Here is a 113,168-nt window from a genome sequence, read left to right as displayed (position 1 = left end):
AACCGGGCGATCTGGGCGATCGCCGCGCCGTCGATGCTGACCAACGTGGCGACCGCCCTGTTCGGCCTGGCCGACATGTGGGTGATCGGCCGGCTGGGCGAGGCCGCCGCGCAGGGCGCGGTGGAGGTCGGCGCCAAGCTCCTGATGACGCTGCTCATCGTCTTCAACTTCCTGCGTTCGGGCACCACCGCCCTCACCGCCCAGGCCGCCGGGCGCGGCGACGATCACGCCCAGGCCGCGGCGCTGACCCGAAGCCTGGCCGCCGCGCTCCTGATCGGCGCGCTGATCCTGATCCTGCGGCCGCTGGTGCTGCGCTTCGGCCTGCAGATGCTGGGGGCGACGGCCGACGTGGCGGACCTGGCGCGCACCTATGTGAACGTCCGCTACCTCGGCGGGGTCGCCTGGCTGGTGAACGCGGTCGTGGTCGGCTGGCTGATCGGCCGGCGGCGGGTGCGCGCGGTGCTGGCCGTGGAGGTAGGCGCCAACCTCTTCCACATCGCCCTCGACGTGACCCTGGTGCTGGGCTTCCATCTGGGCGTGGCCGGGGTGGCCGCCGCCACCCTGTCGTCGGAGACCGCCAAGCTCGTCGCCCTGCTGGCCATCACCCTGCGCGAGGCGCCGGCGCGGCGGGCGCTGGCGCTGGCCCGCGAGCGGTCGACCTGGCGGGCGGGCGAGCTTTCGGCCCTGTTCAGCCTGAACCGCGACCTCTTCGCGCGCACCCTGCTCTTGATGAGCGCCACGGTGCTGGTGACCCGCGCCGGGGCCCAGCAGGGGCCGGTGATCCTGGCCACCAACGCCATCCTCTTCCAGCTCTTCATGCTGGCGACCCTGATCCTCGACGGCTTCGAAAGCTCGGCCCAGGTCCTGTGCGGCGAGGCCCTGGGCGCGCGCGACCGGGCGCGCTTCACCGCCCTGGTGCGGACCATCCTGGGCTGGGCCGGCGGCCTGGCGGCGCTGATCGCCCTCGTCTACGCCCTGGCCGGACCGCGGCTGGCGGCGAGCTTCAGCACCGATCCGGCGGTGGTCGCCTCCACCGGCGTCTACGCCGCCTGGGCCATCGCCCTGCCCCTGTGCGGCGTGGCCTCGTTCGTGTTCGACGGGGTCTACATCGGCGCGAGCTGGACCCGCGCCATGCTGATCGGCATGGCCGCGGCCCTGGCGGTGTTCGTCGCGCTGCTGGAGGCGACGCGGCCGCTGGGCGACCACGGCCTGTGGCTGGCCTTCAGCGTCTTCTTCCTGGCCAGGGCCGCCGGCCAGGCGCTGATGCTGCCGGGCCTTGTGCGGCGCAGCTTCGCGCCCGCCTGACCGGCTACTGGTAGATCTCGCGCGCGCCGCGGGCCACGCGCCAGTTCAACAGGTCGGCCATGTCGTAGGCGTCATCCAGGCGCATGCGCACCTGCGCGACGCCGCGGAACACCACCGCCTGTCCCGTCCAGCGATCGTAGACCGTCCAACCGCCCGCCTCCTGGCGGATGTCGAAGCGTTGCAGCATGGCCCGCGAAGCCTGCGCCCCCCTCGTCCGCGCCGCAATCCCCTGCCCCTGCGACATCGGTGACAAGGCCGCCGCGCGTCTCTAAGACGGGCCGCGAGCAAGCCAACGAGCGCCGCGGAACCGACGCGGCCGAAGGAGCGGAGAACGGGCATGGGCGTCTTGGACGGCAAGGTGGTTCTGGTCACGGGCGGCGGCAACGGCATCGGGCGCGAGTGCGCGCTCCTGGCCGCGCGCGAGGGGGCCAAGGTGGTGGTCAACGACCTGGGCGCGGGCGTTTCCGGCGCCGACGAGGGCTCCGCCGGCCCCGCCGAAAAGGTCTGCCAGGAAATCCGCGCCGCCGGCGGCGAGGCCGTGGCCAACTCCGAGAGCGTCAGCTCCATGGCCTCGGTCAAGGGCATGGTCGAACAGGCCATGGACACCTTCGGCGGACTGCACTCGATCATCAATCCGGCGGGCATCCTGCGCGACGGCATGTTCCACAAGATGAGCGACGAGGACTGGGACGCGGTGATCCAGGTGCACCTGCGCGGCGCCTACAACGTGACCCGGGCCTCCATCGAGCACTTCCGCAACCAGGGCGAAGGCTCCTACGCCCTCTTCACCTCCACCTCGGGGCTGATCGGCAACATCGGCCAGGCCAACTACGCCGCCGCCAAGCTGGGGGTGATGGGCCTTTCCAAGATCATCGCCATGGAAGGCGCGGCCAAGGGCGTGCGCTCCAACGTCATCGCCCCGTTCGCCTGGACGCGGATGATCGCCACCATCCCGGTGAAGGACGAGGCCTCGGCCCAGCGCGTGAAGCGGATGCAGGAAGGCATGCGCGCCGACCAGGTGGCCCCGCTGGCCGTGGCCCTGGCCGCGCCGACCTGCGGCGCCTCCGGCCAGGTGTTCTCGGTGCGCGGCAACGAGGTGTGCCTGTTCAGCCAGCCGCGCCCGGTGAAGTTCGTCGCCCGGATGGAAGGCTGGACGCCGGAGACCCTGATCTCCCACGGCATGCCGGCCATGGCCGCCAGCTACACCCCGCTGGAAGCCTCCGCGGCGGTGTTCCCCTACGATCCGGTCTGATCGGCCGGCGGCGGGAAGCGCCAGGGCTCAGTCGATCTCCAGCACCACGGTGCCGACCTTGGTCCCGGCCTCCACCGCCTCGTGGGCGGCGGCGCACTCGGCCAGGGGGAAGCGCGCGGCGACGGAGAGTTGGCGCCCGCCGGTGGCGATCCAGCGGGTGATGTCGTCCTGTGCGCGCCGGCGCGCCTCGTGCGGGCTGACCGGCAGGTAGACCGCATGGATGCGCAGGTTGAGCCGCATGGCCGCCAGCATCGGGACCTGAGGCGTCGGATCGCCTCGCGTGGCGTAGTAGGCGATCGACCCGTTCTGGCGCACGCAGGCCAGGGTGGCGGCGATGTTGCCGCCGAAATCCACGTCGACCACGTGGTGCACGCCCTGCCCGCCCGTCAGCGCCATCACGCGCGCGGCCACGTCCTCGCGGCGATAATCGATCACGTGGTCGGCGCCGCCGGCCAGGGCGCGCGCAGCCTTTTCGGGACCGCTGACGGTGGCGATCACCGTGGCGCCGGCCCACTTGGCGAGCTGGACGGCGTAGTGGCCCACGGCCCCCGCCCCGCCGGTGACCAGCACGGTCAAGCCCTGCACCGGCCCGGCCAGGAAGAGCGCGCGGTGAGCGGTCATGCAGGGGATGCCGAGGGTGGCGCCCTCGGCGAAGGAGACCTCGTCCGGCAGCTCGCGCAGGAGGTCGACGTCCAGCTCGATGTACTCGGCCGCCGAGCCGAAGGCGCGGCCGTTGCGCTGGCCGTTGTAGAACCACACCCGCTTGCCGACCCAGGCTTGGGCCACGCCCGGCCCCACCGCCTCGACCACGCCGGCGCCGTCGCTGTTGGGGGTGATCCGCGGATAGGCCATCGGCCCTACCCCGCCGCCGCGCATGCCCACGTCCGAGGGATTGATCCCCGAGGCGCGGACGCGGATCAGCGCCTGGCCGTGGCCGGCGACGGGCGTCGGACGCTCGCCGAACTCGAGCACCTGCCGGGCCGGGCCCGTGCGGTCGTACCAGATCGCGCGCATGCGGCGTGTTCCCTCCCCTTTCCGGCGGATTGACTCGCCGCCGGCCCGGTCCATCCTGCCCGCAAAACAAACGGGGGGAAAACCATGGCCGCCACGCCGGTCGACACCAGGACGCGCCACCTGTCCATCGACGCCGTGCGCGGCTTCGCAGTGCTCGGCATCCTTCTGATGAACATCGTTGGCATGGGCCTGCCGTCGTTCGCCTACCTGAACCCGGCCTACGCCGGCGGCTCCACGGGCGCGGACCTGTGGACCTGGGCGGTCAACAACGTCCTCACCGACGGCAAGATGCGCGCGCTCTTCACCATGCTGTTCGGCGCCTCGACCGTGCTGATCGCCACCCGCGCCGAGGGCGGCAGGCCCGGACCTGTCCAGACCCATTACAGCCGCATGTTCTGGCTGTTCGTGATCGGCATGCTCCACGCCTACTTCCTGTGGTGGGGCGACATCCTGGTCTGCTACGCCCTGGCCGGGCTCTTCATCTTCCCGTTCCGCAAGATCGGCGTGGGCGTCCAGGCGGGCGTGGGCGCGGCGATCCTGATCGCCCTGCTCGGCTACCACCTCTACGAGACGCGCATCATCGACGTGATCTACGTGCGCGCGCACCTCCCGGGCGCGACGCCGGCGGCGGTGAAGGCCTGGGCCGACATCCGCCTGCTGCTCGACCCGCCCGCCGCGATGGCGGCCCAGCAGGTCGCCGGGTTCGGCGGAAGCTTCATGGACGCGCTGAAGGCCCGCGCCACGGTCTCGCAGATCCTGCAGACGACGCTCTTGCCCACCGACGAGATCCCCGAGGCGATCGGCCAGATGTTCATCGGCATGGCCCTGTTCCGCTCGGGCTTCTTCACCCTGGGCTGGTCGAACCGCGCCTATGGCTGGGCGATGGCGATCGGCTATCTCGTCGCCGCGCCGATCACCGCCGTGCTCGCCTGGATGATCTGGAAGAGCGGCTTCGAGCCGATGACCCTGCACCGGCTGGAGGTGTGGCAGGCGGCCGCCCGCCCGTTCGTCGGCCTGGCCCACGGGGCGCTGGTGCTGGTGATCGTGCGCGCCGGAATCTGGCGCGGCCTCGTCGACCGCTTCGCGGCGGCCGGGCGCATGGCCTTCTCCAACTACCTGATGACCTCGGTGATCACGACGGTGCTGTTCTGCGGGTTCGGCTTCGGCCTCTACGGCAAGCTCTCGCGCTTCGAGCAGCTCTATGTGGTGGCGGGCGTCTGGGCCTTCATCCTGATCTGGTCGAAGCCCTGGCTGGAGCGCTTCCACTACGGCCCGTTCGAATGGGTGTGGCGGAGCCTCGTGAAGATGAGCCCGCAGCCCTTCATGAAGCCCCGCCCGCGGCCGGCGGTGGCTTAGGACATCAAAGTCCCCCTCAGTCGCTCCGCGACAGCTCCCCCAGAGGGGGAGCATCTTGGCGCGGCGTCTCCAGATCCTCCCCCTCCGGGAGAGGTGGCCCGGAGGGCCGGAGGGGGACCTTCGATGATCGACGCCGGCCCCTGCCGAGGCCCCCTCCACCCCTACGGGGTCCCCCTCCCCCGCGCGGGCGGGGGAGGAGATCGAGTTGCGCCGCCGAGCCCTCTCCTCCCCCTCTGGGGGAGGGGGACCGCGAAGCGGTGGAGGGGGCTTTCACGCGATTCCGCGACAACGCCCGTCTTCGCCTGCCCCCAGCCTGCGCCGAGGTGAGCGGACGGCCGGGCCGCCTACGCGCCCACCCAGTTGCCGTGGAAGCCGAAGGGGACGCGGCGGGGGACTTCGGCGACGCCGATCGGGCCCTTTTCGATGTCCAGGGCGTCGAACACCACGAAGTCGCTGCGGTTCTCGCCGGCGCGCCAGACTACGGCGGTGACCCAGCCGTCGCCCTCGGCCGCATCGGCGGTCTTGGGCGTGAACACCGGCTCGGAGACCAGGTCCGGGCCGAACACGTGGGTCGAGCGCTTGCCGGTCTTCAGGTCGATATGGGCGATGGCGTTCATCTTCACCGAGCCCGAGTTGGTGGCGTCGCCGGCGAACCAGCCGTGGCGATAGCCGGAGCCGGCGAGGCGTTCGTCGAAGCGGGGGAACTCGCCGTCCAGGTCGTCCAGCGGCTCTTCCTTGACGGCGTCGGAGGCGCCGGTCAGGTCGAAGGTCCAGCGGGCCAGACGCGCGGCGCTCTTCTTGCCCGGCCGGCCGTCGGCCAGCGGGAACAGCGGAGCGGTGTCATAGCGGAAGACGTCGGCGATGATCTTGCCGTCCTCTTCGTAGGCGTTCATCGGGTGGAAGACGTAGCAGGCCTCCACATTGAACCAGCGGATGGTGGAGACGTCGGCGTCGCGGCGCATCACCCCCACATAACCGCCCTTTTCCGGCTCCCAGGCGTAGGCCGGCAGGCCCTTCATCGCCCGCTCCAGGCTGCCGGTCAGCGGCAGCACGGGGAACAGCACGTAGTTTTCCGTGACCAGGAAGTCGTGGATCATCGCTGAATAGGGCGCCTGGAAGTCGTCGCGGCGCACGACCTTGCCGGAGGCGTCGGTGACGCCATAGCTCATGCCGGCGCTGAGCGGCGCCTCGCCGACGCCATAGGCGAACCAGACCATCTCGCCGGTCTTGGGGTCCATCTTCGGGTGGGCCGTGGTGCGGGCGCGATAGTCCTGGACATAGCCTTTCGAGGCCAGCGTGCCCGGCTCCATCTCGAAGGGCATGTGGCCCTCCTCCAGCGCCAGGAGTTTGCCGGCGTGCCAGACGATGTTGGTGTTGGCGACGCCGGAGTCCTTGCCCATGGCCAGGGGGTCGGTGAGCAACGGATTGAAGCCGGCGAACAGCGAGCGGCCGTGCTCGTGCTCCAGCTCCCACTTGGGCGTGCGCACCCAGCGGTTCCGATAGGAGACCTTGCCGTCCTCGACGTGGAAGGCGTGGACCATCCCGTCGCCGGTGAACCAGTGGTAGTTGGGATCGCGCGGCTCGAACTGCGGATTGGGGCCGGTGCGGTACAGCGTGCCCGCCAGCTCGCGCGGGATTTCGCCCTTCACCTTCAGCTCGAAGTCGTCCTCGCTGCGCACGGGCGCGAAGTTGCCCGTCAGATAGGGGTTGATGCGAACGTCGCCGTCCATGGCGTGTCTCCCTTGTCCTGGCCGGTTCAATCCAGCCGAATGATGTGGCCCTCGTCGGGGCTGGCGCGGCCTTCGAGCACGGCGGCGTAGGCCGCCTGCAGCCCCTCCGCGCCGCGATGCCGCACCAGGCGCAGCCAGGGATTGGCGGCGACGAACTGCGACATGGCCTCGGTGAAGCGGCGGCCGAGTTCGGCCATGCCCCAGTCCCCGGCGCGCCTGCGGATCTGGTCGGGGGCGAAGAACAGCACCGGCTGCACGCCGGGCGGCGGCGGCGCCTCGGCGCGCGCCTCCCAGTGGGTGCCGCCGACGATCAGGCTGCGGGTCAGGGCCGGGCCCAGCGCGGCGTGCACGGCCGCCGTCACCGCCCGGTCGCCGGCGAAGTCCACATAGGCTGCCGGCCCCTCGAGCTTCAGCGCGCCGGCTTCGGCGTAGGGGACCACGCGGCTGAAGAGGCCGAAGCCCTCCAGCAGCGCCTTGTGGCCGGGCGAGGTCAGGCCGACGACCTCCATGCCGCGCCGGCGCGCCAGCCAGGCCAGGCCCAGGGCGGTCTTGGAACTGGCGCTGGAGAGCGCCAGCGTCCTCAGGGCCGCATCCTCGGCCAGGAAATCGTCCAGCAGGAACGAGGTCATGAACAGCGGCCGCAGGAGGGCGCGGTAGTCGTCCATCTCGTCGGCGCCCGCCTCGGCGTAGGCGTTGTAGGTGGGCGGCAGGTCGGCGCGATGGGCGCTCGCGTCCACATAGCCGCCCGGCCCCTTCACCAGGCGCGCGACGAAGCTGGTGGACATCGGCAGATAGCCGAACAGGCGCAGGCCCACGGGCGCGTCGGCGGCGCGCGATTCCACGACCGTGGCGAAGCCCCAGACCGGAATGCGGCCGAACGGCTCGGGCGCCGGGAAGAACTTCCAGTAGCCGAACGCATCGCCGATCAGGCCGTAGGTGACGTTGTTGGCGGTCAGGGAGAACCGCTCGACGGCCAGGCGCGCCTCGCCCTCGGCCAGCGGCGGCGCCTCGAATTCGCGCAGTTCGGCGCGACGCAGGTCTTTGCGGTCGATCAGAAGATCCCACTCGGACATGTCGCCGCTCCCAAATCTTTTACGTTGTAAATTTATTACGTAAGCGTTAGCTCATGGCAAGCGTATTTTTGTGACACTTGGCCCGAGATGCCCAGAGTTCTGTCAGAGTCCGACGTCGCCGACTTCCGCGAACGCCTGTGCGAGGCGGCCGAGCGGCTGTTCGCCGAGAAAGGCCCCGAGGCGGTGACCATGCGCCAGCTCGCCGCCGAGCTGGGCGTCAGCCCGATGACGCCCTACCGCTATTTCAAGGACAAGGACGACATCCTGGCCGCGGTGCGCGCCAGCGGCTTCGACCGCTTCGCCGAGGCGCTGGAGACCGCCTACGCCAAGCAGGCGTCGGCGCGGTCGCGCGGCGCGGCGGTGGGCCAGGCCTATGTGGACTTCGCCTTCACCCACCCCCAGGCCTACAAGCTGATGTTCGACCTGAACCAGCCCAGCCACGACCATCCGGAGCTGGAGCGCGCCTCGACGCGGGCGACGGCGACCATGAGCCAGTACGTGCGCGGCCTGGTGAACGACGGCCAGCTTCAGGGCGACCCGGAGGAGATCGGCGCGATGTTCTGGGTGGCCGCCCACGGCGCGGTCAGCCTGGCGCTCGCCGGCAAGATCTCCCAGGACCGCGCCCGCGCCCTGATCGCCGAAATGAACTCGGCGATCTCGCGGGGCCTGCGCCCGCAGGCTTGACGCCCCTCGCGGCAGGCACGCCAATCTCGCTCCAAAGACAGCGAGGGAGCGCACGGTGGCCGAGATCAAGCCGTTCAAGGTGGAGTGGAGCGAGGCCGCGGTGGGCGCGGTGCTGGACCAGGTGCGCGCCTATCCCTGGCCACCGGCGCCGCAGGTTTCCGACGGCTGGTCCTACGGCTGCGACGCCGGCTACCTGAAGCGCTTCTGCCAGCGCTGGACCGGCGGCTACGACTGGAAGGCGGCGGTGGAGGAGCTGAACCGCTTCCCGCAGTTCACCGCCAGGGTCGACGACTTCGACCTGCACTTCGTGCACGTCGTGGGCGAGGCCGGCGGCAAGCGGCCGCTGCTGATCTCCCACGGCTGGCCCGGCTCGCACTACGAGTTCTGGGCCTCCATCGAGAAGCTGGCCTTCCCCTCGCGGTTCGGCGGCGATCCGGCCGACGCCTTCGACCTGGTGGTCCCGTCCCTGCCCGGCTTCGGCTTCTCCTCCAAGCCCGTCCGCCCGATCGGCCAGCGCGAGACCGCGCGGCTGTTCAACATGCTGATGACCGAGGTGCTGGGCTACCAGACCTACCTGGCCCAGGGCGGCGACTGGGGCTCGCTGGTGACCTCGTGGCTGGGCAAGAACCACGGCGCCAACGTGCGCGCCATCCACCTGAACATGCTGGGCTTTCGCCCGCACGGCGGACCCAAGACGCCCGACGAGGTCGCCTGGGCGACGCACCAGGGCATGATGATGGACGTGATGGGCGCCTACTTCCGCCTGCAGGCCTCCAAGCCGCAGTCGGTGGCCTGGCTCGGAGCGGGCAATCCGGTGGGACAGGCCGCCTGGATCATCGAGCGGTTCCACGATTGGTCGGACCTGCGGACCAGGCCGTTCGAGGAGGTCTATCCGCTCGACCGGCTCATCACCAACATCATGATCTACGTGATGACCGGCAGCTTCACCACCGGCGCCTGGTACTATCGCGGGCTGATGGAGGAAGGCCGGATCGACTTCGCCGAGGGCGAGCGCTGCGAGACGCCGACGGCCTTCGCCAACTTCCCGGGCGAGCCGCTCTATTCGGCGCCGCCGCGCGGCTTCGCCCAGCGGGCCTACAACATCGTGCGCTGGACCGAGATGCCGAGCGGGGGCCACTTCGCGGCGATGGAGGAGCCCGATCTCTTCGTGGACGACGTGCGCGCCTGGGCCAGAAGCGCGGGGTGACATTCTCTCCGCCCGAAGCTTGACCTCGCCCTCCGCCCGTGCGGGAGAAGAGGGCGAACCTGACCGAGCTTGCGCATGACCGGCCGCTACGACTTCGCCTCCGACAATACCGCCCCCGCCGCGCCCGAGGCCTTCGCCGCCCTGGCGGCGGCCAATCGCGGCTTTTCCGCCTCCTACGGCGACGACGAGGTCTGCGCGGCGGCCGCCCAGGTGATCCGCGGCCTCGTGGACGCCGACGCCGAGGTGCGCTTCGTCGCCTCCGGCACCGCGGCCAACAGCGTCGCCCTGGCCGCGCTCTGCCGGCCGTTCGAGGCGGTGCTGGCGCACGCCCATTCGCACGTGGCCACCGACGAGACCGGCGCGCCGGGCTTCTTCGGCCACGGCCTGGGGATCACCGGCCTCTCCGGCGCGTCGGGCCGGATCGACCCGGAGGCCCTGGCCAAGGCGCTGCGCGCGCCCGACAGCGCCCACCACCAGGCGCCGGCGGCCCTGTCGCTGACCAACGCCACCGAATACGGCACGGTCTATTCCAACGAGGCGCTGGCGGCGCTGACCGGGGCGGCGCGCGAGGCCGGCCTGAAGGTTCACCTGGACGGGGCGCGGCTGGCCAACGCCATGGCCGCCGGCTTCGATCCCAAGGCCGCGGTCAAGGCCGGAGTCGACATCCTGGTGATCGGCGGGACCAAGGCGGGGATGACGCCCGCCGAGGCCCTGGTGATTCTCGACAAGTCGCTGGTGCGCCGCTTCGACGCCCGCCTGAAGCAATCCGGACAATTGCCTTCCAAATCAAGGTTCTACGCCGCCCCCTTCATCGGCATGGTGGAGACCGGCGCCTTCGTCGAGCGCGCCGCCCACGCCAACGCCATGGCCGCGAAGCTGGCGGCGCTGAGCCCCTTCAAGGTGGCCCATCCGGTGGAGGCGAACGGCGTCTTCGTGGAGATGGACGGCGCGGCGCACAAGCGGCTGCTGGCCAAGGGCTGGCAGGTCTACCGCTTCCTGGACGGCACGGTGCGCTTCATGTGCTCCTGGGCGACCACCGAGGAGGCCGTGGAGGCCCTGGGGGCGGACCTGAAGGCGGTGGCCTAGGTCCTTAGCCGTCTTCGCCCGGCTGGTGCGGGCGATCCAAGCGGGCCGTCAGCTCGGGGCCCCCGGATCGGCCTTCAGCCGACCGGAGGATGACGCGCGGGAGATTGGCCGCCCCTAGGCCGCCAGCCAGGCCAGCACTTCGGGCCAGTGCTTGTGCGGCAGGAAGTGGCCGATGTCGGCGAACACGCGGGTCTCGCCGGCGGCCCGGCCGAGCCAGGCGGTGGCCTCGCCGGGGGTGGCCAGCGGATCGTCGGCGCCGTGCCAGAGCGCGACGGGCGCGGCCAGCGGCGGCGCCTGGAAGCCCTCCTCGCGGGCGGCGGCGCGAACCTCGTCGGCGATGCCGCGGGCGCTGACCGCCAGGGACTCGCGGATGTAGTCGGCGATGAACTCGACGACCGCCGGGTGGGACGCCAGATAGGCCGCGTCGCTGGGCGCCGAGGCGCCGGTGCGCACGATCCTGCCGATCCGGTTGCGCGTCATCTGCACCCGCATCACCGCGAACACCGCGTCGGCCAGCCAGGCGCTGCGGAAGAGGCGCCGGCGGAACTGCACCAGGCGGTGGCGGGCGTCGCGCTCGGTCTCGGGGGCCAGGCCCGGCGGGCGCGCCGAGACCAGCAGGACGCGGCTCGCCCGCTCGCCGAGCGCCTCGGCCGCCGACAGGGCGAAGGCCGAGCCCGACATGAAGCCGGCGACGCGCACTTCCTCCAGGCCAAGCCCGTCGCAGATCGCGGCGAGGTCGCGGCCGACGCCCTGGAAGCTGTAGTCGTGGCGCGGGTCGGAGCGGCCGACGCCCGGGCGTTCGGGACAGATCAGGCGCAGGCCCAGGTCGCGGGCCAGGACGTCCGACCCCCTGGGCAGGAGACTGGAGCCCAGCCCCTGATGGACGAGCAGGGCCGGGCGCCCGCGCGGGGCGCCGTAGTCGCGGTAGGCGATGCGCCGGCCGTCGGCCAGGCGCATGAGCCGCACCGGCGGGGCGCTCTCGGCCGCGCCGCGCTCGGTGGCCAGGATCGCCGGGCCGAACCCGCCGGCGTGCGCCTCGTCGGGCTGGAAGACGCCGGCCAGGGCGCCGAGCTGGGTGAGCGCGCGCACCAGCTCGCTCTGACGGTTCAGCCCCATCTTGTCGAACACCGCGCGGAGCTGGTTGCGCACGGTGTTCACCGACACGCCGAGGGCGGCGGCCGCCTCCTTCAAGGTCAGGCCCTCCTTGAGCCGCGCGGCCAGGCGCGTCTCGGCCGCGGTCAGGCCGAAGCTCTCGCGGATGCTGGCCCAGAGCCGGTCGGTGGCCTCCACCGCCGGGAAGATGATCGCCACGCCGCTGTCGGGCGCGCGCGCGTCCGGCAGGCTCGCCGCCAGCGAGGCCGGCAGGGCGGCGGCGGGCACCACATAGGCGAAGTGCGGCCCCTCGTCGTCGGCCTGGGTGAACTTGACGATGACCTGGCCGGTGCGCGCCTCGCGCAGGCGCCGCCGGGCCTGGGCGAGCGCCTCGTGGTTGGACGGGTCGAAGAACCGAAGGCCCTTGGCCTCCAGCAGGCCCAGGCGCTGCTGGAACACCGCCTCGCCGGCGGCGTTGCAGCTCGTCACCCCGCCGGACGGGGAGATCATGACCACGCCCACCTGCGGGCCGGCGGCGGCCTCCATCGGCTGGGCCGCGGCGCGGACCACCCCGGCCGCCATCGCCTCCATGGCGGCCGGCTCCACGGCCTCGCCCGGCGCCTCGCCGAGGGCGTCGATCACCTCTTCCCAGCGATCGGGATTGGCCGCGATGGCGTACATCGTCTCGATCACGAACGAGACGTTCGCCCTGGCCTTGGGCTTCAGCCCAGGCAGCGTGAATCGGGATGAGGCCGGCACGGGCGGCAGTCTACACGACCCGGCCGCCCAGCCATCCCGCCTCGCCGTCCGGTGGAGCCGGCGGCGAGGCCCCGCCCCTTACGCGGGCGTCAGGCTCTTCAGGCCCGCCAGCCGCGCCAGGCGTCCGGCGATGATCTCCTCGGCCTCGCCGACGATGCGGGCGATCAGTTCGGCGCAGGTGGGGATGTCGTGGATCAGCCCCTGGATCATGCCCGCCGACCAGATGCCGTAGTCCGGATCGCCGGTCTCGTAGACCACCCGGCCGCGCACGCCGGCCACCAGGTCCTTGACGTCCTCGAACTTGGCGTCGCCGCGCCGCTCGATGGCCACCACCTCGTCGGAGATGGCGTTCTTCGCCACGCGGGCGGTGTTGTGCATGGTGCGGAAGATCAGGTTGGTGGCCCGCTCGTCGTTGGCGACGATCTGCTCCTTCACCTTCTGGTGGATCGGGCTTTCCTTGGTGCACATGAAGCGGGTGCCCATGTTGATCCCCTCGGCGCCCAGCGCCAGGGCCGCCACCAGGCCGCGGGCGTCGCCGAAGCCGCCCGAGGCGATCATCGGGATCTTCACCTTGTCGGCCGCCGCCGGGATCAGGATCAGGCCCGGGATGTCGTCCTCGCCCGGGTGGCCGGCGCATTCGAAGCCGTCGATGGAGATGGCGTCCACGCCCATGCGCTCGGCCGACAGGGCGTGGCGCACGGCGGTGCACTTGTGGATCACCTTGATCCCGTGCTCCTTGAAGTGGTCGACGTGCTCCTGCGGCTTGTAGCCGGCGGTCTCGACGATCTTCACGCCGGAATCGATGATCGCCTTGCGGTACTCGGCGTAGGGCGGCGGGGTGATCGCCGGCAGGATCGTCAGGTTCACGCCGAACGGCTTGCTGGTGAGGGTGCGCGCGCGCTCGATCTCGCGGCGCAGGTCGTCAGGCGTGGGCTGGGTGAGCGCGGTGATGATGCCGAGGCCGCCCGCCTCCGACACCGCCGCGGCCAGCTCGGCGCGGCCCACCCACTGCATGCCGCCCTGAACGATCGGGTGTTCGACCCCGAAGGTCTCCGTGAACCGCGTCTGCAACGCCATGACGTCCCTCCAAACGATTGTTTGGACGACACTGAACAGCGCGACGCCAGGTCAGGCAAGCCGAGGAATGCTGAAAAGGGCGCGGCCGGCTACTGAAGGCCGCTGCGGCCGATGGCGTAGAACCGCTCCGAGCGCTGGGCCTGAAGTTCGACGGGGCCCATGTTGCCGAGCGAGGTCATCTCCTGCTCGACGGCGTCGCCCACCGCCTTGATCGCGGCCTCCGGATCGGAGTGCGCGCCGCCCGGCGGCTCGTCGACGATGCGGTCGATGATGTTGAACTTCAAAAGATCCTGGGCGGTGATCTTCAGCGCCTTGGCCGCCTCTTCCGCCGTGCGTGAGCCGCGCCACAGGATGGAGTTGGCCCCTTCCGGCGGGATCACCGTGTAGATCGCGTGCTCCAGCATCAGCACGCGGTTGCCGCAGGCGATGCCGAGCGCCCCGCCCGAGCCGCCCTCGCCGGTGACCACCGCCACCATCGGCGTCTTGAGCAGCAGGCTCTTCTCGGTGGCGCGCGCGATCGCCTCGGCGACGCCCCGTTCCTCCGAGCCGACGCCGGGATAGGCCGCGGCGGTGTCGACGAGGCTGATGACCGGCAGGTTGAACTGCTCGGCCATCTCCATCAGCCGGATCGCCTTGCGGTAGCCCTCGGGCCGGGCGTAGCCGAAGTTGTGCTTCACGCGGCCGACGGTGTCGCGGCCCTTCTCGTTGCCGATCACCACCACCGGCTGGCCGCGGAAACGGCCGAGGCCGCCCATGATCGCCTGGTCGTCGGCGAACTTGCGGTCGCCGCGCAGCTCGACGAAGTCGTCGATCAGCGCCTCGCAATAGTCGACGAAGTGCGGCCGGTCCGGATGGCGGGCCACCTGCACCTTCTGCCAGGCGTCGAGATTGGAGTAGGCCTCGCGCCGCAGATCCTGGGCGCGGGCGCGCAGGGCCTCGATCTCGGCTTCAAACGAGCCGGCGCCGGCCGTTTCGGAAAGCTTGTCCAGTTCCTCGATCTTCGCTTCGAGGTCTGCGATCGGACGCTCGAAGTCGAGGTAGTGCGCAACCATGCCTGGGAATCGTCTCTGCGCCGTGGGCGGGAGGGCCGGAAATTAGGCGCGATCAGCCGGCGTCACAAGTGCGGCGCCTTGCGCCGGGCCGGCCGGTCCAGGCCGGTGGCCGAAAGCGAGGCGACGAAGGCGCCCGCCGCCGCGCTCAGCCCCCGCTCCTTGTGGGACAGGAGCACGAAGTCGCGCGCGCCCAGATCGAAAGGCAGGGCCACGACCCGGCCGGCCTCCACATGCGGGCGCGCGGCCAGCTCGGAGACGGCGGCCACGGCCTGGCCGTCGGCCACGGCGGTGAGCACCGCCTCGTTGGACGGCAGCTCCAGGGCCACGCGCAGGGCGGCCGGGTCCACGCCCCTGGCCTGCAGCGCCCGCTCGGCCGCCGCGCGCGTGCCCGAGCCCGGCTCGCGCTGCACCCAGGCCGCCTGTTGCAGCGCCGGGGCGGTGACCGGCGTGTGGGCCAGAAGGTGCGCGGGCGAGGCGTAGACGGCCACCCGGTCGCCGCCCACCTTGCGCCCGGCCAGCACCGGCGAATCCACCACGCCCTCCACCACGGCCAGGGCGCAGGCCCCCTGCGCCACCAGGGCCGCGGCCTGGGCGGTGTTGCCGACGGTCAGGCGCGTCTTCACGCCGGGATAGGCCAGGGCGAAGCGCGCCAGCCGCGCCGGCAGCCAGTAGCTGGCCACCGTCTGGCTGGCCGCCACCGCCAGCGCGCCGCGGCGCAGGCCAGCCAGGTCGTCCAGGGTCTGGGCCGCCGCCTCGGCGCTGGTCAGCACCGCCCGCGCCGCCGGCAGGAAGGCGCGCCCGGCCTCGGACAGGGCCAGGCCCCGGCCGACGCGGTCGAACAGCCGCGCCCCGTGCCGCGCCTCCAGGGCGGCCACCGCCGCGCTGGCCGCCGACTGGGTCATGTTCAGCGCCTTGGCCGCGCGGGTCATGTGCAGGTGCTCGGCGACGGCGACGAACACCCGGAGCTGCTCCAGGGTCATGGCGCAATGATCGCATATATCGATCAAACATACAAATATCATTCGTTGGATTTATGAATTCGGCGGGCGCAGCCTCGCGTCATGACCCGCCACCTTTCCCCAGCCGCCCTGCGCGCCCTCCTGCCCGGCGTCATCCTCTGCGCCGCCGTCACCGCCGCCGCCTTCGCCCTGCAGGGCCTGGAGGTGAAGCTGTTCGGGCGACCGTGGCTGGAGGCCCTGGTGCTGGCGATCCTGCTGGGCGCGGCCGTGCGCTCGGTCTGGTCGCCGGGCGAGCGCTGGAGCAAGGGCGTGCAGTTCTGCGGCAAGACCCTGCTGGAGGTCGCCGTGCTGCTGCTGGGCGCGAGCCTGAGCGCCGAGGCCCTGCTGGCGGTGGGCGCGCCGCTGCTGGTCGGCGTCGTCGGCGCCGTGGCGGTGAGCCTGGCGGCCGGCTACGGCCTGGGCCGGCTCCTGGGCCTGCCGCACCGGATGGCGACGCTGGTGGCCTGCGGCAACTCCATCTGCGGCAACTCGGCGATCGCGGCGGTGGCGCCGGTGATCGGCGCGGAGGCCGAGGAAGTGGCCGCCTCGATCGGCTTCACGGCCGTGCTGGGCGTGCTGGTGGTGCTGATCCTGCCCCCGGCGGCGGCGGCCCTGCACATGACGCCCCGCGCCTCCGGCGTGCTGGCCGGCCTGACCGTCTACGCCGTGCCGCAGGTGCTGGCGGCCACCGCGCCGATCGGCGCCCTGGCGGCCCAGGTGGGCACGGTGGTCAAGCTCTCCCGCGTGCTGATGCTGGGGCCGGTGGTCTTCGGCCTGTCGCTGCTGAGCCGCGGCGCCGTCGCCGGCGAAGCCGAACAGGCCAAGGGCGGCAAGCCGCGCCTGCAGCTCGGCCGCCTCGCCCCGTGGTTCATCCTGGGCTTCATCGCCCTGGCCGCGGCGCGCTCGTTCGGCCTGATCCCGCACGCGGCGATCGCGCCGGCCTCGCACGCGGCGACCTGGCTGACGGTGATCTCCATGGCCGCCCTGGGCCTGGGGGTGGACGTGCGGGCCGTGAGCCAGGCGGGCGGGCGGGTGACCGCCGTGGTGACCCTGTCGCTGATCGCCCTGGCCGGGGTGGCGCTGCTGCTGATCTGGGGCCTGGGGCTGGCCTGAGGCCGGAACGCCCCGGACGCCTCAGCCCTTGCGCCCGAGCGGATGCTTGGTCGCCACCACCTCGGCCAGGCGCTCGCCGGCCACGTGGGTGTAGATCTGGGTGGTGGCGATGTCGGCGTGGCCCAGCAGGGTCTGCACCACCCGAAGGTCCGCGCCGCCTTCCAGCAGATGGGTGGCGAAGGCGTGGCGCAGGACATGCGGGCTGACCCGCGCCGGATCGATCCCCGCGTCGGCCGCGGCCTCGTCGAGGAGCTGGGCGAAGCGGCGGGGCGTCAGCCGCCGGGCCTTGCCGCGGGAGGGGAACAGCCACGGATTGGCCGCGTCGCCCTTGGGCAGGAAGTCCTTGCGCATCTCCAGCCAGGCCCTGACCGCCGCCCGCGCGGCCTCGTTCAGCGGCGCCAGGCGCTCCTTGCCGCCCTTGCCCTTGACGATCAGATAGGCCGGATCGCGGGCCACGGCCGCCAGCGGCAGGGCGGTGAGCTCGGAGATCCGCAGGCCCGAGGCGTAGATCAGCTCCACCATGCAGGCCAGGCGCAGCCCCTGGCCGCCGTCGCGGGCGCCGGCCGCGGCGATCAGCCGGTCCACCTCTTGGCGGCTCAGCACCTTGGGCAGCGGCCGGCCCTTTCGCGGCGCGTCCACCCGCCGGGAGGGATCGTCCTGCCGCCAGCCCTCGCCCAGGACGAAGCGGTAGAACTGGCGCAGCGCCGCGCGGCGGCGCGAGGCGGTGGCGGGCGACAGGCCCCGCGCGCCGAGATCGGCGAAATAGGCCTCCACCTCCTCGGCCCCGGCGTCGGCCAGGTCGCGGCCGCGCCCGGCCAGGAAGCCCTGAGCATCGGCCAGGTCCTTGGCGTAGGCGGTGAGCGTGTTCTTCGCGGCCGCGCGCTCCACGGCCATCATCTCCAGGAAGGCCTCGGCCCAGCCTGACCCCTTACCGCTCATTGGAGCCCGAACAGGCCTTCGAGCACGAAGTTGCGCGCGTCGGCCTTCAGGCCCGCCGTCGAAAGGGCGCGGGCGATGCGCGCGCGGTCGGCCGGCGAGGGGCCCTGAGCCCCCGCCTCGGCGCAGGTCCACAGCGCCAGGAGCGCGGTCTGGCCCTCCAGCTTGCGCGCGGCGGCCAGGTCCATCGCCAGCATCCGGCCGGCCGGGGCCTGGCCGCCGGCCGCCTGGACGCCGGCCAGCAGGTCCAGCGCCTTGGGACTGAGGTCGCCGCCCAGGGCCGCGGTGAGGAAGGCGGCGGCGCGCGCCTTGGCGTGGGCGGCGGGCTCGCCGGCGCCGGCGCGATCGACCAGATGCTCGGTGACCGAGGCGTCCACCTGGCCGGAGGCGACCGCCAGCATCGCGTCCAGCACCGCAAGGTCGTCGGCCGACACGCCCGGCTCGGCGGTGATGAAGCCGGCGCGGACCTGCCGGGCGCCGGCCAGATCGCCGGCGGCCAGCATGGCGACCGCCGCGTCGGCGACGCTGGAGCCGGCCGGCGCGGTCCAGACCGGCGGGCCGGGCGGCTGGCCGGCCAGGGCGGCCGCCACGGCCGGGTCGGCCTTGGCGGCGGTCAGGTCCAGGCCAAGGTCGCGCGACAGGGCGAAGTCCAGGCCGTTGCGCAGGGAGGCCGCGCCCGGATCGCCCTTGCCGGCGAGCTTGGCGCCCATCAGCCGGCCGAAGACTGCGTCGCGGTCCTGGCCCTGGGCCAGGTCGTAGGTGAGCTGGGCCTCGCCCTGCTGGCCGGCCCGCTGGCGGCAATAGGCGCGCAGGCGCAGCCAGTAGATCTCGCCCCGGCCGCTGGCCAGGGTCTCGCCGATCTGGCAGGCGCGGTCGTCGTCGCCCGACAGGAGCGCGGCCTCGGCGGCCTGCTGGGCCAGGGCCGGCTCACGCTCGACGTTGGGGGTGCGCGACAGCACCGCGATCGCGCCGACCGCGTCGCCCAGGGCGTTCAGGACCTTGATGCGCAGGCTGGCGAGTTCGGCGTCCTGGCCCGCGCCGTCGGGGCCTGCGGCGCCGGTGTCCAGCACGCGCAGGGCCAGCGCCCGGGCGGCGGGCGACAGCGGCTTTTCGGCCAGGAGCGGCAGCACCGCGCGCATGGTGTCGGCCGAGGCGCCGCGCCAGAGATCGGAGGACAGGCCCGTGTCCCGCGCGCCGGCGGAGAACAGGTCGGGCGCGGCCAGCGGCGTCACCTCGACGGACTGAGAGGCGGACTGGGCGGCGGACTGGGCGGACGCCGCCGTGGCGACGCAGGCGGCGGCGAGAACGGCCGGCCAGAACAGGCGACGAGTCATGGGGCGCAGCATAGCCAACGCAGGCCATTGGCGCGAGCCCGCGCGGTCGTGTAGACCTTCGCCGTTCATGGACCGATATGCTCCTCTGCGCGCCCGCACCATCACCCTCGTGGGACTCATGGGCGTGGGCAAATCCAGCGTAGGCCGACGGCTGGCCAATGCGCTCGACCTGCCGTTCCGCGACGCCGACACCGAGGTCGAGACGGCCGCCGGCCGCTCCATCCCCGACATCTTCGCCGACCTGGGCGAGCCGGCCTTCCGCGAGGGCGAGCGGCGGGTGATCGCGCGCCTGTTGGACGAGCCGCCCCACGTGCTGGCCACCGGCGGCGGCGCCTTCATGAACGAGGAGACCCGCAAGCTGATCAAGGCCAAGTCGGTCTCGGTGTGGCTGAAGGCCGACCTGGACCTCCTGGCCCGGCGGGTGGGCCGCAAGGACAACCGTCCGCTGCTGGCGGGCAAGGACCCGGCCACGGTGCTGCGCGCCCTGGCGGCTGAGCGCTATCCCGTCTACGCCCAGGCCGACGTGACGGTGGAAACGGGGGATGCGGCCCACCATGTGGCCGTCGACCAGGTGATCCGCGCGCTCACCGCCTATCTGGAGCACAAACCGGCATGATCCGCACCCAAACCGTGGGCCTGGGCGAGCGGAGCTACGACGTCCTGATCGGGCCGGGCCTGCTGGACGCGGCGGGCGGGCGCATCGCCCCCTTCGTCAAGCGCGGCCGCGTGGCCGTGGTCAGCGACGAGACCGTCTGGCGCCTGCACGGCGCGCGGCTGACCGCCTCGCTGGAAGCGGCGGGGCTGTCGGCCCCGGCGGTGATCGTGCCGCCCGGCGAGCAGACCAAGAGCTTCGAGGGCCTGGCCGACGTGTGCGACCGGCTGCTGGCGCTGGAGCTGGACCGTGGCGACCTGATCGTCGCCTTCGGCGGCGGGGTGGTGGGCGACCTCGCCGGCTTCGCCGCGGCCATCTACAAGCGCGGGATCGACTTCGTGCAGATCCCCACCACCCTCCTGGCGCAGGTGGACTCCTCGGTGGGCGGCAAGACCGCCATCGACACGCCGCGGGGCAAGAACCTGATCGGCGCGTTCCACCAGCCGCGCCTGGTGCTGGCCGACCTGGACGTGCTGGCCACCCTGCCCGTCCGCGAGATGCGCGCCGGCTACGCCGAGGTGATCAAGTACGGCCTCCTGGGCGACTTCAGCTTCTTCCAGCGGCTGGAGGCCGACGGCGCGGCGGTGCTGGCGCGCGAGCCGCAGGCGCTGACCGACGCGGTGACCCGCTCGGTGCAGATGAAGGCCGAGATCGTCGCGCAGGACGAGAAGGAGGCCGGCCGCAGGGCCCTGCTGAACCTCGGCCACACCTTCGGCCACGCGCTGGAGGCCGAGACCGGCTACGGCGAGGCGCTGCTGCACGGCGAGGGCGTGGCCGCCGGCATGGCGCTGGCCTTCCGCTTCTCCGCCGCCCAGGGCCTGTGCTCCAGCCAGGACGCCGTGCGCGCCAGCGCCGCCATCGCCGCGGCCGGCCTGCCGACGCGGATGGACGAGGTGACCAAGACCCCGTTCTCGGCCGAGCGGCTGGTGCGCCACATGGCCCAGGACAAGAAGGCCGAGGGCGGCAAGCTGACCTTCATCCTGGCGCGGGCCATCGGCCAGGCCTTCACCGCCCGCGACGTGGACGCGCGCGCCGTGCGCGACTTCCTGACGGCGGAGGGAGCCGCGCCGTGATCGCCGCCATGATCGCGGCCCTGGCGCCGTCGCTGGTCGTCCTGCTGACCTTGTCGGCGCTGCTGTCGGCGGCCGAGACCTCGATGACGGCGGCCAGCCGCGGGCGGCTGCACCAGCTCGAGCGCGAGGGCGACCGGGCGGCCGGACGGGTCAACGGCCTGATCGCCAACCAGGAGACCATGATCGGGGCGATCCTGCTCTCCAACAACGTGATCAACATCGGCGCCTCGGCGCTCACCACCAGCGTGCTGTCGGCGGTGTTCCCCGGCCCGCTGGGCGCCCTGATCGCCACGGTGGTGATGACCGTGCTGGTGGTGGTGTTCGCCGAGATCCTGCCCAAGACGCTGGCCATCGCCCGGTCCGACGACGTGGCCAGGTCCCTGTCGATCCCCACGGTCTGGATCGTGCGCATCTTCGGCCCGCTGGCCAACGGCGCCCAGTGGATCGTGCGCCAGACCCTGCGCCCGTTCGGCATCAACCTGGACATGGGCGTCGATGTGCTGGCCGCGCACGAGGAGATCCGCGGGGCCGTGGAGTACCACCACGCCGAAGGGGCGGTGGAGAGCCGCGACCGGCGGATGCTGGGCGGGGTGCTGGACCTGGCCGACATGGACGTGAGCCAGGTGATGGTGCACCGCAAGTCGATCTCGATGATCGACGCGGACCTGCCGCCGCGCGAGCTGGTGGACGAGGCCCTGGCGAGCGCCCACACCCGCGTGCCGCTCTACCGCGACGACCCGGAGAACATCGTCGGCGTGATCCACGCCAAGGACCTCTTGCAGGCGATCGCCGAAGCCGACGGCAGGATGGACGACCTGGACATCGGGGCCATCGCCCGCGAGCCCTGGTTCATTCCCGAGACCACCAACCTGAAGGACCAGCTCAACGCCTTCCTGAAGCGCCAGACCCACTTCGCCCTGGTGGTGGACGAATACGGCGCGCTGCAGGGGCTGGTGACCCTGGAGGACATCCTCGAGGAGATCGTCGGCGAGATCGAGGACGAGCACGACGTGCACGCCCTGGCCGGCGTGCGCCCGCAGCCGGACGGCATGGTGATGGTCGACGGTTCGGTGGCCATCCGCGACCTGAACCGCGCCATGGACTGGGACCTGCCGGACGAGGACGCGGTGACGGTGGCCGGCCTGGTGATCCACGAGGCCCAGACCATCCCGCGGGTCGGCCAGACCTTCATCTTCTACGGCCACCGCTTCGAGGTGGTGCGTCGCGACCGCAACCAGATCACCGGCCTTCGGGTCTCCCCGCCGCTGGAAGCCGCCGAGAGCGCCTGAGACGCCGGCGCGCGAACGCCCCATCGGCGCGAACACCGTAGCCGTAGGTTGCGGTTCGCGCTATGCAATCCATGATTGACCCCCGCGCTGGAGCGAACCTGATGAGCGAAGGCGGCCGGTTCGACGGCTTGAGAGTGCTCGTCGTCGAAGACGAGATGATGGTGTCCATGCTGATCGAGGACATGCTGTCCGACCTGGGCTGCCTGGTCGTGGGGCCGGCCTCGCGCATCGAGGACGCGCTGGCGCTGATGGAAAGCGCGGCGATCGACTGCGCGGTGCTGGACGTGAACCTGGGCGGCCAGCCGATCTTTCCCCTGGCCGACATCCTGCGCGAACGCGGCGCGCCGTTCGCCTTCGCCACCGGATACGGCGACGCGGGCCTGCGCGAAACCGACCGCGGCACGCCGGTGCTGCAAAAGCCCTTCCGCGAGATCGACCTGGCGCGGGTGCTGGGCGAGCTGCGCGCGACGAACGCCTAGCCCTCTCCGGGGGCCAGCGCCTTGAGCGACAGGGCGTGGACCGGCCCGGCCAGCTCCTCGGACAGGGCGCGGTAGACCATCCGCTGGCGGGCCACCTTGGGCGTTCCGGCGAAGGCCGCCGCCTCGATCAGCACGTTGAAGTGGCTCTCCCCGCCGGGCCTCGACCCGGCGTGGCCGGCATGGCGCGAGGACTCGTCCTCGATCTCGAGGCGAGTGGGCTCGAAGGCCCGGGTGAGCTTGGCTTGGATTGAATCAAATATGGCGCCCATCGCCCGCATCTTCAATTCTTGAAAGGGATTCTTTGGCCCCCATACTTGGGCCATGAGCGGCGCGTTTCAATACAGGCCCAAGTTCGTCGACATCCGCGTGCGGCCCCCCAAGCCGGACGAGGAGCAGGCGCGCGACGACGACGTCTTCGCCCTCAAGCCGGGGGAGCGGGCGTGCGACCATCCCGGCTGCCGGATGGCCGCCACGGCGCGCGCGCCCAAGTCCCGCGACATGCTGCACGAGCACTACTGGTTCTGCCAGCCGCACGCGGCCGAATATAACCGCAACTGGAACTTCTTCGCCGGCATGAGCGAGGGCGAGATCCGCGCCCGCCGCGAGGACGAGGCCATGACCGGCGGGCGACCCACCTGGGAGATGAAGGCCGGGCGCCGCTCGCGCGAGGCCGCGGCCTTCACCGCCAATTTCGCCCGCGGGTCCGGCTACGCCGATCCCTTCAGCATGTTCGGCGGCGGCGGCCCGGAGTCGCGGCCGCAGAGCGCGCCCAGCCGCCGGCTCGGCAAGCTGGAGCGCAACGCCCTGGCCGACCTGGACCTGGACGAGGACGCCGAGGGCCCGAAGATCCGCCAGCGCTACACCGAGCTGGTCAAGCGCTGCCACCCGGACGCCAACGGCGGCGACCGCTCGGCCGAACACAAGCTGCAGCGGGTGATCAAGGCCTACCAGACCCTGCGCAAGGCCGGGATGGTCTGAAGCTCCGGGGCGATTGCCGCCCGCCGCGACCGGCGTAAGCTGGCGGCGAGGAAACGCCCGGAGACAGACAATGCCCGCTCTCAAGCACCTGAGCGCCGACGCCTCGCCCGAGGAGATCCGGGAGATCCTGGACACCGACGGCGCGCTGATTCTCGACCACGTGATCCCGCGCGCGCAGGTGGACGCGGTGATGGCCGAGCTCATGCCCTACATCGAGGCCACGCCGACCGGCGCCGACGACTTCTCGGGCGTGAAGACCACGCGCACCGGCGCCTTGGTGGCCCGCTCGCCGCAGGCGCGCAAGCTGGTGACGCATCCGGCGATGCTGGCCGGCGCCGACGCCTTCCTGCTGCGCTACTGCTCGCGCTACCAGCTTCACCTGACCCAGGTGATCCGCATCCGGCCCGGCCAGCCCAAGCAGCCGCTGCACCGCGACCGCCTGGCCTGGGGCGGCTGGGTGCAGGGCGTGGAGCCGCAGTTCAACACCATCTGGGCGATGACCGACTTCACCGAGGAGAACGGCGCGACCCAGGTGGTTCCGGGCAGCCCCGGCTGGGCCGAGGGCCGCCAGGCCGAGCCGCACGAGGTCGGCTATGCGCAGATGGAGCGCGGCTCGGTGCTGGTCTACTCCGGCTCGGTGATCCACGCGGGCGGCGAGAACCGCTCCGGCGGCGACCGCATCGGCGTCAACATCACCTACTGCCTGGGCTGGCTGCGCCAGGAGGAGAACCAGTACCTGTCCTGCCCGCCGCAGATCGCCCGCGACCTGGACCCGGAGCTGCAGGCGCTGCTCGGCTATGCCATGGGCAGCTACGCGCTCGGCTACTACACCCCGCCCCTGCCGCCCGGAGAGGGCCCGGAGATCGTGCCGCCCGAACACGCCCTGGGCGACACCAGCGGCGCCGGCTGGGGCGCGGCGCTGACCCCGGAGGCCCGGCGCAAGCTCGCCTCGCAGCTCTGAGCCGTCAGAGGTGGCGCACCTCGGCCGGGGCGGCCCACCAGTTGTCGTGGCGGCCGTCCATGTAGCGCACCGGCGCCTCGGCCAGCTCCGTCGGATCGACGTCGTCCAGGGTGCAGACGGCCACCGAGACGTAGTCGCCGCCGATCTCCTCGATATGGCCGTCGCCGAACGGCGCGACCCCGCAGGTGGTGCAGAACCGATGGTGGCCGCTCATCGTGCCGAACTGGTAGTCGCCGAGCGCCTCGGCGCCCTGGATCAGGCGGAAGGCGTCAGGCTTCAGCCCCACGCTCCAGTTGCGCCGCTTGGTGCAGATCGAGCAGTTGCACTTGCCCGTGCCGGCGGACAGGTCGATGTCGGCTTCGAAGCGGACCTTCCCGCAATGGCAGCTTCCGCGATAGGTGCGCAGCATGTGGGCGCCTCCCGATGGGTTTGCGAAGGCGCCCAGGGCTAACGGCGGCCTGCTGACAGCCCGCCGTCAGCAACGCGGCGGTCAGACCGGCCGCTCGCCGGCCACCGTCGTGCGGTGCATCACCCGCAGGTGGCCGTCGTAGCCGCCATCGGCGAAGTGGACCGTGCAGCGGTTGTCCCACATCAGGAGCATCCCCGGCCGCCATTTGTGGCGATAGACGAACTCGTCGCGGGTCATGTGGTCGTAGAGGAACTTCAGGATCGCCGCCGACTCCGCATGGGTCATCCCCTCGATCCCGCGGGTGTAGACCGGGCTGACGAACAGCGCCTTGCGGCCGGTGACCGGATGGGTGCGCACCAGGGGGTGGACCTCGGTCTTGTCGGCCTCGGGGCTGACGATGATCCGCATGGTCCGCTTCTCGGTCTCGCGGGCGAAGACGCCCTGGGTTCCGTAGGCGAGAGAGGCCGAGTGGACGGCCCTGAGCGGGGCCAGCATCGCCTGGAAGGCCGGCGACAGCGCCTCGTAGGCCCGGGCGCAGTCGGCGAACAGGGTGTCGCCGCCCACCGGCGGGACCACCTCGGAGCGCAGCAGGGTGGCCGCCGGCGGCTCGGGCTGGAAGCTCCAGTCGGAGTGCCAGCCGGCGCCGAAGTTGGTCGCCTTCTCGTCCGGCTCGCGGCGCAGCTCCAGGACGTTGGGATGGCCCGGCATGGGGGCGATGAAGGGATCGTGGCCGAACGGGCCGATCGCCTGGGTGAACGCCTCCAGGGCCTGAAGGCCGAGCGGCTGGTCGGGAAAGGACAGCACCGCGTGGCGGGCCCAGGCCGCCTTGACCTCGGCCAGGGTTTCGGCCGGCGGCGGCCGGGACAGGTCCAGCCCGGTGATCTCGGCGCCGAAGCCCGAAGGCTGCGGCCTGACCGTGATCGTGCGTGGTTGCGCGAGCGCCTCGCCCATGGTCGTCCTCCCGATCGCCGCGGCGTGGTCCGCCCCGGCGTTTGCGGCCAGACTAGCGCTTGCCCGGCGCGCCGGCACGCAATTCCGGCACGGCGGCGGCGGACGCGACGGAAACCGGCCCGGACGACGTTTCCCCTCGCCAGAACCTGCAAACACCCGTTTGCTTTGCGCCCGTAACCCTGTAATCGATCCGCGCCATGACTTCGTTCGCCGACACCCAAGACGACAAGCTGATCACCCTGGTCCCCGACCGGCACGTGTCCGTGCGCGACACGTTCGGCGTCGACGTGGACATGACGGTTCCGGCTTTCTCCACGCGCGACGCGCACGTTCCCGACGTCGATCCGAGCTACGTGTTCGACCCGGAGACGACCAAGGCCATCTGCGCCGGCTTCGCCTTCGACCGCCGCGTGATGGTCCAGGGCTATCACGGCACCGGCAAGTCGACGCACATCGAGCAGGTCGCCGCGCGGCTGAACTGGCCGATGATCCGCGTGAACTTGGACAGCCACATCAGCCGGATCGACCTGGTCGGCAAGGACGCCATCGTCCTGAAGGACGGCAAGCAGGTGACCGAGTTCCGCGAAGGCATCCTGCCCTGGTCGATCCAGCGGCCGGTGGCCCTGGTGTTCGACGAATACGACGCCGGCCGCCCGGACGTGATGTTCGTGATCCAGCGCGTGCTGGAAGCCTCGGGCAAGCTGACCCTGCTCGACCAGAACCGGGTGATCCGCTCCAACCCGTTCTTCCGGCTGTTCGCCACGACCAACACCATCGGCCTGGGCGACACCACCGGCCTCTATCACGGCACCCAGCAGATCAACCAGGCGCAGATGGACCGCTGGTCGATCGTGACCACGCTCAACTACCTGGCGCACGACGTCGAGGCCGAGATCGTGCTGTCCAAGGCGCCGAACTACAACACGCCCGACGGCAAGCGCACGATCAACGCCATGGTCCGCGTCGCCGACATGACCCGCAACGCCTTCATGAACGGGGACATCTCCACGGTCATGAGCCCGCGGACGGTGATCACCTGGGCGCAGAACGCCGAGATCTTCGGCGGCGACATCGCCCTGGCGTTCCGCATGACCTTCCTGAACAAGTGCGACGAGCTGGAGCGCGGCACCGTGGCCGAGTTCTTCCAGCGCGCCTTCGGCCAGGACCTGCCGGAGAGCACGGCCCGCGTGCGGGTTTCGTAGCCCTCAACCCAGAGGCTGCGACTATCCGTCGCCGAGGCAACTCTGCGATTCAGCAAGGTTTTTTACCGTTCCCTAGGCATGCGCCGAGCCTATTGCGCAGATGTCTGGCAAGGGCTCCATCGATGTCGATCTGCCCCGCGGCCGCCTGGCCGTGCGGGGGGTCGTCGCGCCTGCGCTGATCATCGTCGCCATCGTCGTCCTGGGCAGCCTGAGCCTTCTGGCCTACGCTGGCGGGGCGGTCGACCGGATGCAGCTGCGCGAGGAACGCGCCCTGGCCTCGCGGGCGATCGACAGGTCCCAGGAGAACCTGACCACCGACGTCTATGGCGTCTCCCACTGGGACCAGGCCTACCTGGCCCTGAGCGGCAAGCTGGACGCCGACTGGGCCGACGTGGAGATCGGCGACTACCTGGTGAACGGCCGCGGCCACGCCATGACCCTGGTGCTGAACCGCGCGGGACGGCCGGTCTACGCCTGGCGCGGCGACGGCCGCGTCGAGCCCGCGTCGCTGGCCGGCTTCGCCGCCAGCGCCGGCCCGCTGATCGCCAAGACCCGCGCCGGGGAGAAGGCCGCCGAGCGCGCCGCCGCCGCCGCCGGCCAGGGGCGGATCGGGGAGCCGGTCATGTTTGGCGGGGTCGTGTCGTGGAACCACGGCCTCTACATGACCGTCGTCTCCACCGTCGAGCCGGAAACCGACGTGGCTCCGCTGCGCAAGGGGCCGGGCGTCCTTCTGATCTCGACGCGCGCCATCGACGCGACGTTCCTGCGCGACCTGGACCGGGACCTGCAGATCGCCGCCGCCCGCATCGTCCCGCCCGCCGCGCGCGACGCAGAGGACGCGGCCGCCTCGATCCCGCTGGTCGGCGTCGACGGCCGCGTGGCCGAGCGCCTGGCCTGGACGCCCCGGCAGCCCGGGATGGAGGTGCTGATGCGCGCCGCCCCGGCCCTGACGACGGGCTTCCTGGCGCTGGCCCTGGCCGGATGGGCCTTCGCCGCGCGCATCCGCTGGATCCTGCGTGAGCTGGCGCTCAACGAAGCCAAGCTGGCCCGGACCTTGTGCGATCTGGTGAGCGCCCGCGACGAGGCCCAGGCCGCGAACGTGGCCAAGTCGCAGTTCCTGGCCAACATGAGCCACGAGATCCGCACGCCGCTGAACGGCGTCCTGGGCATGGCCCAGGTGATGGAGCGCGAGCCGCTGGAGCCGGCGCAGCATGAACGTCTGAGGGTGATCCGCGATTCCGGCGAAGCCCTGCTGACGGTGCTCAACGACATCCTCGACATCTCGAAGATCGAGGCCGGCCGCCTGGAGATCGACAACCACGACTTCGACCTGGACGAGGTGGTGCACGCGGCCGCCAATCCCTTCGCCGCCCTGGCCGAGGAGAAGGGCGTGGGCTTTGCGATCGACGTCGACGACGACGCGTGCGGGGTGTGGTTCGGCGACAGCCTGCGGCTGCGCCAGGTGATCGCCAACCTGGCCTCCAACGCGGTCAAGTTCACCGAGGCGGGCGAGGTGCGCGTGGCGGTGGCGGCCCGCGACGACGGCCTGGACTTCCGGATCACCGACACCGGCATCGGCATTCCGACCGAGCGCCTGGGCGAGCTCTTCGAGAAATTCAGCCAGGTCGACGCCTCGACCAGCCGGCGCTTCGGCGGCACGGGCCTGGGCCTGGCGATCTGCCGCGAGCTGGTGGTCCTGATGGGCGGGCGCCTGGAGGTGGAGAGCCAGGCCGGCGAAGGCTCGAACTTCTTCTTCCACCTGCCGCTCGAGCGCCACGCCGCGCCCGCGCCGGCCCCGGCCGAGGCGCCCCTGCCGGAAGCCGAGGACCACCGGAGCCTGCGCATCCTGGCGGCCGAGGACAACGCCACCAACCGCCAGATCCTGGCCGCGCTGCTGGAGCCGCTGGGCGTGGAGGTGGAGTTCGCCGACGACGGCGCGGCGGCCGTGGCCGCCTTCGAGCGCGGCCGCTTCGACATGGTGCTGATGGACGTGCAGATGCCGGGCATGAACGGCCTGGAGGCCACCGTCGCCATCCGCACGCTGGAGGCCGACCGCGGCGCGCCGCCCACGCCGATCCTGGCGATCTCGGCCAATGTGATGCACCACCAGATCGAGCAGTACCTGGCCGTCGGCATGACCGGCTTCGTGGCCAAGCCGATCAAGGCGGGCGAGCTGATCGCCGCCATCGAGGCGGCCGCGTCGCCCGCCGGATCCTGCCTGGCGGCCTGACCCGCCCACCCCGAAAGTGACTCGACCGCCGCGCGCCCAGCGGCGATGGTTCGCGCCATTGCAGAACAAGAGCATTTTCAAGGGGAGCGAGATGTCCAGAATTGGATGGACCACGCTGGTCGCGAGCGCGGCCTTGGCCGTGACGGGCGCCGGCGCAGCGGCCCTGGCCCAGACGCAGGCGCAGACGGCGGAGGCGCCGGCGCCGAACGACTATTCCGACAAGGCGAACTGGCTGTGCTGGCCCGGCCGCGACGACGCCTGCGCGATCGACACCACCACCACCGTCATCCAGGCCGACGGGACCATGAGCCAGGAGACCTGGGCGGCCGATCCGAACGCGCCGGTGGACTGCTTCTACGTCTATCCCACGGTCTCGCTGGACAAGGGTCTGCTGTCCGACATGACGCCCAACGCCGAGGAGCGGCGGGTGGTGGAGCAGCAGCTCGCCCGCTTCGGCGCCAAGTGCCGCGTCTATGCGCCGATGTACCGCCAGTTCACCCTGACCGCCCTGCGCGAGGCGATCGCCGTCGGCGCGGCCCCGGGCGCGGGCCGCGTGGCGACCACGCCCTACGACGACGTGCGCGACGCCTGGACCTATTATCTGGAGCACGAGAACCACGGCCGCGGGGTGGTGCTGATCGGCCACTCCCAGGGCTCGGGCATGCTGACCCAGCTCATCGCCAGGGAGATCGACGGCAAGCCGGCGCAGAAGCTGCTGGTCTCGGCGATCCTGATGGGGACCAACCTGCCGGTGGAGCCGGGCAAGGACACCGGCCTCTTCAAGTCGATCCCGCTCTGCCACGCGCCGAGCCAGACCGGCTGCGTGGTGGCCTACGCCTCGTTCCGCGACACCGCCCCGCCGCCAGCCAACAGCCGCTTCGGCCGGCCGCGCGAACCGAACTCGCCGATGGTGGCGGCCTGCGTGAACCCGGCCAACCTCGCCGGCGGGCCCGGCGAGCTGCATGCCTACCTGTCCTCCGGGGCGATGATCGCCGCCGACGCGGCCGCCCCGCCGGCCTGGGTGAAGGATGGACCGAAGGTGGAGACGCCCTTCGTCTCGGTCCCCGGGCTGCTCTCCGCCCAGTGCGTGACCAAGGACGGGTTCACCTACCTGTCGGTGCACGTGAACGCCGACCCGTCCGATCCGCGCGCGGACGACATCGCCGGCGACGTGGTGGTGAACGGAACGGTGCTGAAGGACTGGGGCCTGCACCTGATCGACGCCAACCTGGCCATGGGAAACCTGGTCGACCTGGTGGGAACCCAGTCGCAGGCCTGGCTGGCCGAACAGCCGCGCTGAGGCGGCGGGCCGGCCGCCTCAGGCCGCCAGCACCGGCAGCGCGCCCATCGGCTGCATGCGCCCGCCGATGGGCTCGGTCTGCATGCGGCACACCGCCGGGCCGGTGACGAAGGGCACGTGCAGGGCCACGCACGCCTCCAGCTCCTCGCGTGTGCGCACGTTGGTGACGGCCGGCCAGATCTTGCGCTCCTTGTAGATCGGCAGGCGCTCGGCGAAGCGCTTGAGCACGGCCAGGCGCTGGGCGCGGCCGCCGTCCGGCAGGGTCAGGGTGACGCTGGTCACCGCCCGCTCCTGCAGCTTCTCGATCTGGAAGGCCGGATCGTTGGTCCGCAGATCGACGGAGGTGAAATACTTCTCCAGCGTGGCCCGCAACTGGGACAGGGCGCCGAACGCCGGGTCGCGGGGCACGTCGTAGACCGCCGCCGCGAGCTGGTTGCGGCGGCTCTGCGGCAGGCGCTGGAACATCTGCTCGTAAGCCGCCCGCTGCGTGGCGTGGATGATGTTGGTGTAGCAGACCGGGAAGTAGAGCATCGTGCCGTGGCCGCCCTCCTCCAGGAGCTTGATGCCGGCGTCGATGCAGTCGGAATCGAACTTGAGCGGATCGGGCGGCATGTGGGCCAGGCCTTCGACCAGGCTCAGGTGCGAGCGCGCCGTGCCGGGCGTGGAGCTCATCACGTCGCCGACGAAGAGCTGGCGGCTGGTGAAGTAGATGCCCTGCACGCCGTTGAGCTGCGGCATCACCAGCACCGGGCGCTCGATCGCCTCGTCGATCACGCCGCCGATGCGCCGCCATTGCGGGCCGCGCTCGCGTTCGCCGTCGTCTTCCTCGTCGGGCTCCGCGCGCCGGGCCGAACTCGGCACGATGTGCGTCAGCCGCCCGCCGGGCGGCAGCCGGTCAGGATCGGCGACGGCCTCCATCATCGCCTCGCCGCCCAGGCCGGCGAAGGCGGTCACGGCGTCCGGCGTGCCCTCGAACAGCAGCAGGGAGACGTCGCCGGAGTCCCGCTCGCCGAACAGCTTGATCTGCAGCTCGTCGGCCAGGCGCGTCAGCTCCTCGGGGTCCAGTTCGTCGGCCCGCGGATCGGTGAGCAGGAAGGTATAGTGGTCCAGCGCCTCGAAGCGGCGCGGCCAGAGCCACCGTGTCTCAAGGTAGGCCGAGCTGAATTTCGCCACGAGCGGGCCGAGGACGGACGGCGCCAGCCCGGTGCGGTCGTTCTCGAGGGCGACCCTTAGACAAGCGATGGAGGTCAACGGTGACTCCGTTGGCGGCCCAGAAGATTCAAGTAGCTAAAGGCGTAAGGTGAACTTCGGGTTGCATCGGGTCAGCGACGCAACGTCGCACGCCATTGGGCGCTTTCCAGAGCCTCCGGCCGCGCGCTATGAGATGAACCATGGCCAAGAACCCTGAAAGCCCGACCGAACCGTTCAAGCGCGCCTTGGCCAACGCGGCGCGATCGCTGGCCGAGACGCCGGACCTGGAGATCGTCTACTCCGGCGAGGGCCCGCAGCTTCAGGGCAACCGCGCGGTGCTGCCGCACCCGCCCAGGGACCTGTCGCCCGCCGAGGCCGCGCGCATCCGCGGCCTGGCCGACCAGATGGCGCTGCGCATCGCCCACCATGACGCGGCCAGGCACGCCAAGGGCCGGCCGAGCTCGGCGCTGGGCGCGCCGATCTACGACGCCCTGGAGCAGGCGCGCGTCGAGGCCCTGGGCGCCAACGCCATGGGCGGCGTGCGCGAGAACCTAAAGGCCGTGCTGGACCACCAGTACGCCCGCAAGGTGTTCAATCCCGTCGAGGCCCAGGCCAATCCGCCCTGGGCCGAGGTCGTCTCGCTGATGGCGCGCGAACGCCTGACCGGAGAGCCGCCGCCGGACATGGCCAAGCCCATGGTCGACATGTTCCGCGCCGACATCGAGGCCAAGGCCGGCGAGGACCTGGACAAGCTGGCCGAGGTGGTCGACGATCAGCGCGCCTTCGCCAAGCTGGCGCGCACCATCCTGCGCGACCTGCAGATGGGCGACGACCTGTCCGACGCTCCCGACCAGGCCGACCAGGACGAGGAGTCCGGCGAGGACGGCGAATCCGAGGCCGCCGACGACGGCGACGAGGGCGAAGGCGAAGGCCAGTCGCCCCAGCAGGCGGCCATGGACGACAGCGAGGCCACCCATCGCGAGAGCGAGGACGCCGACAGCGAGATGATGTCGGCCGAGGAGGACCCCAACGCCGAGGACGCCGAGGAGCCGCCCGACATGGGCGAGGGCGACCAGCCCGCCCGTCCCGACCTGAAGGGCGAGGGCAAGGTGGCGACCTACAAGGTCTTCACCACCGCCCACGACGAGATCATCGCCGCCGAGGAGCTGTGCGAGGCCGAGGAGCTGTCGCGCCTGCGCGCCTATCTGGACCAGCAGCTCGCCAGCCTCTCCAACGTGGTCTCGCGCCTGGCCAACAAGCTGCAGCGCAAGCTGATGGCCCAGCAGAACCGCTCCTGGAGCTTCGACCTGGAGGAAGGGATCCTCGACGTCGCGCGCCTGACCCGCGTGATCATCGATCCCACCGCCCCCCTCTCCTTCAAGGAGGAGGAGGACACCGAGTTCCGAGACACGGTCGTCACGATCCTGATCGACAATTCCGGCTCCATGAGGGGACGTCCGATCATGGTCGCCGCGGTCTGCGCCGACATCCTGGCCCGCACGCTGGAGCGCTGCGGGGTGAAGACCGAGATCCTCGGCTTCACCACCCGCGCCTGGAAGGGCGGGGCCAGCCGCGAGGACTGGCTGAAGGCCGGCAAGCCCGCCCAGCCGGGGCGGCTGAACGACCTGCGCCACATCATCTACAAGGCCGCCGACGCGCCCTGGCGGCGCGCGCGCAAGAACCTGGGCCTGATGATGCGCGAGGGCCTCTTGAAGGAGAACATCGACGGCGAGGCGCTGATCTGGGCGCACCAGCGGCTCCTGGGCCGGCCTGAGCAGCGGCGCATCCTGATGGTCATCTCCGACGGCGCGCCGGTGGACGATTCGACCCTGTCGGTGAACTCCGGCCACTACCTGGAGCGCCACCTGCGCGAGGTGATCACCGAGATCGAGACCAAGAGCCCGGTGCAGCTCATCGCCATCGGCATCGGCCACGACGTGACCCGCTACTACCGGCGCGCGGTGACCATCGTCGACGTGGAGCAGCTGGCCGGCGTGATCGTCGACCAGCTCGCCGAGCTGTTCGACGAGGAACCGAAGAAGGTCACCCGCCGCACGGCCTCGCTGCTGCAGCCGCCGCCCTCGACCCAAGGCCCGCAGGGATCGACCCGGGGCTCGACCTTCAAGGAAGTGCGGAGAGCCACCGCGTGAGGCGTGACGGCGTGCGGCGGCCGGGCGTGAGGCGATCGGGGCCGATCGCGGCGGTCTTCGCCCTCGCCGCCTTCGCCTGCGCGCCGACGCCGCCGCCGGCCCTGCCCGCCGCGCACGTGGCCGCCGGCCCCGGCGTGACGATCGCGGCCGAACCGATCCCGCTGAACCCGCAGGACCCGGCGCAAACCAGCCAGGGCGACTTCCGCTACGCCGGGGGCTTGGCGCTCACCTCGCCGGACACCTCGCGCCTGCACGGCATGTCGGACCTGTGGATCGGCGCGGACGGCGCGCTGGTCGCCATCGGCGACGAGGGCGATCTGTTGCAGGCCCGCATCCGCCTGGACCCCCAAGGCCGCCTCGTCGGCGTGACGGACGGCAGGCTCGCCGTGCTGAAGGGCCTCGACGGCCAGCCGCTGCAGGGCAAGGAGAATTCCGATTCCGAGGGGCTGGCGATGATGCCGGACGGCGACCGCCTGATCAGCTTCGAGGAGCACGACCGCATCTGGCGCTATCCGGCCGACGGCTCGCCGCCCAAGCCCGCGCCCATGCCCGAGGCGACGTTCCCGTTCAACGGCGGGATGGAGGGCCTGGCCGAAGACCCCTATGTCGCGCCCGACGCCTATGTGGTGGGCGGCGAGGATTCGGGACGCACCTGGACCTGCCGGCTCTCGGCGGCCTGCGTCGAGGGCTTCACGGTTCCGCTGTCGGACGGCTTCAAGCTGTCGGCGATGACGCCGCTGCCGGACGGGCGCATGGCCTATGTGCTGCGCGCCTGGGACCCCGTGCGCGGCAGCCGCATCACGCTGGCCATCTACGGCGCGAACGGGCCGATCGACCGGCTGGACCTGGCCCGGCCGCTGAGCGTGGACAATTTCGAAGGCGTCGCCGCCCGCCCGGCGAGCGACGGCTCCATCCGCTTTTATTTGATTTCAGACGATAATTTCTCGAGCTCCCAGCGCACGCTGTTGCTGGCGTTCGACTGGAGCCCCAAGCGCTGAGGCGGAACTGCCCTGCCGGACGAGGCCGGAGCGCAACGAAAAAGGCCGGCGCGAGCGCCGGCCTCTTCGCTTGAAGAAGGTCCGAGGAGCCTCAGGCCGCCTGTTCGGCGAGCTTGGCCTTCACCTGCTTCTTGATCTTCAGGGCGCGCGGCGAGAGGTTCTCGTCGCGGGCGCCGACCAGGAAGGCGTCCAGCCCGCCCTTGAAGTCCAGCGTGCGCAGGGCCGCGTTGGAGATACGCAGCTTGAACGACTGGCCGAGGGATTCGGACTGCAGCGTGGCCGGCGACAGGGCCGGCAGGAAACGACGCTTGGTCTTGATGTTCGAGTGGCTCACATTGTGGCCGACCATCGGACCAACGCCCGTGAGTTCGCAACGGCGCGACATGGTGTTCAACCCTACGCGTGGAAAATCGATTGCGCGGACGGAGCCGCGCGGGAGGGCGCGATATAGGCGAAACCCGCGCTCGACGTCAAGGCGAGGCCGCACCCCCCGCTCACAATGGCCGCGCCGGCGCGAACCCGATTGTGGTTAATCGCAAATCAACTACAATCTCTAGTATGGAACAAATCCCGAATCGGGCCGAGTCAGTGATTCGGTCCTGATTCGTTTCGTGCGTGTTCCGCCAATTAACCAAGCTCCATTAATCCGCCCTCGAACGGAGCGCCCGCAGGCCCCGCGACGGGCCGCTCAGCGCTTGGCCGGCGCGACTCGATCGCCGCCCTTCGCGGCGCTTTCGGCGGGCGGGCAGGCCGACGCCGGCGCGATGGAAAGACGCCGGCCGCCGACCTCGAGCTGGCCGAAGCGGAGCGGCGGGGCGACCTTCACCGCGCCCGCCTCGAAGGCCGCGACGTCTTCGCGGCAGCCGGGCCCCGAGACCTCGGCCGCCGCCGTCCAGCGCCCGGCGTCCTCCACGTAGAGCTTGCGCTCGGTCGGCCCCAGGAAGACCACGTCGTCGCGGCCGTCGCCGTCCACGTCGGCCACCATCGCCAGGCAGCGCTGGAAGACGCCCCCGGCCTCGCGCGGCGGCGCGCATCCGCGGAAGGGATCGTCCTTGGCGGTCCAGGCCTGCTGCAGGAAGCTCGCCGGCAGCGCCTTGGCCCCGGCGACGGTGACCAGCGCGGCGCGGTCGGCGACGGCCGGCTGAACGGCTCCGTCGCCGGCCTCCGGCGCCTTGAGCGCCTCGGCCGCGCGCCGGGCGATCTCGGCCGCGCCGGGCCCAGACTTGCGCGCCGCCAGCGCCTTGAGCGCGCTCATCCCCGCCGCGCCGGCGCGGCGGCGCAGGAACGCATAGTCGAACCCGGCCGGGGAGACGGCGCCGGCGTCGAGGCGATGGAGCTGGTCCTGCACGGACAGCCGGCGCGGATCGGCCAGCGGCGACATCAGCGCCAGGAGCACGGCGACGGCGAGGTAGGCGGTGACGACGTTGGTCGGCTCGATCCGCCTCAGCCATCCGCGCCGCGCGACGGCGGCCAGCAGGTAGCCGACTCCGAAGGCCGCCCCCACGACGACGCAGGCGGCCGCGGCGACCCGCTCGGGGGTCAGGCCGTGCTGGCCGATGCGCAGGGCCACGGCGTAGGCGGCGATGGCGACCAGCGGCGCGACGATGACGCAGGCCAGCCGCGCGGCCCACTTCAACACGGCCGGCACGTCGTCGCGCCGTCCGTCCTGGTAGGCGGCGTTCGTCAGGATGATGAGCGCGGCGGCGGCCGACAGCACCACGCCCGCGGCGCTGCGGGTGTCCCACAGCGGCCTCAGCCCGGTGAATGGCAGGGCGGCGAGGAACGCCGCGCAGAACAGGGCCATCAGCGGCAGGAGCCAGGAAAGCAGGGCCAGCGCCACGGTGCGCACCCCGCGCACCAGGCTGGCGCGCATGTCGGTCAGATGGACCCCGGCCGCGAAGGCCGTCGTGGACACCGGCATGGCGAACCAGTGCTCGGTGATGGTCTTGCGCACCTCGTCGAGGCCGATGATCGCGAACAGGGTCGCGCCCAGGTGGAGCAGCGCCCACAGGGCGGCGACGAACAGGCCGCAAAGGGCCAGCCGCACGCCGTTGGTCCAGGTGAGGTCGAAATAGCGGACGTAGGCCGCGCGCCAGCGCCGCTCCTGGTCGGCCGGCTCGATCAGGTGGTGCAGGATGAAGAGCGCTGCGGCGGTTCCGCCGACGAACAGCGGCCAGGGCGTGCGGTCCATCAATTGGTCGCCGCCGGTCGCGGCGGCGTAGGCGCCCACGCCCCCGGCCAGCGCCGCGGCCGCCGCCGTCCAGGCGAGCAGCGGACCCCGGCGCATCGCGCCCAGCCCGGCCAGCAGCACGAACGGCGTCAGGGCCGCGACCGCCCGCAGGGCGGCGAGCCAGGGAGCGACCGGCCGCCCCGCCGCCGGCGCGAGCCGGTCGAACAGCAGATAGAGCAAGACGCCCTGGACCAGGCCGATCGCCAGCCTCGTCCATCCGGCCCGCGAGGTCCGCATCTCCAGATCGCCCATCCGCGCTCGTCCCCTCGCCTCGCCGCATAGTGGCGGCATCGCCGGACCAGGCCAAGCCGCCAGCCTTGCCGCCAACGCGGGATCCGACTATAGATAACTGACCAGTCAGTTATTTGAGGACCCCCGATGCTCCCCGTCGGCGAGCCGAAATTCCGCAGGCGCAAGGCCGACCGGCCCGACGAGATCGTCGAGGCGGCGCTGCAGGTGTTCGCCGCCAAGGGCTTCGCCGCCGCCCGGCTGGACGACATCGCCGCCCGCGCGGGCGTCTCCAAGGGCGCGCTCTATCTCTACTTCGCCACCAAGGAGGAGATCTTCCGCGCGGTGGTGGAGCTGGCCATCGCGCCGAATCTGAAGGGCGTGCTGGCCATGGTCGCGGCCCACCCCGGCCCCTTCGCCGACCTCGTCGCCCAGTTCACCGCTCGCATGGCCGAGGTGGTGGAGAATTCCCCGGTCGGCCGGGTCGCCAAGATGGTGATCGGCGAGGCGCAGAACTTCCCCGCCCTGGCCGGCGTTTGGCATGACGAACTGGTCGCCCCGGCGCTCGGCGCGGTGGCCGGCGCGATCGCCGCCGCCCAGGCCCGCGGCGAGGTCAGGCCCGGCGATCCGCGCGCCTACGCGCTGTCACTGGTCGGCCCTATGCTCCTGGGGGCGATCTGGCGGGAGACCTTCGTGCCCGTCGGCGCCGAACCCTTCGACCTTTCCGGCCTGGCGCGGCAGCACGCCCAGGCGATCCTGACCGGCATGCTCACCAACGAAAGCCGCGCCGCATGAGCCCGCAACGCCTGCTCGTCCCCGTCCTGGTCGTCGCCGCGGCCGTGCTGGTCGCCGTCGTGGTCCTCGTCCCCAGGCTGTCCAGGCCGCACGTGCTTTCCGGCTATGTGGAGGGCGAGCCGCTCTACATGGCCCCGCCGGTCTCCGGCACGGTGACGCAGATGCTGGTGCAGCGCGGCGACCGCGTGGCCGCCGGCCAGAAGCTGTTCGTGGTGGACACCTCCCAGGTGGGCGGCGCCCGCGACGAGGCCGCCGCCCAGGTCGCCGCCGCCGAGGCGCAGGCGCAGGACGCCCGCAAGGGCCAGCGGCCGGTGGAGCTGGCCGTTTACGACGCCAACATCGCCGCGGCCGACGCCAAGGTGCGCGACGCCGCCGCCGTGCTGAACCGGGTGCGCCCGCTGGTGGCCCAGGGGGTCTACGCCCCGGCCAAGCTGGACGACGCCAAGGCGACCTACGACTCGGCCGCCGCGGCCGCCGCGGCCGCGCGCAAGCAGCGCCAGGCCGCCGCCCTCGGCGCGCGCGAGGACCAGATCCGCGCCGCCGACGCCCAGGTGCGGCTGGCCAAGGCCAACCTGTCGGCCACCAGCGCGCGGCTGTCCGACGCCGGGCCGATCGCCCCCGGCCCCGCGCGGGTGGAGGACGTCTTCTACCAGGCCGGCGAATGGGCCATCGCCAACCAGCCGGTGCTGGCGCTGTTGCCGGACGATCGGGTGAAGCTGCGCTTCTTCGCCCCGGAGAAGAGCGTGGCGCTCTACCGGCCGGGCGAGACGGTGCGCTTCTCCTGCGACGGCTGCCCGCCGGACCTGACGGCCAAGATCACCTATGTCAGCCCGCGCGCGGAGTTCACCCCGCCGGTGATCTACAGCCGCGAGGCGCGCGACCGGCTCGTCTACATGGTCGAGGCTAGGCCCTCGACGCTGCTCAACCCCGGCCAGCCGGTGGACGTGACGCCGCTGGAGCCCAAGTCGTGACCCTGGCCATCGACGTCAAAGGGCTGAACAAGAGCTTCGGCGACAAGCACGTGGTGCAGGACGTCGAACTGCAGCTCGAGGAGGGCCGCATCTGCGGCTTCCTGGGGCCGAACGGCTCGGGCAAGACCACCACCCTGCGCATGCTCTGCGGCCTCTTGACCCCCGACAGCGGTGAGGGCCGCTGCCTGGGCTTCGACATCCTGGCCCAGTCGGAGGCGATCAAGCGGCGCACCGGCTACATGACCCAGCGGTTCTCGCTCTACGAGGACCTGACCATCCAGGAGAACCTGCAGTTCACCGCCCGGGTCTACGGCCTGGACCGACGGCGCGAGCGGGTGGCCGAGGCGCTGCGCGGCCTGGGGCTCTACGAGCGGCGCAACCAGTTGGCCGGCGCGCTCTCCGGCGGCTGGAAGCAGCGCCTGGCGCTGGCCACCGCCACCATGCACGAGCCCAAGCTGCTGCTGCTCGACGAGCCCACCGCCGGGGTCGATCCCAAGGCGCGGCGCACCTTCTGGGACGAGATCCACAAGCTGTCGGCGACGGGCCTGACCGTGCTGGTCTCCACCCACTACATGGACGAGGCCGAGCGGTGCCATGAGATCGCCTACATCAGCTACGGCAAGCTGATCGCCCGCGGCACGGCCGAGAGCGTGATCGAGCAGTCGCACCTGGTCACCCTGCACGGCGAGGGGCCGGGCATTGACCGGCTGTCGGCCGAGATCGCCGCCCGGCCCGGCGTGGAGATGGCCGCCCCCTTCGGCGCGGCGCTGCACGTCAGCGGCCAGGACAAGGCCGCCCTGGAGGCCGCCATCGCGCCCTGGCGGCGCGAGCCGTTCCACTGGAAGGAGGTGGCGCCCACGCTGGAGGACGTCTTCATCCACCTGATGGGCCGCTCGCAGGACAACTACCAATGAGCCCGTCCCACCTTCCCGCTCATCCCAGCGCAGGCTGGGACCCAAGCGGCGTCGGCCTTCGCGCGGCGATGACCGGGACAAGCCGCGAATTCAGCTTGGATCCCAGCCTGCGCTGGGATGAGCGGCGCCGGCCATGAGCGCGTCCGACAACGACGGCTTCTCCGGCGGCCGCATCGTCGCGGTGATGGTCAAGGAGTTCAAGCAGCTCACCCGCGACCGGCTGACCTACGCCATGATGCTGGCGATCCCGATCATCCAGCTCCTCCTGTTCGGCTATGCGATCAATTCGGAGCCGCGCCACCTGCCAACCGCCGTCCTGGTGCAGGAGGACAGCGTCTTCGCCCGCTCGATCCTGGCGGCCATGAAGAACAGCGCCTACTTCGACCTGGTCGCCCAGGCGCGCACGCCCGCCGAGCTGAACGAGATGATCCGCAAGGGCCAGGTGCAGTTCGCCGTGACCATCCCGGGCGACTTCACCCGCCGCCTGGTGCGCGGCGACAACGCCCAGGTGCTGGTGGAGGCCGACGCCACCGATCCTTCGGCCACCGGCGGGGCCGTCGCGGCCCTCGCCGCCCTGCCGCAGCAGGCGCTGGCGAACGACCTGAAGGGCGCCCTGGCCTCCAAGGCGCAGTCGGCCGCCCCGTTCGAGGTGGTCGTGCACCGCCGCTATAATCCCGAGGCCATCACCGCCTACAACATCGTGCCGGGCCTCTTGGGCGTGATCCTGTCGCTGACCCTGGTGATGATGACCGCGCTCAGCGTCACCCGCGAGAACGAGCGCGGGACGATGGAGTCGCTGCTGGCCACGCCCGTCCAGCCCATCGAGGTGATGGTCGGCAAGCTCGCGCCCTATGTGCTGGTGGGCCTGATCCAGACGGTGCTGATCCTGGTCTTCGCCAAGATCCTGTTCCACGTGCCGATGAGCGGCGGCTGGTTCGCCCTGGTGCTGGGCATCGCCCTGTTCATCGTCGGCTCGCTGGCCCTGGGCTTTCTGATCTCCACCGTGGCCCGCTCGCAACTGCAGGCGATGCAGATGAGCTTCTTCTACATCATGCCGTCGATCTTGCTTTCGGGCTTCATGTTCCCGTTCCGCGGCATGCCGGGATGGGCCCAGGCGCTGGGCGAGATCATCCCGGTCACCCACTTCCTGCGGGTGGTGCGCGGCGCCCTGCTCAAGGGCGTCGGCCTGGCCGACATGTGGCGCGAACTCCTCGCCCTGGCCGCCTTCGTCTGCGCGGTGACGGCCCTGGCGATGGTCCGCTACCGCAGGACGCTGGACTAGCCGGCGCTACGCCGCCTTCGTCGCGGCGATGTAGCGGTCGATCACGGTGGAGAGCACGGTCAGCGGGCAGCCGCCGGTGGTGACCACCGCGTCGTCGAAGTCGCGGATGTCGTACTTCGGCCCCAGCGCCTGTTTGGCCTTGGCCCGCAGGCGCAGGATCTCGCTGTGGCCCACCTTGTAGCCGCAGGCCTGGCCAGGGCTGGCGCAATAGCGGTCGACCTCGGAGGTGATCGCGCCCTTGGAGCGGCCGGTCGCCGAGGTCATCCAGTCGATCGCCTGTTCGCGGCTCCAGCGCTTGTCGTGCAGGCCGGTGTCGACCACCAGGCGCGCGGCGCGGAAGCGCAGGGCCTGGAAGTAGCCCAGCCGGCCGAACGGATCGTCCTTGTAGAGCCCCACCTCGTCGGCGAGCTGCTCGGCGTAGAGCGCCCAGCCCTCGATGAAGGCGTTGAAGGCCATCAGCGAGGCGATGGTCGGGATCTCGTCGTGGCGTTCGGCCAGATAGGCGCCCTGCCAGGCGTGGCCGGGGATCGCCTCGTGCATGGTCAGGCTCGACAGGGTGTAGCGCGGCCAGTTCCCCGTATCGGCCAGGTTCACGTAGTAGATCGCGGGCCTGGAGCCGTCGAGCGAGGCGAAGTTCATGTAGCCCAGCGCCGCGCCGGCCTCGATCTCCTTGGGCACCGGACGCACCTCCACCGGCGCCTTCAGGTTCAGCTTGGAGAGCTTGGACATGTAGGGCCGGATCGCCGCCAGCCGCCCGCGCAGATAGGTGAGCAGCTCGGCTCGCCCCGCGTCGGTGTTGGGATAGACGAAGCGCGGGTCCTTGGTCAGCGCGCCCATGCGCTCGCCCACCGTGCCCTGCGTCATTCCCTGGCTCTTCAGGATGGCGTCCATCTGCGCGTCGATGGCCGCGCCCTGGTCCAGGCCCATCTGGTGGATCTCGGCGGCGCTGAGATTGGTCGTCGTGCCGACCTTCAGCGACCAGCCGTAGTAGTCGCCGCCCTTGGGCAGGCGCCAGACGCCGGCGTCGTGCCCGGCCTGAGGCTGGATCGCCTTGAGCGCGGCGATCTGGCGATCGAGCGCGGGGAAGACCTTGTCGGCGACGATCCTGGACGCCGGCGTCGCATAGTCGCCCTCGATCCCCTTGGCCTTGGCGCGCTCGACCAGCGAGCCCACCAGCCGCGTATCCCCCGCCGGCTGGCCGCGCAGGGCCTCCACCTGGCTGAGCGTGGTGGCCAGGATGAAGTCGGGCGGAACCACCCCGGCCGCGGCGTCGGCGGCGATGCGGGCGTTCTCCTGGTCGAGCACCTCGGCGAAGGCGGAGAGGCGCGAGAGGTAGGCGTCGGCGTCGGCCTTGGCGTTGATCCCGTGCTGGGAGTTCAGGAACTCCGGCACGAAGGAGACGGCCCCGTTCTGCTGGCTGACCACATAGGGGTTGGCGTAGTCGATCCCGTAGGAGAACTCGCCGCCAGCCGCGCCCAGCTCCTGGGCCGCGACGACGGTGTCGTAGGTGGTGGTGTCATGGGCGTTCAGCCCGCCGCGGTCGATCGCCTTCAGCCGCTCGCGGCGGGCGGCGTAGGCGGCCACCTGGGCGCTCCGCCCGGCGGCGGAGGCGTCGGAGAGCTGGCTTTTCAGGCCGGCGCGCGCGCCCACGTCCAGGCCGAGCGAGGTGGCGGTCTCAGGCGACTCGGCCAGCATCTCGTCGACGAAGGCGTCCAGCAGCGCCGCCAGCTTGGGGTCGGCGACGGGGCCGTCGGCGGCCAGCGCCAGGCGCGGCAAGGCGCCGGCGAGGCCGGCTGCGGCGGCGGACAGGAGGAGACGGCGGCGGTCGATGTTCATGGCGGAGGCGCCTTCGGCGTAACAGGAAAGGCGGGACCGTAGCGCCGCGTGACGCCGTTTCAAGGCGGCTTCAATTGGATTACGGCGATTTAAGGGGCTAAGCGTCGCCGCGCGGCGTAACACTCCGCGCCAAGAGTTACGGGACAACCGGGAGGGGATTTCCCATGCAGAACCGCCGTGAGCTGTTTTCCACCGCCGCCGCCTTCGGGCTGGCGGCCCTGGCGCCGAAGCTGGCGCGCGCCGCCGACGCGCCCACGGGCGAAGCGGCCAAGATGTACGCCTTCTTCGACAAGGCCATGGCGGAGACCTTCCGCCGCACGCCGGAGTTGCCGAGCTACCTGGGCATCGACAAGGGCGTCCTGGCCTGGACCAAGTCGGAGCTGTCGGACTTCTCGCTCACGGCCCTGGCGGAGAACAAGGCGCGCAACACCGAACAACTGAAGACCCTGCACACCATCGACCGCAAGCAGCTCTCGGGCATGGACGCGGTCAACTACGACACCGTCGACTTCGTGCTGTCGGTGCAGAAGGACGGCGACGACAAGTTCCAGTACGGCGGCCAGGGCTCGGGCGCGCCCTATGTGATCTCCCAGCTCACCGGCGCCTATCAGCAGATGCCGGACTTCCTGGACAACCAGCACACCATCGAGACCAAGGAAGACGCCGACGCCTACATGGCGCGCCTGGAGTCCTTCGGCCGGCTGATGGACCAGGAGGTGGAGGTCGCCCGGCACGACGTGGCCCTGGGCGTGACCCCGCCCGACTTCGTCCTCGACAAGGCCATGACCCAGATGAAGGCCTTCCTGGACTACGCCGCGGCCGACGCGCCGGTGGTCAAGAGCATCGTGCGGCGCACCGCCGAGAAGAAGATCGACGGCGACTGGGCCAAGGAAGCCGAGGCGCTCTACATGGAGAAGGTGCGGCCGGCCCTGGCGCGCCAGCACGCCTTCCTGGAGGGCCTGCGCCCGAGCGCGGTGCACGACGCCGGCTGCTGGCGCCTGCCCGACGGCGGCGAGTACTACACCGTCTCCCTGAAGAACTACACGACCTCCGACATCGGCCCGGAGGAGATCCACAAGCTGGGCCTGGACCTGTGCAAGAGCCTGAGCGCCGAGGCCGACGGCCTGATGAAGAAGGCCGGCTACTCCAAGGGCACGGTCGGCGAGCGCTACCGCGCCCTCTACACCGACCCCAAGCAGATCTATCCCAACACCGACGCGGGCAAGGAAGAGCTGCTGGCCAAGCTCAACGAGCAGGTCAAGGAGGTCACCAAGAAGCTGCCTGAGTGGTTCGGCCAGCTGCCCAAGGCGCCGCTGGAGATCCGCCGCGTGCCCAAGGCCATCGAGGCCGGCGCGCCGGGCGGCTACTACAACTCGCCCTCCCTGGATGGGAAGCGGCCGGGCATCTACTGGATCAACCTGCGCGACACCTCCGAGGTGCCCGCCTGGACCCTGCCGACCCTGACCTACCACGAGGGGATTCCCGGCCACCACCTGCAGCTCTCGCTGAACAACGAGGCCGGCGACCTGCCGCTGATCCGCAAGGTGATCGGCTTCTCCGGCTACAGCGAGGGCTGGGCGCTCTACGCCGAGCAGCTCGCCGTGGAGATGGGCATGTACGACCACGACGTACTCGGCCACATCGGCCAGGTGCACGACGCCCTGTTCCGCGCCGTGCGGCTCGTGGTGGATTCCGGCATGCACTACAAGCGCTGGAGCCGCGAACAGGCCCTGAAGTTCTACGTCGACACCATCGGCGACAAGGAGGCCGCCGCGATCACCGAGATCGAGCGCTACTGCGTGTGGCCCGGCCAGGCCTGCAGCTACATGGTCGGCAAGATGACCTGGCTGGACGCCCGGGCGCGGGCGAAGAAGGCGCTCGGCCGCAAGTTCGACATCCGCAAGTTCCACGACGCGGGCCTGTTGGCCGGCGGCACGCCGCTGATCGTGCTGGACAAGGTGATCGACAACTACATCGCCGCGGCCAAGCAGGGCTGACCGGCGAGGGGCGGGCGCCGGGCGCCCGCCCCTTCCCCCTTCGGCGGGCATCTTCGCGTGCATGGCCGCCTGACGCGCGCCGAGGCTTGCGGGGCCTCGATTCCCGCCCCACCTTCGGGCCATGAGCGACCGTCCCACCGGTCAAGCGCCCGCCCGCCTGGTGGCGGTGCTGGGGCCGACGAACACCGGCAAGACCCACCTGGCCGTCGAGCGCATGCTCGGCCACGCCTCGGGCATGATCGGCCTGCCGCTGCGCCTGCTCGCCCGCGAAATCTACGACCGGATCGTCAAGCTGCGCGGCGCCCGCTCGGTGGCGCTGATCACCGGCGAGGAGAAGATCGTCCCGCCGCGCGCCGTCTATTTCGTGTGCACCGTCGAGGCCATGCCGCTGTCGCGCGAGGTCGAGTTCCTGGCGGTGGATGAGATCCAGCTCTGCGCCGACCCCGAGCGCGGCCACGTCTTCACCCACCGCCTGCTGCACGCCAGGGGCAAGTACGAGACCATGCTGATGGGGGCGGCGACCATGGCGCCGCTGGTGCGCGCCCTGTTGCCCCACGCCGAGATCGTCGCGCGCGAGCGGTTCTCGGCGCTCACCTACGAAGGCTCCAAGAAGCTCACCCGCCTGCCCCGGCGCTCGGCCGTGGTCGCCTTCTCGGCCGACCAGGTCTACGCCATCGCCGAGCTGATCCGCCGCCAGCGGGGCGGGGCGGCCGTGGTGATGGGCTCGCTTTCCCCCCGCACCCGCAACGCCCAGGTCGAGCTCTACCAGTCCGGCGAGGTCGACTTCCTGGTGGCCACCGACGCCATCGGCATGGGCCTGAACATGGACGTCGACCACGTGGCCTTCGCCGGGCTGCGCAAGTTCGACGGCCGGCGCACCCGCTGGCTGCACCCCCAGGAGATCGGCCAGATCGCCGGCCGCGCCGGGCGCTTCCGCCGCGACGGCACCTTCGGCGTCACCGGCGAAGCCGTCGAGATGGACCCTGACCTGGTCGAGGCCGTCGAGCACCATCGCTTCGAGCCGGTCGGGGCGGCCGAATGGCGCAACGCCAAGCTCGACTTCTCCAGCCTGCCCAACCTGATGGGCTCGCTGGCCAGGCCGCCCGAGCGGCCGGGGCTGAAGCTCTCCGCCGAGAGCCTGGACGAGATCACCCTGCGCCAGCTCGCCGCCGACCCGGACGTGGCCCACCGCTGCCGCGACCGCCAGGCGCTGATGCGGCTGTGGGACGTCTGCCAAACGCCGGACTTCCGCAAGACCTCGAACGAGGAGCACCTGCGCCTGGCCCGCGAGTTCTTCGGCTGGCTGACCAGCCGCGACCGCAAGATCCCCGAGGACTGGATGGCCGGCCAGTTCAAGCACCTGGACCGCGCCGACGGGGAGATCGACACCCTGTCCAGCCGCCTGGCCAGCGTGCGCACCCTGGCCTATGTCGCCAACCGCCCCGACTGGCTGGCCGACGCCGCCGGCTGGCAGGGCCGCACCCGCGCCCTGGAGGACCGGCTCTCCGACACCCTGCACGAGCGGCTGATGGCCCGCTTCGTCGACCGCCGCACCAGCGCCCTGATGCGGGCGCTGCGGGTGCGCGAGGACGTGCTGGCCGGGGTCGGCCCGGACGGGGCGGTGACCGTCGAGGGTCACTACGTGGGCCGCCTGACCGGCGTCGCCTTCGAGGCCGCCCAGGGCGGCTCGCTCTTGGAGGAGAAGGCCCTGCGCGCGGCGGCCAACGCCGCGGTGGCGCCGGAGATCGCCCGCCGCCTGGGCGCCCTGGCCGGCGAGCCGGACGAGGCCTTCGCCCTGACGCCGGACGGGGTGGTGCTGTGGCGCGGCGAGGCGGCGGGCGCCCTGGCCGGCGGCACGCCCTTCTCGCCCCGCGTGCGGCTCTACGGCGAGCTCGGCCCCGGCCACGCCCGCGAACGGGCCGCGCGGCGGCTGGAAGCCTTCGTCGCCGCCGAAGCCGGCCGCAGGCTCGCCCCCCTGCGCCGGCTGGAGGCCGCGGTCGCCGAAGGCCGCATCAAGGGCCTGGCCCGCGGCATCGCCTACCGGCTGATCGAAACCGGCGGGGTGCTGGACCGCGCCGCCGTGCGCGAGGAGACCCGCGCGCTCAGCCAGGTGGAGCGGCGGGCCCTGAAGGGCCTGGGCGTCAGGCTCGGCGCCTTCAGCCTCTACCTTCCGGGCCTGATGAAGCCCGCCGCCATGCGCTTCGCCCAGGCCTTCGCCGGCGGCGCCTGGCGCCCGCCCACGGACCGGCCGAGCCGCCTGCCCGATCCGGCGCCGGCCCCGGCGGCCCTGTCCGCCTTCGGCCTGCGGGCGGCCGGCCGCCTGGCGGTTCCGGTGGAGGCGCTGGAGCGGCTGGACGAGCTGCTGCGCGGCGCGCCGAAACAGGGCCAGGCGGTGCTGTTCTCCGACCAGGCGCGCGAGGAGCTGGGCTGGAGCGCGGACGAGACGCACGCGATCCTGCGCGCCGTGGGCTTCCTGCCGGCCGGCAAGGCCGCGCCCGGCGAGCCGCAGGCCTGGCGCCGCCGCGGCGAGCCGCGCAAGCCCCAGGCGGCCAAGGCGCCCGCCGCCTCGCCCTTCGCCGCCCTGGCCGCGCTGAAGGCCGCCCCGCCGCGCAAGCCGCGCGCCGGACGCCGCCGCCGCAAGGCCGCGGGCGCGGCCCGATGAGCGAGGACTCCTGCCGGGTGGACGTGTGGCTGTGGCGCGCCCGCTTCTTCAAGACCCGCACCCTGGCGGCCAAGTTCGCCGACGACGGGCGGGTGCGGCTGACCCGCTCGGGCCAGGAGAGCCGCATCGACAAGTGCTCGCGCGCGATCAGGGTGGGCGACCAGCTCGTTTTCGCCGTCGGCGGCCGGCTGATCGCGGTGGCGGTCGAGGCGCTCGGCGAGCGGCGCGGGCCCCCGGCGGAGGCCAGGGAGCTCTATTCGCCCTTGCAGATATCCTGAACAGCGCATGCGGCGCAGGGCCGCTATGAGGGGCAAGACGTTGACAAGGCGGGCTGCGCCCGCAAAAAACCCGCGCCCCAAACGGACGCGACCGGAGTCGAAGGTGCGATGACGTACATCGTGATGGATCCCTGCATCAAATGTAAGTTCATGGATTGCGTGGAGGTCTGTCCGGTCGACTGCTTCTATGAAGGCGAGAACTTCCTGGCCATCAATCCGGACGAATGCATCGACTGCGGGGTCTGCGAGCCGGAGTGCCCTGTCGACGCGATCAAGCCGGACACGGAGGATGATCCGGACGGCAAGTGGCTGAAGATCAACGCCGAATACTCGAGGGTCTGGCCCAACATCACGGTCAAGGGCGATCCTCCCGCCGACTCGGCGGACTTCGAGCGGGAAACCGGCAAATACGAGAAGTACTTCAGCGAGAAGCCCGGCAGCGGTTCCTGACGCGCCGCGGCAACCCTTTCTTTCGGCGTGCTTTTATGCTATCGTTACAAACGATGTGGCGATAGGCGTTCCGCGCTCGCCCGTCATTCCTGCAGAAGAGCCGCTCCCGGCCGACAAACGCCTGAAAATGGCGAAGGTGTTTTAGAGGTCAATTCCGCACCAGAGGCATGAACGACCGCGGGTCCTTAAATCCCGGGAGCGCTGTCCTGTCCTCTGGAGCCGACCCAAACAACCGTTCGTCGGGAGCTGGATGGGATTTTTGAAGAGGACTCGCGATGAGCAAGAACGGTCTGGATTTCTCGGTCGGTGATCACGTCGTCTACCCGGCGCATGGCGTTGGGCAGGTGCAGGGGATCGAGACCCAGGAAGTCGCCGGCCTCAAGCTCGAAGTCTACGTAATCACCTTCGACCATGAGAAAATGACCCTGCGCGTGCCCACCGGCAAGGCGAAGACCGCCGGCCTGCGTCCGCTGGCGGAGGGCAATGTGGTGAGCCAGGCGCTGACCACCCTGAAGGGCCGCGCCCGGGTGAAGCGCACCATGTGGAGCCGCCGGGCCCAGGAATACGAAGCCAAGATCAACTCCGGCGACCTGATCTCCATCGCCGAGGTCGTGCGCGACCTGCACCGCGCCGAGAACCAGCCTGAGCAGTCCTATTCCGAGCGCCAGCTCTATGAATCGGCGCTGGACCGCATGGCCCGCGAAGTCGCCGCGATCGAGCAGATCGACCGCGAGGCGGCGATCATCATCCTGAACAAGTCGCTGGTGAAGGCGGTGGCGGCCTAAGGCCCCGCGCCACGACGAACAACGCAACGCCCGGCCTCGCGCCGGGCGTTTTCGTTTGCGCCGCCGCCTCAGGCGCGGGCGAAGGTCTCCAGCGCCGCGCCGAGCCTGGCCAGATCCACCGGCTTGCGGATCACCATGGCGCCGGGGAAGCGCTCGCCCGGCAAGGCGCCGTAGCCGGTGGCGAAGACGAACGGCACGCCCTTGGCCTCGAGAGCCTCGGCCAGCGGGAAGACCAGCTCGCCGCTGAGGTTGACGTCGAGCAGCGCCCCGTCGACCGCCCGATTGCGCTCGGCGAGCCAGGACATGGCCGGGGCCAGCGCGCCGAACGAGGCCACCACCTCGCAGCCGAGGTCGGCCAGCATGTCCTCCATGGCCAGAGCGACGAGGCTCTCGTCCTCCACCAGCAGGACCCTGGTCGAGCTCATGCCAGCTCGAGCCTGGCGGACAGGGGAACGTCCAGGCGGAAGCAGACGCCGCCGGGCTGGAAGTCCAGCCGCCCCTCCCCGCCCAGTTCGCGACCCAGGGCGCGCTCCAGCAGGCGCGAGCCGAAGCCGCGGCGCGCCTCGTCCAGGACGGCGGAGGGCGGCGGGCCGCCGCGCTCGCTCCAGACCAGCTCCAGGCGCCGCTCGGCCGCCGCCATGTCCACGCGCCAGCTCACCTCCACGCGCCCGCCGGGCCGGCTGAGCGCGCCGTGCTTGCCCGCGTTCACCGCCAGCTCGTGAAAGGCCATGTGCATGGCCACCGAGGTTTCCGGCGCCAGGGCCATTTCCGGACCGCAGGCGCTGATCCGCTCGCCGTCGACGCCGCCGAAGGCCGCCAGCGACTCCTCCAGCACCGCGCGCAGGCTGGCGCGGCCCCAGCCCTCGCGCGTCAGCAGCTCGTGCGCGTCCGACAGGGCCCGCAGCCGGCCGCTGAAGGCCTCCACGAAGGCGGCCGGCGAGGCGGCCATGCGCAGGGTCTGGTCGGCGATCGACTGGACCGAGGCGAGCGTGTTCTTGCAGCGGTGGTCGAGCTCGCGCAGCAGGAACTTGCGCCGCTCCAGGGTCTCGTTGAGCGAGGCGTACATCCGCGCGTTCTCCAGCGCCGCGGCGGTGGCGCGGGCCATCACCTCAAGCTTCTGGATCTCCTCGTGAGTGGGATGGCGCTCCACCGACCAGTAGGCGCCGATCGCCGCGATCGGATCGTGACGGCGCACCGGGGTCATCACCAGGCTCTTGACGAAGGTCGGCCGGTAGGCGTCGTGCGGGATGCGGTCGTCGACGTAGATGTCGGGGATCACGGCGGTCTGGGCGTTGAGCATGGTCCAGCCGGAGATGCACGCCGTCAGCGGAAAGCGCCGCCCCTTCCAGAGCGGGCCGATGGCGTCCTCGTCCAGGTACCAGCACTTGTCGCCGTCGCGCAGCACGAAGGCCACCCCGTCGGCGCCTGAGATGCGCCGGGCCGAGGAGCGGACCACGGCGGCGATCTCATCGACGGTGCGCGCTTCCGACAGCCCCTCGATGGTCTCCACCAGGGTGAACAGGGGGTCGGCGTCGGCTCGTTGTGGCGCGGCCACATTCATCGGCGTCTTCCTCCGCCAGGCGGTCGCCGGAGTCGGCGCACGCAGTGCGCGAGAAATCTGAAATGATCACCCTGCGCCTGCAAGCCCTACGAATTGATGAAGTTGCGTCTCATTGCGCCGCGGCCGCCGCGACAGCCGGACCGGCGTCCAGCTCGCGGCGCAGGACCTCGCGGTCCAGGTCTCGCTCCCAGCGCGCCAGCACCAGGGTGGCCACCCCGTTGCCGCACAGGTTGGTCAGCGCCCGGCACTCGCTCATGAACCGGTCGACGCCCACCAGCAGGGCGAGCGAGGCGACGGGGATGTCGGGCACCACCGCCAGGGTGGCGGCGAGCGTGATGAAGCCGGCGCCGGTGACGCCGCTGGCGCCCTTGGAGGTGAGCATGGCCACGGCCAGCAGGGTCAGCTCCTGCACCAGGGTCATGTGGGTGTTGGTGGCCTGGGCGAGGAACAGGGTCGCCAGGGTCATGTAGATGTTGGTGCCGTCCAGGTTGAAGCTGTAGCCGGTGGGGATGACCAGGCCCACGGTGGTCTTGCCCGCGCCCAGCCGCTGCAGCTTCTCCATGATCTGCGGCAGCACCGATTCCGAGGAGCTGGTGCCCAGCACGATCAGCAGCTCCTCGCGGATGTAGGCCAGGAACTTCAGGATCGAGAACCCGGCCAGGGCCGCGACGATCCCCAGCACCACCAGCACGAAGATGAGCGAGGTGGCGTAGAAGGTGGCCACCAGGGCGGCCAGCTTGACCAGGGCCGCCACGCCGTACTTGCCGATGGTGAAGCCCATCGCCCCGAAGGCGCCGATCGGCGCCAGGCGCACCACGATGTGGATGATCGAGAAGAACACCTTGGAGGCGTCGTCCAGGAAGCCGGCCACCCGGTCGCCGAACTCGCCCAGCCGCACGCAGGCGAAGCCGGTGAGCACGGCCACCACCAGCACCTGCAGGAGCTGGCCCTCGGCGAAGGCCGAGAAGAAGGTCTCCGGGATCAGGTGCAGCAGATAGGCGGCCACGCTCTCGCTGTGCGCCGCCTTCTCGGCGTAGCCCTGGGCGACGGAGGGATCGAGCGTGGCCGGATCGACATTGAAGCCGCGCCCCGGCTGCACCGTGCGCCCGACGATCAGGCCCAGGATCAGCGCGAAGGTGGAGACCACCTCGAAGTAGATGATGGTGCGCGCGCCCAGCCGGCCGAAGGCCTTGATGTCGCTCATGCGGGCGATGCCGCCGGCCACGGTGCAGAAGATCACCGGGGCGATGGTCAGCTTGATCAGCTTGATGAAGCCGTCGCCCAGGGGCTTGAGCGCCACGCCCAGGTGCGGCCACAGGGCGCCCACCAGGACGCCCAGCGCGATGCCGACAAGCACCTGCACGTACAACACACGAAACACGCGCAGCGCGCCCATCACCCCTCCCATCCAGACACGCGCGCCTTTCCAAGCCGCGCGCGGTTAGGCTATCACCGCGCCCACGCGGCCCGGTAGCTCAGCAGGATAGAGCGGCGCTTTCCTAAAGCGAAGGTCGGGGGTTCGAGTCCCTCCCGGGCCGCCAGCGACGCGGCGGCCGAAGACCGGCGGCGCGAAATCAATCCCGAGTGGAATTCCGGCGATCCAGCTCGCCGCATGATGGTAGGATCAGCGCAGCCTTGGAGGTTGCACCCGCATGACGCGCTCGTCGACACGTCGACCTTCCAGCTCGGCGTGCTCCCGGAAGATGATCCGCAGGTGGAGCAGCCGCTCCTGGACGCCCTCGCCAGAGACGCGCGGGCCTTCGTGGAATCCCACCGCTGGGCGCCGCCGATTACCGACCTGCTTATGGCGTTTGGGATCGGCGGGATCATCGGGCTCTTCCTCGTGCGGTTCGCATGCGGGATCAGGTCCGGCGAGGGGCGAGGCGACACCGAAATCTGGGTGGTCGTGGGCGATCTGCCGTCCATCTATTTCGAGACCGAGGACATCGAGACCCCGGCCAAGGCGCTCGAAACCTATTGCGGCATCGCCGAGGACTGGGCCGCCTGCGTTCTCGAGGGCCTGGATGTCGCGGACGCCTTTCCGATCCCCGTCGCGCCGACGCGCGAACACGCCGAGATGCTGCTGAGCCGCCTGGAGACCATCCGGCGGGAGTTCATTCCGCTCGCCGAGCAGCTCTGAAAGCGAAGATTCGCCGCTCCGCAGCTCGCCCCGCTCCCGAGAACGCGGCCGCAGAGCCATTACCCTTGCGCGGCGATGGCGGGTTCCCAAGGGCCCGAGACACGTCGCTGTCGGACCGCACGCTCCGCCAGCGACGCGCAACCCCGACCGTCGGAACAACGGCCTAGCCGGCGCCCGCAGCGGCGATCTGCAAACGGGCTTGAAAATAACATAAATATCTTTTTTTATTGTCCATGGCGAAGCGGTCCCGAGCGAGCGGACGCGCGCTTTTCTCAGGACGGGAGACTGCAATGGAGTTCATGGACGTCATGGCCGCGGCGCCTATCGTGCCGCACGCCTCGCGCGAGGCGATCCATATCGGCCTGGAGGAGGCGCCGTTCGTCGACCTCGGCGACAGGTCCGCCATGCAGCTCCTCCACGTCGACCTGTCGCAGGGCCTGTGGATCGTGCGCATGCGCTTCCAGCCGGGCTATCGCATCGCGCGCCACTACCACACCGGGCCGGTGTACGCCGTCACCCAGCGCGGGTCGTGGCGCTACATCGAATATCCCGACCAGGTGAACCGCGCCGGATCCTACCTGTTCGAGCCGGCCGGGTCGGTCCACACGCTGGTGGTTCCCGAAGACCAGGCCGGCGACACCGAGGTATGGTTCGCCGTCTTCGGCGCCAACGTGAACATCGGCGAGGACGGCCAGGTGCTCAACGTTCTCGACGCCGCGACGGTCCTGGGCGCCTATCGCGCCCTGTGCGAGGCCCGCGGCGAATCCTCCCAGGCCGTCATCGTGGCGGGGGCCTGACATGCCGGGCCAGGATCGGATCGAGGTCGACGCCCTGGGCGCCGTGCCGGTGCCCGCCGGCGCGCTCTACGGCGCGCAGACGGCGCGGGCGATCGGCAATTTTCCCCTGTCGGGCCGGACCCTGGGCTCGGAGCCGGCGTTCGTGGCCGCCTTCGCCCAGGTGAAGCGGGCGGCGGCGCGGGCCAACGCCGCCCTCGGCGTGGTTCCCGCCGAGACGGCCGAAGCGATCGCCGCCGCCGCCGCCGACATGGCGGCCGGAAGCTTCAACGCCGACCTGGTGGTCGACCTGTTCGAGGGCTCGGGCGGGACCTCGCTGAACATGAACGTCAACGAGGTGCTGGCCAACGCCGCCCAGCGCCGCCTCGGCGGCGCGCTGGGCGTCTACGACCGCGCGCACCCCAACGACCACGTGAACCGGTCGCAGTCGACCAACGACGTGACGCCGACGGCGATCAAGCTGGCCTGCCGCGCGATGCTCGCCGAGGCCGAGGAGAGCTTCCGGGCGTTGGCGGCCGCCGCGCGCCGCAAGGCCGCCGCCTTCAGCGACCACCTGCGCCTGGGCCGGACCTGCCTGCAGGACGCCCAGCCCATGACCCTGGGCCAGGCCGTCGGCGCCTGGGCGAGCTTCGCCGAGCGCTCGGCCGGCGCCTTGGCCGCGCAGCGCGAGGCGCTGCTCGAACTGCCGCTCGGCGCGACCGCCATCGGCGCCGGCTTCGGCGCCGCGCCCGGCTATCGCGCCCGCGCCGTCGCCGAGCTCTCCGAGTTGGTCGGCGCGCCCTGCCGATCGACGCCGGACCTGTTCGACGGCCTGGCCAACGCCGACGTCTACGCGCGCCTGTCGGGAGAGATGAAGGCCGTCGCCGGCGGCCTGGGCAAGATCGCCGGCGATCTGGTCCTGTTGTCGTCGGGCCCGCGGGGCGGCCTGTCCGAGCTGGCGCTTCCCGATGTGCAGCCCGGCTCGTCGATCATGCCGGGCAAGGTCAATCCGGTGATCCCGCTGGCGGTCTGCCAGGTCGGTTTCGCCGTGGCCGGCTACGACGCGGTGGTCGGCGCGGCCTGCCAGCAGGGCCAGCTTGAGATCAACCCCTACGAGCCGGTGATCGCCGCCCATCTGTTCGACGAGATTCGGCTGACCACGCGGGCGGCGCGGCTGCTGCGCGAACGCTGCCTGGAGGGCCTGGAGGCCCATCGCGAGCACATGCTGCAGATGCTGCTCGAGTCGTCGGCCGTCGCCACGGCGCTCATCCCCCGCTTCGGCTACGCCGCCGCGAGCGCCCTGGTGCGGCGCGCCCGGACAGAAGGGCGCGAGTTCCTCGCCCTCGCCGAGGAGACCGGCGTGCTGAACCGCCACGAGGCCCTGGTCACGCTGCGCGCGGCGGCCGGACTGGAGCCGTGAGCCGACGCGTCCTCGTCATCGAGACCGGCGGCACGATCGCCAGCCGGCCCGGCGCGGACGGCCGGCTCGCCCCGGGCCGCGGGCTCGCGCCGCTGATCGAAGCGGCGGCCAAGGGCCTCGACATCGCCTTGCAGGTGGAGCCCTGGCGCGATCCCGACGGCGCCCCGCGCGCGCCGGTCGATTCCTGCGACATCGGCCCCGAGGACTGGATTGGGCTGGCGCGACAGGTGGAGGCGTCGAGCGCCGACGCCGTCGTCGTCCTGCACGGCACCGACACCCTGGCCTGGACCGCGAGCGCCCTCGCCTTCGCCCTGCCCTTCGGCCACAAGCCGGTGATCCTGACCGGCGCCATGCGGCCCGCGGGCGCGCCCCGCACCGACGCCCGCCGCAACGTGCGCCTGGCGCTCGCGGCCGCGGCCGGCGCCGCCACTGCGCTGCAGGGCGAGGTCGCCGTCGCCTTCGCCGGGGCCCTGTCGCGCGGCCTGACCACGACCAAGATCGACGGCCGGGCGCTCGACGCCTTCGACAGCCGCGCCCTGCCGAAGCTGCGCCCGTCGCGGCCGCACGCATTTGAGGCCGCGGCCGAGCTCTGGCGCGCCAGCCGGCCCGGCCTCGACCGATGCGCGCCCTTCAAGGGCTTTCAGGCCGACGTCGCCGTCGTCACGCTCGCGCCCGGCATGACCGCACGCAGGATCGACGACATGCTGACGCCCCGTCCCGCCGGCGTCGTCTTCCGCCTGTTCGGCGCGGGATCGGCGCCGTCCGGCCTCGAACTGCACCGCCTCGTCGACGACCTCGCCAGAGAAGGCGTGCTCAGTGTCGCGGTCTCGGCCGCCCCGCGGGCCGTCATGGACTTCAGCGCCTACGCCTCCGCCGCCGCCCTGGCCGGCTCGCAGCTCGTTTGCGGCCGCGCGCTGACCCTGGAGGCGGCCGTCGTGAAATCAATGTGGGCGGCGGCGGCCTACGCCGACCTCGGCGAACGGCGCCAGGCGCTGGCCAGGGACCTGCGTGGCGAATTTGGCGGCATCGCCTGACCACTCGCCCTCCCGCGATCGCGTCGATTGACAACCTCAAAAAAATAATATGACTAGGTTATGTCAGAATGATCCGGCGGTTTGGACAAGAGGGGAAACCGATGCGTCGTTATCTACTAGCAGGCGTCGCGTTCGCGACGTTGACGGCCGCAGCCGCGCCGGCGATGGCCGAAGCCGGCGGCGACGCCAACACCCTCACCGAGATCGTCGTCACCGCGCGCAAGCGCGAGGAAAAACTGTTCGACGTGCCGAACGCGATCACCGCCGTCGCCCCGAGCCAGATGGACGACCTCCACCTCAACGACGCGCGGGATGTGCTGACCCTGGTCCCGACGGCGTTCCTGCAGGAGAACAACGCCGGCACGGCGCGCGACATCTCGATCCGCGGCGTCGGCACGCCCACCCTGTTCGCCGAGCCGGGCGTGGCGCTCTATGTGGACGAGATCTATTCCAGCGGCTTCATCAGCTACCCGACGCAGTTCTATGACCTGGAAAGGGTCGAGGTGCTGCGCGGCCCGCAGGGCGCGCTTTACGGCCGCAACGCCGTCGGCGGGGCGGTGAACGTGATCTCCAAGGCGCCGACCGACACCTTCGAGGCCAGCCTCAAGGCCACCGTGGCGCGTTACGATCGCTACGAGCTGCAAGGCGTGCTGAACGCGCCGGTCAACGACCGGTTCGGCCTGCGTCTGGCCGCCTGGCGCACCAATCAGGACAAGGGCGAGTACTACAACCAGACCCTGGGCCGGTACATCGACGCCAGCAACAGCAGCGGCGTGCGCCTGTCCGCCCGCGCGACGCCGACCGACCAGCTCACCCTGAACCTGACGGTCGAGCACAACGAGGCCGACACCGCGGGCACGAACCTCTATTTCCCCGGCGCCGGCGAAACCAAGCGGACGATCGAACGCGACACCCAGCCGGTGAACAGCTTCGACACGACGCGCCTGTCGATGCAGGCCGCCTACGACAGCGACACGGCAGGCCGGTTCACCCTGGTGGCCGGCGGCCGCGACTACAGCCTCACCGGCCAGGAGGACACCGACCTGTCGGCGGACTTCGCCCCGTCCGCGCTGAACAGCTACCTGGGCCAGCAGGTCACCGACCGCGAGAACAAGGTCAGGAGCCGGTTCGCCGAGGCGCGCTGGCTGTCGCCGCAATACGGGCCGTTCAACCTGCTGGCGGGGATCACCTACCTGAACGATTCCGCCACCGGCGATCTCGTGTCGAACTTCAACTACTATACGCTCGCGACCGGAGCGCCGGCCGACCTGACCATCGACAATCGCCAGCGCGTGAAGTCCTGGGCCGGCTTCGCCGAGGCGACCTGGACGATCACCCCCGCCGTCAGCCTGATCGCCGACCTGCGCTACACCAACGACAAGAAGACGGCCGACTTCACCTTCCTGCCGGCGGGCGCCTTGGCCGCCGCGCTCGGCCCGCAGCAGACCGCCAAGCTCGACAAGACGTTCGACAACTGGTCGCCCGGCGTCACGCTCGCCTGGACGCCGGCCGACGACCTGCGGGTGTACGGCAAGATCCAGAGCGGCTTCCGCGCAGGCGGCTTCAACTACAACGTCGCGAACGCCGCCAACCTGCCCTACGGCGAAGAGACCTCGGTCAACTACGAGGCCGGCGCCAAGAAGCGCCTGTGGGACGGCCGCGCCTCCGTCGCCGCCACGGCCTATCTGCTCAGGCAGAAGGACGTGCTGGTGCCGCTCTATGACCTGACCGCGCCCGGCCCGCTTTCGGGCTACCTGGCCAACGCGGGCAAGGCCCGCACCTGGGGCCTGGAGCTCGAGGGCCAGGCCCGGATCACGACCGGCCTGGACGCCAGCATGGCGCTCGGCTGGCTCGACGCCGAACTGACGTCGGGAACCGGCGCCTCCGGACTTGTCCTGAAGGGCAAGGAGCTGCCGTCCTCGCGGCCGCTGACCGCCTCCCTGACGCTCAAGTACCGCCACCCGATCACGGGCGGCATGGAGCTGATGCTGGACGGCGCCTACACCTACCGGGCCAGGGGCTATCAGGACCTTTCGAACACGGCGCGGGTGAGCGACGCCAACCTGCTGAACCTGTCGGCCGGGCTGGACTTCGGCCGGTTCCAGACGTCGGTCTACGTCAACAACGCCCTCGACGACGACTACGACATCGCCTTTGGCGGCGTTCGCGGCGCCGCCTATGGCGTCTCCCGCGCCCAGGGCGAGACCTACGGTCTGTCCGTCGCCGCGAAGTTCTAGACGCCGCAACGCCGTGCAGGCGAAACGGGGGCGGCGCGCCAGGCCGGCGCGCCGCCCTTCGCGTTTCACGCGCCGCGCGGCCGCGCGTTGATGTCGACGCCGTCGCTGAAGCCGGGGCCCTCGAAGGGCACCCGGAACGTGTTCAGGAAGCTCGCCACCATCAAATAGTAGCCCACGGCCAGGCTGAGCTCGACCGTCCGGGCCAGGCCGAACGCCTCCACGGCCTCAACCACGAGCCGCCGCGAGGCCTGGCCGTCGAGCCCCACCTCCTCGGCCCACTGCACGACGATCCGCTCCGGCGTGGACAGCGCGTGGATGTCTCCGTCGTTGCGCACCGCGGCGAGTTGCGCGCCGGTCAGGCCGACGTCGCGGCCGATCCGCTCGTGGTGGCCGACCTCATAGGCCGATCCGGCCATGTGGGCCGCCCGCAGGATCGCCAGCTCGCGCAGCTTCGGGTCCAGCGCGGTCCTGTAGAGCACCATCGCGCCGTATTCGGCCGTCAGCGCCGCCGCCTGCGGCGCGTGCGCGAGGGCCTTGAACAGGTTGAGCGGCGGAACCTTGGCCAGGAAGGCGTTCTGGGCTTCATCGCCCTCTCCGGGCTGGATCAGCGGCAGCAGGGACATGGCGTTTCTCCTCGATCGCGCATTCAGAACATTATATAATTATTTTATGTGATCGCCACGCCTGCGAAAGAGGGGACTTGCGGATGCGCCTGCTGCTGAAGAACGTGCGGGTGTGGGACGGCCTGGCCGACGACTATGTCGCCGAGGGCGACGTGCTCTGCGTCGACGGGCGGATCGCCGAGATCGGCCGGGTGTCCGCGGGCGCCGACGTCACCCTGGACCTGGCCGGGCGCGCCCTGCTCCCCGGCTTCATCGACGCCCACTTCCACGCCTATGCGGCCGACGTCGACGTGCCCCGCCTGGAAACGCTGCCGCTGACCTACCTCGCTCACCACGCCGCCAATCTCCTGCGCGGCGCCCTGAGGCGGGGGTTCACCACCGTGCGCGACGCGGGCGGCGCGGACTGGGGCCTGTGGCGCGCGGTGGAGGACGGGCTGCTGCAGGCGCCGCGAATCTTCTACGCCGGACGGGCGCTGTCCCAGACCGGCGGCCACGGCGACTCGCGCGCGCCGCACGTGGAGCCATGCGGCCACCGCCACGTGGCCAACCTTTCACAGGTGTGCGACGGCGTCGACGCCATCCGCCTGGCCGCCCGCGAGACCCTGCGCCAGGGCGCCCACCAGTTGAAGATCTTCGTCTCGGGCGGGGTGTCCTCTCCCACCGACCCGATCTGGATGCGCCAGTTCACCGCCGAAGAGGTCCGGGCCGTCGTCGAGGAAGCCGCCAGCCGCCGGACCTACGTCATGGCGCACGCCTACACCGCCGACGCCATCACCCATGCGGTGCGCAACGGCGTGCGCTCGATCGAGCACGGCAACCTGCTGAACGCCAACGCCGCCACGCTGATGGCCGGACGCGGCGCCTTCCTGGTGCCAACGCTGGCCACCTACGACGCCCTGGCCCGCGACGGCGAGCGGCTCGGCCTGCCGGCGGTGTCGCGCGAAAAGCTCGCCGAGGTGGCCAGCCAGGGCCTGGCGGCGATCAGCATCGCCCGCCGCGCCGGGGTGAAGGTCGGTTTCGGCACCGACCTCCTGGGGCCGCTGCACGACTGGCAACTGCACGAGTTCAGCCTGCGGACCGCGGGCGAACGCCCCATCGACATCCTGCGCTCGGCCACCAGCGTCAACGCTGAGCTCCTGCACCGCAGCGGCGACCTCGGCCTGATCGCCCACGGCGCGCGCGCCGACCTCGTCGCCTTCGACGGCGAGCCCCTTTCCGACGTGACCGCGATCACCGCCCGGGGCCCAGCGTTCGTGGCCAAGGGCGGCGAGGTGATCGTGCGTCCCGACTAGAAGCCCGACAGCCGGGCGAGTTCGGACACCACCACGCGCCCCAGGGTCTCGTCGCTCCAGCGGTGGCCGGCCGCCGCCACGATGGTCAGCCGGGCGTCGGGCCAGGCCTGCGCCAGATCCCAGGCGCCCTTCGGCGGCGTGCACATGTCCGAGCGGCCGGCGACGATGGCGCCCGGCACGCCGCTCAGCCGGCCGGCCTGCTCGATCAACTGGTTCTCGGTCAGGAAGTAGTCGTTGGCGTCGTAGTGGGCGAAGACCCGGGCGCTGGCGAGCTCCTGCGGGTCGAGCGCGTCCGGATCGTCCGGCGGCGGCGCCGGCCAGAGATCGAGGGTCTGTCCCTCCGCCGCGCCGAGCACCATGGCGGCCGGGCCGCTGACGGCGGGGTCCGGATCGAGCACCCGACGCAGGAACGCCGCGCGCGGGTCCGCGCGCTCGGCCGCCGTCAGCAGGCTGTCGCGGGCGGCGACCACGTCCGGGAACACCTGCCGCACGCCGCTCCACCACCAGGCCAGGTCCTCCGCGCGGGCGAGAAACACGCCGCTGAGCAGCAGGCCCGCCACCCGTGACGGGTGGGCCTGCGCGTAGGTCAGGGCCAGGGTCGAGCCCCACGACCCGCCGAGCACGATCCAGCGGTCGATCCCGCGCGCGGCGCGCAGCGCCTCCATGTCCTCGACGAGGGCCCAGGTGCTGTTCTCGGCCAGCTCGGCGCTGGGGCGCGAGCGGCCGCAGCCGCGCTGGTCGAAGAAGATCCCCCGGTGCCGCGCCGGATCCAGCAGGCGGCGGTAGTAGGGCTTGATGAAGCCGCCGGGGCCGCCGTGGACGACCACCACCGGCAGGCCGTCGACCGGCCCGGTCTCCTCCCACCAGATCGAATGCGGTCCGCCGACTTCCAGCCAGCCGCTGGCGCGCGGCCTGGGCGTCGGCCGGGTGAACGCGGTGTCGATGCGATAGGCGTAGGGGATCATGGCGTCGTGCTCCGTCGCGTCATGGTCGAGAAGGTGAAGAGCGTCGGCGCGTAGGGATCGAGAACGACCCCGCCGATGTCGGCCCGGTACGCGACCACCGGATTGGCCGAGAACAGCATGACGATCGGCCGCTCGGCCCGCAGCCGCCGGTCCAGGGCCGCGAGCAGCACGCCGCGTTTCGCCGGATCGTCCTCGCCCACCGCCTGGTCGATGAGCCGGTCCGAAAGGGCGTCGGCGTATCCGGAGCCGTTGGTCCCGGAGGCGATCGACCGGCTTGCGAACAGCGCCTCCAGCATCGGCGCGGCGTCCGGGGCGTCGAGGCTCCAGCCGGTGTAAACGAGATCGAAGTCTCCGCTCGCCTGCAGCGCCTGGATCGCCGCGGTCGACCGGCGCTCGAGGTGCACGCTGATCCCCGCCTCCGCCAGATTGGACTGGACGAACTCGGCCACCGGACCGAGCTGGCCGATCAGCAGCTTCAGCGGCCGCCCGTCGTAGCCGGCCTGTTTCACCAGGGCCCGCGCCCGCTCAAGGTCGCGCGCCGGCGGCGGCGCGTCGGCGTCGTATCCCGGCGAGCCGGGCGTCAGGTATCCGGCGGACTGGCTGGCGGCGCCCTTCAGCACCTGCTCGCGCAGGGCCCGGTAGTCGATGGCCGCGGCGACCGCCTGGCGCAGCCGCACGTCGCGTAGCGGGCCCTTGCGGGTGTTGAGCACCAGGAAGCTAAGGCTAGGGCCGCCGGGGCGCATGTCGACCGCGACGCCGCGCAGCGCGCGATAGCGGGCCACGAAGGCCGCGGAGATGACGTCAGTCATGTCGACGTCGCCGCGTTCGAGCAGCAGGCGCCGCACGCCCTCGTCGGGGATCGCGCGAAACTCGACGCTGCGGAAATGCACCGGCGGCCGCTGCGCGCGCGGATTGGCGGCGATGGTCACATGGTCGTTCGGCACGATGTCGGCCAGCACATAGGGGCCGGAGCCGGCGCTGTGGGCCGACAGCCAGGCGGCGCCGCGGTCGGCGCCGGCGTGGGCGCGCACCTGGGCCGGGTTGACCACCGAGGCGGCAGGGTGGGCCAGCAACTGCAGCGCGGCGGCGTAGCGGCGCTTGAGCACCAGGCGCAGCGTCAGCGGTCCGGTCACCTCCACCCGGTCGAGCCATTCCAGATGGCCGGACGGCCCGCGCCCGATCGCCTTGATCCGGTCGAACGAGAACTTCACGGCGGCCGCGTCGACGGGCGCGCCGTCGGAGAACACGCGGCCCGGCCGCAGCCGGAAATCGATCGCCAGGCCGTCCGGCGACACCGTCCAGGACTTCGCGAGTTCGCCGACGACCCTGGCGTCGCTCGACTGCGGATCGATGGCGGTGAGCTGCTCGTAGAGCTGCGCCTCGATCGGCGCCTCCGCACCCGTAGCGCTGAACCCCGGGTCTAGCGACACCGGGCCGAACGCGTCGGCGAAGACCAGCCGCTGGGCGCGGTCGGCCGGGTCGACGCGCGGCATGCAACCCGCGGCGGCGAGCACGGCCGCCAGGCCGATCCAGGCCCGCGCCGTCATTCGGCCCGCCACGCCATCATCGCCGCCGTGCGGCTGGAGAACCGCCGCGAGCCCTCTTCGATCGTGCGCGACAGCCGGCTCAGCGGATAGGCGGTGATCCGCAGGAAGGAGGCCGTGGCCCCCACGGCTTCCCCGTCCGCGCCGAGCTCGAAGGCGAGGTGCAGCTCCTGCGCGACGCCCTGCGCGTCATAGGCGTGGAACAGGCGGCCGACGACATGGCGCAGGACAAGCGGCGCTCCGGACGGCCAGGGCGCGCCCACGGCCAGCTTCAGCTCGCCCTCCTCCAGCCACAGCCGCAGGGGCTCGGGAAGGTCGGGATGGCCATAGGTTCCGACCAGCCCCGCCAGGGCGGGCGCCGTGGCCGGATCGGCGAGGACCATCCGCGCCTCGACGTCGCCTTCGCGGCGCACGATCGAGGCGGGAGCGGACAGGAGGTCGCCCTCGATCCGCAGGCTGATCGGCTCGACCCCCACCGAGCGGCGGAAAAGTCCGTCCTCGGCGCGCGGATACGGCCGCCCGTCGCACTCCACCTCGCCCGGCGCGCCCCTCAGCGTGACCGAGGCGCCGCTCGCCTCGTCGCCATAGGTCGCGGTCCAGAGCGGCTCGGGCGCCGCCGGTCGACACAGCCTAGGCGCCGCCGCCGGATCCGGCGCGATCCCCGTCCAGATCGTCAGCATCTCGCGGGTCCGCTCGATCCAGTTGATGTCGCTGCGATTGCCGAGAACCACCGCCGCGACGTCTTCGTCGGCCATCCACATCGTGTCGCAGAGCCAGGACGAGGCGCCGCCGGAATGGCCAAGCGCCAAGCGCCCGGAGATGCGATGGCGCGCGAAGCCCAGGCCATAGGCGCTCTCGCCGCCGTCGCGATGGCGGCTGGGCCCGGCCAGGCGCGCGCGCCATCCGTAGGGATCGGTTCTCAGCCAACGCCACCAGGCGGCCATGTCGTCGATCGTGGCGACCACCGCGCCGGAGGCGCCGAAGGCCACGTCGGGGTCGTCGGGCGCGAAGCCGTCCTCGGCCTTCGCATAGGCCAGGGCCGCGTCCCGCAGCCGCGCGGCCGGCCCGTCGGCGAGCGCGGCGCCGGCCATGCCGGCCGGATCGAAGACGTAGCGCCTGAGCAGTTCCCCGCACGCCAGGCCGGACGCACGCTCGGCGGCGAGCTGCAGCAGCAGGTAGTTGGTGTTCGAATAGAGCGTGCGCTCGCCGGGCGCGAAGTTCGTCCGCGTCTGGGCGAGTTGCAGGCCCAGCACCTGGTCCAGGCGGACGCCCTGGGGCGCGGCGGGGCCCAGGGCCAGCCAGGTGAGCGGATAGGTCTCGAAGATCCCGCTCTTCATGCCCATGGCGTGCGCCAGGGTGGGCCGGTGCGCGATCCGCAGCTCCGGCACGTAGCGGGCCAGGGGGTCGTCGAACGACAGGACGCCTTGCCCTTCCAGCGCGGCCAGGGCCAGGGCGAACATCGGCTTGGTGATCGAGCAGACGCGAAAGCGCGTTTGCGCATCGATCGGCCGGCGCGCCGCCAGGTGGGCCAGGCCCTGGTGCGTGCGCCAGACGACCTCGCCCCGATCGAGCAGCAGCGCCGCGCACCCCGGTTCGGCGGCGGCGGCGGGTCGCGCGAACAGCGCGTCCAGGCGGGCGATGCGGTCAGCGCTCACGAGGCCTCCGGCGGCAGGGTCGGCGCGGCCTCCACCAGCCTGCGGGTGTAGGGATGGCTGGGATCGGTCAGGACGCGGCCGGCCTCGCCCTGCTCGACGATCTCGCCGGCGCGCATCACGCAGACCCGGTGGCAGAGGTGGCGGACGACATCGATGTCGTGGCTGATGAAGAGGTAGGCGAGCCCGCGCCGCTCCTGCAGGTCGAGCAGCAGGTTGAGGATCTGCGCCTGGACCGACAGGTCCAGGGCCGAGGTCGGCTCGTCCAGCACGATCACGTCGGGCTCGACCGCCAGGGCTCGGGCGATGGCCACCCGCTGGCGCTGGCCGCCGGAAAGCTCATGCGCCCGCCGCTCCGCGCAGGCCCCGTCGAGGCCGACCTCCTGCAGGGCGCGGACGACGCGGTCGCGCCGCGCGGCCCGCTCGCCGAGACGGTGGATCGCCAGGCCCTCGGCCAGCATCGCGCCGACCGAGGCGGCGGGGTTGAGCGAGCCGTAGGGGTCCTGGAAGACGATCTGCAGGCGCTGGCGGTCCCGCCGCGAACGTCTGCGCGGGTCCGGCGGCTGCACCGCGCCCATCACCTCGACCTCGCCGGCCGCCGGCCGCAAAAGCCCCGCCGCGACCCGCGCCAGGGTGGTCTTGCCGCAGCCGCTTTCGCCGATGACGCCCAGGCACTCGCCCTTCGCGACCGTGAGCGACACCCCGCGCAGCACCGGCGCGGCGCCAGGACCGTACGCCAGGGCGATGTCGGAAAGGCGCAGCGCGGAGGTCATGACGGCTCCCCCAGCGGCAGGCGCGTGCGGGGCGGCGAGCGGCTGGGCAAGGCGGCGAGCAGCCGCCGCGTGTAGGGCTGCGAGGGCGTCGACAGGACGGCGCTGGTCGCGCCGGCCTCCACCATGCGGCCCTGGCGCATGACCACCACGCGGTCGCAGAGCCGCCAGATGACGCCGACGTCGTGGCTGATGAACAGTAGGCCCACGCCCGTCTCGCGCGCGAGACGTTCGAACAGGTCGAGGATGTCCGCCTGCACGGTGACGTCGAGCGCGGTCGTCGGCTCGTCGGCCACCACCAGCCGGGGCTCGAGCGAGAACGCCTGGGCCAGCAGCACCCGCTGCAACTGCCCGCCCGAGAGCTCGAAGGGATAGGCGCGCAGCACCCGTTCGGGCTCGGCCAGACCCATGCGCGAGAGCCAGCTCGCCGCCCGCGCGCGCCGCGCCCCGGCCGGCTCGCGCCAACGGTGGCCGAGCGCCAGGTCGAGCTGGCGGCCGATGCGCAGCGTCGGGTTGAACGCCGTCAACGGCTCCTGGGGCACATAGGCGATCCCGCGGCCCAGGCGGCGTCGGCGCTCGCGCGGCGTCAGCCGCCCCAGCGGCTCGCCGTTCAGCGCCAGCCGCCCGACCTCGACCCTCGCCGAGGCCGGCAGCAGGCCGAGCACGGCCAGCGCGGCGGTGGACTTGCCGGACCCGGACTCGCCGACGATTCCCACGACCTCGCCGGCCGCGACCTGCAGCGACAGGTCCTCGACCACGGCCGCGCCGGCGTAGGCGACGCGCAGGCCCTCGACCTCCAGCAACGCCGCCACTAGCGCCGCCCCCGCGGATCGAGCCAGTCGCGCAAGGCGTCGCCCATCAGGATGAAGCCCAGGGCGGCGGTCGCCACCGCGAGCCCCGGCAACACCGCGCACCACCACTCGTACATGATGGTGTTGCGGCCCTCGTAGATCATCGCGCCCCACTCGGGCGTGGGGGGCTGGGCGCCGAGGCCGACGAAGGACAGGGCGCTAGCCGCCACCAGGGCGCCGCCGAGCGCCGTCGAGCCGAAGGTCGCGGCCAGGGGCGCGAGGTTCGGCAACACATGGGCCAGCAGCAGGCGGATGAAGCCGGCCCCCATCACCCTGGCGGCCTGCACATGGCCCCGCTCGCGGATGAGCAGCGCCTCGCCGCGGAAGAGCCGCACGTAGAACGGCGCCCCCAGCGCACCCAGCACGACGACGAGATTGCCCAGGCTCGGCCCCAGCGCGGCCGCCAGCGCCAGGGCGATCACCAGGCTCGGCACCGAAAGCACGATGTCGATCAGCCGCATCGCCACGCCGTCGACCCAGCCGCCGGCCAGGCCGATCGCGCCGCCCAGCACGACGCCGGCGCCGACGCTCAGGCCGGCGATGCCGAACGCCACCGCCAGGGAGGCGCGGCCGCCGAACGCCAGCCTGGACAGCACGTCGCGCCCCAGCGCGTCGGTCCCCGCCCAGTGCGCCGGGGACGGCGCCTCCAGGATGGCCGCCGGCGCGGCCCGGACCGGCGAATAGGGGGTCAGCCAGGGCGCGGCGGCCGCCGCCACCACCAGCAGCCCGACCAGCGCCGCGCCGATCCAGAAGCTGGGCGACGGGGACCTCATACGCCCCTCGCCCGCACGCGCGGGTCCACCGCCGCGTACAACAGGTCGGCCAGCAGATTGACGACGACATAGACCGCCGAGGTCACCACGGCGAAGCCCATGATGACCGGGAAGTCCATGCTGAAGATCGACTCGACCACGTACTGGCCCGCGCCGGGCCAGCCGAACACCGTCTCCACCGACACCGAGCCGTAGAGCATGGTCGCCAGCGAGGCGGCCACGACGGTGATCATCGGGGAAAGGGCGTTGCGCAGGGCATGGTCGACGATCACGCGGCCCTCCGGCAGGCCCGTCGCCCGCGCGGTCCGGATGTATTCGGCGTCGAGCACGCCGAGCATCTGGTTGCGCACCAGGCGGGCCACCAGCCCCAGGTCCAGGAGGGCGATGGACAGGGTCGGCAGCGCCAGGTGCGCGCAGGCCGTCTCGAAGGCGCGCGGATCGCCGGCCAGCAGGGCGTCGAGCGTCATCAGGCCGGTCACGGCCGGCGGCGGCGCGCCCGTGAACCGCCCGGAGGCCGGGAACCAGGCGAGTTCGCGATAGAACAGCAGGATCAGCATCAGGCCGAGCCAGAAGGCGGGCATCGCCGCCCCGGCCACCGCCAGGGCGCCGACACCGCGGTCGGCGAGCCCGCCCCGCTTCAGCGCGGCCCAGACGCCCAGCGGCGTGCCGAGGGCCAGCGCCAGGATCAGGCCCGAGCCCATCAGCTCCAGCGAGGCCGGGGCGCGCGCGGCGATCTCCCGCAGCACCGGCTTGCCGGAGACGTTCGACTGGCCAAGGTCGAGCCGCGCCAGGCGGCCGGCGTAGAGCGCGTACTGGCGCCACAGCGGCGCATCCAGGCCCAGGTCGCGCCGCACGTGCGCCACCGCCTCGGCCGAGGCCTGCGGCCCGGCGATCAGCCGCGCCGGATCGCCGGGCGCCAGGTGGGCCACGGCGAAGGTCAGCAGAGACACCCCGAACAGCACCACCACCAGCAGCGCGCAGCGGCGAAGGACGAAAGTCAGCATGGCGCCGCGGATCAGGCCCGGGACGCCGCGCCCGGCGCCCGGCCCATGCGCCGATGCGCGAAGATCGCGATCAGGATCGCCAGCACGATCAGGATCATGGAGCGCGGATCGAAGAGGCCGAAGGTCGCCGTCACGGTGTCGCCGGCCGCCTTCGACCACACGTTGGAGCCGCCATGCACGAACACCGCCGGCCAGATGCTGCCGCCGGACTGGTTCACGCAGAACACCGCGACGACCGACAGGGCGACGCAGAGCGCCATGAAGGTCGCCTGGCCGACGAGGAAGCTTCCCAGTTGCGCGCCGCCCAGGATAGTCAGCGCCTCGCGCGGCAGGTGCCAGGCCCAGTGCATCACTCCGAGCAGCAGGGCGGCGGCGAGCGGCGAGCGCATCGAGTCCTGCAGGTTGGGCCATTCGAAGCCGCGCCAGCCGGTCTCCTCCAGCGTGCCGCCCTCGTCGACGAACAGGCCGATCAGCGCGCCGAACACGACGCCGACGCCGAAGCCGCGCAGCCGATGCAGCGCATCGACCCCCGGGCCGGAAATCCAGTCGTAGGCGAACAGGCCGAAGGCGTAGACCGCCAGCAGGATGAGGTAGAGCCTGATCGCGCGGCCCGGCGCGCCTTCGGGGCCGATCGGCCGCAGGCGGCTGAGAAGCCGCTTGAGCCCTCCCCCCGCGCCGGCCGACGCCAGCAGCAGCGCCGAGATCGTCGGGGCGGCGGCGAACACGAACACCGTGATCAGCAGCGGCTTCTTGGCGGCTTCGACGCCGATGGTCAGGATGTTGGCGTAGCCCGGAGAGGCCAGGATGTGCTGGACCATCTCGCCCATCACCCCCGCCGACGGCGGATCGAGGGCGAAGGCCGCCGCGCCCACGGCCACCGTCAGGCTGGCGATCAGGAACGAGAGCAGGAAATGGGCGGCGACCGGCCGGCGGCGCGCAAAGGCAAGCATGGCGTCAGTCTCCCCTGGTCCTCGTCCGGCCGGCTCTGTCTTCGAGCTTGGCGGAACCGCGCCCCGCGCACAACAAAAAAATAAACCAATTATGTTTATGTGATGTCGCGCTCAGCGATCGGTCAGAGCGGGATCGCCCCGGTCGGGGAATAGAGCATCGCCGCCGCCGTCAGCCGCATGACGTCGGCCAGGGACGGCAGGACCGCGCGCGCGACATACGGCCCGGCCGGCTCGACGCCGGGCAGCCAGGACAGCATCTCGGCGGCGACCCGGCTGGTCATCTCCAGCTCGAATTCGTAGGGCCCCTCGAGCCGGAACGGCGCCGGAGCCGGCGCGCCCAGCGCCTCGCGGGCCGCCGCGCCGATCGCCTCGCGGGATTCGGCGGGGGTGAGCCCTGCGACGGCGCGCCAGCCGATCGCCGACTTGACGACACAGGTCTTCGCCATGGGCGAGTAGCGCTGCGCGTCGGCCGCCGTCTCGGCGTCGCCGCAGACCAGGGACACCGGCACGCCGAACTCCCCGGCCAGGGCGGCGTTCAGATAGCCCTCCGAACAGCTCACGCCGTTCAGCCTCAGGTCGCGGAAGGCGCCGCCGTGGTAGCTGTGCGCCAGCACGCCCCCCTCGCCCATCGAGCCGTTGTGGTAGCCGACGAAGAAGCACTGCTCCACGCCCTCGGCCTCGACCCCCTGCATCTGCAAGAGGGGACGCGGCCAGGACCGGATCAGCCGGACCCGCGCCGGCAGCGCGTCCGGCAGGATATTGTGCGCATTGCCGTGACCGTCGGACACCAGCACTTCGTCGTAGCCGGCGTTCAGCGCGGCCTCGGCCGCAGCCACCACCTCGCCGGTCATCCATTGGCGCGCTGCGGCCCATTCCCAGCGATCCGGCGCCAGAGCGTGCTGGCTCGCCACCCCAGCGCAACCTTCGATGTCGGCGGAAATCAGCAGTCTGCGCACGGTGGACAGCTCCGGGAACACGTGCAATTAGATAATCATATTATGTTTTGTTCGTGAAGCGCGCTTGCAGCAGTCCCCCGAAGAGATCATCGACGCCCAGGTGCGCGCCTACGAGCGTGGCGACCTGGAAGCCTTCCTGGACTTCTACGAGCCGGACTGCGTCTGCACGGAGCTGCCGGCGGGCCGGGTGCTGGCGGCGGGACACGGACAGATCGCCGACGTCTGGGGCAAGGTGTTCGCCGGCGGCCCCCGCCAGGTCGCCATCCCAAGCCGCATCGTCGAGGGCCGTTTCGTCACCGACCTGGAAGAGGTGCTGGTCGTCCGCACGGGCCGTCGCCTTCGGGGGGTGACGATCTATCATACCGGGCCCCGGCGAATCCGCGCCGTCTGGTTCCTGGTCGCACCGGGCCAACTCGCCGATGCGGACGAAGCATACTAGAGTGAAACAGCGTTCCGCGATCGCGCACAGGAGAGGCACATTGGCAGGCAGGGCCAAGGCGGCGAAACACGAGGCGGTCGGCGAGACGAGCGGCGACAAAGGCGAACGCACGCGTAAACTGATAAAGAAGGCGATCTCAAAGCTCGCGACCAAGAAAGACGTCGCCGAGATCAGCCTGGCCGACATCTGCAAAGCCGCGAACCTGACCACTGGCGCGCTGTATTTTCACTTCAAGGGCAAGGACGAAGCCATTGAGGAGATGATCATCGACGAGGTCTGGTCGATCTACACCACCTACAAGCAGGCCACCGAGGGGTGTGATTTCGACGAGGCGATCGGCATCATCCTCGACATCTCCACGCGACTGCACATCGCCAACAAGAAGCTGCCGCGGGCGATCCAGGTCGTCATCAACACCCGGCCCAAGGCCTACGCCGCGTGGATCGAGGCCCGCAGCCCGCTGATCGGCCAGCTCGAAGGCGCGATCGCCGACGCGCGGCGCGAGAAGGGGCTTCCCGTCGATCCCGCGCCCTATCTGGCGCACTTCATCCTCAATTCGGTCGAGGATCTGGCCCTCGACGTCTACCAGTGGAACAACCCCACCCTCGCGCCCTTCGCCCGCACGCCGGACGATTGGAGCAGCCGCCAGCGCGCCCTATGGTCCTGGGCGATCCTGGCGCCCTTCCCGCAGACCTGACGCGCGACGGGCGGCGGCTCGAATTCACCGGCGCAGGCATTGAAACATATTCTGTTTATATTATTGTCGTCGCAACATGAGGCGACGGCCCCGGCTGTCGGCAAGAGGGCCAACGATGTATCCAGATGAAAAGTCGCGCTCGGCCGCGCTGTTCGCCAGGGCCCAGGCGGTCCTGCCGGGGGGCAATTCACGCCACTCGCTGGCGTTCGCGCCCTACCCGATCTACGCCGCGGCGGGCGAAGGCTGCATGGTCACCGACGTCGACGGCGCGTCCTACATCGACTGCATCAACAACATGTCGGCCAACATCCACGGCCATCGCCATCCGGCGGTGATGGAGGCCGCGACGCGCCAGATGGAGAAGCTGGTCTCGGTGGGATTGCCGACCGAGGCGGAGGTGACGCTCGCCGAGCTGATGGTCGCCCGGGTCGATTCCGTCGAATCCATCCGCTTCGCCAACTCCGGCACCGAGGCGCTGATGTTCGCCGTCCGGGCGGCGCGCGCCTTCACCGGCCGAGACCTCGTGGCCAAGATCGAGGGCGGCTATCACGGCTCCTATGACGCGCTCGACGTCTCCAACAAGCCGCCCGCCGGGGCGTGGGGCGAATTGGACGCACCGGCCACGGTGCGGGAGAGCGCCGGCTTGACCGCCGGCTCCGTGGCCGACACCCTCGTCCTGCCGGTCAACCGGGTCGAGGCCACCCGGGCGCTGATCGAGCGCCACGGCGATCGGCTCGCCGCGATCGTGCTCGATCCGCTGGTGTCGCGGATGGGGTTCCTGCCGTTGACCGCGGCCTATCTGGCGATGGTGCGCGAGGAGACGGCCCGGCGCGGCATCGTGCTGATCATGGACGAGGTGTTTTCGTTCCGCCTCGGCCCGCAGGGCGCTCAGGGCGCGGTGGGCGTGCGCCCGGACCTGTCGACGTTCGGCAAGATCATCGGCGGCGGCTTCCCGATCGGCGCCGTCGGCGGCCGCGCGGACATCATGGACGTCTTCAATCACCTGCCGAAGGGCAAGCCCAGGGTCGAGCACTCGGGCACCTTCAATGCGAATCCCGTGTCGATGGCGGCCGGCGCCGCGGCGCTGAAACTGCTCGACGAGGCCGCCTTCGCCCGCCTCGAACGGCTGGGCGACCAGCTTCGCGACGGCCTGCGCGGCATCCTGAAGGAGCTCTCCATGCCGGGCCAGGCGCCGGGCCAGGGATCGCTCCTGGCGCTTCTGCTGCACGACCGTCCGGTGAGCGACTACCGCAGCTTCGTGGAGACGATGACGACCACCGGCGCGGCGCGCGAGATGGCGGCCTTCCATCGGGCGATGGTGAACCGGGGCGTGCTGCCAGTGTTTCCGGCCGCGTTCATCCTGTCGACGGCGATGTCCGAAGCCGTCGTCGACCGGATCCTGACGGCGGCGCGCGAGAGCCTGCGCGACGTGCGCGACCAGCAGACCGCGGCGGCCTGACCATGGCGGCGAGGCGGCAGGACGGACTGACGCGCCGCGCGCTCGTCGCGGCCCTGCCCGTGGTCGGCGCGCTCGCCGGGCCGGCGCGGGCCCTGGCGGCCGATGCGCGCGCCGAACGCGTCCGCGGCGCGGCCCTGGACTTCGCCAGGCAAATGCAGGCCACCGGCCGCACGCCGGGCGTCTCGGCCGCGGTCGTTCTGCCGGACGGCGGCCTCGTCACAGCCACCGCCGGCTGGGCCGATCCCCAACGGCGCCTGCCCATGACGCCCTCGACCCGGCTGATGTCGGGATCGACCGGCAAGAGTTTCTGCGCGGCGACGGCCATGGCGCTGGTCCAGGCCGGCAAGCTCGGCCTGGACGCCAAGCTCGCCCCGCTGTTTCGCGACGAGCCCTGGTTCGAGCGGCTGCCCAACGCGCCCGCCCTGACCCTGCGAATGCTGCTGGAGCACCGTGCGGGCTTTCCCCAGTTCCTGGACGAATTCGGCTTCCAGGCGGCGTTCCTGCGCGACTCCCTGCTCGGCCGCGACACCGGCTATTCCCCGCGCAAGATGCTGTCCTTCATCCTGGACAAGCCGCCGCTGACACCGCCGAACGGCGCGCATCACTATTCGGACCTGCACTACCATGTCGTCGGCCTGGCCATCGAGAAGGTGACGGGCGAGGGCTACTACGCCGCGCTGCGCCGGCTGGTGCTGTCGCGCCTGGGCGGCCACGACGTTCTTCCCGCAAACGCCAAGGCGATCCCGAACCTGGCCGCCGGCTACGCCCAGGGCGACCTGATCGCCGCGCTGGACGGCGAGACGGGCCGCTCGCTCGACGACCACGGCGTCCTGCGCAAGAACCCCTCGCTCGAGTACACTGGCGGCGGCTTGGCGCTGACGCCGCGCGCCCTGGCGATGTTCTACTGGAAGCTCGCCCACGGCCTGATCGTCGCGCCGGCCACGTTCGACGAAATGGTCAACTCGTCCGTCAAACTGCCCGCGCCGCCCGGGGTGGACAGCCGCTACGGCCTTGGACTGTTCGTGACGCGGCGCGAGGGCTTCGGCCGCTACATCAGCCACTCCGGCTACTATCCCGGCTACACGTCCAACGGCGCCTGCTATCTCGATCACGGCGTCGCCGCGGCGGTGCAGTTCAACACCGATCATGGCCCGGACGTGTACGAGGCGCTGCGCAGCTTGAGCGGAGCCGTGCTCAAGGCGCTCTAGGCTGACGCCTGACCTGCAGGCGGATGCCCCGGACTCCAATCCCGACAAGCTGAGGTCGCCCGCGATATGACGCCGCGCGCCGCATCCCACTAGGCTGAGACAATTCGCCGTCGGACCGCCCGCACCGCCAGCGACGCCTCACGCCGGCTCAGAACGAGTTCAAGTCCAACCTAAGATCGGCGCGAGCCGCCTGCATGCACGTCCGACTGAGCGAGAGTCGGACGCGACTCGAGCCGACCTCACGAGGGCGGCCAACGCGCCATCAGCCGACTTCGCCTTCGGACGGCGGCTTTCGCCGCCGGGCGCGAAGCATCTCTTGAACGCGCGGCGCTCCGGGGCTCGGCCCATCACCCGGGCGACGCCGGCGCCGCATGATCGCCGTTCTCCAGCGGTCTGGCGTCGTGGTCGGCCAGGAACGGCAGGGCCCGCGCGAGAAAATCGATGGTGCGCTTGATGTGCTCGGCCTTGGCGCGCGGCGTGTTTTCGAGGTCGCGGCGGACGAGGATGCGGACCCGCGGCGCGGTGACGAGCATGTCGAAGATCAGCGATGCCAGGAACGGCAGGTCGTCGCCCTCCACCTCCCCGGCGTCTTCGAGAATGGATCGGATGACGTCGGCGCCCGACTGCTCCCCGATGATGGACTCCGTTTCGCCCGGCTCCGGCTCGTGCATCGTCAGCCAGCGGACGAGCGCCTCCAGGCCGATGGCCTCGGGTTTCAACGCCGCATCCAGGAACTTCGTCCCGACTTGAAGCAGCCTGTCCCTCGTCGACCCGCCGGGGATATCGGAGCCGATCGGGCTCATCTGGCGGGCGACGCCCTGCTGGACGGTGGCGATGAGCAGCGACCGCTTCGATCCGAACCTGTCGTAGAGGGTGCGCTTCGAGACTTTGGCGGCGGCGGCGATCGCCTCCATGCTCGTGTCTTCGACGCCCCCGACGACAAACTGTTCGAATGCGACATCGAGGATGTGGATCCTCAGCTTCGCGGCGATCTCGCGTGACGGCCTGCCGCCCTTCGGATTGCGGGCGGGAAGCCGCCGCCGGCGGTCTCCAAGTGATCGGATCGGCATCATAAATCCATCTTTAGACATTCCCGCCCCGGCGCGCATCGCCCCCCGCTTGATCGGCTTTCGCCGCGATGATAACGACACCGCTGAGTGTAGCTATCGCGTTTTGGCGAGACCGTCGCCCTCCGAGGGGATTCGATCCATGAGCCGCCCCGTCGATCAGGTTGTCGTCCTGGCCGAGGGGGCGAACGCCGCCTGAAACCGAACTGGAGCGGGCGCCGGCCTCCGTGGCGGACGGAGGCGCGGGCGCTGTCGGTCGAACGCAGAAGAGACATAGCGGGCATGGCCACCTACCGGATTGAAGGGTTCGCCCGTAGACCGCGTGCGGCGGCCTATGCGTCCGTCATCTTGGCCCCGCTCCTTTGCGCATGCTCGTTCGCGCTGCCCTACGCGCCTCCGCAGCCGTCGGTTCCGCAGCAGTATGAGCCCGCCGCAAGCGACGCCGCGTCGATCGCCAGGATCGGCTGGCGGGACTTCTTTCAGGACGCCCAGCTCCGCGCGCTGATCGAGACGGCGCTCGCCAACAACCAGGACATCAAGATCGCCTCCGCCCGCGTGGCGGAGGCCCGCGCCGCCTGGCGCGTGGAGGGCGCCGCGCTCTACCCGGAGCTGGGCGCCGTCGGATCGGCGACACGGTCCCGCACGCTGGCCACCCTGCCCGGCCTCGGCGCGCTGAGTTACGACATCAAGGAGGTGACCCTCCAGGCCAGCGCGCAATGGGAGATCGACTTCTGGGGGCGGCTGCGCAATCTCAAGGCCGCCGCCCGCGACCAGTATCTCGCCAGCGAGGAAGCCCGTCGCGCGGTGGCGATCGAGCTGATCGCCCAGGTCGCCAACGGCTATCTGCTCGAGCGGGAATACGAGGAACGCGAGGCGCTCGCCCGCAAGACGATCGCGACGCGGGAGGAGGCGTTGCGGATCATGCGGCGCCGCTACGAGGTCGGGTCCGGCTCGAAGCTCGAGATGACCCAGGCGCAGATGCTGCTCGGCCAGGCGCAGACTGCGCTTCACGCGCTCGACCTGGACCGGCAGGTGAACCGCAACGCGCTGACGCTGCTCGTCGGCCAGCCGGTGAAGATCGCTCCCAGCGAGCTCGGCCTCGTCGAAGCCGCCTCCCCGATGGCCCTGCCCGCCGGCCTTCCATCGGAATTGCTGGTCAACCGGCCCGACATCGTCGCGGCGGAATACAACCTGCGCGCCGCCGATGCGAACATCGGCGCGGCGCGGGCGGCCTTCTTCCCGTCAATCAGCCTGACCGGGGCCTACGGCGGCGCCAGCACCGATCTCGACCATCTCTTCGCGAACGGCAGCGAGGCCTGGAGTTTCAGCCCGACGATCAAGCTGCCGCTGTTCAACGCCGGGCGCCTCGCGGCCAATCTCGACATCGCCAAGGCGCGCCAGGTGCGGGCCGTCGCCCAATATGAGCAGACCGTGCAGACCGCGTTCCGCGACGTCTCGGATGCGCTCGTGCGCCGGCGCCAGCTCGGCCTTCAGGTCGAGACCACGCGAATGGTCCTCGAGGCGGCCAACGAGCGCGCCCGGCTCGCCCAACTGCGTTTCGACAACGGGCGCTCCGCCTACCTGGAGGTGCTCGACGCCCAGCGAGACCTCTTCGACACGGAGCAGGCGCTGGTGCAATTGCGCCGCGCGCAACTGGCGAGCGGCGTGGCGCTCTACGCGGCGCTGGGCGGCGGCTTCGCCGACGCGACGCCCTTCGTCATCAACACAACCAACGCCCAGCCGGCCGGAGCAGATCCGCGATGAACATGCCCAAGCGGAAATGGATCGTTCGCGGAGCCGTCGCGGCGGCGATCGGCGCGGGCGCCCTGCTGCTCTGGCAGGCGCTGAAGCCGGCCGCCCTTCCCGCGGGGATCGTCCAGGGCAATGGCCGGATCGAAGCCGTCGAGATCGACGTGTCGGCCAAGTCCCCGGGGCGCGTCCGCGACATCCTAGTCGACGAAGGCGACTTCGTGAAGGCCGGCCAGGTGGTGGCGCACATGGACGTCGACGCCCTCGTCGCCCAGAAGGCCGAAGCCGAAGCCCAGCTCGCCCAGGCCCTGAACGCGATCCAGATCGCGCAGAGCCAGGTCGCCCAGCAACAGAGCAACCGGGCCGCCTCGGTGGCCGTCGTCCGGCAACGCGAGGCCGAGCTCGACGCCGCGCGCAAGCGGCTTGCGCGGTCGACGACCCTGGCCCGCGAGGGCGCGACCGCGATGCAGGAACGCGACGACGACGAGGCGCAGGTCGAAGGCGCCGCCGCCGCGGTGGAGGCCGCCCGCGCGCAGATGGCCGCGGTGGAGTCGGCGATCACCACCGCCGGCAACCAGGTGATCGGCGCGCGCTCGAATGTCGATGCGGTGCGCGCCACCATCCAGCGCATCCAGGTCGACATCGCGGACGGCGACCTCAAGGCGCCGACGGCGGGCCGGGTGCAATACCGCGTCGCCCAGCCCGGCGAAGTGGTCGCCGGCGGAGGACGCATCCTCAACCTCGTCAATCTGGGCGAGTCCTACATCACCTTCTTCCTGCCCGAGACGGTGGCGGGCAGGGTCGCGCTCGGAACCGACGTCCGGATCGTGCTCGACGCCGCGCCGGACTACGTGATCCCGGCCAAGGTGACCTTCATCGCCGATGTCGCGCAGTTCACGCCCAAGACGGTGGAGACCGCGAGCGAGCGGCAGAAGCTGATGTTCCGCGTCAAGGCGCGGATCGATCCGGCGCTGCTGCAGAAACACATCTCCCGGGTGAAGACCGGACTGCCCGGCGTGGCCTATGTGCGGGTCGACGCCAGGACCGCTTGGCCGGCCAAGCTGGCCGTCAACGTGCAATGACCGCCGAGACCGCCGCAGCGCCCGCCGCCCGCCTGGCCGGCGTTCGCCTGCGCTACGGCAAGACGCTGGCGCTGGACGGGATCGACCTGGAGATTCCGTCGGGCAGGATGGTGGCGCTGATCGGCCCGGACGGCGTCGGCAAGTCCAGCCTCTTTTCGCTTATCGCCGGCGCGCGCGCGCTCCAAGAGGGACGGATCGAGGTGCTGGGCGGTGACATCGCCGATCGCGGGCACCGTGACCGGGTGTGCCCGCGCATCGCCTACATGCCCCAGGGCCTGGGGAAAAATCTCTACCCGACCCTGTCGATCGAGGAGAACCTGGAGTTCTTCGGCCGGCTGTTCGGCCAGGACGCGGCCGAGCGCGAGCGGCGGATCGCGGAGCTGACCGAGAGCACCGGGCTCGCCCCCTTCCGCAAGCGCCCCGTCGGCAAGCTGTCCGGCGGCATGAAGCAGAAGCTGGGTCTGTGCTGCGCCTTGATCCACGATCCGGACTTCCTGCTGCTCGACGAGCCGACGACCGGCGTCGATCCCTTGTCGCGCGCCCAGTTCTGGGACCTGATCGACCGTATCCGCGCCGCTCGCCCGCAGATGAGCGTGCTCGTGGCCACCGCCTACATGGAGGAAGCCCAGCGCTTCGACTGGCTGGTCGCGATGGACGCCGGCAAGGTGCTGGCCACCGGCGCGCCCGCCGAGTTCTTCGAGCGCACCGGCGAGCCGACCCTGGAGCGCGCCTTCGTCGCCTTGCTTCCGGAGGACCGGCGGCGCGGCCATAAGCCCGTCACCGTCCCGCCCCGCGGCGATCGCGCCGACGCCCAGATCGCGATCGAGGCCAAGGGCCTCACCATGTCGTTCGGCGACTTCGTGGCCGTCGACCATGTCGACTTCCGCATCGAGCGCGGCGAGATCTTCGGATTCCTCGGCTCGAACGGCTGCGGCAAGTCGACGACGATGAAGATGCTGACCGGGCTGCTCAAGCCCAGCGAAGGGCAAGCTTTGCTGTTCGGTCGCAAGGTCGAGGACTACGGGATCGAGACGCGCCGGCGCGTCGGCTACATGTCGCAGGCCTTCTCGCTCTATTCCGAGCTGACCGTCCGGCAGAACCTGGAACTCCACGCCCGCCTCTTCCATGTGCCGGACGCCGAGGTCCCGGCGCGCGTCCAGGAAATGGCCGGCCGTTTCGATCTGACGGGCATCATGGATGCGCTGCCCGACGCGCTGCCGCTCGGCCAGCGCCAGCGCCTCAGCCTCGCCGTCGCCATGATCCACAAGCCGGAGATGTTGATCCTGGACGAGCCGACCTCGGGCGTGGACCCGATCGCGCGCGACCAGTTCTGGCAAATGATGATCGACCTGTCGCGCAACGACAAGGTGACGATCTTCATCTCCACCCACTTCATGAACGAGGCCGAGCGTTGCGACCGCATCTCGCTGATGCACGCCGGCAAGGTGCTGGTCAGCGACACCCCCGAGCGCATCGTCAGCCAGCGGGGCGCGCCCAACCTCGAGGCGGCCTTCATCGACTGTCTGAAGGAGGCCACGAGCCAGGAAGAGGACCCGCCCTCCCCCGCGAGCGCCGGCGCGCCGGGCGAGGTCGCCGATCCGGCGCCGTCAAGACCGCCGCTGTTCAGTCTGCGCAGGATGATGAGCTACGCCCGCCGCGAGGCGCTGGAACTCCAGCGGGATCCGATCCGGGCCACCATGGCGCTGCTCGGCAGCGTCATCCTCATGCTGATCATGGCCTATGGCATCAGCATGGACGTCAAGGACCTCCCCTTCGCCGTGCTCGACCGCGACGGCACGACGATGAGCGAGAACTACGCCCTGAACCTCGCCGGCTCGCGCTACTTCGTCGAACGGCCGCAGATCACCGACTACGCCCAGCTCGACCGCCGGATGCGTTCGGGCGAGCTCAGTCTCGCCATCGAGATTCCACCGCATTTCGCGCGCGACGTTCGGCGCGGCGTGCCGGTCCAGATCGGCGTGTGGATCGACGGAGCCATGCCCAGCCGCGCGGAGACGGTGCAGGGCTACGTGCAGGCCATGCACGCCCAGTGGCTGAGCGAGATGGCGGTCCAGGAACTTGGGGAGCGCCCGTCGGCCGGCGTCGTCAACGTCGAGCTGCGCTATCGCTACAATCCGAACGTGGAGAGCCTGGTCTCGATCGCGCCGGCGGTCATTCCGATCCTCCTGCTGATGTTCCCGGCGATCCTGACCGCCCTGAGCGTCGTGCGGGAAAAGGAGCTGGGTTCGATCATCAACTTCTATGTGACGCCGATCAGGCCCCTGGAGTTCCTGCTCGGCAAGCAGCTCCCTTACGTGGTGCTCGCGCTCGTCAACTATGCGCTCCTGGTCCTGCTGGCGGTCACCCTCTTCAGGACGCCCATCACCGGGAATTTCTTCGTCATGACGCTGGGAACGACGCTCTACGTCCTGTCGTCGACGGCGATGGGCCTGCTCTTTTCGATCTTCATGCGCAGCCAGATCGCCGCCCTGTTCGCGACGTCCATCGGCACGATCATGCCCGCCGTCCAGTTCGGCGGCCTGATCAACCCCGTCTCCTCGCTGGAAGGCGCCGGCAGGATCATCGGCATGGTCTTTCCCACCGCGCCGTTCATCACGATCTGCCGCGGCGTCTTTTCCAAGGGGTTGGGCTTCTCGGACCTGCGCGGTGAGCTGCTCGTCCTGGCGGCGACCTTCCCGATCCTCCTCACCATCTGCACCCTGCTGCTGCGCAAACAGGACCGCTGAGCCATGGACGGCCGCCTCCGCAACATCTTCCGACTGGGCGTCAAGGAGCTGCGCAGCCTGTGGCGCGATCCGATGATGATGGTCCTGATCGTCTTCGCCTTCTCGATCAACATCTACACCGCGGCGACGGGCGTTCCCGAGACGCTGCACAACGCGCCGATCGCGATCATCGACGAAGACCATTCGTCCTTGTCCGAGCGGATCGTCGAATCCTTCTATCCGCCCTACTTCACCCGGCCGGCGCTGATCGGGCTCAGTGAAGTCGACAAGGGGCTGGACGCCGGACGCTTCACGTTCGCGCTCGACATACCGCCCGATTTCCAGCGCGACGTCCTGGCGGGCCGCCAGCCGTCGGTGCAGCTCAACATCGACGCGACCCGCATGAGCCAGGCCTTCACCGGCGGCGGCTACATCCAGCAAATCGTCCAGGGCGCGTCGGCCGAGTTCGTGCAGGGCGCCCGCGCCGACACGGCCCAACCCGTGGATCTCGCGCTGCGCGCCCGCTTCAACCCGACGCTGGCGCAAAGCTGGTTCGCGTCGCTGATGGAGATCATCAACAACGTGACCATGCTCTCGATCGTGCTGACCGGCGCGGCCCTGATCCGCGAGCGCGAGCACGGCACGATCGAACACCTGCTGGTGATGCCGGTCACGCCGTTCGAGATCATGGCGAGCAAGGTGTGGGCGATGGGGCTCGTCGTGCTCGCCGCCTGCGCCCTCTCGCTGACCTTCATCGTGCGCGGCGCGCTGCACGTGCCGATCGAGGGGTCGGTGGCCCTGTTCCTCGCCGGCGCCGCGCTGCACCTGTTCGCGACGACCTCGATGGGCATCTTCATGGCCACGATCGCCCGTTCGATGCCGCAGTTCGGCCTCTTGCTGATGCTGGTGCTGCTGCCGCTGCAGATGCTGTCGGGCGGCATGACCCCGCAAGAAAGCATGCCCCGGATCGTGCAGCTGATCATGCTCGCCGCGCCCACCACCCACTTCGTGAAGATGGGACAGGCCATCCTCTACCGTGGCGCGGGCTTCGACGTCGTCTGGCCCCAGTTCCTGGCGATCGCCGCGATCGGCGCGCTGCTCTTCTCCGTCTCGCTGGCCCGCTTCCGGCGGTCTGTCGGCGCCATGGCCTGATCGGCGCACGCCTCGTCGAACTCCAGGAGACCGCTAGGCGTGCACCGGCGGCAGGCGCGACGCCCACGGGCGCGCCGCCTCGAGCTGCGACGCCAGGCGGATCAACATGGCCTCTTCTCCGCGCCTGGCGATCGCCTGCACGCCGATGGGCAGTCCCTCGGCGCTCCATCCGGCGGGCAGCGAAATCGAAGGCAGGCCCGAGACGTTCACCGGCGCGGTGAAGGACATCAGGTGGAACAGCCGGCTGACGTGGGCCTCGAAGTCCGCCGAGCCCTGGTCGGGATCGCCCACCGCCGTCGGCAAGCCGGGGACCGTCGGCGTCAGGACGATGTCGTAGGGGTGGCAGGCGATGCAGAGATCGCGGCCGATGCGTCGCATGGCTTCGATGTCCGCGGCGTGCGCCGCCCCGCCTATCCCCTTGGCCAGATCGCGGAACCCCCAGGTGGTCGACCGCAGCTCGTCGCGGCGCGCGACGCGGCCGAACAGGGCCTCGGCGCCGGCGATCCCCATTTCGGTCAGCACGGCGATGATGCGCAGATAGACCTGCCGGAACTCCATCCCCGCCAGGTCGACCGCGACCTCCTCGACATCGTGGCCCAGGTCCTGGAGAAGCCGCGCCGTCGCCTCGACCGCCTGGCGCACCTGGGGGTCGACGCCGATGGCGGCGATGGCGTCCATCGCCACGCCGACGCGCAGCCGCCCGGGATCGACCCCGACCTCCTCCAGCAACGGCCGCGCGGGCGAGGGATATTCATACGGCTCGCCGGGAAGACCGCCCCAGATGATGTCGGCGTAGGCCGCCGTGTCGCGCACGCTGATCGACACGCATCCCTCGGTAATCCCGCCGTACCAGAGATCGATGACGTCAGGGGCGAAGCTCACCCGGCCCCGCGAGGTCTTCAGCCCGACGAGGCCGCAATAGGAGGCCGGCACGCGGATGGAGCCGCCCCCGTCCGTCGCGTGAGCCAGCGGCAGGACGCGGGCGGCCACCGCCGCTCCGGAACCGCCGCTGGAGCCCCCGGGGGTGCGGCTGAGATCCCACGGATTGCGGCACGAGCCGACGAGATCGTTGGTGCTTTCCAGGCTCAGCCCCAGCTCGGGCGTCGTCGTCGTGCCGATGATGATCAGTCCGGCGGCCTTGAGGCGCTGGACGATGAGGCTGTCATGGTCGGGGACGTAGTCGTTGAGGAACACCGAGCCGGACTTGCACGGCACCCCGGCGCAGCTCAGGGCGATGTCCTTCATGAGCAGGGGCACGCCCGCCAGGATGCTGTTGCCGCCGCGCCCGACCTCCCGGCGGCCATGGTCGTAGGCCTTGGACATCATGAAGTTGAGCGTCGGATTGAGGTCTTCGATCCTGCCGACGAAGAGCTCGACCAGTTCGCCGGGCGTGACCTCACGCTTGCGGACGAGTTCCGCCAAACCGATCGCATCGCAATTCAAGGATTCGCCCTGCATGATCGCTCCTGAGCCATCTCCGCCGATGTTCGCGGACGGCCACAGGGCGCGGCGGCGCCGAGGCTGTGTTCGTCCTGACCTCGACATGTTGACGCCGAAGCGCTCGGGCGCGTCTTTTGAGCAAAGCATGCCCATATTTGCCTGACGCACTTTCGAGACCGGGCCAGGCGGCGCCGCTTCCCGCGATCCGTCATAGTGTGCGCTTTGCTGCGATACAGGGACGGAGCTTGGGGGCCGTGAAGCCATTCCAATGGGGGCGCTTTTCCGATTTCGTCGACGCGGGTCTGGTGGACGACGCGCATGTCTCGGTGGTCTGCGGCCGCGCGGCGGAGTTCGCCTCCATGTGCTGGGAGGACGGCGCGGGCGAAGGCGCCATCGAATATCTCTACACGCCCGATCTGCGGGTCATCGTCGCCGACTTCGCGATCGCCGAGGCCAAGACCTATGAGATCGTCGACGGCGAGCTCGTGCGCTTCCACTTCGGCCTCGACGTTTCGATCGAAACCTCCCTGGACGGCGTGGCGCTGAGCGCCATGAACGACAATCCCGCCGGGCTTCTCAAGGCCCCGACGGGACGACAGCTCGTCGAGACCATCCCGAGCGGGAGGCGCCAGACCTTCGTGACGATCGGCTGTCGCCTGGGCTGGGTCGAGGAGCTCTTCGGCGGCGCGCTGGAAGAGCGCGGCAAGTCGATCATCCGGCTGGCCGCGGACGTCGACCTCCACCACTCGCTGAACCTGCGCCCGACCCTTCGCAAGGCGGTGCTGGAGATGTTCGCCCGCCGGCCGCGCGGGGCGCTGCGCGCGGCGTTGGTGGCGGCCAAGTCGCAGGAGATGATCGCCCTGGCGCTGAACGACATGTTCGGGCCGGACGAGGAAGCCGCCGCGCCGATCCGCCTGACCTCGCGCGACGTGGCGGCCGTGCACGCCGCCCGACAGATCCTGGAGGAGACGTTCGCGCGCCCGCTCACCATTCGCGCCCTTGGGCTGCGCGTGGGGATCAACCGCACGAAGCTGTTCTACGGCTTCAAGCAGCTCTACGGCATGGGCGTGGCCGAGTTTCTGAACGACCTGCGCATGGAACACGGCCTGCGCCTGCTGCAGGACACGGACATGCCGATCTCGGACATCGCCGCCGAGCTCGGCTACGAGCATCAATGCAACTTCTCGACCCGGTTCCGCGCCCGGCACGGGTGCTCGCCCAGCGCCTTTCGCGCGCGCCGGCTGGCCAGCGCCTGAGCGCGGCGCCCCGGCGCCGGGGCGGTCCCTAGTAGCGCGCCGTCAAGGTCACTCCATAGGTCCGCGGCTCGCCGTAGGCCGTGGTCTGCAGGACGCCCGCGGACGAGCGGTCGTCGCTGTAGACGATGTAGCGGTCGTCGGTGGCGTTCTTCGCCCACAGGAACACGTCCCATCGGTCCGCGCGCAGTCCCAGGCGCAAGTCCAGCAAGGTGTGGGAGTCGCTCTTGAAGCGCGGCGAATTGGTCGCCTCGAAGAAGACGTCGGAGCGGTAGGTCACGTCCGCGCGGGCCACGATCTCGCCAAGCCCGATCGGATAGTCGTATTCGGCGCCGACGCGCCCGGTCACCTTCGGCGCGCCGACCAGCCTGTTGCCGGAGCAATCGGTGGAGCCGCCGCCAAGCGAGGCCGGCACGCCGCAATCCTTGTAGCGCGTGTACTTGGCGTCGATGTAGCCGGCCGAACCGTCGAGCTGCAGGCCGGACAGCGGCAGGGCCGTGAACTCGACCTCGACGCCGTTGATCTTCGCCTGGCCGGCGTTGTTCAGGGTCACGCCGGCGCCCAGAAGCTGGGAGACCTGCAGGTCGTCGTAGTTCGTCGTGAACATGCCGACATTGAGCCGCAGGCGCCGGGAGAACAGGTCCGACTTGACGCCCGCCTCATAGGTCGTCGCGCTCTCGGGCCCGGCCGAAAGGCCCTGCGCCGAATTGGCGAGATCGACGTTGAAGGCCGCGCTCTTGAAGCCCCTGGCGGCCCGCGCATAGACCATGACTTGCGGCGTGAACCGGTAGGAGACCGACAGCGTCGGCGACAGGTCCTCGTCGGAGGTCTCGTCCTGATAGGTGACGTCCGGCAAGCCGATCGAGGTGAAGACGCCCGTCGGATCCGCCTGGAGGAAATCGACCGACTTCTCCTCGTGCGTATAGCGCAGGCCCAGGGAGGCCGAGACCTGGCTGGAGAACGCGTAGTCGACATTGGCGAACGCGGCGTAGCTCTTGGTCTGCACCCGTCCGAGCTGGTTCAGCGCCGGATCGCCGAGCGGCACGCCCAGCAGGTCGTCGCCGATCTGCAGCGAGCGGTCGGTCTTGGAGCGCTGGTCGGCGTAGTAGAGGCCGACCAGATAGTTCACCTTGTCGCCCCAGTCGCCGGCGAGGCGCAGTTCCTGGGACACGAAGCTGGTCTTGTCGATGAACCGGTCGAGCGAGAGATAGTCGACCTGGTTCTGGTCGTCGTCCAGGAGCCCGCCGTACGACGAGCGGCGCGCCGCCGTGATCGAGGTGAGCCTGCCAAACGAAAAATCGTGGTTGTAGGTGAGCGAGAGCCCGTAATTGTGCCGCCGCAGCGTGTCGGGCAGGTTGTTGTCGATGGTGAGCGGGGTGTGCTCCTCGACGAGCGCATTTCCGCTCGCGCCCGCTAGGTCGGTGACCTGGAAGTAGGCCGGATGGCTGTTGTCCAACAGCTCGTCGGCCGAGATGACGAGTTCATCCTGGCTGGTCGGCGTGAAGTAGAGTTCGCCGCGCAGGGTGCGCAGGTTCTGGTCGTCGGCGTCCTGTCCGCCGGACAGATGGCGATAAACGCCGTCGCGCGTCACGTAGCCCACCGCCAGCTTGGCCGCCAGGACGTCGTTCACGGGTCCCATGACATAGGCCTGCACCCGGCGAAGATTGTAGTTGCCGGCCTCGAGCCGCGCCTCGCCTTCGACGTGATCGCCAGGCGACAAGGTGGTGATGTTGAACACCCCCGCGATGGTGTTCTTGCCGAACAGGGCGCCCTGAGGACCGCGCAGCACCTCCACGCGATCGACGTCGATCAGTTCCTGATTGTAGCTTTCCGGCCGTCCCAGATAGACGCCGTCGACATAGAACCCGACGCTGGATTCGACGCCGATGTTGCGCACCAGGGTGGCGATGCCGCGGATGCCGATCTGTCCCTGGATGACGCCGGCGACGCCGCCGCTGAAGGAGACGTTGGGCACAGAGGCGATCACGCCGCCGAAGTCGTTTATCCCGGCGGCCTCCAATTGATGCGAGGTGACCGCGCTGACCGAGACCGGCGTGTCCTGGAGCTTTTCCGCGCGCTTGCGGGCGGTGATGACGATTTCCTCGATTTCGTCGCCGGCGCCGGAGGTCGCGGCCGGCGCGTCGGCGCGCTCCTGGGCCATCGCGTTACTTGACGACAGAGCCGCGGCCAGTCCCGCGCCGGCGAGCAACACCGCGCGAAAGCTCTTCAAATGGCGAACCTGCATGCTCCGATCTCCTTCTGACCGGACCAGCTTCAGCGCGCAAAACGCCCACGTCTTTTGGCGTGCTCACGGAGGTTTTTGCAGGTCGCACGCATTGGCCGGCGCGATGTCGAGGCGAGCGCGGCCGACCTCCCGAGCGCCAGGCGTTCGCCGCACGGGAAGCCTAGATGTAGGGCCCCCACATGAAGGCGATCGTGCCGAACACCCCGGCGGCGGTGAAGGCCGAGGCCAGCACCAGGAGCGCGGCCACCGCCGCCCTGCCCGCGCCGCGAGCGCTTCTCCGGGCGGCGAAATAGAGCTCCAGCACCGCCAGCGGGATCAGGTAGCTGCCGAAGGTCAGGACGATATCGGCGGGGCCGGACAGGGTGTCGTTCATGCCGACCGGGCCCTGGTTCACCACCACCCAGCCCATGATCCCGACGCGCAGGAACCAGACGCCGCTGACCACCATGAAGGTGCGCATGGCCCAGCGACGGTGGGCCTCGAACCGGCGCTTCAGGGCCTCGCGCCAAGCCAGGCCGGCGAACGCGAGGATCAGCAGCGCATTGACGAGAATGGCCGTGGTCGAGACGGCCGACAAGGATGAGCCCCGCACCAGCGACAGCCACATGCCGCTCAGCGCCATGAAGATCGCGATCACGATGAAGGCCCGGCCGGTCCAGCGATGCAGGCCCGGCCATCGGCGGCGCAGCGCCGGCGCCAGCTGCATCAGGCCGCCGAGCGTCACCACCGAAGCCAACAGCACATGGGCGGCGAACACGGCGTCGCCCACGGGGTCGCCGGCGATATAGCCGTCGATGAGCGGCTTGTCGTTCCAGCCGGCGAAGTCCCCCGTCGCGGTGCGTACGCCATAGAAGGCCAGGATGAAGACAATGAAGGCCGCCTGGCCGAACACGGCGACGGCGAACCAGAGACGGCCCGCCCAACCGAGGGCGCTTGCGGCGGCGCCGTGCTGGGCGGAGGAAGACGAGGCGATCGACATGGGCGCTCCTGCTGCGGCCGAAGGGTCGAAGGCGCTCGTGCGCGGACGCCGCCCGCGCCGTCTCGCCGATTTGGAATTCGGCGAGAGATTTTCGACGCCGGCCTATCGGCGCGCCGCTGGACATGGCCGGGCGGGCGGCGGCATCCTTCGCGCCGAATGGGGCGGCCGATGACATCAACGGAGACGCTCGGCGCGTCCCTGGCGGCGGTCGGGCGGGGTCTGAAGCCCCGGCGGCCGCGTGGCCGGCTGCAGGTCAGCGCGGCGATCGCGGCGGCCTCCTTCGTCTGCTACATCCTGGCCCGGCTGCTGAAGGGTGACGCGGCCGCGGTCTTCTCAGTGATCGGCGTGGGCGCCTGCGGCTGGGCCTGGCTGGTGGCCCGCGCCCTGTTCGACCCGGCCGAGCGCGACGCCGCATGGGCGCTGATACTGGCCGGCGTCGTGGCGGCGACGGGGGCCCTGTCGGTGCTGGCGCCGGCGGGCGGCCTGATCGGCCGCGTGGCCGGCAACGCCTATGTGCTCAGCGGATCGGCCGCGCTGGTGCTGACGTTCGTCGAGCCCTTCCTGCGCTGGCGGCCCGACCTGCCGTCGATCGAGAAGCGGTTCCGGATCGCCTTCACGGGAGGCTACGCCCTCCTGGTCGCGGCGTCGGTGATGGATCTCTGGCCCCTGGGCGAGGGCCCGCAAGCAGTGTTGCGCGGCGACCTGATCAAGGCCGGCTGCGCCCTGGCGGGCCTGGTCGCCGTGCTGGCGGCGGCGCGGTTCCGCGGTCGCCATCCGCTGGCGGCCGCCGCGCCGCCCCGGCGCCTGGCCACGGCCGAGGATGCGCGCCTGGCGGAAAGGCTGATGCGGATGCTGGCGGACGAGGACCTGGCCGCCCGGCCCGAGCTGAAGATCGGCGAGGTGGCCGCGCGGCTGGGCGAACCGGAATATCGCGTCTCCCAGTGCATCAGCGCCGCGCTCGGCTTTGCGAACTTCAACCGCTGGATCAACCACCACCGGATCGCGCGCGCCAAGGCCCTGCTGGCCGACCCGGCCGAGCGCCGCTCGATCCTGGAGATCGCCTTCGCCTGCGGCTTCGCCTCGCTGGGCCCGTTCAACCGCGCGTTCCGGGACGACACGGGGATGACGCCGAGGGCTTATCGAGCCTCCAGTCGCGGGGCGATGTCCTCCCGTTGAACGGATAGCTTCGACAGCTTCGCCCGCGAGATGACGGGCGTTCCGAGCCGAGAGGATCAGCAAGAGGCCTTCAAAGACCAGCGACGCGGGCCCAATCCCAAGCGGATGCCCGGCGCCCCGGCCTTCATCTGATGGCGTGCTCGCTCATGAACGCCCCCGTGTCAGCTCGGGTCGATCATCGGCGCCATGGAGGAACCCATCGAGCTCATCCGGGCCGCCCCCGCGCAAGGCCTGGGCGCGCGCCCGCCGTTCTTCGCCGCCTATCTGAAGGTGTTGTTCGAGGTGTGGTCGCCCTTCAGCCAGCGCGCCAGATCCTCGTGGGCGGTCTTTCGGCGCGCCGCGTTGATCTCGGGGGCGTTCGGCGGGTCGCAGGTGAATTCCAGGATCATGCCGTTCGGATCGGACACGTACACCGAGCGGCAGTAGCCGTGGTCGAGCACATAGGTGTCGGGCTCGCGATAGCCGGCCGCGTGGATCCGCTCCTCGATCTCCTTCTGGGTCGCCGCGTCGACGTTCAGCGCGATGTGGTGGAAGGGCGAGGCGGGCATCTTCGGACCGAACAGCTCCTGGTCCTCCGCGCCGGCGAACTGGAAGAACGCGAGCGCGCCGCCGTCGCCGATCCCGAAGAAGCAGTGGCAATAGGTGCGCATCGCCCCGAACAGCTCGTCGGACTCGCTCCACGTCGCCACGAGCGGCAGGCCGATCACCTCCTCGTAGAACTTGCGCGTCGCCTCGATGTCGCGCGTGACATAGGCGGTGTGGTGGAGCCTGGTCGGCAGTCTGGTTTCCTGAGCCATGTTTCGTCCCTCGGTCTGAGTTGCGCGGAGGTCCCCGCGGCGGGGCCCCGCCTTGGTGTCGGCTACCAAAATCGGTCGGAGGCGATCCGCGCGCCCTCGGCGAGCGCGGCCAGCTTCGCCCAGACGACGTCCGGATCGACGCCGCCCTGGCCGACGTGGATGCTGAAGCCGCAGTCCACGCCCGCCATGACGTTCTCGCGGCCCACCAGCCTGGCGTAGCGGCCGATGCGCTGGGCCACGAGTTCGGGGTGTTCGATGTAGTTCGACTGGCACTCGATCACGCCGGGGACCAGCACCTTGCCCTCGGGCGGCCGCATCGTCTCGAACATCTCCCACTCGTGGGCGTGGCGGGGATTGGCGGCCTCGAACAGGATGGCCGCGGGCTTGGCCAGCGACAGCACGTCGATGATGTCGGCGAACGGAACGTCGCAGTGGTGCGGGCCGGGATAGTTGCCCCAGCACATGTGCAGGCGCAGGCGCTCGGCGGGAATGTTGCGGACCGCATGGTTCAGCGCCTCGATGTGAAGGCGCATGCGGCCGCGGAACGCCTCCAGCGACAGGTCCGCGTACTGGACGTGCCGGCCCATGGCCAGGTCCGGGCAATCGAGCTGCAGCGTCAGGCCGGCCTCGGCGATGGTCTCGTATTCGAACCGCATCGCCTCGGCGATCGCGAAGAGGTACTCCTCGTGGGTCTTGTAGTACTCGTTGCGGAAGAACAGCGAGATGACGCCCGGCGAGGCGGCGCTGGAGAACAGGCCGGCGACGCCGGCCCCCTGCGCCGAGGCGTTGAGGTTGGCCACGTCCACCTTCGCCGAGACCTCGTCCATCACCTCGATCGGCCCGTTGCAGGCCGGCGTCCTGCGCACCTTTCGGCCGGGATTGGCGAAGACACGTTCGGCGGTGCGCGGAAAGTCGACCAGGTCCTGGAAGACGAAGCTGTTGCCCGTGCCGCCGAAGCCCGACAGCCGGTCCTTGACGTAGGTGGCGTAGCTCGGCTTCGACATCTCCCCGTCGTTGACGATGTCGACGCCGGCCCGGCTCTGGCGCTCGACCATTTCGGTCACCGCCTCGCGGACGCGGGCGTCCAGCGCCTCGCGGTCGACCGGCACGCCCTCCTCCTTGGCGAACATCATCTGCACCAGGTCGTCAGGCCGAGGCAGGCTTCCCGTGTGCGTGGTCAAGAACCGGTCGGTGCTGCGGAGCATGGCGATTTTCGATTATCGAAGTATTTTTCGGAAACACGCTATCTTGGGCGACGCGCCGATGTAAAGTGGCTCAACGGGCCGCCCGGGGACCGTCGTAGGTGATCGCCTCGGCGGCGGCGTTCGACATGATGAACCCGATGGAGCGCTCGGTCTCCTCTTGCAGATGCGCCAGCAGCCCCGCCGTCCGAGCCAGGATCGAGATGCTCTTCATGGCCGTGACGGGAAATCCGATCTCCAGCAGGATCGCCGGGATGACGCCGTTGATGTTGATCGGCAGCGCCCGCCCGAGCGCCTGCGGCAGCACCTCGGCGACCACGCCCAGCATCCGGATATAGGGGCCGTCGAGCCCGCGCTCCTTCGCCAGGGCCAGCAGCACGTTGGCGCGGGGATCTCCCCCGGCGTGCTGCGGATGGCCGAAGCCGGGGATCGGCGCCTTGGACGCCTTCATCTGCGACACGCGCTCGAACGCGGCGTCCTTGGCGGGCCGCCGGCCGGAGGCCTCGACAAGCTCGTGGAGGAAGTAGCCGGCGGCCTCGGCGCTGCCGAGCACCACCGAGCCGGAGCCCAGGAGGCCGGCGGCGACGGCGCCTTGAAGCGCCTCCGGCGCGGCGGCCAGCGTCATGCGCGCCGCCTGCACGCTCGGCACCAGGCCGTGCTCGGCGATGGCCACCAGAAGGGCGTTCACGAAGAACCGCTGGTTCGGGTCCGGGTCCCGCCCCATCAGCATCAGGAAGAAGTAGTCGGCGAAGTCGATCTTGCCGATCAGCTCACTGCAGAGGTCGCGCCCCCGGACGGTGATCGTGGCCGCGTCCGAGGTCGAGATGGCGGTGTAGGGCGCGTCCTGTTTTCCGATCCGCATGGCGAGTCTCCCCCATTGGCCAAGGCTTCGGCAGCCTCCTACACCCATCGCGACGAAATTTCCACATATCGAAATTGACTTCGATAATCGGAGGTCTCTAGTCTGCCGGCCGATCGGCGTTGGGCCGTGGCAAACGACGGCGCTCGCCCCGAAGGCGACGCGCGGCCGTCATTGGAAGTCATCGGAGAGCGAATGGCCGGCGTGCTTGAGGGTCTTCGTGTCCTGGAGATGGGCACGTTCATCACCGGACCGGCCGCGGCCATGCTGCTCGGCGACATGGGCGCCGACGTCGTCAAGATCGAGCGGCCGAAGACGGGCGATCCGTTCCGCGCCTTCAAGGGCGGCCTCTACAGCCCGCACTTCCAGACCTACAACCGCAACAAGCGCAGCCTGACCCTGGACACCCGCCAGGCGCGGGATCTGGAGCTGCTGGACGCCCTGGCGGCCGACGCCGACGTCTTCATCCAGAACTTCAGGCCGGGCGTGGCCGAAGAGCTCAACGTCGGCTGCGCGCGGCTGCAGGGGATCAATCCGGCCCTGGTCTACTGCGGCATTTCGGGGTTCGGCCACCACGGGCCCGACGCGGACCGCCCCGCCTACGACACGGTGGCGCAGGCCGCCAGCGGATGGCTCCGCCTGCTGATCAACCCGAAGAACCCGCGGGTCGTCGGCCCGGCGATCGCCGACGCGGTCACCGGCTTCTACGCGGCGCTGTCGATCCTGGGGGCGCTGCACGAGCGGCAAGGCTCCGGCCGCGGCCGGCGCGTCGACGTCTCGATGCTCGAGGCCATGTGCCACTTCAACCTCGACGACTTCACCCACTACTTCTCGGCCGGCGAGATCATGGGGCCCTACACCCGCCCCAGCGTTTCGCAGTCGTATGTGTTCGAATGCTCGGACGGCGGCTGGATCGCGCTCCACATGTCCTCGCCGGAGAAGTTCTGGGAGGGGCTGGCCGCCGCCATCGAGCGGCCGGACCTGTTCGAGGACCCGCGGTTCGCCGACCGGCAGGCGCGCATCCGCCACCAGGAAGACCTGATCGGCCTCATGGCGCCGATCTTCAGGACCCGGACCCGGTCGGAATGGTGCGAGCGCCTGAAGGATCAGGGCGCGCCCTATTCCCCGATCTACGATTCCAGCGAGGCGCTGAAGGACCCGCAGGCCGAGCACCTGCGCATCCAGGTCGAGGCGGAACACCCGACGATGGGCCGCTTCCGCACCGTGCGCTTCCCCTCGAGTTTCGACGACCAGCCGCTCGACAAGGTCTCCCCGCCGCCGACGCTCGGCGAACACGACGCCGAAATCCGCGCCAAGGCGGGCCGCATCTGGCGTCAGGCCAAGGCCGCGGCCGGCTAGCTCGAAACTTCGTATATCGAAATTGACTTCGGATAGCGAAATTTATATGGGTTAACGGCAGGAAGGTTCCGATGGGCGACCCGCCCGTATGCGAGCTCCGCCAGCGCGCGGTCCTCGCGGACATCGACGCGCCGAACCCATGGTCCGGCCGTCGGGGGCAGCTTCGTTCCGGAAGATGAAAGCGGCGCGCAAAGACCGCCGCCAAACAGGGGGAAGCGAATGAAGCGGCTCGATACGCTGTGCGCGGACAATTTCATCAAGGCCTTGCTCGGCGGCGCGGGCGCCGCGGCGCTGGCCGCCGGCGCATCGCCGGCCTGGGCCCAGGACGGCCAGGCGGCGCCCGCCGCGGCCGAGCCCGCCCCGCCGGCCATCGAAGAAGTGGTGGTCACCGCGCGCCAACGCAGCGAGGGCATCCAGCAGGTCCCGGCCCAGGTCACCGCCTTCACCGAGCAGGCGATCACCTCCAAGGGCATCGGCAGCCCCTCCGACTTCCTCTCCGCCGTGCCCAACGTCACCTTCGTGGCGACCCAGAACGCCGGCACGAGCTTCATCGTGATCCGCGGCATCTCCCAGGCCCGCAACAGCGAGCCGTCGGTGTCGGTGGTGGTGGACGGCGTGCCGATGACCCAGCCGGCGCAGTTCAACCAGGCGCTGCTCGACATCAAGCAGATCGAGGTGCTGAAGGGGCCCCAGGGCGCGCTCTACGGCCGCAACGCCATCGGCGGCGCGATCCTGATCACCACCCAGCCGCCGGGCGACGAATGGGAGACGAAGGTGACGGCGGGCTACGAGAGCGGCCCCGGGGTGAAGCTGCAGGGCGTCGCCGGCGGCCCCCTCAGCGACACCCTGAAGATGCGCGCGGCCGTCTACTATTTCGACACCGACGGCCACCTGAAGAACGAGGACCGGGCCGACGGGTCGGCGGCGCGCAAGGCCGACCCGGTGAAGGACTTCAACGCCCGGCTCTCGTTCCTCTACCAGCCGACCACGGATTTCTCGGCGGACCTGCGCCTGTCCACCGACCTGTTGAACACCCGCGGGCTCTACTACGTGATCCCGGACTTCGGCTCGCCGCGGTTCAACGATCCGAACTTCACCGGCCAGCCGATCAACCTCAACAACTCCGGCCGCGACGTGCGGAAGATCTACGACGGCGCGCTGAAGCTGAACTATGACGCCCCCTACGGCGTCTTCACCTCCATCACCGGCTACAGCACGGTCTGGGAAAGCCTCACCGGCGACGGCTATCCGTTCGATCCCTTCGGCCAGAGCCGGATCGCCTTCGACTTCGCCCAGAGCCAGTTCCTGACCGCCAAGACCTTCAGCCAGGAAGTGCGCTTCACCTCGCCGTCCGACCGGCGCTTCCGCTGGATCGTCGGCGGCCAGTTCTTCAAGACCAAGCGCTACATCTCCACCGGCAACATGTTCGACGTCGCCGACGAGGGTGTGCAGCCGATCTATCGCACGCCCAATCCGGCGGTCTTCCAGCCGCAGGGCCAGATCTCGTTCCTGGCGGATTCGCAGGACCAGTTGGCCTGGGCCGGCTACCTCGACACCTCGACGAACCTGACCGACAAGCTCGAGCTGTCGCTGAACGTCCGCTACGACCACGACCGCCGCAAGAACACGACGGAGACGCCGCAAGCCTTCCTGACCGCGGCAGGCATCCCCGCCACGACCGGCGAGACCCGCTCGCATACCTGGTCGGAGGTGCAGCCCCAGGTGATCCTGCGCTACGAGGCGATGAGCAACTTCAACGTCTACGCCAGCTACGGCCGCGGCTTCCGCAGCGGCGGCTTCAACCAGACGGGCGTGGCGACCGCCGCCGCCGCCGCCGGCTTCGACAACGTCGGCGACCTGTTCGACGCCGAGACCGCCACCACCTACGAGGCCGGCTTCAAGAGCCGGTGGCTTGAGAACCGCCTGACCCTGAACGCCAGCGCCTACACGACCTCCGACCAGGGCGCGTACTACTTCGTGTTCCTGGCCTCGAACTCCACCCAGAACCTCGGCAACATCAAGAAGGCGCGGCTCAACGGCGTCGACATCGACGCGTCGATGCGGTTCACCCGCGAGCTCACCGGCAACCTCGGCTTCGGCTACACCGACAGCGAGATCATCGACTTCCCCGGCGCGTCGAGCGCCCTGGTGAAGGGCTCAAAGGTCCCGCTGGTCTCCGACTACACCCTGAACGCCTCGCTCCAGTACACGCACGAGTTGGCGAACGGCTGGGAGGCGATGCTGCGCGCCGACGACAACCTGATCGGCCCGACGACGTTCGTGATCCCCGTCCCGGCGGTCGGCGAGCCGAAGCCGATCGCGCGCCACGCGGTCAATCTCCTGGACCTGCGGGCGAGCCTCAACTCGGACGCCTGGACCCTCACCGTCTGGTCGAAGAACGTCCTGAACAAGCGCTACAACACCGAGTACTCGACGGGCGGCTTCCTCTTCAAAGGCCAGCCGCGCACCTGGGGCGTCGACCTCACCCACCGCTTCTGAAGAGACGGGGCGGGCGGCGCCAGCCCCCGCCCGCTTCAGGCCGGATGCACGGATCTGACGAGGAACGGCTGGCGGCGGAGCGCCGCCTGGATGTGCCGGGTGGCGTTCTGCAGCACCGGCAGGCGCGTGCGCACGAGTTCGTCCAGACCGACGCGGGACGTGGAGGTGGAGCAGTTGATCGCCGCCATCGAGCGCCCGCTCTCGTCGAGGATCGGCACGGCGATCGAGATCAGGCCGTAGTCGAGCTCGTCCTTGACCGCCGAATAGCCGTCGCGGCGCACCTGCATCAGCACCTGCTCGAGCTCGGCGCGCGAGGTCACGGTGTGCTCGGTCAGGGAGGCGAACTCGCCAGTGTCGAGATAGCCGTTCCTGACGTCGTCCGCCTCGAAGGCGAGCATGGCGCGCCCCAGAGAGGTCGCATAGGCGGGGAAGCGCGTGCCGATCCCCGCCGCCAGGCGGACCATCCGGTTCGTCGACACGTGCACGAGATAGAGGATGTCGGAGCCGCTGAGCACCGCCAGGGAGGAACTGTCGCCGGTCTCGTCGCGCACGGCCTGCAGATGCGGGCGGACGATTTCGCCGAGGCTCATGGAGTCCAGGTAGGCGGAGGCGAAGCTCATGACCTCCGGCCGCAGCAGGAAGTTGCGGTGGTACTTGGCCACGTAGCCCAGCTTCACCAGCGTGTTCAGGCACCGCCGGGCCGCCGCCGGGGAAAGTCCGGTGACCTCGGCCACCTCGCTCAGCGTCATCTGCGGGTTCTCGCGGCCGAAGGCCCGGAGCACCGAAAGCCCCCGTTCGAGGGTCGTGAGATATTCGGTGTCGGCGTGCTTTTCGTCGTCTGAGGCCATGCCAAATCCCGGATGAGATTTTCCGCTATGCGAAAGAACGTTCACTAGAGGCGCGCCGCGCGGTTTGTCCACGTCCCTTCACGCGAGCCGCCATTTTTTCGCATATCGAAGCTTTTTCCGCATATAGAAATTGTGTAGCTTGGGCCGACGCCGCTCAGGAGCCGCCAGAACCGTGCCCATGCGTGAAAAGCCCCACCTTTTGCTGCTGCCTGGAATGATCTGCGACGAGGCGTTCTGGCGCGCCCAGGTCGAGGCCCTGGCGGGGATCTGCGAGCCGGCGGTCATGAACTTCGGGGTGCTGGACAGCTTCGAGGCCATGGCCCGGTCGGTGCTGGCCGACGCGCCGGCCCGGTTCGCCCTGGCCGGCCACTCGATGGGAGGGCGGGTCGCCCTGGAGATCATGCGGCTGGCGCCGGAGCGGGTGCTGAAGCTCGCGCTGGCCGCCACGGACTATCGCGGTCACGAAAGCGCCGAGACGCGTGCGGCCGAGGCCGCCCGCCGCGACATGATGCTGGCCAAGGCGACAGCCGACGGCATGGACGGCTTCGGGCGGATGTGGCTGAGCCAAATCCTGCCGCCGTATCGATTGGCCGACGAGGCCCTGGCCGCCGACGTGCTCGCCATGATGGCGCGCCAGCCGGTGGAGGCGTTGGCGGCCCAGACCCGTGCGGCGCTGATGCGCGGCGACCATTCGAAGCTGCTGGCGACCATCTCGTGTCCGACCCTGATCTGCGCGGGCGACGACGACCCGCTGCGCCCCGTAGCGATCCATCAGCGGATGGCCGAGCAGATCGCCGGCGCCCGGCTCGTCGTGATCGAGCGATGCGGCCACATGGTCGCGATGGAGCGGCCCGAAGCCGTCACCGCCGCCCTGGAGAACTGGTTGCTCGCGTGATCCGCGGCCCGCGCGGCGCGGGCCGGTTCTCGCGCAAGATGGGCGAATGGAGGTCCAGTTGACGAAGATCTTGGTGCTCTACTACTCGAGCTACGGCCATGTGGAGATCATGGCGAACGCGGTGGCGGAGGGCGTGCGATCGGCGCCCGGCGCCGTGGCGAGCCTCAAGCGCGTGCCTGAACTCGTGCCCGAGGAGGTCGCCCGGGGCGCAGGCGTCAAGCTCGAACAGGACGCCCCGATCGCCGATCCCCTGGAGCTCGGCGACTATGACGCGATCATCTTCGGCACGCCCACCCGCTTCGGCAACATGGCCGCGCAGATGCGCAACTTCCTGGACCAGACCGGGCCCTTGTGGGCCAGGGGAGCGCTGGTCGGAAAGATCGGCAGCGTGTTCACCTCCACCGCCAGCCAGCACGGCGGCCAGGAGACGACGATCACCTCGTTCCACACCACGCTGCTGCACCACGGGATGATCGTCGTGGGCCTGCCCTACACCTGGGCGGGGAACGCGCAGATGGCGGAGATCAGCGGCGGCACCCCCTACGGCGCCAGCACGCTCACGGGGGCGGACGGCTCCCGCCTTCCCAGCGAAAATGAGCTCGAAGGCGCCCGATTCCAGGGCCGCCACGTCGCCGAATTGGCCGGCCGGCTCAACCGGTAGGCGGGCGCTCGCCCACGGACTGTCGGACAGGGGACGATCGGGGATAGGCTGCGGGCATGGCCGCGCCGCAAGCCTATTGCCTTGGCCGGCCGCATTTATAAAACTGCGCTCAGATTCAATTATGACGGCGCCGGCCTCTCGAGGCGGCCCTGTCCGCGACCCCGGAGGCGCAGCTTGACCCCCACTCCCATCGCCGAACCCGCCCTCGCCACCTCGCGCCGCGGGCTTCTTCGCGGCTCGGCCGGCGCCCTGCTCATGTCGGGCCTGGCCGCCTCGGCCGCCGCCGCCGCCGCCGCGCCCGCCCAGGACATCGACGCCATCATCGAACGGGCCATGAAGCAGGCGCCGTTCCCGGCCGTCGTCGTCGCCGCGCGCAAGGGCGAGACCGACGTCTATCGCAAGGCGTTCGGCTACATCGACCTGGAGAACAAGGTGGCGGCCACCACCGACGACGTCTTCCCGATCGGGTCGGTGACCAAGACCATGACCGGGCTTTCGGTGATGCAGCTCGTCGCCCAGGGCCGCATCGGGCTCGACGACACCGCCGCCACCTACCTGGACGGCCTGCCGCCGGCGATCGGCGCCCTGAAGGTCCGCAACCTGCTCGACCACACCTCGGGCCTGGTCGGCTACACCGACGTGCCGGGCTTTCCCTGGGCGAGCCAGCGGCCGTTCACCCGGCAGGAGGTGGTCGGCTGGTTCGCCGACAAGCCGCTGCAGTTCGAGCCGGGCACGCGGTGGAGCTACACCAACTCGGGCCTCTACCTGCTGGGCCTGATCATCGAGAAGGTGTCCGGCGCCAGCTACGAGGACTATCTCGCCGAGCACGTCTTCAAGCCCTTCCGCATGACCAACAGCTCCATGGCCGGCTGGGAGCGGCTGATCCCGCGCCGGGCGCACGGCTACCTCGTCAAGGCCGGCGCCCTGGAGAACGCGCCGCGCTACGATCCGCTCGTGCCCTTCTCCGCCGGCGGGGTGCTCTCCACCCTCGACGACATGATGAAGTACCGCCGCGGCGTGTTCGGCGACGGCCCGACCACGCCGCAGGTGCGCCAACTGATCCAGCAGCAGGACAAGCTCAAGGACGGCCTGGTGCTGCCCTACGCCCTCGGCTGCCTGGCGATCACCACCTTCGAGGGCCACCGCAAGATCGGCCACCCCGGCGACATCTTCGGCTTCTCCTCGCAGTATTCGTATTATCCCGACGACGACCTGACGATCGTCATGTTCTCCAACATGCAGAACGGCGCGATGCCGCTGATCTCGCTCGAACAGAAGGTCGCCCGGGCGCTGCTGGGCGTGCCGCAGCCGACGATCGTCGACCTGCCGCTGTCCAAGTCCCTCGGCGAGAGCCTGGCGGGCTCCTACGAGATCGGCGAGATCCGCTTCGCGGTCAACGAGATGACCTTCACCTTCAAGGACGGCGCGCTCTACGTCGCCTTCGAGCACGGACCGCCGATCGCGCTTCGCCATCAGGGCGGGAACGAATTCGTCTCCAGCCTGGACGACGAGCACCGCTTCCGCTTCGACACGCACGGCCGGCCGGCGCGGGTGTTCATGTCCTACTACGGCTCGACCTTCGAGGCGACGCGCGCCGAGGCGCGGTGACGCCGGCGGGCGGCGGCCGCGCGCCGCCGCCTACTGCGCCCGCCCGCGCGCCTCGACGGGCCAGATGTCGACCAGCGCGCCGTCCCGCACCACGTGGATGACGTCGTAGAGATTGACGGTCGGGTCGCAGTGCGGCGTCACGCACGAGACCACCGCGCCGGGGGCGAGGCGGCCCGCGCCGGGGGGCAGGCTGAGCAGGCCCTGTTCGTCGCCGAAGAAGGCATAGGTCGTCCCCGGCGGCGCGCCCGACGCCACGCTGGGCACGCCCGCCTCGGTGGCGAACGCCTTGCATCCGGCGTCCGTCGTCGCGCGGCCAGGCCGGGCCGCGCTCACCACCGTCGACTGCACGAACAGCGAGGTCTCGAACGGCGGCGGGCCTTCCGATCCGCCCCACACGTCGTTGTACTCGCGGTCCATGAACACATAGGAGCCGGCCTGCAGCTCGGTGAGCACGCCCAGGTCCGGATCCAGGTCGAAGGTGCCGGTGCCGCCCCCGGTGACGATCCTCGGCGCCAGGCCGCACCGCTCCAGCTCGCGCTTGAAGCCGCGCAGGAGCTCCAGCGCCGCCGACGTGGCCGCGCGCCGCGCGCCGCGGCCGCGGATGTGCATCACGTGCCCCGCGTAGCCCTGGACGCCGTAGAGCTCCAGTCCGGGCGTCTCGGCGATCAGCCGCGCCAGTTGCACGCCGTCGCGAAGCGTCGCCACGCCGGTGCGGCCCAGCCCGACGTCGATGTCCACCAGCACGCGCAGGCGCAAGCCGGCGGCGGCCGCGCCGCGTCCGAGCCGGCGCGCGTTGTCGGCGTCGTCGCACACCACCATCAGGTCCGGCGCGCGGGCGAGGAGCGCGATCAGCCGCGCCAGCCCCATGTCCGTCACCACCGGCGAGGTCAGCAGCAGGCCGGTGACGCCGAGCGCGGCGAAGACCTCGGCCTCGGCCAGCTTGGCGCAGCAGAGCCCCACGGCCCCGGCCGCCATCTGCCGGCGGGCGATCTCGCCGCACTTGTGCGTCTTGGCGTGGGGACGCAGGGCCAGGCCGCGCTGCTCGCAATACCGGGCCATGGCCTGCAGGTTGCGCTCGAACGCCGGCAGGTCCAGCACCAGGGCCGGCGTGTTCAGCGCCGCGCGCGAGCCGGCGCGGCCGATCAGACAGGCGTTCAGCCACGCCCCGTCGGCGGGACGCGTCACCCCCAAAGCTCCGGCGTGGGCGGCGACACGATTCCGCGCTCGTAGACCAGGCCGTGCGGCCGGTCGCAGCCGTGCATCAGCGGCCCGTCCAGGTCCACCACCGCCGCGCCCTGCCCCACGAGGCTGGCCGGCGCCATCGCCAGGGACGTGCCCGCCATGCAGCCGACCATCACCTGGAAACCCCGCGCCTTGGCCGCCGCCGCCAGGGCGAGGGCCTCGGTGAGGCCGCCGGTCTTGTCGAGCTTGATGTTCACCAACTGGTAGAGCCCCTCGAGCGCGTCCAGCGAGGCGCGGTCGACGCAGGACTCGTCGGCCGCCAGGCGGATGGAGCCGGTGTAGCCGGCGAGCAACGGGTCCTGCCCCCTCGGCAGGGGCTGCTCGATCAGGCTGACGCCGTGCGCCTCCATGGCCCGCGCGGCCGCGTTGAGCTGGTCCAGGTCCCAGGCCTGGTTCGCATCGACGATGATCTCGGCCCTCGGCGCCTCGGCGCGGACCATCGCCACCACGTCCGCGGCGCGCTCGGCGTCGAGCTTGATCTTCAGCAGCGGCAGGTCGGCGGCGGCGCGCGCCTTGCCGCGCACCTCCTCGGCGTCGCCGAGCCCGATGGTGAAGGCCGTCACCAGCGGCCCGGGCGGCGCCAGGCCGGCCAGCCGCCAGGCGCGCACGCCCGCGGCCTTCGCCTCCAGGTCCCACAGGGCGCAATCGAGGGCGTTCCTCGCCCCGCCGGGCCCGAGCAGCCGTTGCAGGCCCGCGCGGTCCAGCGTCGCGAAGGCGCCGCTGATCGCCTCGATCTGCGCCGTCATGGTCTTGGGCGTCTCGCCGTCGTAGGGCACGCCGGCCGCCTCGCCGCGCCCGCGCCGGCCCTCGTCGTCCTCCACCTCCACGACGATCATCGGCAGGCTGTCCATGACCCCGCGGGAGATGCGCAGCGGCGGATCGATCGGCCAGCGCTCCTCGCGCACCTCGACCCTCACGCCGCCGCTCCCGCGTCGGCGGCCAGCAGGTGGTCGGCCAGCTCGCCGGCCCCGTCGCGTATGGGATCGAAGACCGGCAGGCCGAAGCGCTGGCGAAGCTCGGCCTTCACGGCCTCGGCGGCGGCCTCGTCCAGTCCGGAGGTGTTGATCGACAGGCCCGCGCAGCGGATGGCCGGGTTGGTGAGCGCCCCTTCCAGGCGATGGCGCTCGATCGCCACCTCCGCACTGACGATCGGATAGTCGTCGAAGCTGGCCAGGGTGCGGCGCTGGGGATCCAGGCACAGGACGAAGGCGTCCGGCTGGGAGCCGTGCAGCAGCGCCAGCGACACCCCGGCGTAGGCCGGATGGAACAGCGAGCCCTGCCCTTCGATGACGTCCCAATGGCCGGCGCTGTTGTCGGGGCTGAGCCATTCGGCCGCCCCGGCCGCGAAGTCGGCGACCACCGCGTCGAGCGGCACGCCGTCGCCGGCGATCATGATCCCGGTCTGGCCGGTCGCCCGGAAGGTCGCGTCGGCGCCCCGCTCGCGCAGGGCCGCGGCGATGGCGAGCGCGGCGTACTTCTTGCCGACCGCGCAGTCCACGCCGACGGTGAGCAGACGCCGGCCCGAGCGCTTGCGCCCGGTGGCGACGGGAAAGGCGCGGGCCGGCCGGCGCACGTCGTGCAAGGCGACGCCGCGGGCCTCGGCCGCCCGCGCCAGCTCCGGCACGTCGGCCAGCCTCTGGTGCAGGCCGCTCACCAGGTCCAGCCCGGCGTCGATCGCCGCCGTCAGGTGCGGAATCCAGCTCGCCGTCACCGCGCCGCCGACCGGCGCCACGCCGATCACCAGCGATCGTGCGCCCCTCTCGACGGCCTGGGCGAAGCTCAGGTCGGGAACCCCGAGGTCGACGGCGCATCCCTCCAGGCGGTGCTGGCCGACGACGTCGTCGCCGGCCCAGTCGCGCAGGCCGAACGCGGTCTTGGCGTGGGGCGCGTCGCGCGCCTCCCCGAGGAACAGCAGATAGGGCTTCTTCAGCATCGTCGACGCGCTAGACAAAATATGACCTCAAATTCAGTTAGAGGCGCTCAGGCGGCGGTGGCCATGCGCGCGAAGATCACGAACATCAGGAAGTGGGAGAGGCTGACGACGTCGGCCGCCTGGTAGCGCACCGTGTAGGCGTCCACGCGCGTGACCTCCGGCAGATAGGCCAGCCACTCGGCGACGAAGCGCGTGCGCAGTTGCAGCTCCAGGGTCACCGGCGTCGCCACCCGGTAGGGCTCGACCTGGCCGGCCCGGGCGACGGCCTCGGCGACCGTCTGGCGCAGGCGGGCCTCGGCGACGGCCGGCGACGGGCCGACGGCCGCGAAGCTCCCGTAGGCCTCCTTCAGGATCGCGCCGGGCATGGGGCCGAGCAGCGCCTGGGTTTCGGCCACCGCCACGTCGTCGCCGGCGATCATCAGGACCGGCGCGTCGAACGCGCCGGCGATGGCGGCGCTGATCACCGCCTCGGACGCCGGCTGGCCGTTCAGCCGCACCTCATGGATGAACTCGCTGCTCAGCGTATGCGACAGGACGCCGGCCGGGTTCGAGCCGCCCCCGTGGTAGCCGACCAGGAACACGCCGTCGAAGCGGCCGCGCTCTATGCCCTGCATCATGCCCAGCGGTCGCGGCCAGGAGCGGACGAGCTGGACATAGTCCGGCAGGGCGTCGGGGTGGATGTTCTGCCCGTTGCCGTGGGAATCGCTGACCACGAGCTCCTCGGCGCCGCAGGCCCTCGCCGCTTCGCACACCGCGACCACGCTGCGGGTCATCCAGGTCCGCGCCGCCTCGTACTCGAAGCCGCCAGGCCGCGTGTGCTCCTTCGAAACCACGGCCGCGATCCCCTCGATGTCGGCGGACACATAGAATCTCATTACGGGCTCCGATCCCCTTTGCGGCCTGGCCGCGCTTCGGCGTTGCGACCGCCGACGGACAAAAGTTGAGGCAAGCCTCATATAAATGCAAGGCCCGCCGCCGCGCGCCGCCGCAGGGGCGGGGCGCCCGGCGATGACGCACACGCCGGCCCGCCCGCGCCGCCCTGGCGCGCCCAGGCCACGACAATAATAAAATATGACCTCAATCTCATCTTTTTCTTGACGAGGACGCACGCCCGCCCTCCGATCTGCCCACGGACTTAAGGCGCCCGAAGCTGGGCCAGATGCATTGGGCCCGCCGCGCCTCAGGGGGAGCCATCTCTTGGAAAATCAGTACAGCATGAAGATTCGTCTCAGGGCGCTCTGCGGCGCCAGCACGCTCGTCATCGCGGCGATGGGCGCGTCCACCGCCGCCCTGGCGCAACAGCAACAGCAGCAGGCCGACGGCGTGCTGCAGGAGATCGTCGTGACCGCCCAGCGGCGCGCCGAGAACCTGCAGGACACCGCCATCTCGGTCAGCGCCATCACCTCGCAGACGCTCAAGGACGCGGGCATCGGCCGGATGGAGGACTTCTCCAACGCCCTGCCCAACGTCTACGTGTCGCCCCGCGACCTGCGCACGACCGCCATCTCGATCCGCGGGATCTCGGCCGACACGAACAACCCCGGCCTCGACCAGAGCGTCGGCGTCTACATCGACGGCGTCTACATGGGGCGTGCGGCGACGATCAATTCGAACCTCTTCGACCTGGAGCGGATCGAGACGCTGCGCGGGCCGCAGGGCACGCTCTACGGCCGCAACACGATCGCCGGGGCGGTGAACATCCTGACGCGCAAGCCGACCGCCGAGCCGCGGCAGGCCGCCAGCCTGTCCCTGGGATCGGACAACGCCGTGCGCGCCAACGCGGTGGGCTCCGGCCCGATCGCCCAGTCGCTCTACGCCAGCCTGGCGCTGTCGGTGGACAAGCGCGACGGCCTGGTGAAGAACACGGCGACCGGGACCAAGCTCGACGACATCGACAGCCTGGGGGGCCGCTTCGCGCTGGTCTACGATCCGGGCGGCGCCTGGGACTTCACGTTCCGCGCCGACGCCTCGCGCGACCGCACCCATTCGGGCGCCTACGACGTCCTGGACAACGGCGCCTTCGCCGGCACGCCCTACGCCGACGCCTCGCCCACCGACCGCACGGTCGCCCAGTCGATCGACACGACCCAGAACCGCGACATCTACGGCGCCTCGGGCGAGCTGAACTGGCGCATGGCCGCCGGCACGCTGACCTCGATCAGCGCCTTCCGCGGCTATGACTGGAACAACGTGCAGGACAACGACTACACGGTGCTGGACCTGCTCGGCACCGGCATCCGCGAGCACCAGACCCAGACCTCGCAGGAACTGCGGTTCGCCAGCGACGCCTCCGGCCGCTTCTCCTACGTCGTCGGCGCCTTCTATTACTTCCAGAAGCTCAAGACGACCTCGCTGGTGCTGGTCGGCACGGACCTCGGCATCTATCCGACCACCGAGACGGCCACCATCCGGGCCAACGTCGACACCTCCAGCTACGCGGCGTTCGGCCGGGCGGTCTACAAGCTGTCCGACGAGCTCAGCCTGGCCGCCGGGCTGCGCTACACCTACGAGACCAAGTCCCTGGACTTCCAGCAGATCGGCGACCCCTACGGGGTGATCGCCGGCGACGTCGGCCCGCGCTCGCTGGACCTGAACGAGGACAAGGTCACGCCTTCCGTGACCCTCGAATGGCGGCCCGCGCCCAAGCTGCTCGCCTACGGGACGTTCAGCCAGGGCTACAAGTCCGGCGGCTTCAACGTCTTCTCGATCACCGACACCGACGACGGGAAGTACCGGCCCGAGACCGTGAACAACTACGAGGTCGGCCTGAAGAGCGAGTTCTTCGACAGCCGCCTGCGGGTCAACGCCTCGGTCTTCTACATGGACTACCAGGACCTGCAGCAGAACCAGCTCATCGCCACCGGCGCGGGCGTGGCCCGCTACCAGACCTCGAACGCGGCCAAGGCGCACAGCCAGGGCGTCGAACTGGAAGTCAGCGCCGCGCCGACGTCGTCGCTGCAACTGACGGCGAACTACGGCTACCTGGACGCCAAGTTCGATTCCTATCCCAACGCCACGGCCGCCGGCGCGGACTTCACCGACCACCGGCTGCCGCTGGCGGCCAAGACGAACTTCAGCGCGGCCGCCGAGTGGACCCACCCGATCACCGGCGGCCTGGACCTGTTCGTCCGCGGCGAGGCCACCTACCGCAGCCGCATCTATTTCGCGGCCGACAACGCCTACAGCGACCCGGCCCTGACCCTGCTCAACGCCCGGATCGGCGTCGGCAGCAGCGACAAGACCTGGCGGCTGTCGGCCTGGGGCCGCAACCTCGCGGACAAGGACTACGCCATCAACCGCTTCGTCGGCGCGGTCGTCCCCGGCCAGGTGCTGCAGGCGCTGGGCGCCCCGCGCAGCTTCGGCGTCGAACTGACGCTCGACTACTGAGCCGCGCCGCCAGCCTCGCCGGGTCATTGCGACCGGCGAGGCTGGCGGTTCTCATTTCATCATCTGAAGCCCGCGCCGCGCGTCAGGCGAAGATGGCGCTCAGCCGCCCGTCCGGCGAAGGCGCGCCCCGGTCAGCCCGGCCTGCGCCCGGCCGAACAGCAACAGGGCGATCAGGCCCGCCGTCCCCGTCACTGTCGTCATCGACAGGCCCACCGACAGCGGGTCGCGGAACACGTGGTCGGTGAGCACCGCCGTCAGCGCCGTGCCGGCCGCCATGCCCATGATCACGTTGCAGAACGACACCGCCGCGGTGCCGATCCCGCGCATCTTGTTCGGCACCACGTTCTGCAGGACGGTGATGCCGATCGTGCCGCTGATCGCCGACATGAAGATCCAGATCCCGAAGCAGGCGATGGCCTGCGCACCGGTGGAGGCCAGCGCGATCGCCGCGCCGAGGAGGCCGGCGGTCGCGGCCAGCATGGCCACGCGGATCCGCTGCGGATCGCCGCCGCGCGCGCCCTGGCGGTCGCTCAGATAGCCCCCCAGCACCGTGCCGGCGCCGCCGACCAGGATCGAGACCAGTCCCAGCGTGCCGGCGATCTCGCCCGGCGAGAAGCCGAAGCGCCGCGACAGGAGCGCCGGCGTCCAGTTCTGGATCGAGAAGTCGCCCGCCGAGACGATGGCCACCGCCGCGTAGAGCGGCGCCAGGACCACGGCGCGGGAGCGGAAGCCCGCCAGCACGTCCGCCAGGCGCAGCGTGCCGTGGGCGCGCTCGGCCTCGGTCTCCTGGCGCAGGGGCTCGCGAAGGGTGAGCAGCAGGAGCACCGGCGCGGTCCCGGCCAGGCCCAGCGCCACCAGCACCGCGCGCCACGGCGCGAGCGCGCCCAGCAGCGGCAGGCCGGCGAACGCGCCGCCGTTGGCGATCTCCAGCAATCCCCCGCCGATGACGATGGCCATGCCGCTGCCCACGGACATGCCCGTCAGCAGCAGGCCGATCGCCAGCCCCCGGCGATTGGGCGCGAAGCTGTCGGCGATCATCGAGACCGCCGCCGGCGCGAAGGCCGCCTCCCCCACGCCCACGCCGATCCGCGCCATGAACAGCGCTGCGAAGCTGTCGGCGTAGCCGCAGGCCGCGGTCGACAGGCTCCAGATGACGACGCCGGCGATGATCACCACCCGCCTGGGGAACACGTCGGCGATCCGGCCGAACGGCAGTCCGGCGACGGAGTAGATCATCGCGAAGGCCAGGCCCTGGACCAGGCTCACCTGGGTGTCGCTCAGGTGAAGGTCGGCGCGCACGGGATCGACGAGCAGGCTCAGGACCAGCCGGTCCGAATAGGACAGCACCGCCACCACGAAGAAGACGGCGATGGTCCACCAGGCCCGGCGGGCGGACGGCCAGGCCGCGGCCGGACCGTCCGGCGCTGCGCTGGGGATCATTGAGCGCTCCAGGGCCGCAGGTCGACGGAGACGCTGCTCGGCTGGGCCGGCGTGCGCATCACGGTCCACGCCTCGGGGCGGTCCTCGGAATAGCGGCGGAAGGCGCTCTTGTCGGCGCCGGCCAGGCTGATGCGCAGGCGATGGCCCTTGCGGATCAGCGCCGCCACCGGGAACACCGGAAAGCTCACCTCGGCGACCACGCCCGGCGTCATCGGCATGGCGTCGGCCCGGCTGTAGGTCTTGATCGGCTCGGCCTGGGCGTAGGGAACCTGGTCCGCGCCCGCCGGCTTGCGGTTCACCGCGCGGAACAGCCCCTCGGTGAGGTAGGTCGCCCGCCCATCCGGGCCCACGTCCTCAAGGTAGGCGAAAAAGGCCGGGTCGGCCGTGGCCGTCGCCACGAACAGGCGGACCGACGGGCCGCCCACCAGCTCCATGTCCTGCTCGAACGGCGCGGAGGTGTAGCTGAGCAGCGCCTTATCGGCCTCGCGCCGGTCGGCGTAGGCGGCCGGATCGCCGATCTGCGTCGTCCACCGGGTAGCCTTGCCGCTGGTGGCGTCGAAGTCCACGGCATAGAGGTCCTGTCCGGCCTTGGCGGGCGCGGCCTGGGTCAGCGACCCGTCGGGCCCGAAGTTGAACACGGCCCGCTTCACGCCGGCCGGCGGCCAGTCGGCGGTCGTCTTGAACGTCTTCGCGCCCAGGACATAGTAGTGGATCGCCCGCTCGACGGGCTTGCCGGCGCGGACCTTGTCGAGGAAGTCCGAGATCAGCCGCCACTGCTGGTCGAAGCTGGGCTCGGGGGCGTCCTCGCCCGGAAAGAACGGGTCGGTGAAATGCTCGCCGCCGTGGTTGTTGGCGGTGATCCAGACCTCCATCGGCGTGGTCGGCAGAGAGCGATAGCGCGCGAGGGTGCCGTCGGCCGTGCCCGCATCCATCCAGCTCGCCCAGTACTGCACCGGCGTCGCCTCGCGCCGGACCTGCGCCAGCCGGGCCGCCGGGCTGGAGGAGAACATGGTGTAGCCGTTGGCGCCCTTGTCGTCCCTGAACTCGGCGCCGCGGTAGTCGTCCGGCTTCCAGTGCCGGCGCTTGGCGATCGCCTCGCGCACCAGGGCGAAGTCCGGATCGGCGTCCACCGCCTGCATCCGCGGCCACAGCTTCGGGCAGTCGGCCGCGCGCGCGCCACAGTCAAGGCCGTCCTTGGGGTCCAGCGACTTGCCGTAGTCGCGCAGCACCGTGTCCCCGCCCCACAGGCTCATCATGAAGTCGTTGGCGACGCCGCCGGGCGCGAAGAGGTCCAGGTACCCGTCGAAATCGCTTTCCCGGATGACCGCGCCGGTCAGCTTCTCCGGCGAGCCGGTCGCCAGGTCGGCGGTGTCGGCCATGTAGGAGACGCCGGTGGCGAAGACCTCACCGTTCGACCAGTCCTGCGCCCGGACATGGGCGATCAGGGCGTCCATGTCCTTGATTTCTTCGGGGCTCAGTTCGACGAGCCGGTCGCCGAACGAGGCGGTGGAGCCGCGGGTGTCGACCACCACCAGCACGTAGCCCTGGGCGACCAGGTCGCGGTAGCGGCCCGCCTCGCCGTACTTGTAGACCCCCGCGCGGCCGTAGCGGGTCTGGATCAGCACTGCGGGCCGGCGCACGCCGTCGTCGCGGCCGCCGGGGAACCACAGGCTGACCGCCAGCTTCACGCCGTCCGGCATCGCCACGTAGTAGGACTTGTCGGACCAGCCCTCGGGCTTCTGCGCCGACGCCGGCTGCGAGGCCGCGGCGCTGGCCGAGGCCGCCGCGGCGCCGGCGACGACCAGCGCCGCCAAGGCCGCGCCGACCAGCGCGTAGCGCTTCATCGCCGCCCCGCGGGACCGAGCTTCGTCAACCGGGCGTCCTGTCATCTTCATGCCTGCGTCTCTTCCGTTGCGGCGGCCGCCGCTTTGACGGGCGGCGCTCCATTGCGTAACCTAAAAATGAGATTGACCTCATTTTCAGTGCGGATCAATAGCAGCGCCATGAGACCTAGAGCGTTTGTCACGGGCCTTGCCCAGGAAACCAACGTCTTCGGCCCCTTGCCGACCGGCCTCGCCAGTTTCAGCGGCAGGTTCGAGGCCGAGGGCGTGAGTCGGAACGAGGCGCCGCCCTTTCCCGAATCCCTCGCCGAGGCCGGCGAGCGCCGGCAGGCCCAGGGCCTGCTGGACCTGGTCCACGGCCCGATGGTGGGCGCCCATCCCAGCGGGCTCGTCACGCGCCACGCCTACGAGACCCTGCGCGAGGGCGCGCTGCGGCGGCTGGCCGCCGCCGGCCCGCTCGACATCGTCGCGGTCCACCTGCACGGGGCGATGATCGCGGACGGCTACGACGACTGCGAGGGCGACCTGCTGGGCCGCATCCGCCAGGTCGTGGGCGAGGACTGCGCGATCGGCGTGATGATCGACCCTCACGCCCACCTCTCCAAGGCCATGGTCGAGGCCAGCGACATCATCGTCGCCTACAAGGAATATCCCCACACCGACTTCCGCGAGCGCGCCGAGGAGGTCTGGGACCTGCTGCTCGCCACGCACGAAGGCCGCATCAAGCCCGTCTCGGCGGTATGGGACACCGGCGTCATCGCCGTGTTCCACACCTCCCGGCCGGAGGTGCGCGCCCTGGTCGAGACCATGCAGCGGCTGGAGGCCGGCGGCGAGGCCCTGTCGGTCTCGCTGATCCACAGCTTCCCCTGGGGCGACGGCCCCGACTTCGGCTCGCGGGCGCTGGCGATCTGCGACGCCGACGCGATCGGCGCCGACCGCATCGCCAGGGACTTGGCGGACCGCGCCCGATCGGTGGCCCTGGCCGGCGCTTCGTCCGGCGTCGCCACGGAGGCCGCGCTCGACCGCGTCTGCGCCGCGACGGATGCGGGCGTGGGCCCGTTCGTGCTGGCCGATTCCGCCGACAACCCCGGCGGCGGCGCGGCCGGCGATTCCACCTTCGTGCTCGAGGCGCTCCTGGCGCGCGACGCCGGCGCCGCCTGCCTGGGGCCGCTGTGGGATCCGCAGGCCGTCGAGATCGCCTTCAACGCCGGCGTCGGCGCAAGGCTCGCCATGCGCATCGGCGGCAAGACCGGCCCGTGCTCGGGCCGGCCGCTAGACCTGGAGGTGGAGGTGACGGCGCTGGACGCGAACGCCACGCAGGACTTCGCCGGAACGCCCTTCCCGCTCGGCCGCGCCGCGGCGGTGCGGACCGGGAACGTCGACATCATCCTGGTCACCGAGCGCGACCAGGCGCGCGGGCCGGACCTCTTCACCCGGATGGGCGTGGACCTGAACGCCATGCGCCTGGTCGTGGTCAAGTCGAGCCAGCACTTCCACGCCGGCTTCGCCCCCCTCGCCCGCGAGGTCATCTACCTCGACGGCCCGGGCAGCCTGCAGGCGGACCTGTCGGTCGGCCGCCAGCGGCGCATCGTCAGGCCGCGCTGGCCCATGGACAAGCCCGCCCCCGCCCCGCGGCGCGTGCTCGTCAAGCAGCACCGGACCGCTTCGCTGCAGCCGTGACCCCCACCGGCCGAACCGGCCCACGCCCTTCGCCGCTCCGCCCTCCCACGGCCCATGCGGCGGAGACGCGGGACCGCCGCCGGGCCCTAGATCCTCCCGTCCGGCGGCGGTCCCGCGGCCTCGAGCGCCTCGATTGACAGCGTCATATTTTGATGATCTCAATATTGAGGTTGATCTCATATTTGAAAATAAGGGGTTGGGGGATGCAGGCCAAATGGCTGATGACGACGACGGGTGTGCTGGCGCTCGCAATGGGCGCGCCGGCCCTGGCCCAGGTGAACGAGCCGCAGGCGCTGGACGAGATCGTCGTCACCGCCCGCAAGAAGGCTGAAAATCTCCAGGACATCCCGATCTCGATCACGGCGATGACGGCCGAGGGGATGGAGCGCGCGGGCGTGTCGACGATCGCCGACCTGGCGCGCCGGACGCCCGGGCTGCAGTACGGCGATTTCGGCGACCTGAAGCTGTCGCCCACCTCGCTGCGCGGGGTCGTCGGCAGCGCCGGCTCGGCCGGCGCGGACCCGGCGGTCGGCTACTACGTGGACGACGTCTTCGTCGGCCAGGGCGCGGGCGCCAACCTGGACCTCTATGACATCGAGCGCGTCGAGGTGCTGCGCGGCCCGCAGGGCACGCTCTACGGCCGCAACACCATCGGCGGGGTGATCAGCATCACCACCAAGCGTCCGAGCGACACGCTGGAGGCGTCGGCGACGCTCGAGGCCGGCAACTACGACGAGCTCCGCGTGGGCGCTTCGGTCTCCGGGCCGATCGTCCCCGGCGTGGTGCTGGGCAAGATCGCCGCCATCCGCGAGACGCGCAGCGGCTACGAGCACAACGTCCTGCTCAATCGCGACGTGAACGACAAGGACGTCTGGTCGGTGCGCGGCCAGCTCCTGTTCGACATCGGCTCGGACACGAGCCTGCTGCTGACCGCCGCGCACAACGAGGCCGACAACCAGCCGCTGGTGTTCGAGACGTTGAAGTACAACGACGCCGCCCTGGCGCCGATGCTGCTCGACGCCTACGGCTACGCGCGCAACCTCGATCCCTATGATCGCAAGGTGCAGTCCGACGTGATCACCAAGGAGACCCTGAACGCTTCGGACGTCGGGGCGACCTTCAAGACCAAGCTCGGCCGGTTCGGGATCACCAACGTCCTGGCCTACCACGACCACGACTACTACAGCCGCACCGACACCGACCGCTCGCCGCTGCGCATGGCCTATGACGGCGACCCGGAACACGTCTGGCGCTGGTCCGAGGAGCTGCGCGTCGACCTCTCCACCGGCCCGGTCGACTGGCTCGCCGGCCTCTATTACTTCCGCCAGAATTCGGACAACCAGAGCTACATCGAGATCGGCGCGGACCTGGCCGACCTGTTCGGCGCCGCCTCGCTGACGGGCACCCTGGCCGGCTCCAACGGCGTCCTGGACACCAAGAGCTCCTCGGTCTTCGCCAGCGCGACCTGGAAGGTCACCGACCGTTTCGACCTGACCCTCGGCGGCCGCTACACCAAGGACGAGAAGACGATCCACTACACCCAGGACGATCCGCTCGCCATTCTTGGCGGCGACACCGACATCCGGGCCAACGACACGTGGAGCGAGTTCACGCCCAACGCCAACATCCGCTTCCGCTTCACGCCGGACATCCTGGCCTACGCGACCGTCAGCAAGGGCTTCAAGAGCGGCGGCTTCAACGACGCCCTGGGCGACGCCAACGGCATCGCCTTCGCGCCGGAGACGCTCTGGAACTACGAGGCCGGGCTCAAGGCCTCGCTGCTGGACCACCGCGCGGTGTTCAACGCCGCGGCCTTCTACATGAAGTGGGACAACATCCAGATTTCCCAGGATAACCCGGCGACCGCGGTCTACGACCCGATCATCCTGAACGGCGGCGCGGCGCACTCCCAGGGGGTGGAGCTGGAGCTGACGGCCAGGCCCCTCCCGGCCCTCGACATCGGCGCGAACCTGTCCGTGCAGCAGGCCGAATACGACGAAGGCACGCTGCCCACCGGCGAGCCGCTGCGCAAGCTGCCCTACGCGCCGACCTACACCGCCATGCTGTCGGCCGAGTACCGCATCCCGGTCGGCGGCCTCGGCGAGGTCTCGCTCTACGGCGAATACCTGGCCCGCGGCGAATCCTACCTGACCGCCAACAACGACCCCGACGGCCGCGTGGATCCCTACGGCCTGGTGAACCTGCGCGTGACGCTGAACCCGCAGAACGAGCGCTGGCGGATCGCCCTGTGGGGCAAGAACCTCACCGACGAGGTCTACAAGCAGCGGCTGTTCGACCTGTCGAACCAGGATCTGGTCGGCCAGAAGTTCATCGTGCTCAG

Annotated in this window: 95 protein-coding genes and 1 tRNA gene (2 of these 96 cut by a window edge); 52 read left to right on the top strand and 44 right to left on the bottom strand. The window is 70.8% G+C overall.

Features of this window, described 5'->3' with window-relative positions; translation table 11 throughout:
- Window positions 1-1,305: the 3' portion of an MATE family efflux transporter gene (locus tag ACE3TA_RS05735; RefSeq protein ID WP_374571435.1), read on the top strand. The gene continues 3 nt to the left of window position 1, outside the view; only the last 1,305 of its 1,308 coding nucleotides appear in the window; its start codon lies off the left edge, out of view; its stop codon occupies window positions 1,303-1,305.
- A 4-nt stretch (window positions 1,306-1,309) separates the two neighbouring features.
- Here the strand turns inward: ACE3TA_RS05735 and ACE3TA_RS05730 are convergent, their stop codons facing one another.
- Window positions 1,310-1,492 (bottom strand): hypothetical protein, encoded by a 183-nt coding sequence (locus ACE3TA_RS05730; protein WP_374571433.1) that lies wholly within the window; start codon window positions 1,490-1,492, stop codon window positions 1,310-1,312.
- Between the two features lie 150 nt (window positions 1,493-1,642).
- Here ACE3TA_RS05730 and ACE3TA_RS05725 point away from each other — a divergent pair, with 150 nt between their 5' ends.
- Window positions 1,643-2,557 carry an SDR family NAD(P)-dependent oxidoreductase gene (locus ACE3TA_RS05725; protein WP_374571431.1) on the top strand — a complete coding sequence of 305 codons (915 nt, stop codon included), beginning with the start codon at window positions 1,643-1,645 and terminating at the stop codon, window positions 2,555-2,557.
- A gap of 27 nt (window positions 2,558-2,584) precedes the next feature.
- Here ACE3TA_RS05725 and ACE3TA_RS05720 read toward each other — a convergent pair whose 3' ends face one another.
- Window positions 2,585-3,571, bottom strand: a complete 987-nt coding sequence (locus ACE3TA_RS05720; RefSeq protein WP_374571429.1) for an NADPH:quinone reductase — start codon at window positions 3,569-3,571, stop codon at window positions 2,585-2,587.
- A gap of 84 nt (window positions 3,572-3,655) precedes the next feature.
- On the opposite strand from ACE3TA_RS05720, the gene ACE3TA_RS05715 reads away from it, so the two are divergent.
- Window positions 3,656-4,927 carry a DUF418 domain-containing protein gene (locus ACE3TA_RS05715; protein ID WP_374571427.1) on the top strand — a complete coding sequence of 424 codons (1,272 nt, stop codon included), beginning with the start codon at window positions 3,656-3,658 and terminating at the stop codon, window positions 4,925-4,927.
- A gap of 344 nt (window positions 4,928-5,271) precedes the next feature.
- Here the strand turns inward: ACE3TA_RS05715 and ACE3TA_RS05710 are convergent, their stop codons facing one another.
- Both ACE3TA_RS05710 and ACE3TA_RS05705 read right to left on the bottom strand, forming a co-directional pair.
- A complete protein-coding gene (locus ACE3TA_RS05710; RefSeq protein WP_374571425.1) occupies window positions 5,272-6,657 on the bottom strand; it encodes a carotenoid oxygenase family protein in 1,386 nt (461 codons plus the stop codon).
- A gap of 26 nt (window positions 6,658-6,683) precedes the next feature.
- Window positions 6,684-7,730 (bottom strand): DUF2855 family protein, encoded by a 1,047-nt coding sequence (locus ACE3TA_RS05705; protein WP_374571423.1) that lies wholly within the window; start codon window positions 7,728-7,730, stop codon window positions 6,684-6,686.
- 87 nt (window positions 7,731-7,817) lie between these two features.
- Between ACE3TA_RS05705 and ACE3TA_RS05700 the strand changes: the two genes are divergently transcribed.
- The 3 genes from ACE3TA_RS05700 (at window position 7,818) to ACE3TA_RS05690 (ending at window position 10,707) form a co-directional block, all read left to right on the top strand.
- Window positions 7,818-8,414 carry a TetR/AcrR family transcriptional regulator gene (locus ACE3TA_RS05700; RefSeq protein ID WP_374571421.1) on the top strand — a complete coding sequence of 199 codons (597 nt, stop codon included), beginning with the start codon at window positions 7,818-7,820 and terminating at the stop codon, window positions 8,412-8,414.
- Between the two features lie 55 nt (window positions 8,415-8,469).
- A complete protein-coding gene (locus ACE3TA_RS05695; RefSeq protein ID WP_374571419.1) occupies window positions 8,470-9,621 on the top strand; it encodes an epoxide hydrolase family protein in 1,152 nt (383 codons plus the stop codon).
- Between the two features lie 75 nt (window positions 9,622-9,696).
- The gene (locus tag ACE3TA_RS05690) at window positions 9,697-10,707 is read left to right on the top strand and encodes a low specificity L-threonine aldolase (protein ID WP_374571417.1); all 1,011 of its coding nucleotides are present in this window, start codon (window positions 9,697-9,699) and stop codon (window positions 10,705-10,707) included.
- 114 nt (window positions 10,708-10,821) lie between these two features.
- Here the strand turns inward: ACE3TA_RS05690 and ACE3TA_RS05685 are convergent, their stop codons facing one another.
- The 4 genes from ACE3TA_RS05685 to ACE3TA_RS05670 all read right to left on the bottom strand — a co-directional run bounded on the left by ACE3TA_RS05685 (window position 10,822) and on the right by ACE3TA_RS05670 (window position 15,667).
- Window positions 10,822-12,558: an alpha/beta fold hydrolase gene (locus ACE3TA_RS05685; protein ID WP_374571415.1), complete on the bottom strand. Its 1,737-nt coding sequence runs from the start codon at window positions 12,556-12,558 to the stop codon at window positions 10,822-10,824.
- Between the two features lie 78 nt (window positions 12,559-12,636).
- Window positions 12,637-13,635: an NAD(P)H-dependent flavin oxidoreductase gene (locus tag ACE3TA_RS05680; protein ID WP_374571413.1), complete on the bottom strand. Its 999-nt coding sequence runs from the start codon at window positions 13,633-13,635 to the stop codon at window positions 12,637-12,639.
- Between the two features lie 89 nt (window positions 13,636-13,724).
- The gene (locus ACE3TA_RS05675) at window positions 13,725-14,687 is read right to left on the bottom strand and encodes an acetyl-CoA carboxylase carboxyltransferase subunit alpha (RefSeq protein ID WP_374571411.1); all 963 of its coding nucleotides are present in this window, start codon (window positions 14,685-14,687) and stop codon (window positions 13,725-13,727) included.
- A gap of 62 nt (window positions 14,688-14,749) precedes the next feature.
- Window positions 14,750-15,667: a LysR substrate-binding domain-containing protein gene (locus tag ACE3TA_RS05670; protein WP_374571408.1), complete on the bottom strand. Its 918-nt coding sequence runs from the start codon at window positions 15,665-15,667 to the stop codon at window positions 14,750-14,752.
- 81 nt (window positions 15,668-15,748) lie between these two features.
- Between ACE3TA_RS05670 and ACE3TA_RS05665 the strand changes: the two genes are divergently transcribed.
- Window positions 15,749-16,798: a YeiH family protein gene (locus ACE3TA_RS05665; RefSeq protein WP_374571405.1), complete on the top strand. Its 1,050-nt coding sequence runs from the start codon at window positions 15,749-15,751 to the stop codon at window positions 16,796-16,798.
- A 21-nt stretch (window positions 16,799-16,819) separates the two neighbouring features.
- Here the strand turns inward: ACE3TA_RS05665 and ACE3TA_RS05660 are convergent, their stop codons facing one another.
- On the bottom strand, window positions 16,820-17,737 hold the full coding sequence (locus ACE3TA_RS05660; RefSeq protein WP_374571402.1) for a site-specific tyrosine recombinase XerD: 918 nt from the start codon (window positions 17,735-17,737) through the stop codon (window positions 16,820-16,822).
- On the bottom strand, window positions 17,734-19,068 hold the full coding sequence (locus ACE3TA_RS05655) for a hypothetical protein (RefSeq protein ID WP_374571399.1): 1,335 nt from the start codon (window positions 19,066-19,068) through the stop codon (window positions 17,734-17,736). The genes ACE3TA_RS05660 and ACE3TA_RS05655 overlap by 4 nt, the downstream gene beginning before the upstream one ends.
- A 67-nt stretch (window positions 19,069-19,135) precedes the next feature.
- Between ACE3TA_RS05655 and ACE3TA_RS05650 the strand changes: the two genes are divergently transcribed.
- The 4 genes from ACE3TA_RS05650 to ACE3TA_RS05635 all read left to right on the top strand — a co-directional run bounded on the left by ACE3TA_RS05650 (window position 19,136) and on the right by ACE3TA_RS05635 (window position 22,561).
- The gene (locus ACE3TA_RS05650; protein WP_374571397.1) at window positions 19,136-19,684 is read left to right on the top strand and encodes a shikimate kinase; all 549 of its coding nucleotides are present in this window, start codon (window positions 19,136-19,138) and stop codon (window positions 19,682-19,684) included.
- Window positions 19,681-20,793, top strand: coding sequence for a 3-dehydroquinate synthase (gene aroB, locus ACE3TA_RS05645; RefSeq protein WP_374571395.1), 1,113 nt, complete (start codon window positions 19,681-19,683; stop codon window positions 20,791-20,793). Before ACE3TA_RS05650 ends, aroB begins: the two co-directional genes overlap by 4 nt.
- A gap of 8 nt (window positions 20,794-20,801) precedes the next feature.
- Window positions 20,802-22,082 carry an HlyC/CorC family transporter gene (locus ACE3TA_RS05640; protein WP_374572390.1) on the top strand — a complete coding sequence of 427 codons (1,281 nt, stop codon included), beginning with the start codon at window positions 20,802-20,804 and terminating at the stop codon, window positions 22,080-22,082.
- Between the two features lie 101 nt (window positions 22,083-22,183).
- The gene (locus ACE3TA_RS05635) at window positions 22,184-22,561 is read left to right on the top strand and encodes a response regulator (RefSeq protein WP_374571393.1); all 378 of its coding nucleotides are present in this window, start codon (window positions 22,184-22,186) and stop codon (window positions 22,559-22,561) included.
- Here ACE3TA_RS05635 and ACE3TA_RS05630 read toward each other — a convergent pair.
- Window positions 22,558-22,830: a BolA family protein gene (locus ACE3TA_RS05630; protein WP_374571391.1), complete on the bottom strand. Its 273-nt coding sequence runs from the start codon at window positions 22,828-22,830 to the stop codon at window positions 22,558-22,560. The genes ACE3TA_RS05635 and ACE3TA_RS05630 overlap by 4 nt on opposite strands.
- Before the next feature lie 52 nt (window positions 22,831-22,882).
- Between ACE3TA_RS05630 and ACE3TA_RS05625 the strand changes: the two genes are divergently transcribed.
- Together ACE3TA_RS05625 and ACE3TA_RS05620 are read left to right on the top strand one after the other, a co-directional pair.
- A complete protein-coding gene (locus tag ACE3TA_RS05625; RefSeq protein WP_374571389.1) occupies window positions 22,883-23,539 on the top strand; it encodes a J domain-containing protein in 657 nt (218 codons plus the stop codon).
- 70 nt (window positions 23,540-23,609) lie between these two features.
- Window positions 23,610-24,500 (top strand): phytanoyl-CoA dioxygenase family protein, encoded by an 891-nt coding sequence (locus ACE3TA_RS05620; RefSeq protein WP_374571387.1) that lies wholly within the window; start codon window positions 23,610-23,612, stop codon window positions 24,498-24,500.
- A 4-nt stretch (window positions 24,501-24,504) separates the two neighbouring features.
- Here ACE3TA_RS05620 and ACE3TA_RS05615 read toward each other — a convergent pair whose 3' ends face one another.
- Window positions 24,505-24,909: a GFA family protein gene (locus ACE3TA_RS05615; protein ID WP_374571386.1), complete on the bottom strand. Its 405-nt coding sequence runs from the start codon at window positions 24,907-24,909 to the stop codon at window positions 24,505-24,507.
- An 81-nt stretch (window positions 24,910-24,990) separates the two neighbouring features.
- On the bottom strand, window positions 24,991-25,860 hold the full coding sequence (locus tag ACE3TA_RS05610) for a TauD/TfdA dioxygenase family protein (RefSeq protein WP_374571383.1): 870 nt from the start codon (window positions 25,858-25,860) through the stop codon (window positions 24,991-24,993).
- Window positions 25,861-26,057: 197 nt separating this feature from the next.
- Between ACE3TA_RS05610 and cobS the strand changes: the two genes are divergently transcribed.
- From cobS to ACE3TA_RS05595, 3 genes are all read left to right on the top strand, one after another.
- Window positions 26,058-27,062 carry a cobaltochelatase subunit CobS gene (gene cobS / locus ACE3TA_RS05605; RefSeq protein ID WP_374571381.1) on the top strand — a complete coding sequence of 335 codons (1,005 nt, stop codon included), beginning with the start codon at window positions 26,058-26,060 and terminating at the stop codon, window positions 27,060-27,062.
- 100 nt (window positions 27,063-27,162) lie between these two features.
- On the top strand, window positions 27,163-29,292 hold the full coding sequence (locus ACE3TA_RS05600; protein ID WP_374571379.1) for an ATP-binding protein: 2,130 nt from the start codon (window positions 27,163-27,165) through the stop codon (window positions 29,290-29,292).
- Between the two features lie 91 nt (window positions 29,293-29,383).
- A complete protein-coding gene (locus ACE3TA_RS05595) occupies window positions 29,384-30,592 on the top strand; it encodes a DUF3089 domain-containing protein (protein ID WP_374571377.1) in 1,209 nt (402 codons plus the stop codon).
- Window positions 30,593-30,610: 18 nt separating this feature from the next.
- On the opposite strand, the gene ACE3TA_RS05590 is transcribed toward ACE3TA_RS05595, so the two are convergent.
- Window positions 30,611-31,843: a hypothetical protein gene (locus ACE3TA_RS05590; RefSeq protein ID WP_374571375.1), complete on the bottom strand. Its 1,233-nt coding sequence runs from the start codon at window positions 31,841-31,843 to the stop codon at window positions 30,611-30,613.
- 140 nt (window positions 31,844-31,983) lie between these two features.
- Here ACE3TA_RS05590 and cobT point away from each other — a divergent pair, with 140 nt between their 5' ends.
- On the top strand, window positions 31,984-33,933 hold the full coding sequence (gene cobT, locus ACE3TA_RS05585; RefSeq protein WP_374571373.1) for a cobaltochelatase subunit CobT: 1,950 nt from the start codon (window positions 31,984-31,986) through the stop codon (window positions 33,931-33,933).
- Window positions 33,930-34,931: an esterase-like activity of phytase family protein gene (locus ACE3TA_RS05580; protein WP_374571371.1), complete on the top strand. Its 1,002-nt coding sequence runs from the start codon at window positions 33,930-33,932 to the stop codon at window positions 34,929-34,931. Before cobT ends, ACE3TA_RS05580 begins: the two co-directional genes overlap by 4 nt.
- Window positions 34,932-35,022: 91 nt before the next feature.
- On the opposite strand, the gene rpmB is transcribed toward ACE3TA_RS05580, so the two are convergent.
- Both rpmB and ACE3TA_RS05570 read right to left on the bottom strand, forming a co-directional pair.
- Complete coding sequence (rpmB, locus tag ACE3TA_RS05575; RefSeq protein ID WP_374571369.1) at window positions 35,023-35,316, bottom strand: 50S ribosomal protein L28; 294 nt, start codon at window positions 35,314-35,316, stop codon at window positions 35,023-35,025.
- A gap of 303 nt (window positions 35,317-35,619) precedes the next feature.
- Window positions 35,620-37,413, bottom strand: a complete 1,794-nt coding sequence (locus ACE3TA_RS05570; RefSeq protein ID WP_374571367.1) for a DUF4153 domain-containing protein — start codon at window positions 37,411-37,413, stop codon at window positions 35,620-35,622.
- Window positions 37,414-37,539: 126 nt separating this feature from the next.
- On the opposite strand from ACE3TA_RS05570, the gene ACE3TA_RS05565 reads away from it, so the two are divergent.
- From ACE3TA_RS05565 to ACE3TA_RS05550, 4 genes are all read left to right on the top strand, one after another.
- Window positions 37,540-38,184 (top strand): TetR/AcrR family transcriptional regulator, encoded by a 645-nt coding sequence (locus tag ACE3TA_RS05565; RefSeq protein ID WP_374571365.1) that lies wholly within the window; start codon window positions 37,540-37,542, stop codon window positions 38,182-38,184.
- Complete coding sequence (locus ACE3TA_RS05560) at window positions 38,181-39,155, top strand: HlyD family secretion protein (protein ID WP_374571363.1); 975 nt, start codon at window positions 38,181-38,183, stop codon at window positions 39,153-39,155. Before ACE3TA_RS05565 ends, ACE3TA_RS05560 begins: the two co-directional genes overlap by 4 nt.
- Window positions 39,152-40,069, top strand: a complete 918-nt coding sequence (locus tag ACE3TA_RS05555) for an ABC transporter ATP-binding protein (RefSeq protein WP_374571361.1) — start codon at window positions 39,152-39,154, stop codon at window positions 40,067-40,069. Before ACE3TA_RS05560 ends, ACE3TA_RS05555 begins: the two co-directional genes overlap by 4 nt.
- A gap of 133 nt (window positions 40,070-40,202) precedes the next feature.
- A complete protein-coding gene (locus ACE3TA_RS05550; protein ID WP_374571360.1) occupies window positions 40,203-41,351 on the top strand; it encodes an ABC transporter permease in 1,149 nt (382 codons plus the stop codon).
- Window positions 41,352-41,357: 6 nt separating this feature from the next.
- On the opposite strand, the gene ACE3TA_RS05545 is transcribed toward ACE3TA_RS05550, so the two are convergent.
- Window positions 41,358-43,187 (bottom strand): DUF885 family protein, encoded by a 1,830-nt coding sequence (locus tag ACE3TA_RS05545; protein WP_374571358.1) that lies wholly within the window; start codon window positions 43,185-43,187, stop codon window positions 41,358-41,360.
- A 164-nt stretch (window positions 43,188-43,351) separates the two neighbouring features.
- Between ACE3TA_RS05545 and ACE3TA_RS05540 the strand changes: the two genes are divergently transcribed.
- From ACE3TA_RS05540 to ACE3TA_RS05520, 5 genes are all read left to right on the top strand, one after another.
- Window positions 43,352-45,184 carry a DUF885 family protein gene (locus ACE3TA_RS05540; RefSeq protein ID WP_374571356.1) on the top strand — a complete coding sequence of 611 codons (1,833 nt, stop codon included), beginning with the start codon at window positions 43,352-43,354 and terminating at the stop codon, window positions 45,182-45,184.
- Window positions 45,185-45,305: 121 nt separating this feature from the next.
- A complete protein-coding gene (locus tag ACE3TA_RS05535; protein ID WP_374571355.1) occupies window positions 45,306-47,846 on the top strand; it encodes a helicase-related protein in 2,541 nt (846 codons plus the stop codon).
- Entirely contained in the window at window positions 47,843-48,124 is a 282-nt protein-coding gene (locus ACE3TA_RS05530) for an RNA-binding S4 domain-containing protein (protein WP_374571353.1), read from the top strand. The genes ACE3TA_RS05535 and ACE3TA_RS05530 overlap by 4 nt, the downstream gene beginning before the upstream one ends.
- A gap of 108 nt (window positions 48,125-48,232) precedes the next feature.
- Window positions 48,233-48,574 (top strand): ferredoxin FdxA, encoded by a 342-nt coding sequence (gene fdxA, locus ACE3TA_RS05525; RefSeq protein WP_374571351.1) that lies wholly within the window; start codon window positions 48,233-48,235, stop codon window positions 48,572-48,574.
- A 275-nt stretch (window positions 48,575-48,849) separates the two neighbouring features.
- Entirely contained in the window at window positions 48,850-49,359 is a 510-nt protein-coding gene (locus ACE3TA_RS05520; protein ID WP_374571349.1) for a CarD family transcriptional regulator, read from the top strand.
- Between the two features lie 68 nt (window positions 49,360-49,427).
- Here the strand turns inward: ACE3TA_RS05520 and ACE3TA_RS05515 are convergent, their stop codons facing one another.
- The 3 genes from ACE3TA_RS05515 to dctA all read right to left on the bottom strand — a co-directional run bounded on the left by ACE3TA_RS05515 (window position 49,428) and on the right by dctA (window position 52,316).
- Complete coding sequence (locus tag ACE3TA_RS05515; RefSeq protein ID WP_374571347.1) at window positions 49,428-49,784, bottom strand: response regulator; 357 nt, start codon at window positions 49,782-49,784, stop codon at window positions 49,428-49,430.
- Complete coding sequence (locus ACE3TA_RS05510) at window positions 49,781-50,920, bottom strand: sensor histidine kinase (protein WP_374571345.1); 1,140 nt, start codon at window positions 50,918-50,920, stop codon at window positions 49,781-49,783. The genes ACE3TA_RS05515 and ACE3TA_RS05510 overlap by 4 nt, the downstream gene beginning before the upstream one ends.
- 109 nt (window positions 50,921-51,029) lie before the next feature.
- Window positions 51,030-52,316: a C4-dicarboxylate transporter DctA gene (gene dctA / locus ACE3TA_RS05505; RefSeq protein ID WP_374571343.1), complete on the bottom strand. Its 1,287-nt coding sequence runs from the start codon at window positions 52,314-52,316 to the stop codon at window positions 51,030-51,032.
- Window positions 52,317-52,384: 68 nt separating this feature from the next.
- Here dctA and ACE3TA_RS05500 point away from each other — a divergent pair.
- The 6 genes from ACE3TA_RS05500 to ACE3TA_RS05475 all read left to right on the top strand — a co-directional run bounded on the left by ACE3TA_RS05500 (window position 52,385) and on the right by ACE3TA_RS05475 (window position 58,524).
- Window positions 52,385-52,461: transfer RNA gene (locus ACE3TA_RS05500), tRNA-Arg, on the top strand.
- A 101-nt stretch (window positions 52,462-52,562) separates the two neighbouring features.
- Window positions 52,563-53,060: a hypothetical protein gene (locus ACE3TA_RS05495; protein ID WP_374571342.1), complete on the top strand. Its 498-nt coding sequence runs from the start codon at window positions 52,563-52,565 to the stop codon at window positions 53,058-53,060.
- A 308-nt stretch (window positions 53,061-53,368) separates the two neighbouring features.
- Window positions 53,369-53,857: a 2,4'-dihydroxyacetophenone dioxygenase family protein gene (locus ACE3TA_RS05490; RefSeq protein WP_374571340.1), complete on the top strand. Its 489-nt coding sequence runs from the start codon at window positions 53,369-53,371 to the stop codon at window positions 53,855-53,857.
- Between the two features lies 1 nt (window position 53,858).
- Window positions 53,859-55,253 carry a lyase family protein gene (locus tag ACE3TA_RS05485; protein WP_374571337.1) on the top strand — a complete coding sequence of 465 codons (1,395 nt, stop codon included), beginning with the start codon at window positions 53,859-53,861 and terminating at the stop codon, window positions 55,251-55,253.
- Window positions 55,250-56,287 (top strand): asparaginase domain-containing protein, encoded by a 1,038-nt coding sequence (locus ACE3TA_RS05480; RefSeq protein WP_374571335.1) that lies wholly within the window; start codon window positions 55,250-55,252, stop codon window positions 56,285-56,287. Before ACE3TA_RS05485 ends, ACE3TA_RS05480 begins: the two co-directional genes overlap by 4 nt.
- A 164-nt stretch (window positions 56,288-56,451) precedes the next feature.
- A complete protein-coding gene (locus ACE3TA_RS05475; RefSeq protein ID WP_374571333.1) occupies window positions 56,452-58,524 on the top strand; it encodes a TonB-dependent receptor in 2,073 nt (690 codons plus the stop codon).
- 65 nt (window positions 58,525-58,589) lie between these two features.
- Here ACE3TA_RS05475 and ACE3TA_RS05470 read toward each other — a convergent pair whose 3' ends face one another.
- Window positions 58,590-59,147 (bottom strand): carboxymuconolactone decarboxylase family protein, encoded by a 558-nt coding sequence (locus ACE3TA_RS05470; protein ID WP_374571331.1) that lies wholly within the window; start codon window positions 59,145-59,147, stop codon window positions 58,590-58,592.
- Window positions 59,148-59,230: 83 nt separating this feature from the next.
- Between ACE3TA_RS05470 and ACE3TA_RS05465 the strand changes: the two genes are divergently transcribed.
- A complete protein-coding gene (locus ACE3TA_RS05465; RefSeq protein WP_374571329.1) occupies window positions 59,231-60,439 on the top strand; it encodes an amidohydrolase family protein in 1,209 nt (402 codons plus the stop codon).
- Here ACE3TA_RS05465 and ACE3TA_RS05460 read toward each other — a convergent pair.
- The 9 genes from ACE3TA_RS05460 to ACE3TA_RS05420 all read right to left on the bottom strand — a co-directional run bounded on the left by ACE3TA_RS05460 (window position 60,436) and on the right by ACE3TA_RS05420 (window position 69,925).
- Window positions 60,436-61,404: an alpha/beta fold hydrolase gene (locus ACE3TA_RS05460; RefSeq protein WP_374571327.1), complete on the bottom strand. Its 969-nt coding sequence runs from the start codon at window positions 61,402-61,404 to the stop codon at window positions 60,436-60,438. The two genes, ACE3TA_RS05465 and ACE3TA_RS05460, sit on opposite strands and share 4 nt — an antisense overlap.
- Entirely contained in the window at window positions 61,401-62,951 is a 1,551-nt protein-coding gene (locus tag ACE3TA_RS05455; protein ID WP_374571325.1) for an ABC transporter substrate-binding protein, read from the bottom strand. Before ACE3TA_RS05455 ends, ACE3TA_RS05460 begins: the two co-directional genes overlap by 4 nt.
- Complete coding sequence (locus ACE3TA_RS05450; RefSeq protein WP_374571323.1) at window positions 62,948-64,603, bottom strand: serine hydrolase domain-containing protein; 1,656 nt, start codon at window positions 64,601-64,603, stop codon at window positions 62,948-62,950. Before ACE3TA_RS05450 ends, ACE3TA_RS05455 begins: the two co-directional genes overlap by 4 nt.
- The gene (locus tag ACE3TA_RS05445; RefSeq protein WP_374571321.1) at window positions 64,600-65,373 is read right to left on the bottom strand and encodes an ABC transporter ATP-binding protein; all 774 of its coding nucleotides are present in this window, start codon (window positions 65,371-65,373) and stop codon (window positions 64,600-64,602) included. The genes ACE3TA_RS05450 and ACE3TA_RS05445 overlap by 4 nt, the downstream gene beginning before the upstream one ends.
- The gene (locus ACE3TA_RS05440) at window positions 65,370-66,182 is read right to left on the bottom strand and encodes an ABC transporter ATP-binding protein (protein WP_374571319.1); all 813 of its coding nucleotides are present in this window, start codon (window positions 66,180-66,182) and stop codon (window positions 65,370-65,372) included. The genes ACE3TA_RS05445 and ACE3TA_RS05440 overlap by 4 nt, the downstream gene beginning before the upstream one ends.
- Window positions 66,182-66,994 carry an ABC transporter permease gene (locus ACE3TA_RS05435; RefSeq protein ID WP_374571317.1) on the bottom strand — a complete coding sequence of 271 codons (813 nt, stop codon included), beginning with the start codon at window positions 66,992-66,994 and terminating at the stop codon, window positions 66,182-66,184. Before ACE3TA_RS05435 ends, ACE3TA_RS05440 begins: the two co-directional genes overlap by 1 nt.
- A complete protein-coding gene (locus ACE3TA_RS05430) occupies window positions 66,991-67,998 on the bottom strand; it encodes an ABC transporter permease (protein ID WP_374571315.1) in 1,008 nt (335 codons plus the stop codon). Before ACE3TA_RS05430 ends, ACE3TA_RS05435 begins: the two co-directional genes overlap by 4 nt.
- An 11-nt stretch (window positions 67,999-68,009) precedes the next feature.
- Window positions 68,010-68,948 carry a type II CAAX prenyl endopeptidase Rce1 family protein gene (locus tag ACE3TA_RS05425; RefSeq protein ID WP_374571313.1) on the bottom strand — a complete coding sequence of 313 codons (939 nt, stop codon included), beginning with the start codon at window positions 68,946-68,948 and terminating at the stop codon, window positions 68,010-68,012.
- Between the two features lie 122 nt (window positions 68,949-69,070).
- Window positions 69,071-69,925 (bottom strand): M55 family metallopeptidase, encoded by an 855-nt coding sequence (locus tag ACE3TA_RS05420; protein WP_374572388.1) that lies wholly within the window; start codon window positions 69,923-69,925, stop codon window positions 69,071-69,073.
- 43 nt (window positions 69,926-69,968) lie between these two features.
- On the opposite strand from ACE3TA_RS05420, the gene ACE3TA_RS05415 reads away from it, so the two are divergent.
- The 4 genes from ACE3TA_RS05415 to ACE3TA_RS05400 all read left to right on the top strand — a co-directional run bounded on the left by ACE3TA_RS05415 (window position 69,969) and on the right by ACE3TA_RS05400 (window position 73,707).
- The gene (locus tag ACE3TA_RS05415; protein ID WP_374571310.1) at window positions 69,969-70,343 is read left to right on the top strand and encodes a nuclear transport factor 2 family protein; all 375 of its coding nucleotides are present in this window, start codon (window positions 69,969-69,971) and stop codon (window positions 70,341-70,343) included.
- A complete protein-coding gene (locus ACE3TA_RS05410; protein WP_374571308.1) occupies window positions 70,324-71,040 on the top strand; it encodes a TetR/AcrR family transcriptional regulator in 717 nt (238 codons plus the stop codon). Before ACE3TA_RS05415 ends, ACE3TA_RS05410 begins: the two co-directional genes overlap by 20 nt.
- Window positions 71,041-71,155: 115 nt before the next feature.
- Window positions 71,156-72,499 carry an aspartate aminotransferase family protein gene (locus ACE3TA_RS05405; RefSeq protein ID WP_374571306.1) on the top strand — a complete coding sequence of 448 codons (1,344 nt, stop codon included), beginning with the start codon at window positions 71,156-71,158 and terminating at the stop codon, window positions 72,497-72,499.
- Window positions 72,500-72,501: 2 nt separating this feature from the next.
- Window positions 72,502-73,707 (top strand): serine hydrolase domain-containing protein, encoded by a 1,206-nt coding sequence (locus ACE3TA_RS05400; RefSeq protein WP_374571303.1) that lies wholly within the window; start codon window positions 72,502-72,504, stop codon window positions 73,705-73,707.
- Between the two features lie 347 nt (window positions 73,708-74,054).
- Here ACE3TA_RS05400 and ACE3TA_RS05395 read toward each other — a convergent pair whose 3' ends face one another.
- Complete coding sequence (locus ACE3TA_RS05395) at window positions 74,055-74,777, bottom strand: TetR/AcrR family transcriptional regulator (protein ID WP_374571301.1); 723 nt, start codon at window positions 74,775-74,777, stop codon at window positions 74,055-74,057.
- A 279-nt stretch (window positions 74,778-75,056) separates the two neighbouring features.
- Here ACE3TA_RS05395 and ACE3TA_RS05390 point away from each other — a divergent pair, with 279 nt between their 5' ends.
- Genes ACE3TA_RS05390 through ACE3TA_RS05375 form a run of 4 tightly spaced genes read left to right on the top strand, consistent with a single transcriptional unit; the run spans window position 75,057 to window position 81,483 of the window.
- On the top strand, window positions 75,057-76,538 hold the full coding sequence (locus ACE3TA_RS05390; protein WP_374571299.1) for an efflux transporter outer membrane subunit: 1,482 nt from the start codon (window positions 75,057-75,059) through the stop codon (window positions 76,536-76,538).
- Complete coding sequence (locus ACE3TA_RS05385; RefSeq protein WP_374571297.1) at window positions 76,535-77,605, top strand: HlyD family secretion protein; 1,071 nt, start codon at window positions 76,535-76,537, stop codon at window positions 77,603-77,605. The genes ACE3TA_RS05390 and ACE3TA_RS05385 overlap by 4 nt, the downstream gene beginning before the upstream one ends.
- Complete coding sequence (gene rbbA / locus ACE3TA_RS05380; protein WP_374571295.1) at window positions 77,602-80,352, top strand: ribosome-associated ATPase/putative transporter RbbA; 2,751 nt, start codon at window positions 77,602-77,604, stop codon at window positions 80,350-80,352. The genes ACE3TA_RS05385 and rbbA overlap by 4 nt, the downstream gene beginning before the upstream one ends.
- Before the next feature lie 3 nt (window positions 80,353-80,355).
- Window positions 80,356-81,483 (top strand): ABC transporter permease, encoded by a 1,128-nt coding sequence (locus tag ACE3TA_RS05375; RefSeq protein WP_374571293.1) that lies wholly within the window; start codon window positions 80,356-80,358, stop codon window positions 81,481-81,483.
- A gap of 33 nt (window positions 81,484-81,516) precedes the next feature.
- Here the strand turns inward: ACE3TA_RS05375 and ACE3TA_RS05370 are convergent, their stop codons facing one another.
- Window positions 81,517-82,941, bottom strand: coding sequence for an amidase (locus ACE3TA_RS05370; protein ID WP_374571291.1), 1,425 nt, complete (start codon window positions 82,939-82,941; stop codon window positions 81,517-81,519).
- 236 nt (window positions 82,942-83,177) lie between these two features.
- Here ACE3TA_RS05370 and ACE3TA_RS05365 point away from each other — a divergent pair, with 236 nt between their 5' ends.
- Window positions 83,178-84,179 (top strand): helix-turn-helix transcriptional regulator, encoded by a 1,002-nt coding sequence (locus ACE3TA_RS05365; RefSeq protein WP_374571289.1) that lies wholly within the window; start codon window positions 83,178-83,180, stop codon window positions 84,177-84,179.
- Between the two features lie 28 nt (window positions 84,180-84,207).
- Here ACE3TA_RS05365 and ACE3TA_RS05360 read toward each other — a convergent pair whose 3' ends face one another.
- A complete protein-coding gene (locus ACE3TA_RS05360) occupies window positions 84,208-86,421 on the bottom strand; it encodes a TonB-dependent receptor (protein WP_374571287.1) in 2,214 nt (737 codons plus the stop codon).
- Between the two features lie 160 nt (window positions 86,422-86,581).
- Window positions 86,582-87,400, bottom strand: a complete 819-nt coding sequence (locus ACE3TA_RS05355; RefSeq protein ID WP_374571285.1) for a DUF2306 domain-containing protein — start codon at window positions 87,398-87,400, stop codon at window positions 86,582-86,584.
- 168 nt (window positions 87,401-87,568) lie between these two features.
- Between ACE3TA_RS05355 and ACE3TA_RS05350 the strand changes: the two genes are divergently transcribed.
- On the top strand, window positions 87,569-88,576 hold the full coding sequence (locus ACE3TA_RS05350; protein WP_374571283.1) for a helix-turn-helix domain-containing protein: 1,008 nt from the start codon (window positions 87,569-87,571) through the stop codon (window positions 88,574-88,576).
- Window positions 88,577-88,836: 260 nt separating this feature from the next.
- Here ACE3TA_RS05350 and ACE3TA_RS05345 read toward each other — a convergent pair whose 3' ends face one another.
- The 3 genes from ACE3TA_RS05345 to ACE3TA_RS05335 form a co-directional block, all read right to left on the bottom strand.
- Window positions 88,837-89,373, bottom strand: coding sequence for a VOC family protein (locus tag ACE3TA_RS05345; RefSeq protein WP_374571281.1), 537 nt, complete (start codon window positions 89,371-89,373; stop codon window positions 88,837-88,839).
- A gap of 62 nt (window positions 89,374-89,435) precedes the next feature.
- A complete protein-coding gene (locus ACE3TA_RS05340; RefSeq protein ID WP_374571279.1) occupies window positions 89,436-90,578 on the bottom strand; it encodes a cobalamin-independent methionine synthase II family protein in 1,143 nt (380 codons plus the stop codon).
- A 70-nt stretch (window positions 90,579-90,648) separates the two neighbouring features.
- Window positions 90,649-91,437: a citryl-CoA lyase gene (locus ACE3TA_RS05335; RefSeq protein WP_374571277.1), complete on the bottom strand. Its 789-nt coding sequence runs from the start codon at window positions 91,435-91,437 to the stop codon at window positions 90,649-90,651.
- 192 nt (window positions 91,438-91,629) lie between these two features.
- Here ACE3TA_RS05335 and ACE3TA_RS05330 point away from each other — a divergent pair, with 192 nt between their 5' ends.
- Window positions 91,630-92,793 carry a CaiB/BaiF CoA transferase family protein gene (locus ACE3TA_RS05330; RefSeq protein ID WP_374571275.1) on the top strand — a complete coding sequence of 388 codons (1,164 nt, stop codon included), beginning with the start codon at window positions 91,630-91,632 and terminating at the stop codon, window positions 92,791-92,793.
- A 219-nt stretch (window positions 92,794-93,012) separates the two neighbouring features.
- The gene (locus tag ACE3TA_RS05325; RefSeq protein ID WP_374571273.1) at window positions 93,013-95,292 is read left to right on the top strand and encodes a TonB-dependent receptor; all 2,280 of its coding nucleotides are present in this window, start codon (window positions 93,013-93,015) and stop codon (window positions 95,290-95,292) included.
- A 35-nt stretch (window positions 95,293-95,327) separates the two neighbouring features.
- Here ACE3TA_RS05325 and ACE3TA_RS05320 read toward each other — a convergent pair whose 3' ends face one another.
- Window positions 95,328-96,140 (bottom strand): IclR family transcriptional regulator C-terminal domain-containing protein, encoded by an 813-nt coding sequence (locus ACE3TA_RS05320; protein WP_374571270.1) that lies wholly within the window; start codon window positions 96,138-96,140, stop codon window positions 95,328-95,330.
- A gap of 178 nt (window positions 96,141-96,318) precedes the next feature.
- Here ACE3TA_RS05320 and ACE3TA_RS05315 point away from each other — a divergent pair, with 178 nt between their 5' ends.
- The 3 genes from ACE3TA_RS05315 to ACE3TA_RS05305 all read left to right on the top strand — a co-directional run bounded on the left by ACE3TA_RS05315 (window position 96,319) and on the right by ACE3TA_RS05305 (window position 99,304).
- Window positions 96,319-97,035, top strand: coding sequence for an alpha/beta fold hydrolase (locus tag ACE3TA_RS05315; protein ID WP_374571267.1), 717 nt, complete (start codon window positions 96,319-96,321; stop codon window positions 97,033-97,035).
- Window positions 97,036-97,093: 58 nt separating this feature from the next.
- Window positions 97,094-97,696, top strand: a complete 603-nt coding sequence (wrbA, locus tag ACE3TA_RS05310) for an NAD(P)H:quinone oxidoreductase (protein WP_374571265.1) — start codon at window positions 97,094-97,096, stop codon at window positions 97,694-97,696.
- 174 nt (window positions 97,697-97,870) lie between these two features.
- The gene (locus ACE3TA_RS05305; protein WP_374571263.1) at window positions 97,871-99,304 is read left to right on the top strand and encodes a serine hydrolase domain-containing protein; all 1,434 of its coding nucleotides are present in this window, start codon (window positions 97,871-97,873) and stop codon (window positions 99,302-99,304) included.
- 30 nt (window positions 99,305-99,334) lie between these two features.
- Here the strand turns inward: ACE3TA_RS05305 and ACE3TA_RS05300 are convergent, their stop codons facing one another.
- Genes ACE3TA_RS05300 through ACE3TA_RS05285 form a run of 4 tightly spaced genes read right to left on the bottom strand, consistent with a single transcriptional unit; the run spans window position 99,335 to window position 103,354 of the window.
- Window positions 99,335-100,489 (bottom strand): DSD1 family PLP-dependent enzyme, encoded by a 1,155-nt coding sequence (locus tag ACE3TA_RS05300; RefSeq protein WP_374571261.1) that lies wholly within the window; start codon window positions 100,487-100,489, stop codon window positions 99,335-99,337.
- Window positions 100,486-101,463 (bottom strand): N-acetyl-D-Glu racemase DgcA, encoded by a 978-nt coding sequence (gene dgcA, locus ACE3TA_RS05295; protein ID WP_374571259.1) that lies wholly within the window; start codon window positions 101,461-101,463, stop codon window positions 100,486-100,488. Before dgcA ends, ACE3TA_RS05300 begins: the two co-directional genes overlap by 4 nt.
- Window positions 101,460-102,479 (bottom strand): DUF1611 domain-containing protein, encoded by a 1,020-nt coding sequence (locus ACE3TA_RS05290; protein WP_374571257.1) that lies wholly within the window; start codon window positions 102,477-102,479, stop codon window positions 101,460-101,462. Before ACE3TA_RS05290 ends, dgcA begins: the two co-directional genes overlap by 4 nt.
- A 47-nt stretch (window positions 102,480-102,526) precedes the next feature.
- Window positions 102,527-103,354 (bottom strand): M55 family metallopeptidase, encoded by an 828-nt coding sequence (locus ACE3TA_RS05285; RefSeq protein WP_374571256.1) that lies wholly within the window; start codon window positions 103,352-103,354, stop codon window positions 102,527-102,529.
- Window positions 103,355-103,694: 340 nt separating this feature from the next.
- On the opposite strand from ACE3TA_RS05285, the gene ACE3TA_RS05280 reads away from it, so the two are divergent.
- On the top strand, window positions 103,695-105,866 hold the full coding sequence (locus ACE3TA_RS05280; protein WP_374571254.1) for a TonB-dependent receptor: 2,172 nt from the start codon (window positions 103,695-103,697) through the stop codon (window positions 105,864-105,866).
- A gap of 99 nt (window positions 105,867-105,965) precedes the next feature.
- On the opposite strand, the gene ACE3TA_RS05275 is transcribed toward ACE3TA_RS05280, so the two are convergent.
- Together ACE3TA_RS05275 and ACE3TA_RS05270 are read right to left on the bottom strand one after the other, a co-directional pair.
- Window positions 105,966-107,306, bottom strand: a complete 1,341-nt coding sequence (locus ACE3TA_RS05275) for an MFS transporter (RefSeq protein WP_374571252.1) — start codon at window positions 107,304-107,306, stop codon at window positions 105,966-105,968.
- Entirely contained in the window at window positions 107,303-109,150 is a 1,848-nt protein-coding gene (locus ACE3TA_RS05270) for a CocE/NonD family hydrolase (RefSeq protein ID WP_374571250.1), read from the bottom strand. The genes ACE3TA_RS05275 and ACE3TA_RS05270 overlap by 4 nt, the downstream gene beginning before the upstream one ends.
- A 159-nt stretch (window positions 109,151-109,309) precedes the next feature.
- Between ACE3TA_RS05270 and ACE3TA_RS05265 the strand changes: the two genes are divergently transcribed.
- On the top strand, window positions 109,310-110,827 hold the full coding sequence (locus tag ACE3TA_RS05265; protein WP_374571248.1) for a M81 family metallopeptidase: 1,518 nt from the start codon (window positions 109,310-109,312) through the stop codon (window positions 110,825-110,827).
- Window positions 110,828-111,048: 221 nt separating this feature from the next.
- Window positions 111,049-113,168, top strand: partial view of a TonB-dependent receptor gene (locus tag ACE3TA_RS05260; protein WP_374571246.1) — the 5' portion only. It continues 43 nt past the right edge of the window; the window shows 2,120 of its 2,163 coding nt (coding positions 1-2,120); it begins with the start codon at window positions 111,049-111,051; the stop codon falls past the right edge of the window.

It is taken from the genome of Phenylobacterium sp. (assembly GCF_041916435.1).
Classification (GTDB): Bacteria; Pseudomonadota; Alphaproteobacteria; order Caulobacterales; family Caulobacteraceae; genus Phenylobacterium.
This window is presented reverse-complemented; position numbering and strand designations above follow the sequence as displayed.

Excerpts from the sequence above, each read along its gene's own strand:
- ACE3TA_RS05330 (WP_374571275.1), top strand. The coding sequence starts at position 91,630 with ATGGCCGGCGTGCTTGAGGGTCTTCGTGTCCTGGAGATGGGCACGTTC.
- ACE3TA_RS05690 (WP_374571417.1), top strand. The coding sequence starts at position 9,697 with ATGACCGGCCGCTACGACTTCGCCTCCGACAATACCGCCCCCGCCGCG.
- ACE3TA_RS05490 (WP_374571340.1), top strand. The coding sequence starts at position 53,369 with ATGGCCGCGGCGCCTATCGTGCCGCACGCCTCGCGCGAGGCGATCCAT.
- cobS (WP_374571381.1), top strand. The coding sequence starts at position 26,058 with ATGACTTCGTTCGCCGACACCCAAGACGACAAGCTGATCACCCTGGTC.
- cobT (WP_374571373.1), top strand. The coding sequence starts at position 31,984 with ATGGCCAAGAACCCTGAAAGCCCGACCGAACCGTTCAAGCGCGCCTTG.
- dctA (WP_374571343.1), bottom strand. The coding sequence starts at position 52,316 with ATGGGCGCGCTGCGCGTGTTTCGTGTGTTGTACGTGCAGGTGCTTGTC.
- ACE3TA_RS05265 (WP_374571248.1), top strand. The coding sequence starts at position 109,310 with ATGAGACCTAGAGCGTTTGTCACGGGCCTTGCCCAGGAAACCAACGTC.
- ACE3TA_RS05335 (WP_374571277.1), bottom strand. The coding sequence starts at position 91,437 with ATGCGGATCGGAAAACAGGACGCGCCCTACACCGCCATCTCGACCTCG.
- ACE3TA_RS05635 (WP_374571393.1), top strand. The coding sequence starts at position 22,184 with ATGAGCGAAGGCGGCCGGTTCGACGGCTTGAGAGTGCTCGTCGTCGAA.
- ACE3TA_RS05540 (WP_374571356.1), top strand. The coding sequence starts at position 43,352 with ATGCAGAACCGCCGTGAGCTGTTTTCCACCGCCGCCGCCTTCGGGCTG.
- ACE3TA_RS05400 (WP_374571303.1), top strand. The coding sequence starts at position 72,502 with ATGGCGGCGAGGCGGCAGGACGGACTGACGCGCCGCGCGCTCGTCGCG.
- ACE3TA_RS05510 (WP_374571345.1), bottom strand. The coding sequence starts at position 50,920 with ATGAATGTGGCCGCGCCACAACGAGCCGACGCCGACCCCCTGTTCACC.
- ACE3TA_RS05680 (WP_374571413.1), bottom strand. The coding sequence starts at position 13,635 with ATGGCGTTGCAGACGCGGTTCACGGAGACCTTCGGGGTCGAACACCCG.
- ACE3TA_RS05620 (WP_374571387.1), top strand. The coding sequence starts at position 23,610 with ATGCCCGCTCTCAAGCACCTGAGCGCCGACGCCTCGCCCGAGGAGATC.
- ACE3TA_RS05340 (WP_374571279.1), bottom strand. The coding sequence starts at position 90,578 with ATGCTCCGCAGCACCGACCGGTTCTTGACCACGCACACGGGAAGCCTG.
- ACE3TA_RS05275 (WP_374571252.1), bottom strand. The coding sequence starts at position 107,306 with ATGATCCCCAGCGCAGCGCCGGACGGTCCGGCCGCGGCCTGGCCGTCC.
- ACE3TA_RS05655 (WP_374571399.1), bottom strand. The coding sequence starts at position 19,068 with ATGACTCGTCGCCTGTTCTGGCCGGCCGTTCTCGCCGCCGCCTGCGTC.
- ACE3TA_RS05270 (WP_374571250.1), bottom strand. The coding sequence starts at position 109,150 with ATGAAGCGCTACGCGCTGGTCGGCGCGGCCTTGGCGGCGCTGGTCGTC.
- ACE3TA_RS05660 (WP_374571402.1), bottom strand. The coding sequence starts at position 17,737 with ATGAGCGGTAAGGGGTCAGGCTGGGCCGAGGCCTTCCTGGAGATGATG.
- ACE3TA_RS05720 (WP_374571429.1), bottom strand. The coding sequence starts at position 3,571 with ATGCGCGCGATCTGGTACGACCGCACGGGCCCGGCCCGGCAGGTGCTC.
- ACE3TA_RS05460 (WP_374571327.1), bottom strand. The coding sequence starts at position 61,404 with ATGATCCCCTACGCCTATCGCATCGACACCGCGTTCACCCGGCCGACG.
- fdxA (WP_374571351.1), top strand. The coding sequence starts at position 48,233 with ATGACGTACATCGTGATGGATCCCTGCATCAAATGTAAGTTCATGGAT.
- ACE3TA_RS05715 (WP_374571427.1), top strand. The coding sequence starts at position 3,656 with ATGGCCGCCACGCCGGTCGACACCAGGACGCGCCACCTGTCCATCGAC.
- ACE3TA_RS05280 (WP_374571254.1), top strand. The coding sequence starts at position 103,695 with ATGAAGATTCGTCTCAGGGCGCTCTGCGGCGCCAGCACGCTCGTCATC.
- ACE3TA_RS05615 (WP_374571386.1), bottom strand. The coding sequence starts at position 24,909 with ATGCTGCGCACCTATCGCGGAAGCTGCCATTGCGGGAAGGTCCGCTTC.
- ACE3TA_RS05725 (WP_374571431.1), top strand. The coding sequence starts at position 1,643 with ATGGGCGTCTTGGACGGCAAGGTGGTTCTGGTCACGGGCGGCGGCAAC.
- ACE3TA_RS05315 (WP_374571267.1), top strand. The coding sequence starts at position 96,319 with ATGCGTGAAAAGCCCCACCTTTTGCTGCTGCCTGGAATGATCTGCGAC.
- ACE3TA_RS05730 (WP_374571433.1), bottom strand. The coding sequence starts at position 1,492 with ATGCTGCAACGCTTCGACATCCGCCAGGAGGCGGGCGGTTGGACGGTC.
- ACE3TA_RS05570 (WP_374571367.1), bottom strand. The coding sequence starts at position 37,413 with ATGGGCGATCTGGAGATGCGGACCTCGCGGGCCGGATGGACGAGGCTG.
- ACE3TA_RS05375 (WP_374571293.1), top strand. The coding sequence starts at position 80,356 with ATGGACGGCCGCCTCCGCAACATCTTCCGACTGGGCGTCAAGGAGCTG.
- ACE3TA_RS05475 (WP_374571333.1), top strand. The coding sequence starts at position 56,452 with ATGGCCGAAGCCGGCGGCGACGCCAACACCCTCACCGAGATCGTCGTC.
- ACE3TA_RS05425 (WP_374571313.1), bottom strand. The coding sequence starts at position 68,948 with ATGCTTGCCTTTGCGCGCCGCCGGCCGGTCGCCGCCCATTTCCTGCTC.
- ACE3TA_RS05640 (WP_374572390.1), top strand. The coding sequence starts at position 20,802 with ATGATCGCGGCCCTGGCGCCGTCGCTGGTCGTCCTGCTGACCTTGTCG.
- ACE3TA_RS05665 (WP_374571405.1), top strand. The coding sequence starts at position 15,749 with ATGACCCGCCACCTTTCCCCAGCCGCCCTGCGCGCCCTCCTGCCCGGC.
- ACE3TA_RS05395 (WP_374571301.1), bottom strand. The coding sequence starts at position 74,777 with ATGCCGATCCGATCACTTGGAGACCGCCGGCGGCGGCTTCCCGCCCGC.
- ACE3TA_RS05630 (WP_374571391.1), bottom strand. The coding sequence starts at position 22,830 with ATGGGCGCCATATTTGATTCAATCCAAGCCAAGCTCACCCGGGCCTTC.
- ACE3TA_RS05610 (WP_374571383.1), bottom strand. The coding sequence starts at position 25,860 with ATGGGCGAGGCGCTCGCGCAACCACGCACGATCACGGTCAGGCCGCAG.
- ACE3TA_RS05520 (WP_374571349.1), top strand. The coding sequence starts at position 48,850 with ATGAGCAAGAACGGTCTGGATTTCTCGGTCGGTGATCACGTCGTCTAC.
- rpmB (WP_374571369.1), bottom strand. The coding sequence starts at position 35,316 with ATGTCGCGCCGTTGCGAACTCACGGGCGTTGGTCCGATGGTCGGCCAC.
- ACE3TA_RS05345 (WP_374571281.1), bottom strand. The coding sequence starts at position 89,373 with ATGGCTCAGGAAACCAGACTGCCGACCAGGCTCCACCACACCGCCTAT.
- ACE3TA_RS05320 (WP_374571270.1), bottom strand. The coding sequence starts at position 96,140 with ATGGCCTCAGACGACGAAAAGCACGCCGACACCGAATATCTCACGACC.
- ACE3TA_RS05515 (WP_374571347.1), bottom strand. The coding sequence starts at position 49,784 with ATGAGCTCGACCAGGGTCCTGCTGGTGGAGGACGAGAGCCTCGTCGCT.
- ACE3TA_RS05350 (WP_374571283.1), top strand. The coding sequence starts at position 87,569 with ATGACATCAACGGAGACGCTCGGCGCGTCCCTGGCGGCGGTCGGGCGG.
- ACE3TA_RS05595 (WP_374571377.1), top strand. The coding sequence starts at position 29,384 with ATGTCCAGAATTGGATGGACCACGCTGGTCGCGAGCGCGGCCTTGGCC.
- ACE3TA_RS05670 (WP_374571408.1), bottom strand. The coding sequence starts at position 15,667 with ATGACCCTGGAGCAGCTCCGGGTGTTCGTCGCCGTCGCCGAGCACCTG.
- ACE3TA_RS05470 (WP_374571331.1), bottom strand. The coding sequence starts at position 59,147 with ATGTCCCTGCTGCCGCTGATCCAGCCCGGAGAGGGCGATGAAGCCCAG.
- ACE3TA_RS05530 (WP_374571353.1), top strand. The coding sequence starts at position 47,843 with ATGAGCGAGGACTCCTGCCGGGTGGACGTGTGGCTGTGGCGCGCCCGC.
- ACE3TA_RS05430 (WP_374571315.1), bottom strand. The coding sequence starts at position 67,998 with ATGCTGACTTTCGTCCTTCGCCGCTGCGCGCTGCTGGTGGTGGTGCTG.
- ACE3TA_RS05455 (WP_374571325.1), bottom strand. The coding sequence starts at position 62,951 with ATGACGGCGCGGGCCTGGATCGGCCTGGCGGCCGTGCTCGCCGCCGCG.
- rbbA (WP_374571295.1), top strand. The coding sequence starts at position 77,602 with ATGACCGCCGAGACCGCCGCAGCGCCCGCCGCCCGCCTGGCCGGCGTT.
- aroB (WP_374571395.1), top strand. The coding sequence starts at position 19,681 with ATGATCCGCACCCAAACCGTGGGCCTGGGCGAGCGGAGCTACGACGTC.
- ACE3TA_RS05410 (WP_374571308.1), top strand. The coding sequence starts at position 70,324 with ATGCGGACGAAGCATACTAGAGTGAAACAGCGTTCCGCGATCGCGCAC.
- ACE3TA_RS05550 (WP_374571360.1), top strand. The coding sequence starts at position 40,203 with ATGAGCGCGTCCGACAACGACGGCTTCTCCGGCGGCCGCATCGTCGCG.
- ACE3TA_RS05560 (WP_374571363.1), top strand. The coding sequence starts at position 38,181 with ATGAGCCCGCAACGCCTGCTCGTCCCCGTCCTGGTCGTCGCCGCGGCC.
- ACE3TA_RS05325 (WP_374571273.1), top strand. The coding sequence starts at position 93,013 with ATGAAGCGGCTCGATACGCTGTGCGCGGACAATTTCATCAAGGCCTTG.
- ACE3TA_RS05465 (WP_374571329.1), top strand. The coding sequence starts at position 59,231 with ATGCGCCTGCTGCTGAAGAACGTGCGGGTGTGGGACGGCCTGGCCGAC.
- ACE3TA_RS05545 (WP_374571358.1), bottom strand. The coding sequence starts at position 43,187 with ATGAACATCGACCGCCGCCGTCTCCTCCTGTCCGCCGCCGCAGCCGGC.
- ACE3TA_RS05650 (WP_374571397.1), top strand. The coding sequence starts at position 19,136 with ATGGACCGATATGCTCCTCTGCGCGCCCGCACCATCACCCTCGTGGGA.
- ACE3TA_RS05445 (WP_374571321.1), bottom strand. The coding sequence starts at position 65,373 with ATGACCTCCGCGCTGCGCCTTTCCGACATCGCCCTGGCGTACGGTCCT.
- ACE3TA_RS05700 (WP_374571421.1), top strand. The coding sequence starts at position 7,818 with ATGCCCAGAGTTCTGTCAGAGTCCGACGTCGCCGACTTCCGCGAACGC.
- ACE3TA_RS05385 (WP_374571297.1), top strand. The coding sequence starts at position 76,535 with ATGAACATGCCCAAGCGGAAATGGATCGTTCGCGGAGCCGTCGCGGCG.
- ACE3TA_RS05355 (WP_374571285.1), bottom strand. The coding sequence starts at position 87,400 with ATGTCGATCGCCTCGTCTTCCTCCGCCCAGCACGGCGCCGCCGCAAGC.
- ACE3TA_RS05405 (WP_374571306.1), top strand. The coding sequence starts at position 71,156 with ATGTATCCAGATGAAAAGTCGCGCTCGGCCGCGCTGTTCGCCAGGGCC.
- ACE3TA_RS05535 (WP_374571355.1), top strand. The coding sequence starts at position 45,306 with ATGAGCGACCGTCCCACCGGTCAAGCGCCCGCCCGCCTGGTGGCGGTG.
- ACE3TA_RS05705 (WP_374571423.1), bottom strand. The coding sequence starts at position 7,730 with ATGTCCGAGTGGGATCTTCTGATCGACCGCAAAGACCTGCGTCGCGCC.
- ACE3TA_RS05675 (WP_374571411.1), bottom strand. The coding sequence starts at position 14,687 with ATGGTTGCGCACTACCTCGACTTCGAGCGTCCGATCGCAGACCTCGAA.
- ACE3TA_RS05435 (WP_374571317.1), bottom strand. The coding sequence starts at position 66,994 with ATGAGGTCCCCGTCGCCCAGCTTCTGGATCGGCGCGGCGCTGGTCGGG.
- ACE3TA_RS05370 (WP_374571291.1), bottom strand. The coding sequence starts at position 82,941 with ATGCAGGGCGAATCCTTGAATTGCGATGCGATCGGTTTGGCGGAACTC.
- ACE3TA_RS05390 (WP_374571299.1), top strand. The coding sequence starts at position 75,057 with ATGGCCACCTACCGGATTGAAGGGTTCGCCCGTAGACCGCGTGCGGCG.
- ACE3TA_RS05290 (WP_374571257.1), bottom strand. The coding sequence starts at position 102,479 with ATGCTGAAGAAGCCCTATCTGCTGTTCCTCGGGGAGGCGCGCGACGCG.
- ACE3TA_RS05625 (WP_374571389.1), top strand. The coding sequence starts at position 22,883 with ATGAGCGGCGCGTTTCAATACAGGCCCAAGTTCGTCGACATCCGCGTG.
- ACE3TA_RS05485 (WP_374571337.1), top strand. The coding sequence starts at position 53,859 with ATGCCGGGCCAGGATCGGATCGAGGTCGACGCCCTGGGCGCCGTGCCG.
- ACE3TA_RS05710 (WP_374571425.1), bottom strand. The coding sequence starts at position 6,657 with ATGGACGGCGACGTTCGCATCAACCCCTATCTGACGGGCAACTTCGCG.
- ACE3TA_RS05600 (WP_374571379.1), top strand. The coding sequence starts at position 27,163 with ATGTCTGGCAAGGGCTCCATCGATGTCGATCTGCCCCGCGGCCGCCTG.
- ACE3TA_RS05565 (WP_374571365.1), top strand. The coding sequence starts at position 37,540 with ATGCTCCCCGTCGGCGAGCCGAAATTCCGCAGGCGCAAGGCCGACCGG.
- ACE3TA_RS05360 (WP_374571287.1), bottom strand. The coding sequence starts at position 86,421 with ATGCAGGTTCGCCATTTGAAGAGCTTTCGCGCGGTGTTGCTCGCCGGC.
- ACE3TA_RS05285 (WP_374571256.1), bottom strand. The coding sequence starts at position 103,354 with ATGAGATTCTATGTGTCCGCCGACATCGAGGGGATCGCGGCCGTGGTT.